We start from the raw sequence: 114,441 nt of genomic DNA on the forward strand, positions 1-114,441 counted from the left end.
CAACACCACCTTGCATGAAGCCATGACCGGCGTGGAATTCCCCACCTATGCGGCATCGTTCAAGCAATGGTTCGGCGTCGAGCTGCCGTCGCCGGCCATCGGTTTCCCCGTCGAATTCAAATGATCCCGTGAGCCCGGGGCGCCGCTTGAAGGCGCCCCGTTGAAGGTACTGCCGACCATGAATTATCAGTTGAACTTTGCCGCCGTCTGGCGCGATTTCGACACCTTGCTGGCGGGGCTCGGCCTGGGGCTTTCCCTGGCGCTGGTGTCGATCGCCATCGGTTGCGTGATCGGCCTGTTGATGGCGTTCGCGCTGCTGAGCAAGCACCGCGTGTTGCGGGTGCTGGCCTCAGTGTATGTCACGGTGATCCGCAATACGCCGATCCTGGTGCTGATCCTGCTGATCTACTTCGCCTTGCCAAGCCTGGGTATTCGCCTGGACAAAATTCCCTCGTTCGTCATCACGCTCTCGCTGTACGCCGGGGCCTACCTGACCGAAGTGTTCCGCGGCGGGCTGCTGAGCATTCACAAGGGCCAGCGTGAAGCGGGGCTGGCCATCGGTTTGGGCGAGTGGCAAGTGAAGGCCTACGTCACCGTGCCGGTGATGCTGCGCAACGTGTTGCCGGCGTTGTCGAACAACTTCATTTCGCTGTTCAAGGACACCTCACTGGCGGCAGCGATCGCTGTGCCGGAGCTGACTTATTACGCCCGCAAGATCAACGTGGAGAGCTACCGGGTGATCGAAACCTGGCTGGTGACCACGGCCCTGTATGTCGCGGCCTGTTACCTCATTGCCATGCTGCTGCGTTATTTCGAGCAGCGTCTGGCGATCCGCCGTTAGGAGTGTTCCATGTACGAATCCCCCAGTTGGTTGCATGAGTTGTGGGTCGCCCGGGAGACGCTGTGGGCCGGGTTCCTGACCAGCGTGCAGTGCTCGGTACTGGCGATTTTGTTAGGCACGCTGATCGGCCTGTTCGCCGGGCTGGTGCTGACTTACGGTCGCTTCTGGATGCGCGCGCCGTTTCGTTTCTACGTCGACGTGATTCGCGGCACTCCGGTGTTTGTGTTGGTGCTGGCCTGTTTCTACATGGCCCCGGCCCTGGGCTGGCAAATCGGTGCATTCGAGGCCGGCGCCCTGGGCCTGACACTGTTTTGCGGTTCCCATGTGGCCGAGATCGTGCGCGGGGCCTTGCAGGCCTTGCCCCGTGGGCAGATGGAGGCAAGCCAGGCCATCGGCCTGACGTTTTTCCAGGCGCTGGGTTACGTGCTGTTGCCCCAGGCACTGCGGCAGATCTTGCCGACCTGGGTCAATTCCTCCACCGAAATCGTCAAGGCTTCGACCCTGTTGTCGGTGATCGGCGTTGCCGAACTGCTGCTCAGCACTCAGCAGATCATCGCCCGGACCTTCATGACCCTGGAGTTTTACCTGTTCGCCGGTTTTCTCTTTTTCATCATCAACTACGCCATCGAATTGCTCGGGCGGCACATTGAAAAGCGGGTGGCCTTGCCATGACTGATGTTTCGACCTCTACCAATGCTCAACCGCTGCTGGACATTCGCGGTCTGCGCAAACAATACGGCCCGGTGGAAGTGCTCAAGGGCGTGGACCTGAGCATGCAGCGCGGCAATGTCGTCACCCTGATCGGCTCCAGCGGCTCGGGCAAAACCACGTTGCTGCGTTGCGTGAACATGCTTGAGGAGTTCCAGGGCGGGCAGATCGTGCTCGATGGCGAGGCCATCGGCTATGACGAGGTGGGCGGCAAGCGCGTGCGCCACCCGGAAAAAGTCATCGCCCGGCACCGGGCCATGACCGGCATGGCCTTCCAGCAATTCAACCTGTTCCCGCATTTGACGGCGTTGCAGAACGTCACCTTGGGCCTGCTCAAGGTGAAAAAGCTACCCAAGGACGAAGCCGTGGCCCTGGCCGAGAAATGGCTGGAGCGGGTCGGCTTGCTGGAACGGCGCAATCATTTTCCCGGTCAGTTGTCCGGCGGTCAGCAGCAGCGTGTGGCGATCGCTCGGGCGATTGCCATGAACCCCAGCCTGATGCTGTTCGACGAAGTGACCTCGGCCCTGGACCCGGAATTGGTGGGTGAGGTGCTGAACGTGATCAAGGGGCTGGCCGAAGACGGCATGACCATGCTGCTGGTGACCCACGAAATGCGTTTTGCCTTCGAGGTGTCCGACAAGATCGTATTCATGAACCAGGGCCGCATCGAAGAACAGGGCCCGCCGAAAGAACTGTTCGAACGGCCACAGTCGCCACGACTGGCTGAGTTTCTCAAGAACACCCGTTTTTAATTTTATTGAACCTCTGATTGATACAGGCAAGGAGAAACACCCATGAGCATTACGCGCTACGGCACCGGCAGCACCGCAGGCGGCGGTCAGCCACGGCCCTTCGCCCGAGCCGTTGAGGCCGACGGCTGGCTGCACGTGTCCGGTCAGGTGCCGGCGGTCAACGGCGAGATTATTGTCGGCGGGATCGTCGAGCAGACCCACCAGACCATGAAGAACCTGATCGCGATTCTTGAAGAAGCCGGATACGGTCTTGAAGATGTGGTGCGCTGCGGCGTATGGCTGGAAGATCCGCGGGATTTCTGGAGTTTCAACAAAGTATTTGGTGAATACTTCAGCCCCGAACATGCCCCTGCCAGGGCTTGTGTGCAAGCGAACATGATGGTTGATTGCAAGGTTGAGATTGATTGCATCGCCTACAAGAAAAAGGCTTGAGTCATTGAGGACTCATCGCGGGCACGCCTTGCTCCCACAAGGCAATGCAAACTCCTGTGGGAGCAAGGCTTGCCTGCGATAGCAATCTATCAGGCGGTGCAGCACTCTGGTTAAACTCCCGGCCAATTGAATGGGAACCCAAGACATGACCGAAGACACCATCAAACGCCGGGCCCGAGGGTTGGACCGGGCGTTCGATATCCTCGATTTCCTCAAGGAAATCGGCCAGCCGTTGCGCCCCAATGACATCGCCAGCGGCATCGGCAGTCCCAAGTCCACGGTCTACGAGCTGGTGGCGTCGCTGCTGGAGCGACGCATCCTGGAGCCGGTGGGCAAGGACGGCCACGTCTATCTGGGCCGCCAGTTGTACTTTCTCGGGCAGGCGCACCTGCGGCATTTCGACCTGAGTCGCGAGGCCGATCACGCCTTGCAGGAAATCGTCAGCCAGACCCGGGAAACCGCCCAGATGTGCCTGCTCAACGGGCGCAAATACACGGTGGCGCTGATGAAGGAGGGGGAGCGGCATTTTCGCATTTCCTCGGACATCGGCGAGAACGCGCCGATTCCCTGGACCGCATCCGGACGCCTGCTGCTGGCGCATCTGAGTGACCAGCAGATCGTCGACCTGATCGACCCCGACGACTTCATCCTGCCGGACGGCGAGCGCCTGCCCCTGGAGCGATTTCTCGCGGAGATCCGCCAGGCCGGGCTCGATGGATTTTTCTCCTTCGACAGTGTGGCCGACACCTTCACCCACTGCTTCGCCGCGCCGGTCAAAGACGCCAATGGCGTGGCCATCGCGACCCTGTGCATCGTCGCCCCACGGGCCGACGCCAAGAACAACTACGCCGACTACCGCCGGGTGCTGATCGAAAGCGCCAACAACCTGGCCCGTCGCATCAATGAATAGACAGCCGCGGCTGTGTGAGGAGTGTGAACATGTCTTCTGCCATTCATAACGCTGCCGTGGAGAAGGGGGCCGCCCAAGCGGGCGATCACCTGCTGCGCGACATCAGCCTGCCGGCGCTGGTGCTGCATCGCCAAGCGTTGGAGCACAACATTGGCTGGATGCAAAAATTCGTCACGGACAGTGGTGCCGAACTGGCGCCCCACGGCAAGACCAGCATGACCCCGGCGCTGTTTCGCCGCCAACTCGAGGCCGGCGCCTGGGGACTGACCCTGGCCACCGCAGTGCAGACCCGTGCCGCTTACGCCCATGGCGTGCGCCGGGTGCTGATGGCCAACCAACTGGTGGGCACGCCAAACATGGCGCTGATCGCGGATCTGCTGGCAGATCCAGCGTTCGAATTCCATTGCATGGTCGACCATCCTGACAACGTTGCCGAGCTGGGCGCGTTCTTTGCCTCTCGCGGTGCGAAGTTGAACGTGATGATCGAATACGGTGTGGTGGGTGGCCGGTGTGGCTGCCGGACCGAGGCCGAGGTGCTGGCCCTGGCCGAGGCGATCGGGGCGCAACCGGCGCTGGCGCTGACCGGTATCGAAGGCTACGAAGGCGTGATCCATGGTGACCACGCCATCAGTGGCATCCGTGCGTTTGCCGCATCTCTGGTGGGGCTGGCGGTGCAACTGCAGGACAACGGTGCGTTCGCCATCGACAAGCCGATCATCACCGCCTCGGGTTCAGCCTGGTACGACCTGATTGCCGAGTCTTTCGAGGCTCGGAACGCCCACGGACGTTTCCTCAGTGTGCTGCGTCCTGGCAGTTACGTGGCCCATGACCATGGCATCTACAAAGAGGCCCAGTGCTGCGTGCTGGAACGGCGTAGCGACCTGCACGAAGGTCTGCGCCCGGCCCTGGAAGTCTGGGCCCACGTGCAATCGCTGCCTGAACCCGGCTTTGCGGTGATCGCCCTGGGTAAACGCGACGTGGCCTATGACGCCGGGCTGCCGGTGCCGCTCAAGCGTTACCAACCCGGCTCCGACTCCATAGCGGGGCAGGACCTGGCCGGCTGCAAGGTCACGGCGGTGATGGACCAGCATGCGTTCATGACGGTGGCGACCGGGGTGGAACTGCGGGTAGGCGACATCATCTCGTTCGGTACGTCGCATCCGTGCCTGACTTTCGACAAGTGGCGGGTGGCGTGCCTGGTGGATGAGCAGTTGCGGGTCGTCGAGAGCATGGAGACTTGTTTCTAGCCTTGAAACCGAGTCGCGGCTATCGCGAGCGGGCTCGCTCCCACAGTGGGGGCGGTTGTGAACAGAGGATTTATGTTCACCAATATCCCCTGTGGGAGCGAGCCTGCTCGCGATAGCGGCCTGGCAGACACTATCGAAATATCAGGATCGCCCATGAGCTACCCCAACCCAAAACCTCGCATCGCCCTGATCGGCGAGTGCATGATCGAACTGCAGCAGCGCGCCGATGGCAGCCTGCAACAAAACTTCGGTGGAGACACCCTGAACACCGCTGTGTACCTGTCCCGCGCCCTGGGTGAGAAGGGCGCGGTGGATTACGTTACCGCCTTGGGCGACGACAGCTTCAGCGATGCCATGTGCCAGAGTTGGGCCGCCGAAAATATCGGCCTGGATCGGGTCCAGCGCCTGCCCGGTCGTTTGCCGGGTTTGTATTGCATCCAGACCGACGCGGCGGGTGAGCGGCGGTTTTTGTACTGGCGCAACGAGGCGGCGGTGCGTGATTGCTTCACCACCCCGGCCGCCGCACCGATTCTGGCGGCGCTGCCGGATTACGACGTGCTGTACTTCAGCGGCATCACCCTGGCCGTGCTCGGTGAGCAAGGTCGTGGCAAGCTCATCGAAACCCTGATCCAGGCCCGCCGGCGCGGGGCCGAGGTGGTGTTCGACAATAACTACCGGCCAAGGCTCTGGGCATCAGTGGATGCAGCCCGTGCGGCCTATCGCAGTGTATTGCCTTACGTGGAGCTGGCGCTGCTGACGGTGGACGACGAGCAGGCGCTGTTCGGTTATGCCGACAGCGCTGAGGTGTTCGCCGCGTACGCGCAGTTGGGCACTTCGGAAGTGGTGCTCAAGCGCGGTGCTGAGCCCTGTCTGATCTGTTGTGATGGTGAGTCTTTCGAGATTCCGGCCCAGCGAGTGGAGCGGGTGGTGGACACGACGGCGGCGGGGGATTCATTCAGTGCTGCTTACCTGGCAAGCCGCCTGCTCGGTGGCGGCCCGGTGGAGGCCGCCGAGGCTGGACATCTGTTGGCGAGCCGGGTCATCCAGGTGCCGGGGGCGTTGATGCCCAAGGACTGAAGGGGCCGCGAAGTACCTGTGGGAGCGGGCTCGATCATTAGTCCCGGTAGAACACCTGCACCAGGTGATAGCCGAACTTGCTCTTGATCGGCCCATGCACCACCCGCAGGGGCTTTTTGAAGATCACCGCGTCGATCGCACCGACCATCTGCCCGGGCCGCACTTCACCCAGATCACCGCCGCGTTTGCCCGAGGGACAGGTGGAGTATTTCTTGGCCAGTACATCGAAGGCTTCGCCTTTGGCGATGCGTTGCTTGAGCTGTTCGGCTTCTTCGGCGGTTTTCACCAGGATATGGCGGGCTTGGGCTTTCATTGCAGCAGTGACCTGAACGGTGCGACGGGGCGGCGATTATGCCTCAAGTCAGGCGCCATGGTTGATCATCGTCCGAATCTTGTTCGCCAGCAGATCGAGGCTGAAGGGCTTGGCAACCATATCCATGCCCTGCTCGAGAAAGCCCTGGCGCTCGGTGGCCTTCTGCGCATAACCGGTCATGAACAGCACCTTCAGATCGGGCCGATGCTGGCGGGCGATTTCCGCCAGTTGCCGGCCATTCATGCCTGGCAGGCCGACATCGGTCACCAGCAAGTCGATGCGCTGGCTGGACTCCAGTAGCCCAAGGGCAGCCTTGGCGTCCTGGGCTTGAAGGGTGGTGTAACCCAGGGCGTCGAGCAGATCGAGCACCAGCATGCGCACGGCCGGTTCGTCTTCGACCAGCAACACGGTTTCACCGGCGACGGCGGCCGGTGCATCCAGCGCTACCGGCGCCGCAGTCTGCTGGACAGACGCGACGTACAGCCGCGGCAGGTACAACTGCACCCGCGTGCCCTGGTCCGGCACACTGTCCAGGCTCAGCAGGCCACCCGACTGTTGGGCAAACCCGTAGATCATCGACAAGCCCAAACCGGTGCCCTGGCCGATGGGTTTGGTGGTGAAGAACGGATCAAAGGCCTTGGCCAGCACGGATGGGGTCATGCCGCTGCCATTGTCGCTGACGGCAATCATCACGTAGTCACCGGCCTTGACCGGTTCCAGGGCACTGAGGTCATTCCCGTCGAGGTAGACGTTGGCGGTTTCGATGGTCAATTCGCCACCCTCAGGCATGGCGTCCCGAGCGTTGATCACCAGGTTGAGCAGGGCGTTTTCCAGCTGGCTGGCATCGGTGCTGACCGGCCACAGTTCATCGGCCAACTGCAGGCGCAGCACGATGTGATCGCCGGTGGTTCGGCTCAGCAAGTCTTCAAGTGAACGCACCAGGTCATTGGGGTCCAGCGGTTTGCGGTCCAGCGACTGGCGGCGGGAAAACGCCAGCAGACGGTGGGTCAGGGCCGCCGCACGATTGGCCGAGGACACGGCCGCTTCGGTGAAACGACCGATCTCGGCGGTGCGACCGCTGGCAATGTAGCGCTGCATCAGGTCGAGACTGCCGAGAATGCCGGTGAGCATGTTGTTGAAGTCATGGGCAATGCCGCCAGTGAGTTGGCCCACGGCCTCCATTTTCTGGGCGTGTCGCAGCGCCTCCTCGGCACGTTCGCGTTCGAACATCTCGTTTTGCAGGCGGTGGTTGGCTTCAGCCAGTTGCTGGGTGCGGGCGATGACGCGTTCTTCGAGCGTTTCGTTGAGGTTGCGCAGGGCCTCTTCGGTTTTCTTGCGCTCGGTCTCGTCGATCACAAAGATGTAGAAACCGTTCACCGCACCATCGGCCCCACGGCGCGGCAGGTAGTTGATCAAGGCATGGCGGGGACGGCCGTCGCGGTGATCCGATTGCACGGTGAAGCTGCACGGCTTGCCTGCCAGGGCGTCGGCGATCTGCTCGGCGCGGGCGGCGTAGGCTGAATCGCCGAGCACTTCGCGAATGGTCTTGCCATATAGCTCTTGGGGCGTCAGGCCATACCAATCCAGATAGGCGCTGTTGTTGAGGCGAAAACGTTCTTCCCGGTCCACATAGCTGATAAGGACCGGCATGGCGTTGATGATCAGTTGCAGTTCGGTCTGGCTCTGGCGCAGGGCCTGCTCGGTACGCTTGCGATCGGTCAGGTCCAGGGCCGCGCCGAGAAAGCGTTTGGGCCGGCCATGGCGATCCTTGTAGCAACGACCGCGCACGAACACCCAGCGCAGTTCGCCGTCAGGCCGCAGGAGACGGTACTCCTCGGCGTATTCAGTGCTGTGGGTGATGCAATGCTTGATGCTGCGGGTGACCATGGCCCGGTCCTGGGGATGCACGCCTTCAAGGTAAGCGCTGATGGGCAACTGGCGCGACAGGTTCGGGTCGACGCCATGCAGCACCGCGAAGTGCTCGTCGGCAACAAAGCGGTCTTCGCTGATGTCCCAATCCCAGGTGCCTAGCGTATCGGCAGCGGCCAGGGCCAGTTGCAGGCGTTCCTCGCTTTCCTGCTGGGCCTTGAGACTGGCTTCTGAGCGTCGCTCGAACTCCAGGGCCAGGCGTCGTCGTTCACCGGTCTCGATGGCCGTGACCAGAATACCGGCCACGGCGCCGTCTTCATCGCGCACGGGGCTGTAGGTCAGGTCCAGCCAGACATCGCAGAGGCGACCGGCGAAGGGCACTCGCCATTGCTGATCGCGACAGGTGTGCATGTGGCCTTGCAACACGCGGTGATAAATCGGCCCGCTCAGGTCTTTGAGTTCGGGCCATGCTGAATGGGTCGGCTGGCCGAACGCCTGGGGGTGTTTGTCGCCCGTCATGCGGGTAAAGGCGTCGTTGTAGAAATGAATCAGCTGTGGCCCCCACAGCAGGGACATCGGCAGCGGCGAGTGGAGCACGATGTCCAGGGCGGTACGCAGGCTCTGGGGCCAGGTTTGGGCAGTGCCCAGCGGGCTGTTGGCCCAGTCACGTCGGGCCAACAGGCTCTGTACGTCAATGCCGGTGGGTGTTGCGTTCATCACGCAAACCCTGCAAATCGTGTCGCAGCCACGGTGTCTACTATCCTCTGAAGAAGGTAAGCGCGGGTTGGTCTGAAAGGTTTGCTCATCGGGTCAGCTTGTTTCATTGAAGTCTCGCGGAAGTCAATCAGGCCATGGAAATCGATCCCTTGTTACGCATCCTGGCGAGCCAGGATGGCTCCGACCTCTATATGTCCACCGGTGCGCCGCCGTGCGCGCGTTTCGAGGGGGTGCTCAAACCCTTGAGCAACCAGCCCTTCAAGGTGGGCGACATCGCCGGGCTCGCCGAGTCTTTGATGGACGCCGAACAGCGGCTTGAGTTCGATCGAGAACTGGAAATGAACCTGGCTATCTCCCTGGCTGGGGTCGGGCGGTTCCGTGTCAATATCTTCAAGCAGCGCAATGACGTGTCCATGGTGATCCGCAACGTCAAGCTCGACATCCCGCGGTTCGAGGACCTGAAACTGCCAAATGTGTTGCTGGACACCATCATGCAGAAACAGGGGCTGATGCTGTTCGTCGGCGCGACAGGGTCGGGCAAGTCGACTTCCCTGGCGGCACTGATCGATTACCGTAATCGCAACAGCAGCGGCCATATCATCACCATCGAAGACCCGGTGGAGTATATCCATCGACACAAGAAATCGATCATCAATCAACGGGAAGTCGGTGTCGACACCCGCAGCTTTCATGCCGCCCTGAAGAACACCTTGCGCCAGGCACCAGACGTGGTACTGATCGGCGAAATTCGTGATCGCGAAACCATGGAACATGCCCTAGCCTTCGCCGACACCGGGCACCTGGTGATCTCCACCCTGCATGCTCACAATGCCAACCAGGCGCTGGACCGGGTGATCAATTTCTTCCCGGAAGAACGCCGGCCGCAGCTGCTCAATGATCTGGGCAACAACCTCAAGGCGTTCGTGTCGCAACGCCTGGTGCGCACTCGCACCGGCCAGCGCCGGGCCGCGGTGGAGGTCATGCTGGGCTCGCCCACGGTGGCCGACCTGATCCGCCGCAATGAGTTCGGCGAGCTCAAGGGCATCATGGAAAAGTCAGAAGAACTCGGGATGCAAACCTTCGATCACGCCCTGTACAACCTGGTGGTGGAGGGTGCTATCGATGAGGAGGAAGCCCTGAAAAACGCCGACTCGGCGAACAACCTGCGGTTGCGCCTGAAGTTGCATGCCGAGTCGGGGGCAGCGGTGCCCCCGGCCGATCCGGCGGCGGGTGAGTGGGGGTTGATGGATTGATGGTTCTACAGGCTACCGCGTTGTCGTTCATCGCGAGCAGGCTCGCTCCCACAGGGAATCGATGGTGATTGCCAATCCTGTGTTCACCACCGACCAATGTGGGAGCGAGCCCGCTCGCGATGAGGCCAGATGGCCCATAAGGCTTTAACCTCAGGTGGTCAGTTCCAGCCGATCCCTGAACTGCTCCAGCGCTTCGGGATTGGCCAGGGCATCGGTGTTTTTCACCACCTGCCCATGCACCACGTTGCGCACCGCCAGTTCCACCACCTTGCCGCTGATGGTCCGCGGGATGTCGCTGACTGCCAGGATCTTCGCCGGCACATGACGCGGCGTGGTATTGGCGCGGATCACCTGGCGGATCTGTTGCTCCAGGGCCTCATCCAGGGTCACGCCGTCGCGCAGGCGCACAAACAGCACCACGCGCACATCACCCTGCCATTGCTGGCCGATAGCAACGCTGTCCAGCACCTGCTCGACCTTTTCCACCTGCCGATAGATTTCCGCCGTGCCGATGCGCACGCCACCGGGGTTGAGCACTGCATCCGAACGCCCGTGGATCAAGAAACCGCCGTGAGGCAGTTCCTCGGCGTAGTCCCCCTGGGCCCACACACCGGGGAACTGGCTGAAGTAGGAGGCCCTTAGCTTTTCCTGCTGCGGATCATTCCACAGGCCAATGGGCATGGCCGGGAAGTGCCGGGTGCAGACCAGTTCACCCTTCTCACCGATGACCGCCTGGCCTGCCTCGTTCCAGACCTGCACCGCCATGCCCAGGCTCTTGCCCTGCATCTCGCCACGGCGAACGGCGGACAACGGATTGCCATTGACGAAGCACGACACAATGTCGGTGCCACCGGACATCGAGGCCAGGCACACCTGGGTCTTGAAGTCGCGATACACGTAGTCGTAGCTATGGGGCGCCAGGGCCGAGCCGGTGGACAGGATGGTTTTCAGGCTGCCCAGGTCATGGCTCTGTCGCGGTTTCAAACCCTGGCTTTCCAGGGCCGCCAGGTATTTGGGGCTGGTGCCGAATACGCTGATGCGCTGCTGGTCGATCAGGTCCAGCAGGCGCTCGGGACCAGGGTGAAAGGGCGAGCCGTCGTAGAGCACCACCGCACTGCCGACGGCGAGGGCCGACACCAGCCAGTTCCACATCATCCAGCCACACGTGGTGTAGTAGAACAGGCGATCTTCGGGGCCGAGGTCCACATGCAGGCCATGTTCCTTGAGGTGTTGCAACAGCACGCCGCCGGTGCTGTGGACGATGCACTTCGGCACGCCGGTGGTGCCACTGGAATAGAGGATGTACAGCGGATGATCGAACGGCACGTCAACGAACGCCGGTTCGCCGCCACAGCGGTAGAAGTCGCTCCACAACGCGACGCTGGCCGTTGTCTTGAAGTCTTCGGCGCGGGCGTCAGGGCATGCGTAGGGCAGGATGATCAATTGCTGCAGCGAAGGCAGGCGCTCGAGGATTTCGTTGACCTTGGCTCGCTGGTCGATGACCTTCCCGGCGTAGCGGTAACCGGCGCAGGTAATCAGCACCTTGGGCTCGATCTGGCCGAACCGGTCGATGACCCCGTGGGTGCCGAAGTCAGGCGAGGAGCACGACCAGGTCGCCCCCAGGCTGGTGGTGGCGAGCATGCCCACCAGGGTCTGCCAGGTGTTGGGCATGCACGCGGCTACCCGGTCGCCCTTGCTCACACCTGCCGCTTGCAGGCTTTTTTGCAGGCCAGCGACGTGGGCGGCAAGTTCGGCCCAGGTCAGTTGTTCTTGCCCGCCACTTTCGTCGAGTGCAACCACGGCCACGGCGTCATCGCGCCGGCGCAGCAGGTGTTCGGCAAAATTCAGTGTCGCCCCGGGAAACCACCGGGCGCTGGGCATTTGCTCACCTTCGACCAGCACATCGCTGGGCGCCTGGTGAAAACGGATCTCGAAGAAGTCGACGATGGCCTGCCAGAAGGCTTCACGCTGGTCGATGCTCCAGGCGTGCAGCGCCGGATAATCGCTCAGTTGCAGCTGATGCCGTTCGTTGATGAACCGGCGAAAGGCGTCCATGCGTGACTGGGCGATGCGATCGGGGGTGGGTTGCCAGAGGATGTCGGACATGGGGTGCCTCTTTTTCTTTTATGTACACACAAACTATAGAGCGAGCCAATCTTGTGGCGAGGGGATTTATCCCCGACTTGTGGGAGCAAGGCTTGCCCGCGATGAACGAAAACGCGGTTTAGCTGTTAAACCGCGGTGCGGCCATCGCGGGCAAGCCTTGCTCCCACAGATAAATCCCCTCGCCACAAGGGATCGCAAGCGATTTACTGAGCCAGCCACCCACCATCAATATTCCACGCCGCGCCGCGTACCTGGCTGCCGGCTTCGCTGCACAGAAACAGCACCAGTTCCCCCAGTTGCGGCGGGGTGACGAATTCCAGGGAAGGCTGTTTTTCGGCCAGCAGGTCATGCTGTGCCTGTTGCGGGTCGATGCCCGTGGCAATGCGGTCGTCGATCTGTTTCTGCACCAGCGGTGTCAGCACCCAGCCAGGGCAGATGGCGTTGCACGTCACGTTACTGGTGGCGGTTTCCAGGCCGACCACTTTGGTCAGACCGATCACCCCGTGTTTGGCCGCGACGTAGGCGGCCTTGCCCACCGAGCCGACCTGGCCGTGCACCGAGGCAATGTTGATGATCCGCCCCCAGCCCTTGGCGCGCATGCCCGGCAGGCTCAAGCGCGTGGCATGGAACACCGAGGACAGGTTGATGGCGATGATCGAGTCCCAGCGCTCCACCGGAAAATCTTCCACGGCGGCCACATGCTGGATACCGGCGTTGTTCACCAGAATGTCCACGCCGCCGAACTCCCGTTCGGCGTAAGCGAGCATGTCGGCGATCTGCGCCGGATCACTGACATCGGCCGGATGATGGCCGACCTTGCCGCCGAACTGTTTCACCTCGGCGATCACCGTCGAGGCATCGCCGAAGCCGTTGAGGATCAGGTTGGCGCCGGCCTTGGCAAGGCTCAGGGCGATGCCCAGGCCGATGCCGCTGGTAGAGCCGGTGACCAGGGCGGTCTTGCCCGAAAGAGGGGTTGTCATGGGGAGCCTCACACAATGCCAGTGGCGTAGAACACAGCGATCACGAAGAACACCGCGAGGGTCTTGATCAGCGTAATGCAGAAAATGTCTTTGTAGGCTTCACGGTGGGTCAGACCGGTCACCGCCAGCAGGGTGATCACTGCGCCGTTGTGGGGCAGGGTGTCCATGCCGCCGCTGGCCATGGACGCGACCCGGTGCAGCACTTCCAGGGGAATGTTGGCGGCGTTGGCGGCGCTGATGAACGTTTCGGACATCGCTGCCAGGGCGATGCTCATGCCGCCCGAGGCTGAACCGGTGATGCCCGCCAGCAGCGTCACGGTCACGGCTTCATTGACCAGTGGATTGGGGATGTTTTTGAGCCAGTCGGCCAGCACCAGAAAACCCGGCAAGGACGCGATGACCGCGCCAAAACCGTATTCCGAAGCGGTGTTCATTGCCGCCAGCAGCGCACCGCCCACCGCGCTCTTGCTGCCTTCGGCCAGCTTGCTGCGAATGGTGCTGAAGGCGAACAGCAGCACCAGGACAATGCCCACCAGCAACGCGGCCTGCACGGCCCAGATCGCGGTGAGCTTGGCGATGTCGCTGGTCACCGGTGTGGTCATGCCCGGCAGCGCCAGGCTGTGGGTCTTGCCATACCACTGGGGAATCCACTGGGTGAACAGCAGGTTCATGATCCCGACCGCCAACAGCGGCGAAATGGCGAGCCAGGGATTGGGCAGCTTGATGTCTTCGGCAGTCTCCGGCTCGTTGCGCAGTTCGGTGCCGTAGCCTTCGCCTAGGCGCTGGGCCTTGTTGCGCTGGCGTTGCAGGAACAGCATGCCGAAGCTGAACACGAAGATCGTGCCGATCACACCCAGCCAGGGCGCGGCCCAGGCGGTGGTGTTGAAGAAGGTGCTGGGGATGATGTTCTGGATCTGCGGTGTGCCGGGCAGGGCGTCCATGGTGAACGAGAACGCGCCAAGGGCAATGGTGGCTGGGATCAGCCGCTTGGGAATATTGCTCTGGCGGAACATCTCGGCGGCGAACGGATACACCGCGAACACCACGACGAACAGCGACACGCCGCCATAGGTCAGCAAGGCGCATACCAGCACGATCACCAACATGGCCTGGCGCGTGCCCAGCAGGCGAATCGCCGCCGCGACGATGGAGCGGGAGAAACCCGACAGCTCGATCAGTTTGCCGAACACCGCGCCGAGCAGGAACACCGGGAAATACAGTTTGATGAAGCCGACCATCTTCTCCATGAACACCCCGGTGAAAGCAGGCGCGACGGCGGAAGGGTCAGTGAGCAGGACGGCGCCGAGGGCGGCGATGGGGGCAAAAAGGATAACGCTGTAGCCACGGTAGGCGGCCACCATCAGCAGCGTGAGGGCTGCCAAGGCAATGATCACACTCATGGTGTGTCTCCTGGATTGTTATTTTTGTGGTGAAGCGGTGCGGAGGGCTTTAGCGAGTTTTGTGCCAGGTATGTAATTTATTGAAATATAAGGAAATTATTGATTTTGGTGGGAGTGGTTCGAGGGTTTTGTCTCCGTTTGGAGATTTTTAGGGGCTGTGCTGGCCTCATCGCGAGCAGGCTCGCTCCCACAGGTTGACCGAGTTCGTCAGTAAAGTACGGTCCACTGTGGGAGCTAGCCTGCTCGCGATGAGCGCGAAGCGCTCAAAAGGAGCTGTCTATATCTAGAGATATGCGTCTCTTTATTGAGACTCGGCAATCCCCAGCGCCACCATTTTCTTATACAAGGTCGACCTCCCCAGCCCCAACCGCTCGGCCGCTTCAACTACCTTGCCGCCGCATTGCGCGAGGGTGGTTTCGATCAAGTGGCGGTCGAATCGTGCCCGGGCCTGGCTGAAGGTTTCTTGCGGCAGCGGTTCCTGATGTGGATTCAACGCCCGGGTGACCGGCGTGAAAGTCCCAATGGCCGCTCGAATATCGGCGGCAGTGAGCAGCAGGTCGTCGCTGAGCAGCGCGGTTCGTTCCAGCACATTGCGCAACTCCCGGATGTTGCCCGGCCAGGCGTGTTGCCCCAGCAGGTCGAGTGCGTCGCGGTCCAGTTCGTGCTGGCTGCGCAGTTCTTCGAGGATCGCCTCGCTCAGGGCCGGCAAATCATCCAGGCGTTCGCGCAGCGGAGGGACCTGGATCGGCAACACATTGAGGCGGTAATACAGGTCGGCGCGAAATTCTCCGCGTTTGATCGCCGCTTCCAGATCCATGGACGTGGCAGCGATGATCCGCACGTCGCTTTGCAGCACCTCGTTGGAGCCCACGGGTTCGTATTCTTTTTCCTGCAAGACCCGCAGCAGTTTGCTTTGCAGCGGCAGTGGCATGTCGCCGATTTCGTCCAGGAACAGTGTGCCGCCCTGGGCGATCTGCAGCTTGCCGGCGCGGCCTTTGCGGTCGGCGCCGGTGAAGGCGCCCGGGGCGGTGCCGAAAAACTCGGCTTCCAGCAGGGCCTCCGGGATCGCCGCGCTGTTGATGCTGACGAACGCCTTGTGCGCCCTCGGCGAAGCACCGTGGATTGCCTGGGCCAGCAGTTCCTTGCCGGTCCCGGTTTCGCCGAGCAACAGCACCGGCGAATCGGCGCTGGCGCTGCGCCGGGCACGACGCTTGACCTCCAGGCTGGCGCTGCTGGTGCCGATGAAGTGGGCGAAGTTGTACCGAGTCTGCCGTGCCCGCAACAGCGAGCGGGTGGAGGCCAGTTCCTCCTGCATGCTCAGGTAGCGCTTGAGCATCGGCGACAGACTGCGCAATTCATCGAACAGGGCAAAACCGATGGCGCCGATCACCGCGCCCGCGCTGTCGTGGATCGGCAGGCGCATCACCACCAGCGGCTCCTTGGGCGTGTCCTGCATGTCCAACAGAATCGGTCGGCCAGTACGTACCACTTCGCGCAGCAGGCTGCTGGGGATCACGCTCTCGCACGCCCGGCCGATGGCTTCTTGCGCCGAGTTCAGGCCGAAGCGCCGGGCGTAGCGTTCGTTCATCCAGACGATGTTTGCGTCACGGTCGACAATCACCGTGCCTTCGCTGGACTGTTCGATGATCTCGAACAACGAACGGATCGCCAGCGTGCGCACGCGCTTGTAATCCTTGAGGCTTTCGGTGGGGTTCATCGGGCATTTCCAGAAGGTGGGATTTGCCGGCATCCTCCGATCAAAGGGGTTGCCAAAGAGCGGCATTATGCCGGGAGGGGCCGGCCGAGCACTACTTCGCCCGCATTCTTTGCCGTGGCATATCAATGGCAAGCCCTAAGCCTTAGTGGATCTGCTCAGTGGTGGGCAGTCTGATAAACTTGTACAGTTTTCACTAATATGTACATTTTTCTGAGAGCGCTCATGAATAAATTCAACCCTCGCAAGCTGCAGCTCTCCAAATGGACGGCCTGTGCGCCGACTGATCGGGAAAAGCATTTTCTCGTCACCAAGCTGCTCTGTGATGAGGAGGGGATACCCATTCAGATTGAGCTTGAGGCTGTATACAGCGCTCGTGTGACGTTGCTCGACTGGCGCGAGTTGCGCGACAGCAAGCATTGGAAAATGGGCTGGTGCTGAATGTCTTGGGCTGTGCCATAGAGATCCGTATGACTTCTGATAGTTATACATAATCATAAAGTTGTACAAGTTTTCCTGCGATAGTGGCTTAATGCAGCTATCTAGCGATGGCATCTCTGCCTTCGTGTGGCTACAGCCACGCATTCACGCCTCCGGGAGCGCCACCCATGTTCATTCGTACTCGCAAGCATCAGGACGCCTTGCACGAAATCCAGGCCAGGCAGGCTTTTCTCGAAGCCGAACGGACGGCCTTGCAGCAATGCATGGCGATCATCGAGTTCACCCCGACGGGCGAGGTGCTCGACGTCAGCCCGGCTTTTTTGAAAATGATGGGGTATTCACTCAGCGAAACCCTCGGTCAGCATCATTCGATGTTTTGTGAGCCTGCCTATTCACGCAGCGCCGAGTGCTCAGCGTTATGGCGGCAGTTGGGGCAGGGCTCTTCTGCCGACAGCCAATTCCTGCATTTGCGGCGTGATGGAAGCTGGTTGTGGGTGCAAGCAAACTACGTTCCTGTGCTGGATCACCATGCAAAGGTGCAGCGCATCATCTTGATCGTTCGCGATATCAACGAGCGGGTGTTGCGCGCCCAGGCCGAAACCAGCTTCATGCAAGCGATCGACCGCTCCATGGCGGTTATCGAATTTGATCTGAGCGGTCAGGTCGTGAATGCCAACGAGAATTTCATGAACGTCATGGGGTACCGCCTGCAAGAAATTCGGGGCCAGCATCACCGGATTTTCTGCAAACCCAGCGAGGTCCAGAGTGAGGCTTATCGTGGCTTCTGGGCCGGGCTCAATCGCGGTGAATACAGGACCGGCCTTTTCGAGCGCGTCGACAATCGAGGCGCGACTGTCTGGCTGCAGGCTACCTACAACCCTCTCTACGATGCACGGGGGCGCTTGTATGGCGTGGTCAAGTTCGCCACTGACAGCACTCGCGAAGTCGAGCAGCGCCAAAGTGAATCAAAAGCGGCCGGACTTGCTTTCGAGACGTCCCGGCAGACCGATGAGCAAACCCGGCTCGGCACGTGTGTGGTTCAGCAAACCGTTACGGTGGTGCAAAGTATCGCCGATGAGCTTCAGCAGGTGTCAGCCGGGATAGGTGCCCTTAGCGCGCAGTCAGAGGAAATCGGCAGCATCGTCGATGCCATCCGGGGCATTGCCGAACAGACCAATCTGCTTGCCCTCAATGCCGCCATCGAAGCGGCTCGCGCCGGGGAGCAGGGACGCGGCTTCGCGGTGGTGGCCGATGAGGTGCGCAATCTGGCGCGACGTACAAGTCAGTCAACCGTGGCCATTACTCAGGTCGTCGCCAAGAACCGTGAATTGGCCAGGCAAGCGGTGAGCAGCATGCAATCGAGCACGCTCAAGGCAGAGCAGGGGGTGAAACTGGCTAACCAGGCCGGCACTGTCATTCTGGATATTCATCGAGGCGCGCAGCAGGTGGTGGAGGTGATGGGTGAATTCGCTCAAGCGCTGGATCAACGACGTGGTGCCTGAGCGAGCCCGGGATTACTGCGGTTGAGCCGCCGCCAACAGCTCCTTGGTGTAGGGATGCTGGGGCGAGTCGAACACCTCATGGCTGGCGCCGTGCTCCACCACTTTACCGTCCTTGATCACGATCATGTCGTGGGCCAGGGCGCGGACCACTGCCAGATCATGGCTGATGAACAGGTAAGTCAGGCCATGCTTTTCCTGAAGCTGGCGGAGCAGGGCGACCACTTGCTTTTGCACGGTGCGGTCCAGGGCTGAGGTCGGTTCGTCCAGCAGAATCAGGGCCGGCTTGAGCACCAATGCCCGGGCGATGGCGATGCGTTGGCGCTGGCCACCGGAGAATTCGTGGGGGTAGCGGTGGCGGCTCTGCGGGTCGAGGCCGACTTCCTGCAGCGCCTGGATCACCTGCGCTTCACACTGCTCGGAACTGGACGAGCTGTGGACCTCAAGGCCTTCACTGATGATCTGCTGCACCGACATGCGAGGGCTGAGGCTGCCGAACGGGTCCTGGAACACCACCTGCATCTGCTTGCGCCACGGTCGCAGGTCTTTCTGCGACAGATGATCGAGGGCTTGTCCCTGGAAGTGGATGCTGCCTTCGGATTCGATCAATCGCAGGATCGCCTGGCCGAGGGTGGATTTGCCGGAACCGGATTCACCGACGATGCCCAGGGTCTTGCCGCGCTGGATCGTCAAGCTGATGCCGTCCACGGCGCGCAGGTATTCCTTGCGCCGGAACAGCCCGCCGCCCAGGGCAAAGCTGACGCGCAGATCCTGCACTTGCAAGACGTCTTCGCGTTCGTCACGGGGCAGGGCTTCGCCTTCCGGTTCGGCGTGCAGCAACTCGCAGCTGTAGGGATGCTTCGGCGCGCTGAAGAGCGTTTCGCACGGCGCCTGTTCGACGATTTCCCCGGCCTTCATCACGCACACCCGTTGCGCGATGCTGCGCACCAGGTTCAGGTCGTGGCTGATCAGCAGCAGTGACATGCCGAGTCGTTGCTGCAGGGACTTGAGCAGCAGCAGAATCTTGCGCTGCACCGTCACGTCGAGCGCGGTGGTCGGTTCGTCGGCAATCAACAGTTCCGGTTCGCAGGCCAGGGCCATGGCAATCATCACCCGCTGTCGTTGGCCGCCGGAGAGTTGATGCGGGTAGGCCTTGAGGCGTTCGGTGGGTTTCTGGATGCCCACCAGGGCCAGCAACTCCAGAATGCGCTGGCGCGCGGCCTTGCCGCCCAGGCCCTTGTGCAGCATGAGGGTTTCGCCAATCTGCTTTTCGACGCTGTGCAGCGGGTTCAGCGAGGTCATGGGCTCCTGGAAGATCATCGCGATCCGGTCCCCGCGCAGTTCGCGCAGGACCCTGGCCTCGGCGTCCACCAGTTCCTGGCCGCGATAGCGAATGCTGCCGGTGGTACGGCTGCCGGTTTGCGGCAGCAGTTGCAGGATCGAATGGGCCGTTACCGACTTGCCGGAGCCTGACTCGCCCACCAGGGCCAGGCATTCACCGGGGCGGATATCCAGGCACAGGTTGCGCACCACGGTTTGGTCGTTGAAGGCCACGCTCAAGTCGCGGATTTCGATCAGGTTGTCGCTCATCTCAGGGTTCCGCTTCATGGCCGTGGATCAGGATCGGGGGTCGAATGCATCGCGCAACGCCTCGCCAATGAACACCAGCAGAGAAAGAATCAGCGCCAGGGTGAAGAACGCCGTCAGGCCCAGCCACGGCGCTTGCAGGTTCTGTTTGCCCTGGCCGATCAACTCGCCCAGCGACGCGCTGCCCGCCGGCATGCCGAAGCCGAGGAAGTCCAGGGCGGTGAGGGTGGAAATCGCCCCGGTGAGGATGAACGGCAGATAACTCAGGGTGGCGTTCATCGCGTTGGGCAGGATATGCCGCACAATCACCTTGCGGTCGGACAGGCCCAGGGCTCTGGCGGCTTTGACGTATTCAAGGTTGCGTCCGCGCAGGAACTCGGCGCGCACCACATCCACCAGGGCCAGCCAGGAAAACAGTGCCATGATTCCCAGCAGCCACCAGAAATTCGGCTCGACAAAGCCGGACAGAATGATCAGCAGATAGAGCACCGGCAGCCCGGACCAGACTTCCAGCAGGCGTTGCCCCAGCAGGTCCACCCAGCCGCCGTAATACCCCTGCAAGGCACCGGCGCTGATACCGATCAGCGCGCTGATGGCCGTCAGGGCCAGGGCGAACAGAATCGACACCCGTGCCCCGAAGATCACCCGGGCCAGCACGTCCCGGGCCTGATCATCGGTGCCCAGCCAGTTCACCGACGAGGGCGGGCTTGGGGTCGGCTGGTTCAGGTCGTAGTTGGGTGTGTCGTCGCTGAACGGGATCGGCGGGAACAACAGCCAGCCGCCGTCCTTGTGGATCAGATCCTGCACGTAGCTGCTGCGGTAATCGGCCTGGAACGGCAACTGCCCGCCAAACTCCTGTTCGGTGTAGCGCTTGAACACTGGGAAATACAGCGACCCCTGGTAACTCACCAGCAACGGCTTGTCGTTGGCGATCAATTCGCCGCCCAGGGTCAGCATGAACAGGCCGATGAACAGCCACAGCGACCACCAACCCCGGCGATTCTTCTTGAAACGCTCAAAACGCCGGCGGCCCAAGGGTGACAACTTGAACATCAGGCGTTCCTCGCGGCGAAGTCGATACGCGGGTCCACCAGGGTGTAGCACAGGTCGCCGATGAGTTTGATCAGCAAGCCGAACAGCGTGAAGATGAACAGCGAACCGAACACCACCGGATAGTCCCGGGACACCGCGGCTTCATAGCTCATGCGTCCCAGGCCATCGAGGGAGAAGATCACCTCGATCAGCAAGGAGCCGGCGAAAAACACGCTGATGAACGCCTGGGGAATCCCTGACACCACCAGCAGCATCGCATTGCGGAACACATGGCCATACAGCACGCGTCGTTCGCTCATACCCTTGGCTCGCGCGGTGACCACGTACTGGCGGGTGATTTCGTTGAGGAACGAGTTCTTGGTCAGGATCGTCAAGGTGGCGAAACCGCCAATCACCAGCGAAGTGACCGGCAGGACCAGGTGCCAGAAATAATCGGTGATCTTGCCCAGTGTCGACAGCGACTCGAAGTTGTCCGACACCAGCCCGCGCACCGGAAACCAGTTCAACGACGTGCCGCCGGCAAACATCACGATCAGGAACATGGCGAACAGAAATGCCGGCATGGCGTAGCCGATGATGATCGCCGTGCTGCTCCACACATCGAAGGCCGAGCCATGGCGCACGGCCTTGCGGATGCCCAGGGGAATCGACACCAGGTAGGTGATCAGCGTGGCCCAGAGCCCGAGGGAAATGGTCACCGGCATCTTCTCCAGGATCAGGTCGGTCACCGTGGCGCCGCGAAAGAAACTCTTGCCGAAGTCCAGTCGGGCGTAGCTGCTGAGCATCAACCACAAACGCTCATGGGCCGGTTTGTCGAAGCCGTATTGTTTTTCAATGTACTTGATCAGCTGTGGATCGAGGCCGCGACTGGCTCGCGAACTGCCGGTCATGGCAGTGCCCGAACTGCCGACACTGGCGCCGCCGATGCCTTGCAGGTGAGCGATGGCCTGTTCCACCGGCCCGCCCGGAGCGGCCTGCACGATGACGAAGTTCACCAACAGGATGATGACCAGCGTCGGAATGATCAGCAGCAAGCGCCGCGCGATATAGGCCCACATCAATGCCGCCCTCCAGGGGAGCCGCGTTTGAGGCGTTCGGCGGCCATCTGCTCGTTGGTCAGCGGTGTGGTGCTCATTTCCCACCAGCTTTCGATGGCTTCGTCATTGCTGGCCTGCACTTTGGGTCTGCCAAAGCGGTTCCACCAGACGGTCGAACTGCCCGGCGGGTAGTAGTTGGGGATCCAGTAGTAATTCCATTGCAGCACCCGGTCCAGGGCGTGGGCATGGCGGAGCATGTCGCGCTGGGTGGTGGCTTTGACCAGTCCGTCGATCAGGGCATCGACGGCCGGATTCTGCAAGGCCATGTAATTGTTGGCGCCCGGATCGTTGGCCGCCGCCGAGCCGAAATAGTTATAGAGCTCCATGCCCGGCGAAGTGCTGACGGGATAGCCGGTGATGATCATGTCGTAGTCGCGACTCATCAGGCGATTGACGTATTGGGAGGCGTCGATGCGCCGGATGCTCATGTCGATGCCGATCTGTGCCAGGGTGCGCTTGTAGGGCAGCAATAGCCGGTCGAGGCCGTTCTGGCTGATCAGGAACGTGAAGCTCAGCGCTTCCCCCTCGGCATTGACCAGGCGGTCGCCGTCGGGTTTCCAGCCGGCCTGTTGCAGCAGTGCCAGGGCTTGCAGTTGTTTGTCACGGATCACGCCGCTGCCGTCGGTTTTCGGTGCGTGGAAGACCTGGCTGAAGACTTCCTCTGGGACTTTGCCGCGCAACGGCTCGAGAATCGCCAGTTCGTCGGCATCGGGCAGTTGCCGGGCGGCCAGGTCGGTGTTGGAGAAAAAACTCTGCTGGCGCACATAGAGGTTGCGCATCATCTGGCGGTTGCTCCACTCGAAATCCCAGAGCATGGCCAGGGCTTGGCGGACACGCCGATCCTGGAACTGCGGTTTTTGCAGGTTGAACACGAAGCCTTGGGCCGTTTGGGGAGCCTCGGTGGCCAGGTGGGCCTTTTGCAGGCGACCGTCATGCAGGGCTGGGCTGTCATAGCCGATGGAATAACCGGTGGCGGAGAACTCGCGATTGTAGTCATAAGCGCCGCCACGCAAGACCTGCCGCGCCACATCGGTATCGCCGAAATACTCGATGCTGAAATGGTCGAAATTGTAGAGCCCGCGACTGACCGGCAGGTCCTTGCCCCACCAGTCGGGGTTGCGCTCGAAGGTGATGCTGCGTCCCGAGTCGATCCGGCCCACCCGATAGGGGCCACTGCCCAGCGGGGCTTCGTAGCCACCTCCACTGGCAAAATCGCGGGTTTTCCACCAGTGCTCGGGAAAGACCGGCAGTGTGGCGATGTCCAGAGGCAGGGTACGGTTCTCGTTGTTCTTGAAGTCGAAGCGAACGGTGCGCTCGGATTCCACTTCGACGCCTTTGACGGCGGCGAACTGGGTGCGATACCGCAGGCTGCCCTGGGTCATCAACAGCTCGAAGGTGTAGCGCACGTCCTCGGCGGTGATGGGCCTGCCATCGGCAAACCGGGCCTTGGGATTGAGGTAGAAGCGCAAGGACAGGCCATCGTCGGCGCGTTCCATCTTCTGCGCCACCAGGCCATAGACGGTGTAGGGCTCGTCCAGCGAGCGCTGAGCCAGCGGCGAATACAGCATTCCATCGATCTGGCTGACGCCGATGCCTTTGTCGATGTAGGGCAGGACGTGGTCGAAATGGCCGATCTCGATGGCCGAGCGGCGCATGGTGCCGCCTTTGGGGGCCTGGGGATTGGTATAGGCGAAGTGGCTGAAGCCCTGGGGGTACTTGGCTGGTTCGCCATACACCGTCAGGGCATGTTGCGGTGTGGCATCCACACCGGCGGCACCTGTCAGCAGGACCACGGCAGTGAACAGCAGTGAAGGGAACGCCAGTCGCATTGTCAGCCTTAAAGCCGGGTGATAGATGACCACGATTTGTACGCGAGCTACGCCTTGATCGCTAGCCCCTTGGCCTGACACAAACACAACGGCCCACCGAAGGGCGGGCCGTTATGTCGATAAGCCGGGATCAGTCCTGGCGGCTGGTCACTTCCAGCAGGTGATAGCCGAACTGGGTCTTGACCGGACCCTGCACCACATTGATCGGGGCACTGAATACCACGGTGTCGAATTCCTTGACCATCTGGCCTGGACCGAACGAACCCAGGTCGCCGCCCTGACGGCTGGACGGGCACGAGGAGTTGGCCTTGGCGACTTCAGCGAAATCGGCGCCGGCTTCGATCTGAGCCTTGAGTTCGTTGCACTTCTCTTCGCTGGAAACCAGGATGTGGCGGGCAGTGGCTTTGGCCATGGGTAAAATTCCTTTCAATAGCTTTAAAGGTGTTGAGCCTACCGGAATCACTGACCGGTTGTTGTCAAAAATGCGTCAAAACCTTGAGTCTGTCGATCAAAGGCCGGCTTTGCGCAGGCGTTCGGCGTGGCGCACGTAAAGCTCCACCGGGTCTGTACCCTTGCGGCTGCAACCGGCTGTCTGGTTGATGGCGTCCATGTGGTCCAGTGGATAGTCAGAGCGAATGACCTTGCCCAGGTGCGAGCTGAAGCGTCCCACCAGGCCGTCGTTCTGCCCGGCTTCGGTGATGAAATACTCGGAAAAGGCCCGGCAGAAACCCTGCAGTGGGTCCATCGCATTGCATGCTCCGTTCTCGGAGTCCGGCAACGTGCCGCTCCATGAGTAGTAGCGCACCCCGTTGACCCTTTGTGCTCCGTTGCCGCCCCAGTGTTTGGGCAGGCCTTGGGGGTATTTGTCATTGAACGCGCCTACGCCTTCGGTGGTCAGCGCCGCCAGTGCTGCGATGGCCGCGTGTGGCAGTTGCGCCTGGCCGCCCAGCAGCGAGATGAAGTCAGCAAAAAGCGTGGCGACTTTATCCGCCACATGCTCTGGTAGGCGCCCCGGGGTCAGGGCTTTGTAGAGGAAATCTATCAGTTCGGAGCCATGATTGGGGCCGCTGACCGAGGTCACCGAGGCCACCCTGTCGGGGGCAACAGCGCCGGCGTATCGGGCGGCCAGCGCGCCCTGGCTGTGACCGATCAGGTTGACCCTGGTGGCGCCGGTGCCGCTCAGGATCCGATCGATCTGTGCCAGCAGTTGTTCACCACGGGCTTCATTGGAATGTGTCGCTGACAAATAGGGGATGAACACCCGGGCACCGGCGGCGCGTAATGCCTGTTTGATCCCGTGGAAGAGTTCGAAGCCGCCGACCCTGTCAAACCCGAACAACCCATGGACCAGCAGGATGGGAAATTGAGTGGTTGCATTCCGTTGCATGTTCGTACCTTTTTCGAAGAGGTTCCTGTTGAATTCGCGACGTCACTCTAATGCAGGCTTGTGCTGGACGGTGTAGGAAGAAACCGCAGTGCTCTGCTGAAAACGGAATAGAAGAAGTGGGAAGGGTCGGACTGGAGCCGGACGGATCTGAGCGTATCGGGATACTTCCGATTGCCCTTGGCGCTTGCGGCTACAACTTCACCGGCACCAGGCCACTCCCGTGGTCGTCTTGTCTGACTGTGGGTTTGGGACGGTCGAGGTTTAATGGCTTCATCGGGTGCCGCGATATGAACGCGGTGCCTTTATCCAAGGACTGGAGCCTATGTATGACCACTTACCCATCTGCCCCGCGAGCCCGGCTCGCACCCCTGACGAAATTGCCGGCCCCGTTTCTGGCAGCGGCCACGGCAGGGGTGATCAACCCCGCTTGGCGCAAGGTCGTCATCACCGTCAAGCCATATCCAATGATGACGTGCGGAGATGAAGTGCTGCTGTTCTGGCACGGACTCAATTCAGACGCCGAACCCTATCGGCATGAAGTGCGAAGGTTCATCACTGAGCGGCATGTGGGGCGAGATGTCGTTTTTGTTGTGCGCGAGCCGCATATCGCCGAGCTGGACGGCGGCTCGCTGGAGATCAGCTACCAGGTGACGAGCAAACGGCTGCCGGCCACGCTGGTTTCCCAGCCTTTGCAACTGGATATCGGCGATGTTTCCTTGCAACTGCCGGCCGCCGTTGTCAACGATGCCGTGGGCGGCAGCCTGGACCCGGCGCGGGTGCCCGAAGGAACGTGCGTGACCATCAAACCCTATTCCAGAATGGCCGTCGGCGACCGGTTGATCCTGATTGCCAGCAACGATTCCAGGGCCGTTTGGCGCGATGTGCTGGATATCGAGGCTCATGCCGTCGGCCGCGAGGTAGCGTTCTGGGTCGATCATGCGCTGATTGCCCCTCATGAGGGTCAAAGCCTGAGCCTGACCTATGTCGTCCGGCGCGGACATTCGGTGCGTCGCGCCGAGCCCCTGTCGTTGCACTTGGGGCCTTTGCGACGTCCTGCTCTGAAGGCGCCGCGGATTGCGGGATTGAACGCGGGCGGGCTGGATGTCGACGGGTTACAGGAGGGGGTGAGTGTCGTCATCGACGGTGCCGGGCTTGAGGCTGACGAGCTGGTCTGGCTGCAGTGCAACGGCAGTTACGCGCATGTCGCCGAGCGCGAAATCACCGCGGCGACGGCAGGTCAAGCGCTGACCTTTGTAGTGCCTGCGGCGTTCTGGCAGGACCAGCGCGGCAGATCGGTGCATTTGTTTTATCAGGTCGAGCGCCTGGACGATGTGAGCCAGCATTCGGAGTGGGTCACCGTCCAGGTTCGTTCCGCGGCGAAAAGCTGAGCGTCCTCGCTGGGGAGGGCGCTTTCAGGATTCAGGCCGACACCAGTTGACGATGGGCCTGACGCAGCAGTTGCTCGGTGGTCGCCCAACCCAGGCAGCCATCGGTCACCGATACGCCGTAACGCAGCGACGGGCCCAACGACTGGCAACCTTCGAACAGGTGGCTTTCCAGCATCATGCCGATGAGGGAGTGGTTTCCTTGCAGGCGCTGTTCCAGGACGTCGTTGAACACCTGAGGCTGGCGCAACGGGTCTTTGCCACTGTTGGCGTGGCTGCAATCCACCATGATCCGGGCCGGTATTTTCAGGCGGGTCAGGTCATTGTGTATCTGTGTGACGCTCTGGCGGTCATAGTTCGGCCCGCGATGGCCGCCGCGCAGCACCAGATGAGTGTCGGGGTTGCCCTGGGTCTGGATGATCGCCGGATGCCCCTGGCTGTCGACGCCGAAATGCCGATGAGGATGGGCTGCCGAGCGCATGGCATCGCAGGCGATGCCAACACCGCCGTCCGTGCCGTTCTTGAAACCGACCGGCATGCCCAGGCCGCTGGCCATTTCCCGGTGGATCTGCGATTCGGTGGTACGCGCGCCGATGGCGACCCAACTGAGCAGGTCATCGAAGTAGTTGGCGGCCATGGGTTGCAGCAGTTCGGTGGCCACAGGCAGGCCCAACTGGAGCATTTCGCGCATCAGTTCCCGGGACAGCGTCAGGCCGCCGGCCATGTCATCGCTGCCATCCAGGCCAGGGTCGTAAGCGAGGCCTTTCCAGCCTACCGTCGTGCGGGGTTTTTCCACGTAGGCGCGCATCACCAGCAGCATGCTGTCGCTGACTTCATGGGCCACGCGCGCCAGGTTGGCAGCGTATTCGAGGGCCGATTTCGGATCGTGGATGGAGCAGGGGCCGACAATGACCAGCAGGCGGGAGTCCTCGCCGTCGAGGATCGAGCGGATTGCCTGGCGATGGGCATTGACCTGTTGGCTCAGCGCCGAGCTGAGGGGCAATTGTTGCTTGAGTTGCAATGAGCTGGGCAGACGCAGGGTCAGGGCTTCATTGGCGGGGTTTAGAGTGGACAGCGGCAAAGCAGAGACGGACGAATTCATGATCTGGTTTCCTGGGCGGGCAGCGGGTTCATTCCCGCGCGCCGGCCCTATTGGGGTGTTCGACAATTGGCCGTATTGGCCCGCAACTGAGGCTTGCCACCGGTAGGTGACCGATCGGAGGCGGCAGGCTGTCCCGAGCGGTGGCTGGTAAATCGCCAGGCGGAAAAACTGTCGTAACGGTAATAAGTGGCGTAGTTCATGGCTCAATCCTCAAGTTTGTCTGGTGTCGCAAAAATGTGTGGGGCTGAAAAAACAAAACCCCCGGTCGGGAGGCCGACCGGGGGTTAGAAAACTCTGGAAGGCGACCCGTTTAAATTGGGCGCCGGTTGGGTATCAGGCGCGCCAGTGGCTAAACCAATACCCAAAATAAAAGCTGACCGGAGTCTGAACACTGTTCTCCCAGGCAGCCGCAACCGAGCGCGGGGCGCTGGCGGTTTGAAGCGATGCGAGGGCGTTGAACATGGTCTGTCTCCGATGAATGGCCCTGAGCTTACTAGAGCAGGGCGGGCCGGTTCAATCAGAAAATTCTATCGTGGGCATGTGATTGTTCATCCTGGCTTGAGTCCGGCGGGCTTTATGACAAACTTTGGGTTTGCACCTTCTCTCGATCTGGCTTTCGGCCTGAGCGAGTTGTGGTGCCCGACGGTTATCGGGCCCAGTCGTATGGGTGACCATTCTTTGAAGAGGTACACATGAGTTTCCAGTGGCGTGCGGCAACGGCCGAGGACATCGCCTTTGCCCGGCAACTGACGTGCATCAACATGCTTCCCTATTACTTGCACCATGATTTGTTATGGCAGGACGAAGCATTCGATCTGGCCTGGATCATTCGTCAGAACTGGATCATCTGCCGCGAGGGGCAAGCGTTGGGTTTTGTGAGTCTGAGTCGTGATGCCCGGGCGTTGTATATCCGGGAGCTACAGATTGCCGAGGCGTTTCGGGGGCAGGGCGCCGGCACCTGGGCGATCGGTCAGGTTTGGGACATGATGATGCAGGAGCGTCGCCCGGCGTTACGCCTGACGGTTTTCAAGAACAATCCGGCCAGGGTGCTCTACGAGCGCATGGGGCTGCAGGTGGTCGGCGAGGATGAATGTTTCCTGAGGATGGAACGGGCCGCCAGGGCTTGAGGCCTCGGATTGCGTGCCTGTGAAAGACGCGTTGTAACTTTTATATGTCCCTTTGCGCTAGGTCTGCCGGATGGTTTTTGCTAAGGTGTTGGGCAACCCAAATAAGACCAAATCGTGAGGTGTCTGCTTGATTAGGGTGTTAGTGGTCGACGACCATGATCTCGTCCGTACGGGCATTACACGAATGCTGGCTGATATCGACGGTCTGCAGGTGGTTGGTCAGGCTGAATCCGGGGAAGAGTCCCTTATCAAGGCGCGTGAACTGAAACCCGACGTGGTACTGATGGACGTCAAGATGCCAGGCATCGGCGGTCTTGAAGCCACGCGTAAACTGCTGCGCAGCCACCCGGACATCAAGGTGGTCGCGGTGACCGTGTGTGAAGAAGATCCGTTCCCGACCCGGTTGTTGCAGGCGGGTGCTGCGGGTTACCTCACCAAGGGCGCCGGCTTGAACGAGATGGTCCAGGCCATTCGCCTGGTATTTGCCGGTCAGCGTTACATCAGCCCGCAAATTGCCCAGCAGCTGGCAATCAAGTCGTTCCAGCCGACCAATGAATCGCCCTTCGATGCGCTGTCGGAACGGGAAATCCAGATTGCCCTGATGATTGTCGGTTGCCAAAAGGTGCAGATCATCTCCGATAAGCTGTGCTTGTCGCCTAAAACCGTCAACACCTACCGTTACCGAATCTTCGAGAAGCTGTCGATCAGCAGCGATGTCGAGTTGACGCTGCTGGCGGTGCGCCACGGCATGGTCGATGCCAGCGCCTGATAATGACTGAACTGTTTGATCCAAGTGCTTTCCTGTCCACATGCAGCGGTCGCCCAGGCGTCTATCGCATGTTCGACAGCGATGCGCGTCTGCTTTACGTCGGTAAGGCCAAGAACCTCAAGAAGCGTCTGGCCAGCTACTTTCGTAAAACCGGCCTCGCGCCAAAGACCGCCGCCCTGGTGGGGCGCATCGCGCAAGTCGAAACCACCATCACCGCCAATGAAACCGAGGCCTTGCTGCTCGAGCAGACGCTGATCAAGGAATGGCGGCCGCCGTACAATATTCTGCTGCGTGACGATAAGTCCTACCCGTACGTGTTCCTGTCCGACGGGGCATTTCCGCGTCTGAGCATCCACCGCGGGGCCAAGAAGGCCAAGGGCCGGTATTTCGGTCCTTACCCCAGCGCTGGGGCGATCCGTGAAAGCCTGAGTCTGTTGCAGAAGACCTTCTTCGTTCGCCAATGCGAAGACAGCTATTACAAGAACCGTACCCGACCATGCCTGCAATATCAGATCAAACGCTGCAAAGCGCCTTGCGTCGGGTTCGTCGAACCCCACGTCTACGCCGAAGACGTGCGCCACTCGGTGATGTTTCTTGAAGGTCGCAGCAATGCGTTGACCGACGAACTGTCGGCGGCGATGGAGGACGCGGCGGTCAATCTTGAGTTTGAGCGGGCTGCCGAGCTGCGTGACCAGATCGGGCTGCTTCGCCGCGTGCAGGATCAGCAGAGCATGGAAGGCGGCAGCGGCGACGTTGACGTGATCGCCGCGTTCATCAACCCGGGTGGCGCCTGCGTTCACCTGATCAGCGTGCGCGGCGGTCGGGTGCTGGGCAGCAAGAACTTCTTTCCCCAGGTGGGTATCGAGGAAGACGTGGCCGAAGTCATGGCGGCGTTTTTGGGCCAGTACTACATCAGCAGCCCGGAGCGCGACCTGCCTGCCGAGTTGATCGTCAATGTGGTCCACGAAGACTTCCCAGCCCTGGTCGAGGCCATTGACAAGCTTCGTGGTCGTGAACTGACCATCAGCCATCGCGTGCGTGGCACCCGGGCGCGCTGGCAGCAACTGGCCGTGACCAACGCCGAACAGGCCCTTGGCGCACGCTTGGCCAACCGCCAGCATGTGGCTGCACGGTTCGATGCCTTGGCCGATGTCCTTAACCTGGACGAGCCGCCGCAGCGGCTGGAGTGCTACGACATCAGTCACTCCAGTGGCGAAGCGACCGTGGCATCTTGTGTGGTGTTTGGTCCGGAGGGCCCGATCAAGTCCGATTACCGGCGCTACAACATTGAGGGCGTTACCCCGGGCGATGATTATGCGGCGATGCATCAGGCGCTGATGCGCCGGTTCGGCAAGCTCAAGGACGGGGAGGGCAAGCTGCCGGACATCCTGCTGGTGGACGGCGGCAAAGGCCAGCTGTCCATGGCCCGCGACGTATTGAACGAGCTGATGGTCCCCGACCTGATCCTGCTGGGCGTGGCCAAGGGCGCCACCCGCAAGGCCGGTTTCGAGACCTTGTACCTGAACGATGCGGCCCATGAGTTCACCCTGAAAGGGGATTCGCCGGCGCTGCACCTGATCCAGCAGATCCGTGACGAAGCACACCGTTTCGCCATTACCGGACACCGCGCCCGCCGGGGCAAGACCCGCCGTACATCGACGCTGGAAGGTGTGGCAGGGGTTGGCCCGACGCGACGTCGCGATCTATTGAAACATTTTGGTGGATTGCAGGAGCTGTCTCGTGCCAGCATCGAAGAGATAGCCAAAGCTCCCGGTATCAGTAAAAAGCTCGCTGAGTCGATTTATGCAAGCCTGCATAGCGAGTAGAATGCCCGTCAACCTCGCAGCCAGTTGTGCCGATGAATATCCCAAATCTGATTACCGTACTCCGCGTCCTGCTCATCCCGATCTTCATTTTGCTGTTCTATTTGCCGTACCACTGGAGCTATGTGGCCTCCGCCTCGGTCTTTGCCTTCGCCGCCGCCACCGACTGGCTGGACGGCTACCTGGCCCGACGCCTGGAGCAGAGCACGCCTTTCGGCGCCTTCCTGGACCCTGTGGCCGACAAGCTGATGGTCGCGGTCGCCTTGGTTCTGCTGGTGCAGGAGCACGGCAACCTCTGGCTGACCCTGCCGGCGGCGGTGATCATCGGCCGCGAAATCGTCGTATCAGCACTGCGCGAATGGATGGCCGAACTGGGCGCCCGTGCCCAGGTGGCAGTATCGAACCTGGGCAAATGGAAAACCGCCGCGCAGATGCTGGCGCTGGTGATCCTGCTGGGCAACCCGGCTAACTTCAATTTCTGGGTGCTGTTGGGCTACGCGCTGCTGCTGATCTCCGCAGGCCTGACATTGTGGTCGATGGTTCAGTACCTGCGCGCCGCCTGGCCGCATCTGCGCACTGACGTAGACCCGAAATAAAAGTTTTTTGAATCAAAGGGTTGACGGCGTAATCTGAATCTATAGAATGCGCCACACCAAGACGCGGGAATAGCTCAGTTGGTAGAGCACGACCTTGCCAAGGTCGGGGTCGCGAGTTCGAGTCTCGTTTCCCGCTCCAAGATTCAGAAAAAAGCCACTCAGATGAGTGGCTTTTTTTTTGTGCGCTGAGAATGCCTTAGCGCTGGATACACTGACTGCTGAATGTTCGGACATTTCAGTGGGGGGGCATTCATTAAGTTCATTGGTTGGCTCAACGCCATGAGACTTGACCCCGCTCGCGCACCGATCTCGCGGGGGCACGATTAAGGGCTATTCGACCTATGGGCGTGCGTCGGATCGCTCACGATGTCTCGAGTACCACGGCCGGCTTGAGCGGTGTCGCCTGGTAGACCAGTAGTTGCCATTGCTCACCGGTTTTCTGCCACGCCGTGAGCGTTCGATTGTGCAGATGTTTTCTTATTCCTCCGGAGGTGACTATGGTGACCATTTCACCTAACGCGATCGCTAGATCACCCACCCGCGTCACCTTGTCGATCTGATGATTGAGGGTGTGATAGATGAACTCCCGAGAACGGCATTTCTCAAGATAACTCTTGAGATCGTCCACCACACCAGTGGCGTGGATGTAGGTCAGGTCTGGGTGGAACAAGTAGCTGAAGATATCCAGGTGCCCGCCGAGCATGGCGGCACTGCGTTGAGCCTCACAAGTCCGAATGACCAGGTCGATCTGATCGTTATGCGTCATTAGCCGTTCCTCGCGCCGCAGTGACGATGATTTCAATCAGAAGTTTGCCGCCTAGATCGACACCGTAGCAGGCACGCTGGGGCCAGTGCTGGGGGTTGTCGCCGATCCATCCGGCCCAGATTTCATCGACTGTGGATTTGCTGCCCATGTCTGCCAGCAGCACCTGAGCCGATAGCATGCGCGAAGCGTGAGAGCCAAGGCCTTTGAGGCTGATGCTCAACGCGGCGAGGGCTTGGTGAGTCTGGCCGACGATGTCCAGTGAGGTGTCCGCGGAAGTTGCCACGGTGTAAACGATATCTGCGTAGGCGCAGGAACGGCTACGTCCTGCGTGGCCGCTTGGGACGCGTTCAATTGTCTGCATAGGGGACTTCATCCAAGTTGAAGTAAGGCAGAAGCTAGCATCGACCAGCTTCTGTCATCCGTGATTAAACCGGCTGCGTTGCTTCTTCTGCGGCAATGGCGGCCTGCACGCTTGGACGTGCTTCCATACGCGCCATGAACGACGCCAGTTCAGGCCAGTTCTTGATGTCGATATTGAAGAACGGCAGCCACTTCAGCACCGTGAACAGGTAGGCATCGGCCAGGCCGAAGGCGCTCAGCAGGTAGTCTTTGTTCACCAGGCTCTTGTTCAGGTAGTCCAGGCGCTTAAACAGTTTCTGGCGGAAGATTTCTTTGGTGGGCTCAGGGATATCGGCATTGAACAGCGGTGCGCTACCGCCATGGATTTCTGAGGTGATGAAGTTCAGCAGTTCCTGCAAACGCGTGCGCTCCCAGGTGCCGTTGGCCGGTGCCAGTGAGTTGCCCGGAACCTGATCGACCAGGTATTGCACGATGGCCGGACCTTCGGTCAACACTTGGCCATTATCCAGCATCAGTGCGGCGACGTATCCCTTTGGGTTGATGTCGCGAAAGTCACGCCCGTCTGCCGTTGCTTTGGTCTTGTTGTTGACTCGGATCAGTTCGAAAGGCAGGCCCAGCTCACGCATCACGATGTGTGGCGACAGGGAACAGGTCATAGGGGCAAAGTACAGTTTCATGTGTATCTCCTTGTTAAGCGGGCGACGCGTGCCCGAACGTGTTGCCGTTCCAGGTCTGAAACGGCTGCGAGCCTCGTTCCAGACATATTGGTGCCATGTCATCGAACGGTAAAATTACGATTTTATGCACCCATCATTAGGTGCTCTTATGTCGATTCAGGCGACTTTCGCTTCAGTACTGCGAACCGTCATCGGGATGTCGCTGCCGAGGGTCGATTTGCGAATTTCATTGAGAAACGCCTGGGCAGAAGGCGTGTTTTCGCCGGCGGGTGAGCAAACCAGGCCGAACTCGCGATAGATCGGTTTGCTCAATTCGAAGACCCGCATTCCCCGGCGATCAACCGGCAGTGTCGAAGCCGGTACGATCGAAATCCCCATGCCTTCACTGATCAACGCAAACGCGGTGGTCCAGTCGCGTACTGTGATCTTGACGTCCTTCAGCTTGAGTCCTTCACGTTCTACCAGCGACTGACCATTAAGGTAGCAGCCGCCGGTGGCGAGGATGAACGGCTCTTCCACCAGATCCTTGAGCGCGACGGTGCTGTGTGAGGATTTGCGCGCCAGGTCATGGGTCGCGGGTATTGCCGCCACCCATGAATCGCGGCCCAGCAACAGCGCACCACGGGAAGGGCAGGGATTCATCACGACGCCAAGATCGATACTGCTGTTGGCCAGCCATTGCTCAACTTCTTCGTCGGTGCCTTCGAGCGAAACGATTTCTATGCCTGGATGCAGCCGACTGAAGCCTTGCAGCAACGGCGGCAGCAGGTTGGCAAATACGGAAGGAAAACTTGCGAGTTTGATTCGTCCCAGGTGACACCCGCGCGACGCATCTACCAGATTCTGGATCGATTCGAATTCGCTGAGCATGCGGCGCGCGCGGTCGATGATCTGCTGCCCGATGGCTGTCGCGGTGGTCTGACGACGGTCGCGCACGAACACTTTTACGCCCAACGCTTCCTCCATCTGCGTCAGGGCTTGGCTTGCGCCCGACTGGGTAATGCCATAGCGCTCAGCGGCGCGAGAAACATTTTCGGCGTCAGCCACGGCGACCAACAGGCGCCAATGCATGAGGTTCATCATTTCAGTAGTTCCTCTTATGTTCGGGTATTCGAGATTTAATTTTACGAAGTGCGCTCACCGCCTCAGGATCGCTCCTGAATACACAGTGAGGTGTTGGAAAGTGGGCAAAACCCTATCAATGGATCTGGTGGCCAGACCCGCCTCGGCGGCGCCTGTTCTGGTGAGCGTGGCGTTGAGTTCATTCATGGTTGCGCTGGATGCCACAGCGCTGAATGTCGCACTGCCGAGCATTGGGCGTGACCTGGCAACGGGGATGGATCGGCTGCAATGGATCGCCGGCGCCTACACTTTGGTATTTGCCAGTCTGCTGTTGTCTGCCGGTGCGTTGAGCGATCGGCTGGGGGCGAGGAAAGTTTTTCTGTTTGCCCTGTTGGTGTTCACGGGTGCATCGATTGCCTGCGGATCGGCCCACGGCGTTGTCGAGCTGATTGCCGCGCGGGCGGTGCAAGGTGTCGGTGCGGCGCTTATGCTACCCAGTTCTATGGCATTACTGGTCGAGGCGTATCCTGATCCCAAGGCGCGGGCCAAAGCTGTTGCCTTGTGGGGCGGGATTTCAGCGCTTGCGCTGGTGAGCGGTCCGTTATTGGGCGGTGTGCTGGTGGAGCTGGTCGACTGGCGCTCGATTTTTTATCTGAACGTGCCGTTCTGCCTGATTGCCCTGGTGTGCTGTGCGCTACGCAGCAGTGTCATTGCCATTCAGCCGTGTTCGATTGACTGGACGGGGCAAGTGCTTTCGGCACTGGCGCTGGTGTCGCTAATCTTCGCGTTGATTGAAGGGCCGGTATGGGGCTGGGAACATGCGTGGGTCATCGCGACATTGCTGCTAGCGCTGATCTCGGGCGTGGCGTTTATCTATTCGCAGCGGAGACGGCGCGAACCGATGTTGCCGTTGCACCTGTTTGAGTCGAGAACTTTTTCTGCCGCGATAGGCGCCGGATTTCTGCAAACGCTGGCGTACTACGGCAGCCTGTTTGTGCTGCCATTCGCGCTGCAGGGGCAGGGCCGAACACCTGTGGAAATCGGCGTGGCGATGATCCCGATGACAATTGCGACTGGCGTCATGGCGAGTCTTTCTGGGCGGCTGTCGAACGCCTTCGGTGCCCGTTCAGTCGGTGTCGCAGGCATGTTTTGTGGAGCGTTCGGGGCTGCATTGCTGGCGTTGTTCGGAATGGAGAGCATTAGCCTGATGCTCGGGGGGCTGTTGATCGGGCTGGGCGGTGCGACCTTGCCGGTGATCGTCGGCGCTTGCCTGGCGAGTGTGCCGAGCGGCAAGATCGGCGTCGGCTCTGGAGTGCTCAATGCCGCTCGCCAATGTGGCGGGGTGACGGGGATTGCTTTACTCGGCGCTACGCTCGAAGGATCGGGACGCGCCACTGGCGCCCTGTCGATTATTGCGCTGTCGTTTGCAGCTGCAGCAGTGCTGACCGTGATGCGGCTGTACACCGACGAAGTCGATGTCGTGAGTGAATGCTGACCGGCGCGCTCAAGCTCGCCGGTGAGTGTTTCGATGAATCGACGTTGCGTTGGTCCAGATTGTGAAAGAGCGATTCGGCAAGGCGCCGAGGCACACTTACCGAAGATGCAGCTAAAAGTGACGTTCAACCCCAGCGACGTACCGTCCCGCTATCAAGGCCCAACAAATCGAGCATGCGGCCGACCGTATGATCGACCATGTCTTCGATCGATTGCGGCCGGGCGTAAAACGCCGGTACCGGCGGCATTACGATGCCGCCCATTTCACAGGCCTGAGTCATGCTGCGCAGGTGCCCAAGATGCAACGGCGTTTCCCGCACCATCAGAATCAATGGCCGGCGCTCCTTGAGCGTCACATCGGCGGCACGACTGAGCAGGCTGCCGGTGATGCCGCTGGAAATCTCCGAAAGACTTTTGATTGAGCACGGAGTCACCACCATACCCAATGTCTTGAACGAGCCACTGGAAATCGATGCGCCGATGTCCGCCGGATCGTGTACGACACTGGCAAGCGCTTTGACATCAGCCACTTTCATATCAAGTTCGTGAGCCAGGGTGACTTGGGCCGATTTGGTCATGATCAAATGAGTAGCAATGCCCAGTTCGCGCAGCAGCACCAATGTGCGCACGCCGTAAATTACGCCGCTGGCACCGCTGATGCCGACCACGATGCGTCGTTCAGGGCTGCTCATGGGAATCCACCACGTTGTCGAATACGCTGACCAGCGGTGCTTCGCCGGGAAGACCCAAATCGGTCCAGCGTTCGCGCACTCGTTCGTAGATCGAGGGGCGCAACAGAGTGCGCGTCGGGAAACTGTGAATGTTGCGGTAATCCTTGCATGCGTTGATCAAGGCCTTGGAGCCGAAGAAACGTTTCTCCGGCGGATTCTGTGCCGGGTCCAGCGGCGAGCCGCGGGTGTTGCGCAGAATGTCGATGTCATCGCTGGGGGTGGCGCGCGTAGCCATGGCCCATAGCACCTGATTCATGTCGGTGGGATCGACGTCTTCATCCACCGCGACGATCCATTTGCTGATGTATGCGCCGCCGGGCACTTGACTGGCGAGCGCCAGCGCTTGCGCCGCATGTCCGGCGTATTTCTGTTGAAGACTGATGATGATCATGCCGAACGCTCCGGCAGCGGCGGGCGGGCAATACACTCCTTGGATGCCCTGGATCCCGAGTTTGTCGAGGTCGCTCCAGATCTTGGCCGAGCGGATGGTGGAGAAGAACGCGCTTTGCTCGTTCGAGGGGAAATCAGCCATCAGCGCATTGGTCAGAATCGGACGGGTTCGGTAGTGTAGGGCGGTAACTTCAATCAGCGGGCAATCGATGTCCTTATAGCCGTAGTAGCCGGTGAACTCGCCGAAAGGCCCTTCTTCACGGGTCGAGCCGGGACGAATCAAACCTTCGATGACAATCTCCGCCGCGGCCGGAATAAGCAGGTCGGAGTTTTTCGCGCGTACGACTTCAACAGGTTTGCCTTTGATGCCGCCGGCAAAATCGTATTCGCTGACGCCAGGCGGCAACGATTGCGAACCGACCACCATCATCAATGGGTCGACACCCCAGGCTGCCGCTACGGGCAGCGCTTCACCCTTTGCCCACGCTTGATGAATATGGCGCAGGGCGTCCTTGCCCGGTGCCAGCGACAGGCCGACCTCGCGAGCCCCCTGGATCATCATCCGATAGGTGCCGACGTTCAGGTAGCCGGACTCCAGATCCCGGGTGAACACCGCATCCGCTGTACCGGCGTAGGCTCCGCCATCCCTTGGCCAGTGTTTGGGGATCGGCAGGCGGGTGAGGTCGATGTCGTTACCCGTGAGTGTGTTCTGGTAGATCGGCGCGGCTTCAGCCGAGATTTCAAGCGGAGCTATGCTGTGTTTGAGCTTTTCTTTGGTTCGCCGGATTAGTTCCATGGTCGGTGTATCTGGAGCCTCCTCAAGGGTGATCGCGGTGCGCGCCACGCTCGGACCAAAAATGTTCCACAAATGACGCAAGCCCAGTGGCGAGTCCGCTTGGTCGAAGAGCACCGCAGGCGAGGTGGTTTGGCGGGCCACCAGATAAGTGATGGCGCTCATTTCTTCAATCGGGTCGACGGCTTGCGAGACGGTTTGCAGTTCGCCGATCTTTTCTGCTCGTGCCAGCCAGTCTCGAAGGTCGGTAACTGGTTCAATCAGTTTGTTCATCTTGTGTATCCGCGGGGACTGAATAGAAAAACGACGGGCGCATTTGTGCGCCCGTCGTCAGAAGATCAACGTTTGTCGATCGAATATTTACCCGGCCCCAACAGGCAGAGGAAAAGGAAACCACCGGCAATGCTCACGTTCTTGAAGAAGTGCACGAACAGCGTGTGATGATCGGCCGGATTGGTGGTGTTCCAGAACGCATGACCGATGATTCCGGTGCCGATGGTGTACAGCACGAAAATCGCTGCAATTGGCCGGGTCCAGAAGCCGAATAGCAGAGCCAGCCCTCCGAAGAACTCGACGATGGTGGCGACTATTGCGGTGAACTCAGGGATCGGCGCGTTCACCGATTTCAGGTAGGTCACGAAGCTTCCGTGGTCCGTGACATAGGTGAAGCCAAAGTAGCCATAGAGGATCAAAATCATAATCCGTGCTATGAGGATCATTGCGTCGCGTTGGTCATCGAACAGCTGATAGCGTAAGTACATTCCATTGCTCACAAGTCAGATTGGGTAAGGGATGGTGTCGGCGGATTTAGCTTTGTCCAGGTGAAACGCTCGGTGAAACACCTGTGGGTTCACTGCGTTTTCGTGGATTGGTTTAGCGTCGAAAACGTCGAGTACGTTGCCGGCTGCCAGTTTCGCCATGCGGCTGACTGCCTCCTGGGAGACCCCGGCCAGGTGCGGCGAGCAGATCACGTTGTCGAGGCTGGGTAAGCCGCTGTCGTGCGGTGGCGGTTCTGGCAGGAACACATCCAGCGCAGCGCCAGCGATGCGCTTTTCGACCAGAGCCTGATGGAGCGCCTTCTCGTCGACGATGCCGCCACGCGCGGTGTTAATCAGGTACGCCTGTGGTTTCATCAAGGCCATACGCTCGGCGGACAGCAAGCCGATAGTTTCGGCGGTTTTCGGGCAGTGCAGGCTGACGTAATCGGCGCTTGCCAATCCGTTTTCCAGCACAGCAACCGGCTCCACGCCGTGGGGCAACTGCTGTGGGGAGAGGTATGGGTCGTACACCTTGACCCGCATCCCTAACGCCATGAGCAGCGTAGCGACACGAGTACCAATCCGCCCGCAACCGACGAGCAGCACTTCGCGGTCTTCCAGTTCACTGGGCAGGTAGTCGTAGCGATGATGCCAGTCGCCGTTGCGCACCAAGTGGCTTAGCGCCTCGGTCCGTTTCGCCAGCGACAACATGAAACCCAGGGTGTGCTCGGCCACTGCCCGGTGATTGGCGTTGGCGCAGACCATCACCGGAATTGCAGCCTCGGTCATTGCTGGGATATCGACCGCATCGAAGCCGACACCTATCCGCGACACGACCTCCAATCCTACTGCCCTTTGCAACTCGGCGGCGCCGAATCGGGTCAGCCCGAGGATCACGCCGTGCACGGCATCGAAACTCTCGAGCAAGGCCTGGAACTGGCCCTGCTCGATCGTATTGGCGAACTCCACCACTTCGATATCGTCACGCTGGCGCAGCATCCGCTTGCCTTCGGCACCCAGAATATGGGCGATCAATACGCGCTTCTTGCTCATGCGACGCGCTCCTGTAACGCATTTCGGGCAAAGAACTCGCCGTCATTGACGCCAATGCGAAACATCACCCGCTGGGCATTCCGCGACAACTCGGTTGCGCAATGCAGCACCGAACGGTTGTCCCAGATCAGCAGGTCGTTTGGCTCCCACTGGTAGTTGAAGATCCTCTCTGGGCTCAGTGCGAACGCGAAAAGCTCATCAAGCAAGGCCCGACTCTGCTCTTGCGAATAACCACTGATGCGCGTGGTATAGCCCGGATTGACGTATAAGCTTTCGCGCTGAGTACGCGGATGCACGGCAACCGTGGGGTGGGTGCTGGCCGGGAAGGTCTGTTCCAGACGAGTGAAGATTTCCTGGATAGACTCCCCGACATCGTCCTCCTTAACTTTGTAAGTCCAGCGCACGTCATGTACGGCCTGACGATTGATGACCCGCTCGTAAAGATCCTTTGGCAGATCGTCATACACCGACTGCATATCCACGAACAACGTATCGCCACCTGTCTCGGGAAGCTGTTGTGCGTGCAGCATGGTCAGGGGCAGCGGTTCGGCCAGATAGCTGGAATCGCTGTGCCACATGTTTCCGAGCTTGCGCGCTCCGACCGCACCACCGCCATTGCGGTTATTGATCACCAAAATGTTCGGGTATGCCGGGTCGTGGTAACTCTTGAGCTTGAACTGTTCGAGTTCCCCGAAGCACGTTGCAAACTGTTGATAGGCTTCACGGGTCAACGTCTGGTTTTTCAGTGCCACCACTTTACGTTCATATACCAGCTCCTGAATGGTACGAATCTCGTCCAGAGAAGCCATGTTGATATCGAAATCCGTTATCGCCGTGACGAAGGTTTCCGCCAAGTCCGTTCGCGTCATGTTGAGAGTCTCCTGTACGACATCAGTCAATCGGCTAGCGCGGGCTGGAGTAGGGCCGTGGCAGAGGCGCTATCCCGATTCGAATCGCTGCTTTTGAGCATCAGGCTCAGATCGAGGATATCGGCCGGGTTGTGGGCTGAGGTGACGGACATGCGCAATGCTGCCTGACCACGTGGCACGGTCGGGAAGAACACGACTGAGGTGTAGTGCCCCTGTTGCAGAAGGTACTCGCCCTTGGCGATGGCTTCCTCTTCGTTACCGATGCGTACGATCCGGATCGGCAATTCGCTGCCGCTGGTCTCGGTCGGGATCAGATTGTCAAACAAGTTCATGTTGTTGCGCAGCGCGCGTTGCAGTTTGTGCAGCTCCGGAGTGGCATGGATCTCCGCCGACGCCAGTGCTGCACCCACGGCCGCCATGTTCGGTGCACAGGAGAAGCCATAGGTCGGTGCATAGCGACGGATCGAGTTCTCGATGTGCTTGGTGCCAAGCATCAACAGACCGCCCGCTGCGCCATAGCCTTTACCCAGGGACGCGGCCACGATGGTGTTCTCATCCAGTCCGTCCAGTTGCGAACGGACAAAGCCCTCACCGTGCTGGCCGACTACCGAGATGCCGTGGGCGTCATCCAGATACACGAATAAACCGTACTTGTCCTGCAGGGCACGCAGCTCACGAACCGGTGCCGCGCCGCCCATCGAGTAGGCACCATCGCCCACATAGGCGACTTTGCGGCCCCCCCGGCACAGACGCTCCAAGTGGTCGAGGTCGTTGTGCTCAATGACGATCACGTCGGTTTCTTCGCGTAGAACTGGGATGTGGTACTGCAGAGTCACGTGGGCGAAACGGTCAAAAGCGATCAGCGGTTTCTCACCGTTGGTAAACAGGCCTGCTGCCAGCAGCGGCAGGGCGCCCATGTTAGCGGCGGCCACGGTCGGGAACACCACCACGCCGTTTACATCGAACAGCTTAGCGAGGGTGTGTTCCAGGCGTACCAGTGGCTCGGCGGAAAGGCGTGTGCGGGCTACAGAAAAATGCGCCGACGGGATTTCATCCATCGAGGCCTTGGCGGCGGCGAGCACTTTTGGGTGGGCGTCCAGGTTGAGGTAACCGCAGCGGGTGTAGTCGATCACTTCCTTGCCGCTGGTGGCAATTTCTATGCGGCGATTGTCGAGCACCCGACATGAAACCCCCATCAGACCTTTTTCATACGCAGCGTCGAAATGTGGACGGCTGATTTCAGCCATTCTCGATGCATTGCGAGCTTTGAGTTGTGGAGCTTTTTCGTCCGGGCTGTTGTTAATTTCAACTGTATTCTTCACGGCGATCTCATCCTTTGAGTGGTCGTTTTCAAGCCGTTGTAGCTTGAGAACGACGCAAGGATCCGCGACCTCTGAAACATTTTGCAAAGGACTTCTTCAATGCTACCTTATGACAAAATCTCATGAGCATTACAGAATCTTATGGCTGTTAGAATTCCTTCCCTCAATGGATTGAAAGCGTTTGAATCTGCTGCTCGCCATATGAGTTTTACCAAGGCTGCCGAGGAGCTCAATGTCACGCAGACGGCCATCAGTCATCAGATCCGACGACTTGAAGATGAACTGGGTATTCGCCTGTTTCTGCGGCTCAAGGATGGTCTGGCGCTAACCACCGAAGGTCATGCTTATTTGCCTGGCATTCGCTCGGCGTTTCATGAATTACGCTATTCCACGGAAATGTTGCTCGAGTCGACCAACAACAGCGCATTGACTATTAGCACCCTGGTTTCCCTGGCGTCTAAGTGGTTGTTGCCCCGCCTGGCATCCTTTCAAGATGCTTTTCCCAACATTGACGTGCGGGTCACTGCGTCAACCGAACTGGTCGATTTTCGCAAAGGTGGGATCGACGCCGCTATCCGTTACGGGTTCGGCGACTGGAAGGGGTTACGGGCGGACTGGCTCATGTCCGACGAGATATTCCCTGTGTGCAGCCCCAAGCTCCTGACCGGTCAAAAAGCCTTGAAAAGCCCGGTCGATCTGGCCAGCCACACGCTTTTACAGGTCAGCGGCATGACCAGCAACGACTGGAATATGTGGTTGAGCGCAGCAGGGCAACCGAAGAAACTCGCCGAAGGCACGCGGCTAACCTTCGATCTGGCAATGATGGCAGTGCAGGCTGCCATTGACGGGTTAGGGGTGTGCATCGGGCGCTCCACCTATGTCGATGATGATTTGAAGAGCGGTAAACTGGTTGCACCATTCAATCTCAAGTTGAAGTCCGATCTGGGATTCTACTTGGTGACGCCGTTGGAAATTGCCAACTCGAAAAAAGTCGTAGCATTCCGTACTTGGTTGATTGATCTGGTGCGGAGCGCAGAATCAAAGTCACCTACATAAATCAATATATCAGCTCTGCATTTTGTTGTTGGTGAGTCCTGCCTCAGCGTTGAAAATTTCGGTATTCGCAGGAAGGGCGATTCATATTACCCATTCCGGGGCTAGGCCACCGTTGGGGCTTGGGAGCAAGCGTGACCTTATTTACTAGTTGTAAAAAGCGATCAACAGGCTTGATACATTATCCTGTCGTATCTATTGATAAGCTCCATGAAAAATTCGAACGAATCATGGAGGACTGAAGACCTGGAGGTCATGTGGGTATCCGCGCGCAGCACCGAGGACGGCAACTTTCGAGGCCTCGACAACCAGGCCTTCGGCGCGATGTTCCCTACAGCCTGGCGGGCCATGCGTGGGCCTGGGCTATCAACGCATGAGCGGCGACGACCCATGAGAGGCGTGGTCATCATTCGAGCTTCAGAACATTTTCGTCTCAGGACAACAAGCCAGATAACGACGCCTTGACCGCCGCTTCAGTCTTGTTCGACGCCCGCAACTTGCGCATCGCATTCACCAGATGGAACTTCACCGTTCGTATGTCGATGTTCAGGATGATCCCGATTTCGACATAGGTTTTTCCCGATGCCGTCCACCTGAGAATTTCCTTCTCCCGGGCGGTCATTGGTTTGTAAGTATCGACCATGGTTTTTGCGGAGAAAAACTGCGCCATGGCCTCATGTACCAGATGAGTCAGCCAAATCAGCTTGGTCTCTTTGCTTTCCATTTCCTGTATTGAAATGCGTTCGCTTGAGCGGGAGACGGAGAGCAGACCGATCGAGTTATGTTCACGCCGCGAAGAAAGGCACCAGCCATGGTTGAGGTTGTAATGCCGCGCTTCTTCCCAGAACCCGCGCCCTGGATTTTGCTGCTGCGCAGACCAGCGCAATGGAATCGAACGGGTCAGTCCATGTTCAACGGTGGGGTCTTGGGAGAAATAATCGCCGGCAATGTACTTTTTTTCCCAGGCGTCCGGGTAATTTGAAAGCAGAAAATATTGCGCCGACGCTAACGGCGAACTTAGTCTTAACCCATAAGAGCAAAACTCGAAGCCTAAGTCTGTTGTAATTTTAACGAGCTCGTTAAATAGCTGGTTTTCGTAAGTACAGCCAGCCACAAGCGCTATAAAGTCTTCACGCCAATCAATCACCAATATTACCTTCCGTGGTCAGCGCTCTTTCGTGATAAGAGCTGGGCTCATTATACAGGATTAAAACGCTGTCGGGAGATGTAGTGGCCTTCCGATGGTAATCCTTCAGACCGATAAGGCCCGCAGCCCGACGCTTCCAAACATTCGGCATCGCCGATGCGTCTAGACAGAGCAATAGCGGGCAGATTTAATGGCGCATTTTTTAGTACGGAAGTGCCAGGAAAGCTGGCAAGAGACGGCATTATTCTTTTGTCGTAGATACAATTCGGTATTTACAAGGAGTACCTTGTGGCGACTCGCTGATTTACCTGACCTGCCCATTCGGGCAGCTACCCACAAAGAGCCCGGTTTGTTGTACTGGCGGAATAATCTTCGTCAGGAGGTAGTGATGCTGGCCGCGGTAACAGGGACTGTTAGTGATCTTTTGCCAGGAATGGAAACTGCTCTGGCTAAATATAGATATCAGGTATTCGTTAAAGAGTTAGGTTGGCCTTTGCCCTGTGAAAAAGGGATTGAATTAGATGCCTTTGATCATTCTGACACAGTGTATGTCCTGGCCTGTGATGATAATCAGTGTTGTTCAAGGATTACTTCGTAGGGCATCAGTTCGTATTGCTGTGCGCCGTTTTTCCTCTCGCGCTGACCCTGGCCGAAGCGAAGTCCCCTCACACGTGGGATACACCGTTCTTGTTCATGGTCGGCAATGCCATTGTCACCGGAGTCTATTTACTGTGATTTATTTGATACGCCACGCCACCCCCCTGATCGACTACGGACGCTGCGGTGCTGTCTCGGCCAAAGTGCTGCTGGATGAGTACAACCAGACTTCGTCGATCGACGAGGCCGAAATTGCCGACTTCCTGAGCCGTGCGGAGTTGTCCGGGCCGCTGATGACGCCAGGGCTGAACATCATTTCATCGCCGATCAATCGAGCCTATGCCACGGCCTGCCGGCTGTTCGATGCCGGACGTATCCGGCAAGACAACCGATTGAAGGAGTTCGACCTGCGGCTGGGTCGCGTGCCTTTGTTGAAGATGGGCTTGAGGCAATGGTTTGCCTTGCATCGCGTGCTATGGCTGATGGGTATTTCGTTGGGGGCCGCATCCCGAAGATCGGAACACCTGCGTGCCGTGGGGGTGGCCGATGAGCTTTATACCGCGTGCACTACGACCGGGGAGACCACGGTCGTGGTCTCCCACGGTATGTTCCTGAGGACCGTGCGCAAGACGCTGCAAAGACAGGGCATGCAGTTCCGTACGGTGTATCGCTCGGGGTGTTTTACGGTTGAGGCTTTGGCGCCAGGAAAAGGACCCGCCGCGAGCGTTTGCTGATCGAGATGGATCAGGTGGTGCCCTGGAAAGGCCCGATTGCATTGATTGAACCGCACTATCCGAAGGGCGAAGGCAGTCGTACGGCCTATCCGTTGACGATCATTCATGCACCGAGTTCGACCAAGAACAAGGACGGTAAACGTGATCCTGAAATGCATCAGACAAAGAAAGGAAACCAATACTATTTCGGAATGAAGTCGCACATTGGCGGGGATGCCGACTCCGGTTTGGTCCACGGCGTGATCGGCACGGCGGTCAATGTCGCGGATGTCGCCCAGGTTGATCGGCTGCTCGATGAAGGCGCTGTCGGCCTAAAAAATACTGATTTTGGCCCGTCCTAGAGGCTGTAAAAGCCGCACTGATGTGCTCCAGGTTACAACCGATGCGACACGCAGTATCAATCGTGCAATCGCTCAGCCAACGGGTGTCGATAATCCAAGACGTTGAGGTCGTGATCGTTTTTACACACTCTGGGCCGAAAGCAGCCAATTGTGAGTTGACCTGTGAGCAGGGGGAAGGAGTAGCAGCCAGCAGGCGATTTTTGGGTTAGGGCTCGTCTCGAATTGGTCCTTTGCAATTGATACTTAGCGCGGGCTTTTGACTGTTCCTAGGGCCGGTTTACATGCCGGCGTGAGTGGATGAGGTGATTACTGCGCAGGGTTTGTATAAGGTCGTCGCGATTTTGGGTACCAGCACGAGAGAGCATGTTGGCGATTGCTCGCAACGCGGTGAGGATTAGTGTCTGGTATCGCTGGCGTACTTGATTGATGTTGGTTATGTTCTCCGATCCCGCAAAAGGTATTGCGGACGGGTTAAAGCCACCATTAGCTCTGCCGATAACTCCGACCGTGAATCCGTAACCGCGTCCAGTGTAATGTCTGGGCCTACGACCAAGGTCCGCTGCTGGGCGGTCGCCTCATTTAAGGATAAGTGACTGTGATCATAGGTATCGACCTGGGCACTACCAACAGCTTAGTGGCTGCTTGGGATGGCGAACGCGCCAGGCTACTCCCTAATGCCTTGGGCAATCTTCTCACACCCAGCGTGGTTGGCCTCGACGACCACGGCCAACTGATCGTCGGGGAAATTGCCCGCGAACGGCTGCATACCCACCCGCACCTCACTACGTCTCTATTCAAGCGTTATATGGGCAGCGCCCGTGAAACGTTACTGAGCGGGCGCGCTTACCGTGCGGAAGAACTCTCGGCGATGTTGCTGCGCAGCCTCAAGGCCGATGCCGAGCGTGCTTTAGGCGAGCCTGTTCACGAAGCGGTGATCAGCGTACCTGCGTATTTCAGCGACGCCCAGCGCAAGGCCACCCGTATTACTGGCGAGTTGGCCGGACTGAAGATCGAAAAACTAATCAACGAGCCCACCGCAGCTGCCTTGGCTTATGGACTGCAAGAGCGAAACGAAACGACTTTTCTAGTGTTCGACCTCGGTGGTGGCACCTTCGATGTGTCCATCTTGGAGCTGTTCGAGGGCGTCATGGAAGTGCGCGCCAGCGCGGGGGACAACTTTCTTGGGGGTGAAGATTTCGATGACCGGCTCGTGGAGCATTTCATCGCCAAAATCGGTGTCGCTGATCTCCCCGACATAACCCTCCCAGCCATAGCACAGCGGTTGCGGCGTGAGGCTCAGCGGGTTCGTCATGCATTGGGGCAAGCGCAAGTCGCCCACTTTATCCTTCGCGAGCAAATGCGGGAGTGGAGTCTGGAACTGACCCAGAATGACCTGGCGGACATTGTCCAGCCTTTGTTGGAGCGCCTGCGCACGCCGATCGAACGTGCGCTGCGCGATGCCCGGATCAAGGTCGCGGATCTGGACGAAATATTGTTGGTGGGCGGCACCACGCGCATGCCCCTGGTACGTAAGTTGGTCGCGACTCTGTTCGGGCGAATCCCGGCAATGCAACTCAACCCGGACGAGGTTGTTGCGCAGGGAGCGGCCATCCAGGCGGCGCTGCAGGCGCGCCATGCTTCCCTCGAGGAAGTGGTTCTTACGGATGTATGCCCCTATACCTTGGGGATCGAGACCGTAGTACAGCTAGGCACCGATTACCAAAGCGGTCACTACCTGCCAATCATCGAGCGCAACACTGTGGTGCCCGTGAGCCGCTCCCGTGACGTGTCGACCGTCAGCGATAACCAGAAGGTGGTCAGGCTGGGTATCTTCCAGGGCGAAAGCCGGTTGGTGGCCAACAACATTTTCCTCGGTGAACTGGAAATTCCCGTACCACCACGCAAGGCCGGCGAGGTTACGCTGGACGTACGCTTCACCTACGACAATAACGGTTTGCTCGAAGCCCAGGTGCATTTGCCCATCAATGGCGAAACCCGCCGGCTGGTTATCGAGAACAATCCTGGCGTACTGGCTCCCGAGGAAATCGCGCAACGGCTGGCCGCCCTCGAAGCGCTGAAAGTGCACCCGCGCGACCAGCAGATCAATACCCTGCTGCTGGCTCGATTGGACCGCCTTTATCAAGAAAGCCTTGGCGATCGCCGGCAGTACATCGCCGGGCTGGCGAACCATTTTCAGCAAGTGCTCGATACCCAGGATGAACACCGGATCCGTAAAGCCCGTGGCGATGTTATCCAGCGCCTTGCTCATTTCGAGCAAGAGGGGTAAGCCGTCATGAGTCATTGGCAAGTGCTGGGCCTCACCCCGGACGCGGACGAACGCAGCATCAAACGCGCCTATGCACGGCTGCTCAGAATCCACCGCCCAGACGAAAACCCCAATGAGTTCCAGCGCCTTCGTGAAGCCTATGAAGCCTCGTTGGCCGAGGCGCGCTGGCGTGCGCAGGCCGGAAGGAAAGTCGTTTACGCCCCGTCAGCCGTAAGCGCGTCAACTCCCGAGCGCTACCAGCCGGCGGAAGATCCCACGCTGGTCATCCACAGAGAGCGCGTCGATATTCCAACTACCGCCAGCCCACCGGAACCGTCCCTGGGCCAGATGCAGCAGTGGTTGGCTGAGGGCAAAGATCGTCAAGTAATGGACGCGCTAAGCCTCTGGCTGGCCAGCGACTGGCTATTGCCGTTCGAGCGCCGGCAGCAGTTCGAGCAGAACATATTGGATTGGCTCGAATCCGCAGAGGGATGGTCGCCAGCCTTCTTCGATGGGGTGTGCCAAGTGATGGGCTGGGACGAAACCCAGGGCAACCTACCCTGCGAGTACTGGCGCTGGGATCGCCTGATCCGGCAGTGCGAGGCACAAGCCTTGTCAGAGACCGTACTCAGTGATTTGGCCAAGTTCGACGACGATAAAATCCACGGGCAGGCAGCCGCTATGCTGTTCAAGCCCATGACTGACGGCCGTCGTCGTGAAATGGCCGACGGCTTTAGCGCCCTGGACTGGCAACGTTTTGCAGAGCTCGGCCAAGCCATCGAATATCAATATCCTGAAGTGCCCCAGCGTCTTGGGTTGCAACCACTCGACAACTGGCGGGATTGGTTACCGCCCACTAGCTATCGAGGGGTCTACCTATTCCTGTGGTTGGCAATGTCTGCAATTCTTGTCGCTTCGGGGATTATCGGGCCGAAAAAGAACGATGTGCTGGGCGTGGTGGTTTTAATGCCGCTGATGATCTTGTTCGTGAATTGGATCGGCATGAAGGCATACCACGTTTGGGCTATGGTAGCTGTGGTAGCGGGCCGCCTGGATGTGCTGATCAGTCGATGGTTATTCCCGCGCCGCTGGTACCGGCGAGGCGCTGGGCTCCTATTGCTGCGCCACGTACTCCCCAGCGCAGTGCCCGCAGCCCTGGCATGCTTATGGTCCAGTGATGTCCTGTGGCTGCGGTGGGCAAGCCCAGTGGTGGTGTTCCTCGGTACGATCTACTTCACGAATGGCGCACTGAGCGGCGGCAGGGCTTCAATGTGGACTCGAGCATTACGAGCGCTAAAACTGAGGATCGGACGGTTGCCTTGGCACCTGTTGAAACGCGAGGGCCTTCTGGCTGTGATTGCAGTGGCGGTGATGGCTGCCACAGTCTATTTCCGTATGAAAGCTGTTGTTTAGGACGGCACGCGCAGTGGCTGACTGATTGTATTCGATTGCTACCCGCCAAGCGCAGCTCTGATCAATCACAGTCGACCGTATGAGTAAGTAATTTGCGACGAAGTGCCGTGTAGAGGCGGGCCACACTCAACTCGTATAAGGGTTCGTTTATTTCGCTTTTGATACCTGCTGAAAACAATTCCAGAATCGAGTCCTATCCTGCTCCAGGTATCTCGTCCTGGTTTGAACCGTGTTTGATAGCTTTCTTGATACGCACGCTGAGGGTCTGCTTTTGGCCGAGGCTGTGTAGAAACGTTTTGATCGTAATAGGTGGCTGGATTCGACACAAAAATTGGCTCCTACGCAAATTTCAGGTCTGCTGAGTTGCCGAGTGCCAGCAATCCTAGAGCTCCACTTTGTTGTTCGCGGACTGCGTCAGAAACTCGGTGATCAGTGACGTAACCTGCTGTTGAATTACCTCGCGCGGGCGAGCATTGTCGCCATCCCCGCAAATGATCCCATCGCCAGGAATGTCCTCTTCGAGCAATGCCACTGCACCTGGTTTGCAAATCGGCAAGAAGCTGAAATGGCTGGCGTCACTGATCTCGACATAGCGGCTGGACGCTTGGGGCAGGCGTGTGGCCAGGTTGGCGGACTCCAACTGAGCAGGCAGTTCCACCGATGGTGCACCGGCAGCGATAACCAGCACCGGCACCGGCAGTGCCGCAAGGCTCTCATCAGTCATCCCGCGCGAGAGTCCCAGGTCCAAAGAAACCACAGCGGTGACCCGTTGATCGCGCAAATCGCCGGCCAGACCAGCCTTTAATACCGGAGTACCCTCCGGGTTGATCTTTTGATAAATGGTACAACTGGATAACTGCGGATGGAGTTCGCAGTCACGGGCAAATAGGGCTGGGTCGAAACGAGCGCCGGCGATCTCCATTGCAGTCCAGCCGCCTAGTGAATGGCCTATTACAGCAATTTGATGCTTTGTGGTCACGCCAAATTTTTCAGGTTGAGTGGTGACCGCCTCAATGGCCCGATGCAGGTCAATGGGCCGCTGCCATAACTGCGCGGCCGCTTGCGGGCTTCGATCATGGGTCGTGGTGCCGGGGTGGTTGACCGCTGCGACAATGTAACCTTTATGGGCCAATGCACTCGCCAACCAGTTCTGATTGTTCCAATTGCCTCTGAATCCATGGGAGAGCACCACCAATGGGTGCTAGCCAGCAGAGGGCGGCGCGTTGCGAACCGCAGAAGCACCGACAAACACCACATTGTCGCCGATCAACTGTGGGGTGGTGGTCGTTGTGCTGGGATACCAGACGACCATCTCCAGCGGACGCTCATTGCGTGGGTCCGGTAGGGTGTAGGATTGGAAGCCGACAGAGTTGACGTCAGCGAGAGCGCTGGTCGTCAGACACGTTAAAAGCAGGGCGCCGAGAGCTGTTTTCAATGGGTTGTCTTCCTTGATTTAGATAGGGGGTCAGAACCTGGAACCCACCGATAGTGTGCATCACATCTCGCAAATTATAGAAATCCTGCGCCGTGAGCAGTTGAGTCTGCACCGACATTAAAGCCGATACTCCGCCTAACATGCATAGTTTTCGTTATCTGCATTGACCGGTCAGCAGGCGAGCTTTTGGGGCAAGTCCGAAGGGCCGCTATTGGTAGCCACATCAGCTCGACGTTGCGTTGGGCTTCTGGTTCAAGACACCGACTCGATGGAATGCGGTTCAGATAACCGTAGATGTGGATCTTCAGCAGGATTGCGGGATGGTAAGCCGGCCGGCCAGTATCAGGCGGTATGGCGCCCTCGAAACCCAGTTTGACCAGGTCGAGTTCGTCGACAAAGACATCGACTACGCGCACCGAATTGGTATCGCTGACGTAATCGTCGAGGCTCTCCGGAAGGAAGGTACCTTGGCCTCGATGTTCACCTTGGATAAAGCGCTTCATGAGCGGTCCCTGCGATGAAATCCTCAGAAGTCATAGCAAGGGTTTGCGAAAGCGTTTTTACACACTCTGGGCCGAAAGCAGATGCTCGAAAACAGGTTGATGTTATCTCGCGCTACTGGCGCTTAGTTAACAGCTGGCGCGTAACGATGAAAATCGAACGCCCTCGCTTTTCATCTCGCACAATGATGACCAAGTTGACGGTGCCCGCCGTATAGCGGGCACCGCTTCCTACCTGGGGAAAAGGCTTAAACGCCTGCTTACCAGCTGTAACTCACTTTGGCGGTAATCTCGCGACCCGGGTTGTAGAAGTTCGCTGTGCCGGAACCGACCACGTGCTGCTCATCCAGCAGGTTGCTGACGTTCACTGCAAGGTCGGTGCCCTTGGCGATCTCGTAGTTGAAGGCGGCGTCGAACAGCGTGGTGCCATCGCTTTTGCCGGAGTTGGCTGCATCGAAGTAATAAGAGCCGACGTAGCGCGCACCCAAGCCAACGCTGACATCAGTGCCAGGCACGTCGTAATAACTCCAGAGCGAAGCGGAATGCTTGGGTGCCGTGGTGAACTCATTACCCTTCAGGGAGCTGCCGTCGTACAACGAACCGCGCAGTACCTCGGACTCCATATAGGAGTAGCCACCAATCAGGCTGAGGTTCCGCGTCACCTGCGCCTTGGCCTCCAGGTCGAGGCCACGCGCCCGCGATTCGCCCACCGTCTGTTGCTCAATGATGCCGCTCGGCAGCACTACGGCGATGGTGACGTTTTCCTGGGTCAAGTCATAAACGGCTGCGGAGAACAGTGCGTCCATTCCCATCGGAGCATACTTCACGCCCACTTCGTACTGCCTGCCCGTCTGCGGTGTTACGCCAACCTGAGGCGGCGAGACGGATTCCACCATGCTCACATAGGTGGACACCTCATCGTTGACGATATAGGTCAACGCACCTCGGTAGGAGGTTTCGGAGAAGTTGTCCTTCTCAGTGGATTGCAAGCCTTTGCTGGTAAGGTCCATCGAGTCGTTGCGCATACCCGCGGTGACGATGAAACGCTCGTAGAACGATAGGTTCTGCTGGAGGAACACGGCCTTGGTGGTCGCGTCTCGCTTGTTGACGGCATACGGCGTGATTGAGCGTGGAACGCCAGTAAACACGGGATTTGCAATGTCAATCGGGGTCGTCAGGGCGTAGACCGAGCTTTCCTTGGTGGTCGAATCGAGGTACTCCACTCCGACCAGGCTACTGCTGTCGATGTTCTCGAAGCGGGCATCGTATTGCAGCATCAGATTGCCGTTGAACTGGTCGGCCTCACTGTCCGTTCCAAACAGATACCGGTCAACGCTAGTACCGACACGTGCGGCGCTGTCGCTGATGTAAACGTAGCCAAAATCATCGGTCAATTTGCTGTAACGCAGGTTGCTGCGCAGTACGAAGCCGTTGTCGAAGTCATGGGTGACGTTACCGCTGAGGCTGGTGCGCTCGACATCGTGAAAGTTGTAGCTGGGCTCACCATAAAACTTGCTGCGGTCGTATTCCTTGTCCAGCGGATAGCCGCCACTGTTGGGCGAACTTTCAGTTTTCAGATAGTCCAGAATCACGGTGGCTGACGTGTAATCCGTGGGTGCCCAGGTGAGGCCACCCATCACCAACCGATTGTCGTCCTGTGAGTGATCGTACTCGCGGTCGCTGTTTTGGCCTTTGGCAGTAAAGCGGCCAGCCAAGGTTTTCTCGTCGTTAAGCGCATCCCCCACATCAATGCCTGTCTCGACATGGTCAAACGAGCCGTAGGTCACATAGCCCTGGCCAAACTGCTCGAAGCGCGGCTGTTTGGTCACGAAATTCACCGAACCGCCCGGGTCCGCTGGGCCAAACAGTGTGGAGTTGGCGCCACGCAGAATCTCTATGCGTTCATAGGCGAATGGATCTTCGCGTACGCCGCGCATCGAACTCAGGGTCAAGCCGTCACGGTAGGTAGTAGCCTGGAAGCCCCGGATCTGGAAATAGTCGTTGCGGTCATCCGTACCATAGAAGTCACTGACCACGCCCGGCGTGTATTGCAGCGCCTCTTCCGTGGTACTGACGCTGCGTTGCTCCATTTCCTTGTTGGTAACAACCGACACCGAGGCCGGTGTATTGAGAATGCTGGTTGCCACCTTGCCGCCAACCCAGAGCTCCTTGGCGACCACCGAGTTGGCGTCGTCGTCGGCACTGACCCTGACCTTGGCATTGATGATGAGGGGGGCAAGGCGGTAGTCCTCGACGTCTGTTGCGTCGAGCTCCAGCGGGCCGGCGGGCTTTGGTTGAGGGAACAGTAGATAGGCATTCGGACCTTGCTGTTCGATTTGCAATTCGCTCCCCTGCAGCAACGATGACAGCGCTGCCGACGTATCGAGCGTGCCATTCACGCCAGCAGTGGTGCGGTTCACTACACTCGATGCGTCGAAGGAAAGACTGATGCCAGCTTCGCGCGCAAAGCGGTCAAGCGCTGGCGCCAGTGGGCCGGCAGCGATGTTCCACTGTTTCACTTGATTGCTGTGGTCAGTGCTCGACGTTTGCGCCAGCGATGGCAATGCGTAGCTGCTTACGATCAAACCCAAAATCGCACCGTGCAAGGCACGATTTAATGGATGGCGCTGTGAAACAGGGGACGAACTCATTTTCTCGCTCCAAGAAAGGACATCGGCAGACTGGCCTGTATTCCGGCCTTCCTTAGAGGTCGAACGAGAATGAGAAGCTACCTCATTATTTTTCAGGTAGCACAAAGTTCTGATGGGCTCAGGTGGCAGCGGTCACGGTCACCCAATAACGGGTCCGATAATCAATGTGCAAGTGCAGTGACTGCGCGATCAATGCCAGGACCTGATCGTTGTCGGCGAGCTGGAAGGTGCCGGAAACGCGACGATCAGCGACCTCTTCGGCGCAGCGCAGTACCCCGGGGCGATAACGCGACAACTCCGCGATGAAATCATTGAGGCGCATATTGCGCGCACTGATCACCCCGTCACCCCAGCTCCATAGATCAAGGCCGTTGTCCCTGAACATTCGGGCGCCACTTGATGTGAACAGCAGGTGATTTCCTGCCTGGACGCTGCGGCTCGCAGGAGTTTGATCGGAGCCGGGGAAAACCGTGACTGATCCTTCCTGAGCCGCGACCAGAGTGCCATCGTCCAGCTCGCGTGCCAGAAAGCGGGAACTCTGAGCGCGGATGAGCCCGTCACGTGATTGCACCCAGAACGGTCGTGCTCGAGGCGAGTGTTGATCCGCGCCGACATTCACGATGATTTCCCCACGTCGCAGGATTATCAGGCGTCGCTGGGCGTCGAAATCGCTGTCGACGGCGCTATCGCTGTTGAGCTGGATAAGGCTGCCATCATCGAGTTGGAAGCGTCGTTGCTCGCCGGTACTGCTGCGCTGCTGCGCAAGCATGGCGGGTACGGGTGTATAGTCCCGGCCGAGCCAGGCTGCAGCGCTAACAGTCGCCAATATGCCCAGTAGCTTCAGGCTTTCCCGCCGCCGCATTCCATGATTGGTGCCATTAAGGGTTTGTCGGGCCAATTGAGCTGGCACGCCTGCGAATTCATCCCCAAGCGTTTCCACACGCTGCCACGCCACCACATGCTCCGGGTGCTGCTGCAGCCAGTGCTCAAAAGTGCGCTGTGTCTGTTCATCGGCTTGATTGAAGCGAAGGCGCACCAGCCATTGGATTGCCTGCTCAACAATGGCCGGATTGAGCGCCTGCGGCTCACGCCTCGACATAACGCAAGCGATAGCAGTGTTGCAGGGCCGTGGCCAGGTCGCGTTCCACCGTCGCGCGGGAAACACCCAGCTTTTCGGCTATTTGCGCGCAGGTTAGACCGTCGAGTCGGGCAAATAAAAATGCCTGGCGAACTCTTGGTTTAAGCATACCGAGCATGCGGTCTATGCGCTCGAGCGCATCAAGAATCATCAGCCGGCTTTCTTCCGAGGGAACCTCATGTTGAGGCAGCAACGTGATGCTTTCCAAGTACGCACGTTCGAGTTCGCGACGACGATACTGATCAATCATCAGTCCGCGGGCGATACTGCTCAAATAGGCGCGTGGTTCGCGCAAGGGGCTGGACTGACGGGATTTGAGCAGACGTACGAAGGTGTCCTGCGCCAAATCTGCAGCGTTGTCGCGACATCCAATGCGTCGGATTAGCCAGCCGTGTAACCACGAGTGGTGGGTTCGATAGAGCAGCCCTAGATCTGCAGTACCTAGTGTTTCATCGCTACGCATCGGAATCCCGGCAAATACATGATTGATAATTAATCGCATTCTACTCACGCGGTAGGCCTTAGGCAAATACGTGGTGCTCAGTGTCCGCTTTTGGGTGAAGGCGATCATTCTGTAGAGGCTGCGAGTGAAAGAATGCATCCAGCGTTTGGAAGATTTGAACGCTAGTCACCGGCACTGTTGAATTTCAAAGTGCTTTTATTCCGCCGGCTCCTCCACGACTCCCGCTCGGCTTCAGGAAACAGCGGACCGCCTCGACTGACGACTTAACCCAGGCGTCTTGCCCGTAATGCGCTTGAATGCGCGACTGAACGCGGCCTGAGAGGTATAGCCCAAGCGCTGCGCCACCTCTTCAATCGGCAGCCTTTCGAGCGTCAACCACTGGCTCGCAAGCCGCATCCGCAACTCAGTCACGTAGCGCAGTGGGGCCATGCCAATAGTCGCCTGGAAACGGTCTGCGAAGACCGAGCGAGAGGTATTGCATTGCTCCGCCAACTGCGCAACGGTCCAGTCGCGTCCCGGTTGTTGATGGAGCGCGAGAAGCGCGCTTGCCAAGCGTGGGTCGCGTAATGCAGCGACCAGGCCAGAGGCATTACCGCAGGCGCACTCCACCCAACCGCGAACGACCATGGCGGCCACCACATCGGCCAAACGCGCGAGGATACCGGCGAAGCCGACACGGGCGGCGCTGACCTCGCGTTCCATGGTGGTCAGGATAGGCACGAGACCGGGGTAACGCTGGCCGCCGGCATCAATCAGCATCAGGCCCGGCATCAGCCTGCCAAGGCCATGAATACTGCCCAGTTCAAACTCCATGCAGCCACTGAACAAAATGGTGGTCGGCGTGGCGCTGGCATCGGTTCCGGTATCGACCGCGCTGACCGTATCACCGAGGGGGGCGCCGTCTAAACGGTCGATGTCCTGAACAGGCACGTCCGTGTGGGAAAGCAGTTGATGGGCCGCGCCATGGGAGATGAATACGGCGTTGCCGGCAGACAGCGCGTACGTTGTCCCGTCCTCCATCCGCAGCACCGCATTGCCGATCGCCAGGAAGTGAAACCAGGCATGCCCAGGTTTGTCGGCGAAGCTCAGGCCAAAGGCTGGACCGGCTTGGATACGCCGGTACTCGACGCCACGCAGGCGCATGCCGCGCAACAGTTCGTTGATGAGATCCGAGGAGAGGGCAAACTGATCGGTAGGCATTGTTCGGTGTTTTAGTCAAAAAAACGAGGTTTTCGATCATAGATCATCCAGCTTCTCGCGCCTAGACTGCGGGTCGCAATGAAGATTGGGAGATCCGTGCAATGAATGACTGTGTTTGTAATGCCATATCCAACAACCGTCCCGGCGCCGCGCTGGATATGGAACCTGCGGCCCCTGCGTGGATGGCAGTCTTCTCGTTGGCAATGGGCGTGTTTGGATTGCTCACCGCTGAGTACCTGCCGGCCAGCCTGCTGACGCCGATGGCTACCGATCTGGGGGTGTCCGAAGCGCTGGCTGGCCAGGCGGTAACGGTGACAGCGGTGGTGGCACTGTTCGCTGGCTTGTTGGTGCCAGGCCTGACCCGCGGTATCGACCGCCGCTGGGTGCTGCTGGGTTTTTCCACGCTGATGATCGCATCCAATCTTTTGGTCGCCGTTTCCTCCAGTTTTGCGGTGCTATTGGTAATGCGTATCTTGCTGGGCATTGCCCTTGGCGGGTTCTGGAGCATGGCGGCAGCGGTGGCGATGCGCTTGGTACCGGGGGCTTTGTTGCCCCGAGCGCTCTCGATCATTTTCAGCGGCATTGCCGTCGGGACGGTGGTTGCGGTCCCGCTGGGCAGCTACTTAGGCGGCCTATATGGCTGGCGCAGCGCGTTCTTTGCAGCGGCGGCGGTAGGTCTGGTGACCCTGGCTTTCCAGTCGTTCACGCTGCCGCGCCTTGCGCCGCGCACCCCGGCACGCCTGCGCACCGTACTTGAGGTGTTGCAGCGCCCGGGCATCGCCATGGGGATGTTCGGTTGTGTGCTGGTGCACAGCGGTCACTTCGCGATGTTCACCTATGTTCGGCCATTCCTTGAGGGTACCACCGGCATCGGTCCGCAAGGGCTGTCGCTGATGCTGCTGGGTTTCGGTGTGGCAAACTTCGGCGGCACGCTGTTGGCCGGGTGGCTGCTTGAGCGTCACCCGCTGGCCACTCTGGTGTTGATGCCCGCGCTGGTGGGCGTTGCAGCACTGGCGTTGGTGCTGTTGCCGGCCTCGGTGCCGGGGCAGGCGGTGCTGCTGGCGATCTGGGGCCTGGCTTTTGGCGGTGTGCCGGTGGCGTGGTCGAACTGGGTCGCCAGCGCAATACCTGATCAGGCGGAAAGCGCCGGGGGCATGGTGGTGGCTTCTGTGCAGTCGGCCATCGCAACGGGCGCAGCCGCTGGCGGTGCGATGTTCAGCCTCGGTGGCAGCGCAGGCGTATTCGTAGCGGCGGCCGTGCTGATGCTGCTGGCCGCGTTGCTGATTGCGTTGCGTGTCCGGGTCCCTTCTGCCCATGGCAGTGCCCAGGCCGGGCAAGCGCTGCACCTTTGATCCGGCTCCCCAGCCGCCCCGATTCCATCCGTAACCCGGAGATAGACATGAACAATACGACGTCTCACCAAGGACGCCTGAAATCCTTGCGCGCGGCAGGTATAGGCAATGCGCTCGAGTGGTTCGACTGGACGCTGTACGCTGTACGCAACCTTTTCGGTGTACCTGGCAAGCAATCTGTTCGACAAGTCCGATGCCCGCTCGGCGATGCTCGCGACCCTTGCCGTGTTTGCGGTGGGGTTTGTCGCACGTCCTGTCGGCGGATGGTTGTTTGGCCGGCTGAGCGACCGATTGGGGCGCCGGACCATCATGGTGATCACGATGTTGCTGCTGGCGATCAGCAGCCTTGGCATCGCGGTTATCCCCGACTACCAAAGCATTGGTTTGTATGCCTCGGTCGCGCTGCTGTTTTTCCGCCTTATACAGGGACTCGCCCATGGTGGCGAGACAGGGGTTTCCTATACCTATGTCGCCGAGATTCGAGGAATACCAGACTGCTATCGACGCCGCTGCGATAGCGATGTTGTGCCATGTTGTAGTAGTCCTGGGTAGACGGCACCAGGTCTCGTTGGGGCTGAAGCTGTTGCTGATAGGTTCGCAACCTTTTCATCAGGTTGATCGCCGAGAGCTCGAATATTTCTGCCTCCGAGGCTATCGCCGTAAAGACGATGCTTTCGATGCCGAGCTTAGTCATCCGCTGATTTTGTTCCACTCTTTCGGCAGAGTAACCATTGACCGGGTGCTCAGGCTTCCGATTTTCTACTTCACCCAAATAGCGGTCATGCTTCTTCAGCCATCTCGGCGAACACGCTTGTCAAGGTGCCAGCGCGGGCATAGGTTTTTTGCACACGAAGGATCTTTTCAAAAGTGGTGGATCGGTCCTCATGGAAAATACCTTGCTGGCTCACCGAGTCTTCCATTCAGGATTCAGGCGACACCATCCGATCAACGATTCCGTAGATGGCTTTCGCCAACGCCTGATCCTCCATCATGGTTTCAGCAACTTTTTTTGATATGTTGCCGAATTCGGGATGTTCCAGGATGCTTTCGCCAAACTCCCAGCGCAGGATCTCCTGCACCGTGATAACTGGGGCCGCTTCGTGGAAATTCCCAGTATGTTTCTTAAGATCTCGAAGGCGACTTTGCAGGTGAACACGCAGCACTTCGAGATCTTTTTCGCCTTTTTTGACCTTGGCAGCGCTGACGTTGTTTGCTGCGCTCGGTGTTACTCGTTCCTTAGGCTTGGCCAGCGCACCCAGGACCTGGGATAGACGAGTCGAATCGATCTTGCTCATCAGGACGTCTCGAAGGTGTTGCGATAGGCGCCAAGAAATACCGCCGGTTCGGCAGCATCAGGACTTTTGAGGTCGGCGGTGCCTGAAAGACTGGCCAGCACTCGCTCCATATCAGCCTTTAATGCCGGATTTGGGCAATCTGTCAGGCCCTGAGTTAGCCGGGTGATGGCGTTCGGTATGCGTTCGTCGAGCAGTTCCAGATAGGCACCGGAAAACTCCCTCAGGCTCATATCCTGCGATGTGTTCTGCAGTGAGTTGAAGGCGTTGCGGGCGTCGTCCAATTTCGATAACTGAAGACTGAGCAAACCCAATTGAAAGCGTGCTATGTCCATCTCAGGATCTAGCTCAAGTGCCTCGATCATTTCCGCGTGAGCACGTTCCAGCAGGCCAAGCTCGGCATGTTCGGCGGCGCGAAAGTAATGGACCGCTGCGTTTTTCGGTTCTATTTCAAGTGCAGCGTTAAGATAGTTCAGGGCGGCGTGATGGTCGCCGTTCTGACTGGCATTGATTGCCAGGTGCAAATATTCCGATGCGTCCAGCATGTTGAGCTCCGTATGCGATGACCTAGTGTTGATCCGGATGACGGTCTGGGATTTTGTTCTGGTGTGTTTGTAGCCACTTTTCCATCAGGATCCGGCCAGTGTCGCTGCTATCGGGTCTCGTCCGGTCCAGAACCTCACCGATCAGTTGGACTGCCTTTTCTGGATGTCCGGCTTGCCGAAGCAGGAGGGCCTCGGCGTAGTGAGCCGACAGGCCGTCCGGCTTGAGTTTGAGTGCGCGGCGAATACCTTTTTGGGCGCGCTCCGTCATTCCATCCATGATGTCGACGATTGCCAGTCCGCCATGGGTCTCGCCAAAATTACGGTCCAGGGCATAAGAGCGGTCGAGCGCTTGGCGGGCTTGAATACTGTCACCGCGCAAAATGTAGATCCAGGCCAGAAGATGCCAGGTGCCGATGTGGTCCGGCATGAACTGGACAGCTGATTTGAGGTGTTCTTCAGCCGCGTCGAACTCCAGTTCGTTGAACTCCAGTCGAGCCAGCCCGGACCATGCCCGGCCGCATTCAGGGTGCTTGGCGACTGTATGAAGCCAGGCGTTGCGTGAGGCGCTGATGTTGTTTTGATGGAAGTGGACCGAGGCGCAGGCGATCAACGCGTCGAGTTGATCGGGGTTTTCCGCCAACGTTTCGTGGGCAGTGATCAACGCCGGGGAGTAGTGGTCATTCTCGTATTGCAGCAGGGCGAGCAGGCCGCGAATATCGATGTTTTCCGGTTCCAGCAGCAATGCGCGTGCAACCAATACTTCGGCTTGCTCGGTTTCTTCCAGTTGATGCAGTGCGCGTGCATGCATCATCAGTAGCGGTGCAGGGCTTTTCGGTTCATGGCTCAGGCGCGAAAGCAACGCATCGGTGGCCGCATAGTCGCCGTCGTAGAAATGGCCCTGGGCGGTGTTGAAGATAACGGCTGGATGCTGGATTCCACCTTCGATCGCCTTATCACCAAACGCGCCCGCTGCCGCATATTGGCCGGCCTGCAAGGACACATGGGCCGCCAGTGCACAGACGTTGGGCTCTTCGATCGCCTGGGTCTTCATGTGGTCGATCAATTGTTGGCCATGAATGACGTCGCCAAGATCGATGGCCAATGCCAACGCATCGGCCAAAAGCGCTAGGTTGGTTGGATCATGCCCAAGGAAAGTGAGCAGGCGCGCCAAGCGATTCTGTTCAGCGGACGTGTTATCAGTGCTCATGACTGGATTCTTTTTTGGCGATCGGAAGAAGGGGGAGGCGGTCCTCCCGAGCGATTATTGCCTTGATGGCTGCGACCTGTCATGCGTTAAACAGCCGATTTCAATGCTTCATAAAATATTTTCCTTTACCCCTAAACTTTTTTCGAAAGCCGAGCATAAGCACTGACAGTAGCGCTGCTTGGTCGTTGGGCCGGCAGCTATGTTTCAGCCGCGTGGGCGGCTCAGCTTCGTCGGGGAGTTAAGGGAATCATGGTCGCCATCGTCGCCGGTAATGGATTAGGGCTGTTCAACGCTTCGGTGAATTCGCTGGGTGGCAGCGGCCAGGGCAACCTGGGGCAGGCCGGGGGCCAGGCACTGGTCAACGTCAGCAACGGCAATCTGGTGCTGCGCTTTACCGACGAGCAACTGTCCGGCCTGGGCCAGGATCTGCTGCACACCCGCACCTACAACACCCAAGGCGGCTTGAGCGATGGCGATGCCGATGGCTGGCGCTGGGACGGCGAACGCAGCCTATTGTTGACCGGCACGGTCAACACTGCCGGCAGCCAGGTAACCCGTACCACGGGCGACGGTCATCAAACGGTCTATCAATGGAGCGGCAGCCGTTATCAATCGACCGAGGGCGATGGTGCCCATGACACCGTTACCTGGGATGCCGGTGCCGGCCAGATGGTCTGGACGGACGGCTCTCGACGGACCGTCGAACGTTACGACGACAATGGCCGGCTGTTGTCGGTCACCGACGCCAACGGCACGCAAATCAGCTACGGCTACGATGCCAATGGACGCTTGAACTCGGTCAAGGACAGCTCCGGCCAGGAACTGGTGCTGAGTTACAACGCGTCCGGCAAGTTGGAGCGCGTCGACACCCGCAGTGCAGCGGGCGGTGCGCTGACCCAGCAGGTGTACTACGGCTACGACGCTCAAGGCCGACTGATCAATGTCAGCACCGATCTGAGCCCGGAAGACAACAGCATTGCCGATGGCAAGGTCTACCGTACCGACTATACCTACGACGGGGCCAGCTTCCGTATCGCCAGTGTCGTGCAAAGTGACGGCACCTCGGCCAGCTTCACTTACCAGTTGCGCGATGGCGAGTACCGGGTCAACTCGGTTTCCGACGGTTCGGGGACCACCACATTCAACTACGACATAGCCAGTAACCGTACGGATGTTCTCAATGGCTCAGGCCAGCAGTGGAGCTATTACTACGATACCGATGACCGTTTGATCGAAGTGCGAACCCCAGCGGTGGATGGCCTGCGCCTGTCCACGCGGTACGCCTATGACGTGGACGGCAATGTCACCAAGGTCACGGACGGGCGCGGCAACGCCGTGACCTACCAGTACGATGCCAACGGTAACGTGCTGTTGGAGCGTGATGCGACGGGTGCCACGGTTGCGCGTACTTACAGCGCTGACAACCAGTTGCTTAATGAGATCCGCTACACCGCGACAGCAACCCTGAACACTACCACCGGGGTTTGGACAGAGCCGCCGGCCAGCACCGCCCAGGTCACCCGATTGGCCTACGACGGTAATAATCGGGTGCGCTTCATGGTCGATGGGCGTGGCCAAGTCACGGAGTATCGCTATAACGACCAAGGGTTGAGAACCCAGGAAATCGCCTACGGTGATGCCTTGTTTGTGTTGACCGGGCTCACACCGCAGGATGTGTTGAACGAGTCGCAATTGGTGACTTGGGCCGGTTCGCGAGATCGAACCCGCTCGACCCTGACCGAGTTGAGTTATGACTACCGCGGTAATTTGAGTCGCCGAGTAGCTTACGGCTCGGTCAGTACTGCCGGCACTGGTATCCAGGAGAGCAGCACCAGCGTAACCGAGTACGTTTATAGCCAGCACGGTCAACTGTTGCAGACGCTCGTAGTTCGTGCGGCAGACCGTAGTCAGCAGATTACCCTCAGCTCAGTTGTCTATGATGGCCTGGGGCGCGTGATCAGCCAGACCGACTCGGCTGGCACCCGGACGACGGCCTATAACGGTACCGGCCGTACCGTGGCGGTGACCAATAGCGCGGGCATGACCCTTACGCAGACCTACAACGACAGAGGTCAACTACTTGGTCTGACGCAGACGGCAGCCGGCCTGGCATCGCGCTCCACTTCGTATGTCTATGATGATGCCGGCCGGCAGGTTATGGTCCAGGACGCGACGGGCGTACGCAGCTATACGTTCTACGACGAGGCCGGGCGGGTCAGTGCCCTGGTGGATGGCCTCGGCGCGGTGACCGAGTACAGCTACAACGCCGCCGGGCAGCGTATCCAGGAAAAACGTTACGCAACCCTGGTTGATACTTCGGCTTGGTATGACGGTGCCCGGGTGCTCAAAACGCTCGTCGCTGAAGTTCGCCCGCTGAGCATCGCTGCTGATCGCGTGACTGTTTTGAGTTACGACAATGCCGGTCGACTGAAGACCAGCACGGATGCCATCGGTACGCTGACCACCTTCACTTATGACGGCAACGGCCGGCTGATCCAGCAGCAAACCGGCGATCGCACAACACGATTTTTCTATGACGCCAGCGGACATCAGATCGGTCAATTGGATGCTGAAGGCTATCTGCGTGAGGACCGTCATGACGCCGCCGGTCGGCTGACTCAGAGCATTCGTTATGCGAACGCGACAGTGCTCGCCAATCGGGCCTCCGGCACCCTCGTCAGTTTGCGCCCACCTTCCGCAGGTGATCTGACGAGTTGGTATTTCTACGACACGGCCGGTCGGCAGATCGGCAGTGTCGATGAAAAGCAGTTCGTCACCGAAACGGTGTACGACGAAGCGGGCAATACCCAGAAAACCATTCGTTATGCCACGGCCTACACCGCCGCGATTTCCGCTGCGACCACATTTGCGACGATCAAGAGCGGCGTGGTGGCGGCTGCGGCACAGACCGCGACCACGACGTTTGACGACCAAGGGCGCGTGGCCCTGCGTGTCGCCACCGATGGCACGGCCACCGCGTATGAATACGATTCGGCCGGGCGCCTGGTGCGTGAAACCCAAGCCCAGGGCACCACCGAAGAGCGCAGCACCCGCACCCGTTATGACGCCTTTGGACAAACCATTGGCAAGTTGCTCGGTGAAGCGTCGGCTCGCATAACGACTGGCATGAGCGCCACTGAAGTGGCTGCGATTTACGCCCAGTACGGTTTGACCTATCAATATGACGCGGCCGGACGGGTGGCCAGCGCCACTGACGCGCTGGGTAACCGGACGTTGTCTTACTACGACGCGGCAGGGCGCCTGACTCACGTCGTCAACGCAATGGGCGAGGTCAGCGAAACGGTTTATAGCGCCTTTGGCGATGTCCGCGAGCGGACTGATTTCTCGGGCCGATTGGCGGCGGCGGACACTGCCACCCTGTCGGGCGGTGTGTTGAATGCGCAACTGAAGACCCTGGTACAAGCGATCCGCAACGCGACCAATGACAATCGGCGTGTGTATGGCTATGACAACCGTGGCCTGCTGACGTCCTCGACCGATGCCATGGGGTACGTGACTGGTTACGGTTATAACGCCTTCGGCAACCAGACATCCGTCACCCGCACAATCGCCACGGGGAACACGATTGTCAGCAGCATCACCTACAACAAGCGTGGGGAAGGACTCAGTCGTGTTGACGACGTCGGTGGAATAGAGCGCAGCACTGCCACCGTCTATGACGCGTTCGGGCGGGTGATCAGCCAGGTTGATGGCCGGGGGCTGACCAGCACCACGACGTATGCCAGCAATGGCCGGGTCATTACTTCCAGGAACGCACTCAACCAAGGCCAGACCAGCGAATACGACGCCTTCGGTCGAGTGCTCAAGCAAACGGATGCACTGGGCAAGGTCACCACCTACGCCTACAACGACAGCACACGCAGCCTGATCGTGACCACGCCCGACGGCGTGAGCGTAGTGACCATCAAGAACCGTCACGGCCAGACCCTGACGATCACCAATGGCACCGGGGCCGTGACCCGCTACAGCTACAACAAGGAAGGTCAGCTGGTCACCACCCAGGATGCTCTGAACCGCTCTACCACCAACGCGTATGACGAAGCTGGGCGACTGCTCACCGTGACCGACGCCCTGGGCCGGATCAGCCGCTATGGCTACGACGCCGCCAACCGCGTGCTGACCCGTACCGATGCCAACAACAGCGTGACCCGCTACAGCTTTGACGGCCAGGGTCGCCAGGTGCGAGTCGTTGATGCCGAAGGGAAAACCGAGCAACGCATCACCGATTACGCCTACGACAGCAAAGGTCAGTTGCTAAGGGTGACCCAGGATCCCAACGGTCTGAAGCTCACCACCAGCTACAGCTATGATGGCGTGGGCCAGCAAGTGCAGGTGATGCGTGGCACGGTGGCCAGCCCTAGCCAGCAGATCACCCTGTATGTATTCGACAAGCTGGGCCGGCGTACCAGTGAACGCCAAGACCCGAGCGGGCTGAACCTGACCACCCGATACAGTTACGACGACAACGATCAGGTCACGCGCAAGATCGATGCGGCGGGGAACAGTACCTGGTACACCTACGACAATGCCGGTCGGGTGAGCGCAACCATCGATGCGCTGGGGTATGTCAGCGAAAACAAGTACGACGCCAATGGGCGGGTGGTCGAGACGGTGCGTCATGCCAAGCCGATCCAGGTGCCGACGGTGGGCAGCAGCGACGGTCGAACGCTGTCCCTGACCGGAAACTCTCGCCTGTTGACCTCGTTGGACAAAATTGCCATCGATCCGACCAAGACCTACACCGTGCGCGTCAAGCTGCGCCAGGTCACGGGGGAAGGTCTCGTGTATGCCGGCGTGGTGACTTACGACAGCGCCGGCAACAGGCTCGCCAACACGTCTGGAGGCACCTATTCCTATAACGCCGCTTCGGCAGTGAAGCTGACGCCGGAGATGGGTTGGCGCATCTTCGAAGGCACTATCAGCGGCACCAGTCCGAACAGTGGGGGAGACAACCGCAACAAGTTCATCGAGGGCAGTGCGAGCGCGGTGCCTATGCTGTTGTACAACTATGGTGTCGACGGCAGCGGCGATCCCAGTCGCTTGGTCGAAATGGATTCGCTGGAGTTGATCGATACTGCTACCGGTCAGGTCCTTAACGTCAACGCCAACGCGAGTGCCGGCCAGGCAAACTGGTACGCAGTCAGCGGTGTGCACAGCGCAAGCGATGCGCTTAGCGCCGAACATGTCCAGACGCTGTTGCGTCCGGACACCGATGACCGGCACACCCAATTCGTTTACGACGCCGTAGGCCGTCAACGCTACGTGATCGACGCCCAGGGCGCGGTGACCGAGAACAAGTACGATGCCAACGGACGGCTGACCCAGACCGTTCAATACGCCACCCGTATTCAACGACCTACTTATGGCAGCAGTGACGGGGCGACGCTTTCCCTGAAGGGCAACTCAGGCATCTTTACCGCCCTGGAACAGATCGCCATCGACCCGGCCAAGACCTACACCGTGCGTGTCAAGCTGCGCCAAGTGACGGGCGAAGGCCTCGTGTATGCCGGCGTGGTGACTTATGACAGTGCCGGCAACAAACTCGCCAACACCTCCGGAGGAACATTTTCCTATAACGCCGCTTCGGCAGTGAAGCTGACACCGGAGATGGGTTGGCAGACCTTCGAAGGCACCATCAGCGGCACCAGCCCGAACAGTGGAGGGGTCAACCGCAACAAGTTCATCGAGGGCAGCGCCAGCGCGGTGCCTCTGCTGTTGTACAACTATGGCGTCGACAGCAGCGGTGATCCTAGCCGTTTGGTCGAAGTGGACTCGCTGGAGCTGATCGACACCGCGACCGGCCAGGTTCTGAACGTCAATGCCAATATCAATGCTGGCCAGACGAACTGGTCCGTGGCCGGCGTCAACGACATCCATGGCGCAAGCGATGCCCTAAGTGTCGAACAGTTGCAAACCCTGCTGCGGCCCGAAAGCACCGGTGACCGCACCACCACCTACACCTACGACGCCGCCGGTCAACAAAAAACCGTGACCGACGCCGCGGGCAAGGTCGAGTCCTACACCTACGACGCGGTGGGCAACCGCAAGACCCTGAGTAATAAAAACGGCCACGTCTGGACCTATAACTACGACGCGCTCAACCGTTTGGTGGAAGAAGTCACGCCAGCGGTCGCGGTGGCTAGCATCACCGAGGCCGGCGTGGTATCGGCGGTGAGCCGCTACCTGGTCACCCGCAATACCTACGATGCCCTGGGCAATGTCACCAGCCGTACCGAGGGTCGCCTACGGACCAGCGTCGCCGCCGACCCGGCGCTGGACGAACTGACTGAAGCGCGCACCACCGCCTATGCCTACGACGCCGTCGGCCGGCAGATCCGCACCACTAGCCCGGGGTGGTACAACAAGCTCAGTGGCCGCTACCAACAGACCTCGGACGGCACCGCCAACACTTTCCAGGTCAGCACCGAAGTTACCTACGACAGCCTTGGCAACGCGGTGCGCAACCGCGTGCGGGTCAACAACAGCGGGGTGGCGGCCACTGACTTCGTCGACAGCTACAAAATCTACGACGCGTTGGGGCGGGTCAGCCATGACATCGACGCGCTCAAGGGCGTAACCGCCTACGCCTATGATGGCCTGGGCCAGACCACTCGTACTGTCCGCTACGCCAATGCGTTGACCCAGGCCGTGCCGGCCAGGGGTTATTACCTCGGGACCGACGTCACTGCTACCACGTTGATCCCCGACGCGACCCAGGACCGCACGCTGATCACCAGCTATGACGCCCTTGGGCGCAAGACTGCGGTGCAGAAGAATGTCGTCAGCCTGTTTACTTTCACCGGTAACGTCGCCACCTCGACACTGACCAATCTGGCGCCAACCACGCTTTACAGCTACGACGCCTTCGGTCAACTAGTGCGTGAGACCCAAGTGGCGCGCAACTCCAGCGGCGCCACCGTGCAGACCGGCGCCAGCACCGTGTACTACTACGACATGGGCGGCCAGCGCATCGGCAGTGTGGATGCCCTCGGTTACTACACCCGCATGGAGTACGACGCTCTCGGTCAATTGACCCGGCAGACCGACTACGCGACCAAGCTCGCCAGTTGGAACGAGAACGCTGTGCCGACGGCCCCGACGGCCAGTGTTAACGACCGCCGCGTTCGTTTCAGCTACGACGCCATGGGGCGTCTCAGCCAGACCACCGTGGAAGGTGCGCGTTTCTGGCAGCAGAGCATCAACGCCACCACGGGAGCGGTCAGCGCCACGTTGGTGACCGCCGATCTGCTGCTCAGCCGCAGCACCTACGACGGCGTGGGCAACGTCAAGACCGTCACTGACGCTAAAGGCAACGTCGTCAGCACGGACTACAACGCCCTAGGCCAAGTGATTAAAGTCACCGAGCCCGCACGGGCAACCGCCAAGAACGGCGCCGTCGACCCTTTTGCCAGTGCCGAGGTCATCGCGTCGCCAACCACCACGCTGCTGCTCAACGCCTTCGGGCAGCAGATCCGGGAAGTCCGCGCGGCAGGCACCGACAGCGCTGGTAACGTACAGGCCGGCCTGGGCCAGATCACCCGCACCCGTTACGACGCCGCCGGGCATGAGATCCTGGAGATCGATGCGGCGGGCTCTGTGCAGAACTACAAGGTCGATGTGGCAGGCCGGCGCATAGAAGAAACCCGACAAATCAATGTCACGATGAGCGCCTGGATTACGGTGTTTGGCGTGCCGATGGCGATGAATCACACCACCCGCCGTACCTTCGAGTACGACGCGCTCGGCCAGCAGACCGCTACAACGGACTGGTATACCGTGGGTTGGGACACCAAGGTGTCCGCGCGCGAAAGCGCACTCTATAACCGCTTCGGTGAAGTCGCCCGCAAGCAAGTCAATGGCGGCACTGTAGAAATCTTCAACTACGACCAGGTTGGTCGGCTCGGATCCTACGGTAACGCGACCAATGTCACCGTGTTCCAGTATGACCTTTCCGAAAAAGTCAGCAAAAGTACGGTGCTGGGAGACTGGAGCATCACCACCGACGACCGCATCAACTACATGCGCAACGACTTGCTCGGCCGCACCTTTGAGCAACACTTGCCAGCGTTCGAGGCGAACCTCAATGCCGATACCCTGAACAACGCCACCTTGACCCTGAGAACGCCGATTATTCGGCAGACCGTCGATCGCTGGGGCAACGTGCTCAGTCGTACCGATGCCCGGGGCTACGTCACCAGCTACAGCTATAACCACGCGAATCAGGTGCTCACCGAAACCCTGCCGGTCACTGACATCCTGCGCGAGAACGGCACCGGCTACCGCGCCAGCCTGATCCACGAAAAGCGCTATGACATCCTCGGCCAACTGATCCAGGAAGCCGATCTGGTCGGACCTTACACCGGCGTAGCCACCAACACGCTGCTGCGCACCCGCCAACACGTCTACAACCAGGTTGGTCAGCTGACCCGCGACGTTGATGCTCTCGGCAACTCGCGACGATACCGCTATGACGTCCATGGCAACCGCGTCGCCACTCAGGATGCCTTGGGCACAGTGTTGGTCGACGGCTACGATGCCATGGATCGGCAGATCAACCACGGCATTATCCGTGGGGGGGCCAAGGTTACCTTGTTGACCAACAAGTACGACCAGGCTGGGCGTTTGTATGCCGAAATCAGTGGCACAGCGGAGACAGCGGAAACTCTGAAGAACGTGGAAGACGGCCGTCAAGGGGCGTCCTATATGTCCGGGGTGGCGGGGAATACCCGATACACGGTTTATAACGAGCGCGGCAATATCACCCATAGCAATAACGAGTCAGGGGTGATGTTCAGCTATGAATACGATGCGCTCAATCGCAAGACCCTTGAACAGGACGAGATGGGAAGCACCAAGACCTGGACCTACTCGGCTGGGGATGTTTCTCGACTGGTTGGGCATAAGGATTGGGGCGGACATACCTATACCTATACCTACAATGCTTTTGGTGAGGTGGAAAAAGAGCAGGTCGGCGATGGCCCTGACAAAACCTATCATTACTTTGCCAATGGCCTGACCAAGTTTGTGATCGAAGGGACCACAGATAACTGGGCAGTCACCGGTTCGGAGTATGACCTGGCCGGAAACAAGGTACGTGAATTCAATTCCACCATCATTACGTCAGGCTCGGCGGCCGGTGGTGCCAGTTTTGAAACGTTCTACAAATACGACGCGTTAGGTCGGCTGTCGGGAGTAAAGGCACCTGCCGGTACTCAGCATGTGGGTCCCCGCGACATGCGCAGTACAACCGCTCGTATTGATGCACTTACCTATCGCTACGATGAGTTCGGCAATCGTCGCCGTGTCACAATGGATACCACCAACCAAGTCGGCGCACGTACGGTGATCGACAATTGGTTCAAATATGATCTGGAAGGGCGGGTTCTGGTTGAGGATGGCTTCCTGAATAGTGGCGGGCGGGTGGCCGCAGGTGTCGTTAGCGGTAAAGGGAAGGGCAAGGTCTACACCTACGATGTAGCAGGTAAGCGGACGTCTGCCGAGGAGTATGTAAAAACTATCGATTTCTTTGGTTATCCCAGTCACGAATATGTGCTGAATAATTACACTTATAATGACCTTGGTTCGCTGCTCACCACCACCAAGCGGGCTTCGGTCAGGAATCTTTCGACCAACCCTGATACTTCCTATGCCTCGCTACTTGGTGAGGCCACTCAGATATTCAGTGCCCAGTACGATGTTCGCAATAATCGAGTTTTTCAGGAGGATGTCAGCGGCAGTGAGCGCACCCGTACCACTTATACCTACCGCGGAGATGGGCAGCTCAACAACCAGTTGGTAACCCGCTGGAACGGCAGCAGTTGGAAAGCAAATCAATACACCTTCTTCAATGAAACTCGAAAAATTGGCGTTGATGGCGTGGAGCGCGACTCCCTGGTTGGGTATGACGCTGCGGGACGGTCCTACCACTATCGATATACCGTCTATGACCAGAACGGTAATGCGGCCATGTGGGGTGAAAATGTAATAACTTATACGGGGTTCGAATCATGGAAAGAGTTGATAGTTTCTGCGACGGTCAATAGAGGGACTAATGGCAAGACAACCATGGCCTACAGCGCTCGCGGTGAACTGCTTATTGCGTATTCAACCGGAAAAACGCCTTTTATTCGACAGTTTGCTGCGGACCGAAATGGTCAGTTGACCCTGCGTACGGAAGGTAACAATGCCTCTTCCCAGCGTTATGTCCTCCATAACGGTAACGTGCTGGCTAGCATCGGTAATAACAGTACTCCAGAGATCTACGACACCATAGCGTCGGTTTCACCCGCTGAGGTGGCACGTGCTCCAAGCAGCTACGTGATCGTCGACGGCGATACCCTGCAAACCATCGCCCAGAAAACCTGGGGTGATTCGAGCATGTGGTACCTCATCGCCGATGCCAATGGCCTGAGTGCCAATGATGCCCTGGAGCGCGGCACAAGTCTGGTCATCCCCAACGTTGCCGGCAGCAACGCCAACAACGCCGACACCTTCAAGGCCTATGATCAGAGTGAAGTGACCGGCGATCTGACACCGGTGCCGATCTATCAACCGCCCAAGCCTAAGAAAAAGAAAAGTAAAGGGTTAGCCAGCGTCGTGATGGTGGTGGTGGCGGTGGTTGCGACGGTGTTTACGGCGGGGGCCGCCACAGCGGTGATCAGCGGAGCAGCCACAACCTTTGGCGGTGCGGCCGCTGCAGGTACTGCTGCACTGTCCGCCGCCGCGGCAGGAACGGCTGCCACTATTAGTCTTGGCGGTGCAATCGTCGGGGCCGCCGTGGGTAGCGCGGCTTCCCAATTGGTTGGCATGGGCATGGGCGCAGTGGATAAATTCTCCTGGGGGCAAGTAGCCGCCAGCGGAATTACCGGGGGCCTCACTTACGGAATCACCTCCGGCGTCGGTACATTGGCCCAAGGCGCTCAGCCAGGTTCCTGGGCCCAAATCGCGGCCAGTGCCGCCAGAACCTATTCGGCTCAAGGCGTTTTTAACTACGCCGCCAGCCAAGTGGCCAATCGCATCGTTGGCCTTGACACCTCCTTCAGTTGGAATCGCCTGGCATCCTCAGTGGTGGCTGCCAACGTCAGCGGCGGTTTGAATGGGCGCTTTGGCAACCAACTGTCCGGTCAGATCGTGAGCGGCCAAGCCGGCGCATACGCCTCGGCGGTGATAAGCGATAAGTGGTTAGGGGGCTCACGACCTAATCACGGTCAGATCGCGGCGGATGCTTTTGGTAATACGCTGGGCAACTTCTTCGTGGATCAATTCCGTGAATCTTCGGATGAGGCAGTGCAGCGGGGAATGAAGTTGGCTGGGCTGCCGGATGATGAGGTATATAGGGACGACTTCAGGCGGGCGCTGGCCAATGGAGTCCCTCCTGAGCAGTTGAGTGAGTTCTATACCCATCCTGGAACAAGACAGGTTGCGCTTCACCCAACGCGACCTGGCGAGAATGGCGGCTTCATGAGCTATGAGGGCGACGGTGTATGGGTAGGCGTCCCGCCGCCACAAGAGCCGATCACATACTCGGTGGGTGATCTGGAAGGCATTACGAGCCTCAACGGAAGCAGCACTTGGGTAGACTGGGCGAACGACTTCACTCCAGTCGTCCATGAAAGGTTGGTCGGCTTCGGTCAGTTCGCTGCTGAGCATGAGGGGGCGACCAAGCTGCTTAGTTTTGCGGCAGAGACGGTCAGCTATGCGTTGATGGGGTGGATGCGGGCTGGGCTCAGCATCGCGACCGAGGCGGTCCTTGGGGCAGCGAAAAGCCAGGTACGCGATTACGCGATAGAACGAGTTGGCGACTATTACCAGTCCAAGGGTGTTAGCACCGACAATGCTGGAATTCTTGCGAGTGGTACCGTATTTGGTGCCGAGGTTGCTATCGGCGAGGTCGGGGCTGCAGTGAAAGGAGCCCAGCGGTATGCGATGCGGATGGATGATAAAATTGGCCCAATCGGTGGGAGGGAGCCCGTAGTCATTGATCTCTTCGGTGGTCGAACATCTCAGATCCCTGGAGCAATTAATATCGATATTGTGGCGGAACAGGGGATTCGAGCATCTGCTCTGCAACTTCCAATAAAGTCTGGTGTTGCAGATCAGGTTGTTGCAAGCAATCCATATATTAAAGGGTTGACAAGCGAGGCTTGGCTTCCCGGCGCAGCAGATGCGTTAAAGCCGGGTGGTCACCTCATCATTAACGCTACATCTAGAAATACAACAGCTATTTTGCCGAGTGTCGAGGTGTTAGATGGTCTAGGTCTTCGTGTGATACGGGAATCTGGATCGCTATTGCCTCAGTTTGAAAAGAATGTTTTCAGAACAACTGATGGAGTCAAGATTCCGAATTGGAAGGTCCAAAGTACGATTCTTGAAAAAAGGTGAGGCGCATGAGACGAATTCCTGAAAATTTTGACAAGCTTCACTTTACGGAGTCTCGGCTAGGTAATCCTGTAGTCGAAGGAAGAACCTTGTGTATTCCTGTGGATGGATTGCTTCCGATGATGGGACATCCGTTGATGGACGGTGGTCCGCGATTATTATCCGGAAGGCTGATATTTCGAGGTGTTGTTACATCGCGAAGAGATTTGACCGAATACATAGGGGATCCAAAAAGTCCAGACGGCTTCAAGGACGAGTATTCAGTGGAAGACTTACCTCCCCAATCCAATGATTCTGGTGTCTGTCGAATGTATCTTTTTGAGGGTTTATTTGACGAGCCTGTTGCTTGGGTTGATTGGGATGTTTTAGCAGAGTCCTTCGAATTTGTAGTTGATGAATGAAAGGGAGGAGAAAAAGTGGGGGCCGACCCTGAGGGATCCCCGAATTTTCTTACAGAAAATCAAGAAGTTGGAATATTGAAGAGACCTGCATGAGTCGGCAACTTGGTTTGTACAACACAAAAACAAGATCCCGAACCCATGCAGGCCATCCGATTTGTACACAGAGCGCTCGCTCAAGCACTTCCCTCTGTCCATTCCCGCCGTCTGACTACGTTGATGAGTTGTGTCAGTTCGTTACTGCAAGGCCGTCGTCTGACGCTGACAGGCCTAGGGCGGTCTCTGCCTGGCCGGGCTTACCCCCAAGCATGCCATCAAGCGAGTCGACCGATTGCTGGGTAATCAACACCTCAGAGCAGAGCGTCCACTGTTCTACTGGGTGATGTTACGAGCGTTGCTGGGCTCGCTAAAACATCCGTTGATTTTGGTCGACTGGTCTCGAATTGATGCTCCAGGGGATGCTTTTTTGTTGAGAGCAGCGATCCCGCTGGCCGGACGCTCATTTCCCATTTATGAAAGTGTGCATGAGCGCGAGAGTTGCCCGAGCTACCAACAACGCTTGCTTAATACACTGGCCGAACGACTGCCTGACGGTTGTATTCCCATCCTGGTAACTGACGCGCTCAAGTCTCTCCAAGGTTCTTCGAGAATTTGAGTTGCGTCCGCAAAACGTGTCTGTCCCGGAGGGATCTGCGAGCATCGGGTCCTCGCGTAGGAAACTTCTGAAAATCCCACCAAAAGCACTATTCTGGCCCTAAGCCTCTCGCCGGAGGTTTTCTGTCGCGTTACGCTCTGGATGTCGCTGCACATTCAGCGACCGGGCTTGGTAACCCGGTGGAATAAGGCGTAACAGTGCACAGACAGGATTGCAGGCTTTCAGGCCTGCGATTTTGTTTTATGGCAGCTGTGCGTGGGACGTCTTCTGACGTGCCGGTTTCCTTGATTCCCCGGTTTACCAACCTGCGCACAGCTGCCACCCATTCGCTTGGTAACGGATGCGGCAGCTCTTCGAATCAAGGGAGTTGAACAATGCATAGCAATAGATCAAGAAAACGGCCCCATCTGTTCCGCAGCTCTGTACCGCGGTCCCGCTGCATCTCAGTCAGTGGAGATAACAAATGATCGAACAGGCAGAAGCAAAAACTATCGGCTACACCCCATTCCATTATTGCGCCGATCGTCCGTTGTTCCGCGTTAACGGCGGGGTTCCGTTAAATGAAGCGTTGCAACAAGCGTCAGATCTCTTGCATCTCGCCTACCGGCTTGCAGAGGACGCAACCTACGAAAGGAAAACGGACCGCCATGCTTGGGCCGCTCATTATTTAATGGAGATGAGCAAAGCAGTGATTGATGATGTCGTCAAAGTCATGACAGTTAGATCCGGAGAATCAAAGCACTCCAGTAGCTAACCACGCACCGAGACTGCAAGCATCCTGATTCGTCGGGGCGGGGGAAGGCGGGGACAGACCACGAGTATGGGGTGGACCGATTACAGGTGAACTCAAATCGTGGTTTGTTCCCTCGTTTCCGACCCCGGGGGAACTCCACAAAATGCCCCACTTCTTGCCGTTTCTCATCCGCTGCGCCAGTATTCCAAGCCCAGCCATCACAGCGACAACACCATCACCAATCCACGCATCCATTCCATAACATTTTGTTGCGCCCCCGAAACAAATTTCGCTACCATAGCCACGTTGATGGCCATCTGCTACGTAGTGTAAGCGCGCTGAGGCTGAGCGATATCGTGACGTGAAGCTCAACACGCAGTGAGTAAGCAACGCCAGGTAGATACAAACGTTCGGTATCGTTTTATATATTTTGATCCTCTGGATCATTAAAGGATTCGGAGTGTACGTAGATGATCGTGGGTGATGTTGCTGTAAATGAGTTTGTGCAGTTGCTTGATGTCGCACTTTCTATCGCAGAAAAATATAAAATCGACACCAAAGATCCCTTCGTTATTCAAGCTGCTGAAACAACGGTGAAAAACCTCAAGGGTTTTCGTAAGTTGGCTCTTTCTGGCGCACTCCCGAGACCATCAAAAGGCGATTTTTCTCAGGCGATGGATCTTGGATTAAGCCGAGAAGTTGGCGAATGGGCGGCAAGTAGCAACTTGCGTGCTGCTGTTTTTAAGGTCGAAGATTACTATAAAAATTCAATGTAAGTATCTTTGGACAACTCGCGCCCGATAGCAGCATTGAATTCCCTCGGGCGCCTAATCGTAGGGGCGCGGCGCCTGGGAAGCCCGAGCTCTTTTGATTGGTGCAGGCCCTCCAGTAAGCCAAGCACCACCGTCCGTCCTCGCCTCGTAACATCCTGTTGCATCCACTGACACTATATCGCTACCATGGCAAAATAATGGCGATCAGCCATTTACGTTATGGCGCGCCCGAAGCGCACCTGGATTAGCTCAGTTTGGGGTTATGGATGACGCAGGATTTCATGCTCTACGCGCTCAAAGAAGCGCTGCTGACCTCCGCGGTGGTGGCTGCTCCGCTACTTCTGGCCATCCTGATCGTCGGCCTGCTGGTCAGCATCCTGCAAGTCGCGACCCAGATCCAGGAAATGACCCTGACCTTCATCCCCAAGCTGATCGTGACGGTGGTCATGCTGTTGGTGTTTGGTGGCTGGATGTTGACGGTCCTCAAACAATTCGCACTCAGTGCATTAACTCAGGCCGCTAGCTTCTAGCCGCGTTTTTTGGTGTGAGTGTGCTGACATTCTTCTTCCTCAATGCGCTTCTCGTGTCGGTCAGGTTGATTCCGCTCGTGGTGGTTTCGCCGGTCCTGTTTTTTTCGCGCATTCCATTGACCGTCCGGTTGATCCTGGCACTGGCGTTGGCCGCCGTGCTGGTCAGCAGCATGACGCTCACCCAGGCCCCTGTTTTCACACTGCCGGTGGTGTTGGGCGAGTTGTTGCTGGGTGTATTGATGGCGTTCGGTTTTCATGCCGCCCATGCCGGTGTCGATATGGCCGGCAAGTTGATCGACACTCAAATCGGTTTGAATGCGGCCGGGGTGTTTGATCCGGGCACTTCGAACATGATGGGCCTGATGGCCGAGCTGTTGGTCTGGTCGTTGGGTGCGTTGTTTGTCGTGCTCAATTTGCATCACGACTTGCTCAGGGTGTTCGCTCAGTTGCTGGTGGCGGTTCCGCCCGGCAGTGTGTCGCTGACCACGTTGTCCGTGTCTTTGGCGACGGTCATGACGCAGCAGTTTTTGCTGGCGTTCATGATTGTCGTGCCGGTGATCCTCGGGTTGTGGCTGATCGATGTGGCGTTTGCGTTTTTGTCCCGTTCCATGCCCCAGGCCAATGTCTATTTCCTGTCCTTGCCCCTCAAGTTGGGCGTGGGCATGTTCATTTTTATCCTGACCTTGCCGATGATCGTCCAGCGTTTGCCGCTGCTGATTGAAAACGCCTTGCGGTTTGCCCTGTCGCCGGCGGGTGTTCAATGAGCGATCAGCAGGACAAGAGCGAAGAGGCCACGCCCTACAAACTCGAAGAGGCCCGCAAGAAAGGGCAGGTGCCTCGCAGCCCCGATCTGTTGTCCTTCATCATGTTGTTGACGTTCCTGATGGTTTTTTCGGCCATTGCTTATCCCTTGGCGAGTGTCATTGCCGCTCACACCCACTGGTGGCTGGGCAATGCCGGGCAATTGGGGCAAGGCTTTGGTTACCTGGGCGAGCAGGGCGGCTATAGCCTGCGACAGGTGGTGTACGGGTTGTTGCCGTTGATTGGTGCGCTGGTGTTGATGGCGATCCTGACGAATCTGCTGTTCAGCGGCCCGGTGTTTTCAATGACGGCCTTGAAGCCGGATTTCAAACGACTCCATCCGATCCAGGGCCTCAAGAAACTCTTTTCGCGACGCATGTTCGTTGAGCTGATCAAGGTGCTGGTCAAGGGCGCGTTGTTCTCGCTGGTTTTGTATTACCTGTTCCAAAGCGTGTTGCCGCAATTGTTGGGCATGGCGACGATATCGCCCCTGGAGTTGCCGCAGGCCGGCAAGCAATTGCTGATGCAGTTGGGCTTTACTGTGCTGGCGGTGATGGCGGCGGCGGCGCTGTTTGATATCTGGTATTCGCGCCGCGAGTTCGGCCGGCAGATGCGCATGAGTCGTCGGGAAACCAAGGACGAACATCGCCGCCGCGAAGGCGATCCTGAAGTGCGTGCCAAGCGCAAAGGTATCCAGCAGGCGCTGCTGAAAAAAGCGGCTGCGCTGGGCCAGGTCAAGGACGCTGATGTCATCATCACCAACCCGACCCATTACGCGGTGGCCTTGCAGTACCGGCCTTCCAGCATGCTCGCGCCCAAGGTGCTGGCTATGGGGCGTGGCTTGCATGCCCGGCGTATCTGTCATGTTGCGCGGAAGCACCAGGTGCCGATTTTGCGTCGTCCGCCCTTGGCGCGGGCGCTGCACGCCCTGGCGCGGGTCGATTCGGCGATTCCGGATTCGACTCAGGCCGATGTCGCGCGTATCTATCGCTGGGTGATCGCGTTGCCAGGCAATAAGGTGCTTTCGCCATGAAGCCACTGTTGTCGCGCATGCTGTCCGAGGGCAGTGACCTGCTGCTGGCCGTGGCGGTCATCGGCATTTTGCTGGTGTTGTTCACGCCGATCCCCACGTGGCTGTTGGACTTGCTGTTGCTGACCAACTTTGCCGTCGCGTTGATGGTGCTGCTGGTGACCTTCGACATCGACAAGCCGTTGAGCTTCTCGACCTTTCCGTCGCTGTTGTTGATGACCACGTTGTTTCGCCTGGCCCTGAATATCTCCGCGACGCGGCTTATCCTCACCGACGGCGATGCGGGGCTGGTCATCGCGGCGGTGGGCACCCACGTGGTGGGCGGCAACTATGTGATCGGCTTTGTGATTTTCCTGATTCTGGTGGTGGTGCAATACGTGGTGGTCACCAGCGGTGCCCAACGCGTGGCAGAGGTCGCCGCCCGTTTTACCCTGGACTCGTTGCCGGGTAAGCAGATGAGCATCGACGCCGATCTGAACATGGGCATCATCGACCAGGAAGAAGCCAAGCGCCGACGCAGCCAGTTGGAGCGTGAGTCGAACTTCTACGGGGCGATGGATGGCGCGTCCAAGTTCGTCAAGGGCGACGCGATTGCCGGCATTGTGATCATCGCAATCAACATCATTGGCGGCCTCTCGGTCGGGATCCTGCAGAAGGGCCAGAGCTGGGGCGATGCGTTGCATCACTACACGTTGCTGACGGTCGGCGACGGCATTGTGACGCAGATTCCGTCGCTGATTATCGCCGTGGCGGCGGGCATCATCATCACCCGCGCCGCGACCGATGCTCGGCTGGGGCCAGAGCTGGGGCGCCAGGTGTCGGCTTATCCCAAGACCCTGGTGGTGGTGGCGCTGGTCACGCTGTTCCTGGCGATGATGCCAGGGTTGCCCTTGGTTCCACTGATGATGCTGTTTTGCGCGTTTGCCGCGGCGGCGTGGTTTTCCTACCGCAAGTTACGGGGCAAGGCCAACGCAGGCGAGGACCCGGAACAGGACCTGCTGTCCGGGCAAGACAGCGAATCCAGCGACGTCTACGCATTGATGAACACCGATGCGTTTGAACTGCGTTTGAGTGCCGACCTCGCGGCTCACGTCCTCGCCGCTACCAGCACCTTGAGCCTGCGCATCGAAAACCTGCGCAAGCAGTTCGCCAAGGATTATGGCTTTGCCTTGCCATCGCTCAACGTGCACGCCGACAAGAAACTGGCCAACGGCACCTACCAGGTCTGTGTACAGGGCGCGGTGATTGCCGCGGGCGAGTTGGAGTTCGATAAGTTACTGGCGATCAACCCCGGTGGCGCAACGCTGGTGCTCGAAGGGCGCGCCACCAAGGAACCTACCTACGGGCTCAAGGCGCTCTGGATCGAGGTGGCGCAACGGGCCCAGGCGCGCACGGCGGGGTACACCCTGGTCGAGCCCGACACCGTGTTGCTGACCCATTTGTCCGAGCTGGCCCGCCGCTATGCGCCGGAGTTTCTGACCCGTGCCGAGACCGAGCGACTGATCGAGAAAAAGCGCGCGGGCCTGGGCAGCCTGGTGGATGAACTGGTGCCTCAGGTCCTCAGCTACTCGGACATCCAGCGGGTGTTGCAACTGTTGCTGCGTGAGCAGGTGTCTATCCGCAACCTTGAGACCATTCTCGAAGTGCTGGTGGATGCGGGGCGCAGCAACAAGAGTGCCGAAGACCTCGCCGAGCGGGTGCGCGAGCGCCTGGGCGCGGCCCTCTATGAGCGTCTGGTGGATAAAAACGGCGAGCTCAACGTGTTGACGATTGCACCGCAACTGGAAGGCTACATGCTAGCTGCCGCACGTCCGCGCGAAGGCCTGCAATCGGCGTTGTTGCCGGCCCAGGAGCTGGAGCGATTTGTGACCACCGTCGCACGTGAGGCAGAACGGCAACTTAGCGGTAACAAGCAGCCGGTGCTGTTGTGTGCTGCACCATTACGACGGGTGCTGCGAGCCTTCATGTCGCGAGCTGTGCCGCACATGGCGGTGCTGTCGGTCAATGAAGTGGGGCAGCACGCCCGCGTCACCTCGGCGGGCATGATTGACCTGCCCGGTTTCCCCAGCCTGGAGTCCCCATGAGCGATTTGATCATGCAACTGGCTGGGGTCATCCAGCGTGATATCGACAACTTGAAGGCCGTGTCGCAGAACGTCGCCAATGCCAATACCTATGGCTACAGGGCTGAGCGCACGTTCAATGTCATGGCTTCGAACGCGGCCGGTCCTGGCGTCGCCGGTGGCCTGGATGACATCCAGGCGCAAACCTGGATCAGTACCGAAGGCGGAGCGTTGCAACACACCGGGCGAGCCACGGACCTGGCGCTGGCGGGCGATGCCTGGTTTGCGATCAAGACACCGGGCGGTGTGTTGCTCAGTCGCGATGGCCGTTTCCAGGTCGACAAGGCCGGTTATCTGGTCAGCAGGGCGGGTTACCCGGTATTGGCCGACGACGGTCCGCTGCAGGTGGCGGACGGGGTGCTAAGGATCGATGGGACTGGTGAAGTCAGTGTCGATGATCGGCCGGTAGGGCGCCTGAGCATCGTGCGCGTCGACAATCCGCAGCAGTTACTCGCCGTTGGCGATGGACTGTATGCGGCCAGTACCGGAATCACCCCCGCCAACAGCTTCGTGGTGCATCAGGGGCTGCTGGAACGCTCGAACGCGGCCATGGGCACCGACATGGTGAAGATGATGGAAGTGTCGCGGCATGTCGAAACGATGCAGCGAGCGCTGTCGGCCTACGACGGCATGCTCAACAGCGGTATCAACCAAATTGGCAAGAACTGATCAAGGGATGTGCTTGTGATTGACTCATTAAGTATTGCCAGCTCCGGGCTGACCGCGAACCAGGCATGGATCGACAGCATTTCGAACAACGTTGCGAACATGCAGACCATCGGCTACAAGCGCAGCCAGGTGGACTTTCACGACATGGTTCGCGAAGTCGGGACACGCGACGATGGCGGTGGCATGACCGAGAGCCTGCTGACCGGTGCGGGCATCCAGGCTTCACAGCCGAGCCAGGTCTTCAGCCCAGGCACCGTCCGCGAAAGCGGCAACGCATTGGACCTGGCCATCCAGGGCGATGGGTTCTTCGAAGTGGCGTTGCCGACGGGGGAACTGGCGTACACCCGCGCGGGGCGTTTTCACCTCGACAGCGAAGGCCAACTGGCAATGCCGGATGGGCAGACGCTGACGGCCGATTTGCGCGTACCGCCGGACGCACGCAACCTGGTGATCAAGCAGAACGGCGAGGTCCAGGCGACTATCACCGAGACAGGCGAGATCATCAGTGTTGGTCAGGTGCAACTGGCCAAGTTCGCCAGCGCCGAGGCATTGAGCAAACTCAGCGACGGCCTCTATCGACCAACGCAGGCCAGCGGCGAAGCCATTTATGCCGAGCCGGGTCGAGACGGTCAGGGTGTGCTGCTGCAAGGTTATGTCGAGATGTCCAACGTCAATCTGATCGACGAGATGAGCGGGCTAGTGCTGGCCCAACGTGCCTACCAGATGAATGCGCGATTGCTGCAAGCCAGCGATCAGATTCTGGAAACTATCAATAACCTGCGCCGTTGACCCTCATGAAAATCCATTGGTTGGCCGGACTCGGGCTGTGGCTCGCCTGCGCGGGTTATACCCAGGCAACGCCCGATGCCAGTTGCGATGCGTCGGCGGCAAGTCATGCCTTGACGACGGTCACTCAACGAATCCAGGCGCAGTTGGCCACGCCTGAGGTTGAACTTCAGCTCACGCCCATGGGTGAGCTGCCGGCCATGGCGCATCCGCAAATCCGGCTGTTGAGCCAGGGCATTCGCAGCCGGGTATCCGTGGCGTTGAGTGGCACGGTGTGCGGTCACGAACGACCCAGCGTGGTGACGGTGTGGTTCAAGGTCCAGGCCTGGAAGCTGGCGTGGGTCTACGGTCGCAACGGGCGAGCCGACCAGGCCGTGGCCGATGTTCAGCCGCGCCTGGAGCGGGTGGACCTGGCGGCGGGGCAGATGTCGCCCGGCGATTTACCCAACGACCTGGCAGGGCTTTGGCTGACGCAATCGATCAATGCCGGCATGCCAGTGCTCAAGCGTCATCTCAAGGTCGAGCCGTTGGTGTACCGCGATGCTCCGGTGACCGTGGTGGTCTATGGTCCGGGGCTGATGCTGCGCACCGAAGGCAAGGCGCTGCGCCCGGGGGTGTTGGGCGAACGCGTACCGGTGATGTTGGACGGCGCCGAATCGAGCCTGTTGGCGGTGGTCGCCGGTAAAGGAGAGGTTCATGTGGACCAGTAACGTTCGCAAGGCAGGGCTGGTGATGCTGTTGCTGCCGGGTATGGCTTGTGCACAGAGCCTGATCAATCCCGATGGCTATCGCTCCCTGACGGGAGATCGCCGCGGCTACCACCTTGGCGACACCCTGACGGTGTTGGTGGTGGAATCAACCACGGCGCAAAGTGCGGCCGGCACCGGGGCCGAGAGCAATACCGACATTTCCGCGCGCACGGGCCTGGACAGCAACACCCATCAAGCGAGCCTGGGCTTGCGAGGCGATACCAACGGCACCGGGCAGACCAACCGCAGCGGACAGATTCGTACCAACGTTTCGGTACGGATCATTGAACAACTGCCCGAGGGCTTGTTGCGCGTCAGCGGCGAGCAACGGGTGACGGTCAATGACGAAAAACAGCAGGTGCGGATCACCGGTCTCGTTCGGCCCGATGACATCGCCTACAACAACACGGTGCTTTCCTATCGCCTGGCAGACGCACAAATCGACATCGTCGGTGACGGTGTGGTGACCGACGCGCAGAAGCAGAACATCGTTTTTCGGGTGCTCAAGTGGCTGCGAATCTTATGAAAAGTGTCGTTCGACTGCTCTCGGGCCTGCTGCTCGCCCTTTTGCTGCAACCGACGTTGGCTGATGTCCGGATCAAGGAGCTGACGCGCATTCAAGGTGTGCGGGACTATTCCATCATCGGCTACGGCCTGGTGGTGGGTTTGGCCGGCACCGGCGATACCGACCGCAATCGGGCCACTCGCCAATCATTGGTCAATACCCTGAAGAACTTCAACGTGAATGTCGCTGATGGAGACCTCAATACCCGCAACACAGCGGCGGTGATGGTCACCGGAAACCTGCGCTCGTTCAGCGAGTCGGGGGACAAGCTGGACGTCGAGGTCTCATCCCTGGGCGATGCCCGCAGTCTGCTCGGCGGCACCTTGCTGATGACCCCCCTGTATGGCCCGGACGAAAAACTCTACGCCCTGGCCCAAGGGCCGATGTCGGTGGGCGGGTACGTCTTCGAGGCCAACCAAAATTCCGTGCAGAAGAACCATCCGACCGTGGGGCGCATCCCTCGGGGGGCGAGCGTCGAGCGTTCGGCCTTTTCGGAAAACGATGAGGTTTCGAGAAACCTGGTGCTGATTCTCAACGAGCCGGACTACACCACCGCCCAACGCATCGCCGATGCCTTGAGCCACGAGTTGGGCGTGCCCGGTGTGCGTGTCGTGCATGCCGCCAAAGTGGAAGTACCCGTGACCGCCGGCATGACCGTGCCTCGGTTGATTTCGAGGGTGCAGAACGTTTCCGTGGCGCCGGATTATGCCGCCCGGGTGGTGGTCAACGAACGCACCGGTACGGTGGTGGCGGGCGCCAATGTCCGATTGGGCGAGGTGAGCATTTCCCAGGGTTCGCTGAGTGTCGTGATCAGCACCAAGTTCCAGGTGTCGCAGCCCTCGTGGGTGGCCCGCACCGGGCCGAGCGTCGGCACGGTGGTTGTGCCTGACACCGAGCTAACGGTGAATGAAGAAGAACACGGGCCGGTGAAATTGGCCGAGGGGGCGACGGTGGGAGATCTGGTGAAAGCCCTCAATCGGGTTCGATTGAGCACGCGAGAAGTCATCACCGTGTTGCAAGCCATTAAACAGGCGGGCGCTCTGCACGCCGAACTCATCGTTCAATAAGGAAGATTGATGTCAACCGATATGAGTCTTGCAATAGAGACCGTGCGCTTCGCCATGAGCCTGGAGCAACTGCGGGCGAAGGTCGCGGCGCACAATATCGCCATGGCCAACGTTCCGGGGGGCAAGGCCATGCGCCTCAACGGTTACGAGCCGATGGCCGCCTTGCGCGGCTTGCACAACGACCCTGAGTTGTTCGGCCAGGCGTTGCGTTCGATTCAGGACAGCGAGCTGACACCGTATTTGCAAAGCTACACCCCGGGCACACCATTGGCGCTCGACGGTGAAGTGGCGCAGATGTCCGCCGCGAGCGGTCGCTACCAGGCCTTGGCAGACGGCGTATCACGCCAGTTCGCATTGATGCAGTTGGCTGTCCGGGGAGGTCGCTGAGAATGCCTCTGGACAACATCAGCGAGATCGTTCGCGGGAGCATGGCTTATGAGCGTTCGCGAGCAGAAGTCGCCAGCTACAACCTGGCGATCGCCAACGTGGCAATAGGGCCGGGCGAACGTTCGCCGTTGCTCAGCGTCTCGCCACCCACCAGTTTCGCCGGCCAGTTGGGGTTGCAGCAGCCGCGGGTTCACGCCCAGGCGCGTAGCGATAGCCGCTTGGTCCATGAACCGAGCCATCCCATGGCTGACCAGAATGGCATGGTGCATTACCCCAACATCGAAGCCGCCAGAGAGATGGCGACCTTGGTATCGGCGACCCGTGCCTATGAAGCCAATATTCGCTCCTACAACAGCTTGCGTGAAATGACGCTCAAAGCCTTTGAAATTGGAAAGTGACATGACCGCCGCCATTGCGCCTATTGCATTGACCCCCGATCTTTCACCGGCCGCTGCCTTGGCGGACGGACCGATGGGAACTCAGGGCACCGATTTTGTCGATTTGCTGAAATCGGGTGCCACCCAACTGAATGCACAAACCGGTCAGGCCAGTGAGATGCTGTCGGCGTATGCGCTGGGCGACAACATTGCGCCTCACGATCTGGTCATGGCCATGGAGCAAGCGAAGCTGTCGCTGCAGTTGGCCGTTGAGGTGCGCAACCGTCTGGTAGATGCCTACCAGGAACTCACGCGGTTGCAGATCTAAGCCATGGAGAATCAACCGGTGTCTTCGTTCCTGGCGGGTCGTACGCGTGTCTTTCTGCTCGGTGCCTTGCTGATTGTCGGCCTGCTGGCCGCGTCGGCGTGGTGGGTGATCCGACCGCAATATGTGGCGTTGTACAGAAACGCCGACGAGGCGTCCCAGGCTCAGATTCTGGCCACATTGAGCCAACGTCACGTGCCCTATCGGATCAATACGCAGCAGGGTGCGATTGAAGTCCTGGCCGATCATGCGGCCTCTGCCCGTATGTATCTGGCTGAGGCGGGGATCCCGACCCGTGGCGGTACGGGGTTCGAGTTGTTCGACAAGGCCGACTACGGCATGTCGGAGTTCAGCCAGAAAATCAATTACCAGCGGGCCATGGAAGGGGAGCTGGCGCGCACGATCATGAGCATGTCCGAAGTGGAATATGCCCGTGTGCACCTGACGTTCAAGAAAACCAGCCTCTACCAGCAGACGGAAGAACCACCCAAGGCGTCGGTGATTGTGCGTCTGCGTTCCGCGGGGACGTTGATGCCACAGCGGGTCAGGGGGATTCAGCAACTGGTGTCGTCGGCGGTGGAGGGCATGACCCTTGAACGTGTTTCGGTGCTCAACGAAGACGGCCAGGTACTCAGTGCCTCCGATGGCGCAGCGGCGGCACCGGAACACCTGCAATTGACGGCCCAGGTCGAGCAGGCGCTCAAGTTGAAGGCCGAGGAGCTGCTGGCGCGTCCGCTCGGCAACCATGGTGTCGATGTGTCTGTGCGAGTGCTGATGAATTTTGACCGGGTCAAATCCATCAGCGAGCAACCGCTGACGAATAAAATGCGTCGTGAAAAGCGTACGGAATCCACTGAGAATTCCAGTGGCGAGTCCACCAGCAAGCGCTCCCAGAACAACCGGGAAATCGATTATGAGGTGGGTAAGGCACGTGCTGAAACCGAACATGCGACAGGCAAGATTGAGCGCATTACCGTTGGCGTAGTGCTCAGCACACCGGTATCGGACGCGCAAATGAAAGATATCCAGGCGTTGCTTGAAGCGGCTTTGGGGTTGGATCTCAAGCGGGGCGATCGCTTGGTGATGGTGTACATCCCCGATATGCCCGTGCCGGATACGCCTAAGGTGGCCGAGCCCTTGGCGCAACCGGTGCCAGTGAGTAACGCTGAGGTACCTGAGCCAGTCAATGCTGATCTATCGTTGCCAGGGACGCGCTGGTTGGGTGTCGGCTTGCTGGCTGCCCTGTCAATCGGTCTGTTGATGCTCTGGGTGAAAGGACGACGCAAGTCTGTTTCCGTGCCCGCCATTGTGCCGCGAATGACATCGGTCGAGCGCGAGCAATTGCTGGTGGACTTGCGCCGCTGGCTGTTGGAGGGGCGCTGACATGGAGTTCTCAGCGCTTCGTAAAGCGGCTATTCGCCTTGCCTGTTCTCATGCCGAAGACCGTGAGTGGATTCTGGCGCGGCTGGAATCCGAGGAGCGTCGCCAGGTCGAGGTGCTGTTGGAGGAGATCAATCTCCTGGGCTTGAACAACGATCCTTCTGTTGTCGCCGGGCTGATGAGCGAGCTGGCGGCAACACCGCCGGCCCCTCGCACGATGCCCGACAACGCGCCGCTCAAGGCCCGGCTTTCGAAAGCGACGCATCCGTTCTGGGGCGCGCTGGTCCTTCAATTGGAAACACCCACTGCACGCCGTGAAGTGTTGGGTAGCCTGGCCAACAGTGCCGAGGTCCGTCGTTGGGATAGCAAATTTGCCAAGCAGGTACTGCCGCCGGCACTGATGAATAGTTTGAAAGCCCGGATGGATGCCCAGGAGGCGGGTGATGAGCGCGCCTAAGCCGCCCCTGTCGTCGACGGTGTTGCGTCAACCTTCCCAGAACCTGGGAACTCGACGTCTGCCAACCCTTGGCGCCGATATCCGAACGAACACCTTGTCCAATGAAACGCTTCAACCGGACGTGAAGCAGACGTTGCGCGATACCTTCGCGCTGGAGCTCGCGGAAATTGAGCGGGAGAGCCGCGAGAAGGGGCTATTGGAAGGCGGCAAACAGGCCCGTGCGCAACTGAGCGAGGCCCTGGCCCATCAGGAGCAGCAGTGGTTGAAGAAGGAAGCTTCCCTGCGTACTGCGCTGGAAACGGAACGACTTCAACTCGCACGTTTGGTTGAAGCCTTGGGGGCGCAACAGAAGCAATTGATGGTGGCCATGGAGCCCTCGCTAGGACGGCTCGCGCTGGCAGTGGTAACACGTCTTTTAGACCTGCATGCCGAAACGCGTCCGTTAATCGCCGACCTGGCGAGGCGGGCCATCGAAGAATATCAACTGGTCGGTCCAATGCGGATTCGTGTTGCCCGTGGGGATTACGAAACGTTGCTTCGGCTGGCACCGGATGACGCGCTATTGGCGTCGTTTCAGGTCGATCCACAGGCCTCCCCCGGTAGCTGCCTGATCGACTTCGGCGGCGGTCAATTGGATGTCGGTGTGCAAACGCAACTGGCCAATGTCGCAGCCGTGTTGATCGAGCGGGAAGATGGCCGTGTGGCAGGGGCTTGAGAGTCGACTGTTGACGCAGCTTACCCAGGCCCGCCTGTGTCGGCGGCTGGGCCGTTTGAGTTCGGTCCAGGGCATGGTGCTGCACGCCACCGGCCTGGATGTCCGGCTGGGAGAGTTGGTAGACATCCACCCAGCTCGCGGTGGCGAGGTCATTGCGGCTGAAGTGGTCGGCTTGCGCAGTGAATCCACCCTGTTGATGCCTTACGGCACGGTGGATGGTTTATGCCTGGCCAGCGAAGTCCATGCCCGTGGAACCCCCTACACGGTTCCCGTGGGGGCCAGTCTGTTGGGGCGTGTTCTGGATGCGACCTGCAACCCCCTGGATGATTTGCCGGCCCCTAAAGGGCTGACGCGAATGCCGCGTTTCGTGGCGCCGATCAATCCTTTGCACCGCTCGCCGATCGACACCACGCTGCTCACGGGGGTGAAGGCCGTCGATGCCTTCACGCCGCTTGGGCGCGGCCAGCGGATTGGCATTTTTGCCGGCAGTGGCGTGGGGAAAAGCACCTTGCTAGGCATGATGAGCAAATATGCAGAAGCCGATGTGATCGTGATTGCCTTGATCGGCGAGCGCGGCCGCGAGGTGGGCGATTTCATTCGCGACAGCCTGGGGCCGGAGGGTTTGAAAAAGGCCGTGGTTATCGCCGCGGCGGCCGAGCAACCGGCGGTTCTGCGGCGCCAGGCAGCCTACACGGCGACGACGATTGCCGAATGGTTCCGGGCCCAGGGCAGGCATGTGCTGCTGATCATGGACTCGATCACCCGTTTTGCCCTGGCCCAGCGTGAAATTGGTCTTTCAACGGGCGAGCCCATGGGGAGTCGAGGCTATACGCCTTCAGTATTTGCCTTGCTACCGCCGCTGATGGAGCGTGCTGGTGCGTTGAACGGGCAAGGTTCCATTACCGGGGTCTATACCGTACTGGTCGAGGGCGACGATATGAATGAGCCCGTGGCTGACCATATGCGGGCCATTCTTGACGGGCATATTGTCTTGAGTCGCAGTGTGGCGGCCCGTGGACATTGGCCGGCCATCGATGTACTGCACAGCATCAGCCGATTGTCGGGTGCTCTGCACACCCAAGAGCGCAAAGCCCAAGTCGAGCGCCTGCGCTCAGCGCTTGGCAATTATCAGAACAGCGTGGACCTGATCGAGCTGGGCGCCTATGAAAAGGGCTCGCAGCCGTTGCTGGACACCATGATCGACTTGAAACCCGAGTTCGATGCGTTGTTGCAGCAAACCCCTCAGGAACATTTCTCTGCCTCAAGCACCTGGCAAACGGTTCATCAGTTGTTCCAGCGGCTGGGCAAGGGGGTGAGCGATGCAAGATGAGTGGCGCAAGTCGCGGCAACTGAATGCGGCCTCTCGTTTGCGTGCCATGCAGCGGGAAAGAGCGGAGCTCGTTTACAACCACAGTCGCCATGAGCTGGCCCAAGCCGAGCATCGACTGAGTGCGGAGCAGCTTCGCTACGACAACCTCCAGGCGAACCATGACGCGTTGGGGCGTATTGGCGTCATGCTCGATCCCTCCCAGCACGAACAGCGCTTACTGGCGCAGACAGCCGCTTTTCAGCGGCTTGCAGCGGCGCATCAGCCCGTCATCGAGGCACGAAGCCTGGCGCATGCGGCCATGTCACAGCTGCTCAAGTGCAAGGTGAACGAAGACCTGATCGACAAGGCCAAGGATCGACTGCAGGTGCTGCTGGATAAAGCGGTGCGCGAATACGAAGCCATCGACATTTTTGATGCACAGCAAGCGCAGGGGATGGGAAATGGCCGTTAAAGTAGGGGCATCGTTGTGGACCATGGCGGCGGATCAGCAACGTCCTCCCGCTCGTGAAACGCAGGCAAAGGACTTCGAGCGCAAAATAGGCCTGCATGATCAATCACCGACTTCAAACGAAAGCGCAGGTCAGCAGCGCAACCCGCAGGTGATGTCGGAGCAACGACTCGCACACTCCGCCATGGCTGAAGCGGATCTGGCGCGGGTCATGCAGTTGCGTTCCGGCGGTGCGTCAGCGTCCATGACTGCCGAGGCGCTTGAACTGTATGCGCTGGGTGCACACGCCGGGCATCACCTGTCTTATCTGCCCGATGTATTCCTGGCGGAGCCGGGTGTGCACAGCGTCGCTTCAATCGGTGCTGAGCAAGTCTATTCAGCCCCTTCCAGCGCCTTGTCGACGACTTCGGCAATGTTCTCCATGCCCGGTGCTGTCTCGACAAAAGGCCCCGATAGACCTTGGAGCGAGCCCGTAACCATTGAGCAGCAGGGCGCTGAGGATTCCACTAGTCACCCGCTGTTGAGCTATTTGAACGGGAAATGGTCGGATCGGCATTTTCAGTTCCTGCCACGGGGCCAAGGCATCGAGTTGTTGGTGCGAGACTACCGGCTCACCGCGCAAGAACGCGATGAGTTGATAGACGAGCTTTCTCGTCGGGCTTCATCGATGCCTGAGCGGCCGCAGCAGATCTGGCTCAATGGTCAGCAGGTCTGGCGCGCATCGCCTCTTTCGAACGATTACAAAGGTGAACACGATGGCCGTTGAAGCGATCGGCAATGAGCTGAGTTCCACCACCTCGGAGTTGGCCCAGAGCCGTCTGGGGCAGGAAGACTTTATCAAGCTGTTTTTGACCGAGCTGACATTTCAAGACCCGTTGGAGCCGATCAACAATCGCGAGTTCCTGGCGCAGATGGCGCAGTTCGCCAACCTTGAGCAGACCCGTATCACCAATGAAAACACCGATAACTTGGTGTCCATGAATGCCACTTCACAGTCCCTGGGCCTGCTGGGGCGCCAAGTTGAAGTCAGCATCACCACGGGTGGAACGGCGATTGGCTCGGTGACGGCGATTGCGTTTTCATCGACGGGGCCGGTGCTGTCTGTCAAACGAACCGACGGTACGGTCCTCACTGACGTGCGACTGTCACAAATCAAACTGGTCAGGCAGGGGGCGTGATGCTGCAAGCTTTCTTTAATGGAATGAGTGGCCTGTTTTCCTTCGCCAAGGGCTTGGATAACGTCTCCAACAACGTATCGAACATGAACACGCCCGGCTACAGAGGCAGCGATACTTTTTATCGCGCCGTCAACGGGCAGGATGGCCAGAGCTTCGGTTCAGGCATTGCCGGCACCCAAGTCCGTATCAAGCCGGGTGAGAACCGCCAGACCGGAAATAACACCAACGTGGCGATCAACGGCGCCGGTTATTTCGTTCTGCGCGATGAACAGGGCGCGTTGTCATACACCCGCGCCGGGCAATTCGAGGTGGATAAGGACGGTTATCTGGTCGATACCATCAGCCAGCAACGCATCGCGGGTATCGACTCGTCCGGGAATCTGCGCGATCTCAATATCCAGGGACAACGTACCTTGCCGCCGCTGGCGACCACCCGAGTCGAGATGGTGGGGGCCTTGGCTCGTACCGGTACTACGGAGGCGACCCATCAGATCAACGCCATCCAGGTGTTCGACTCGACCGGTGCGAGCCATACCCTGAGCGTGAAATTCGAGCCGAAAACGACACCCGCCAATAGCTGGAACGTTACGGTTTCCGACGCGAGCGGCGCTCAGTTGCAAACCGGCACCATTGCTTTTGGCATAGACGGCAGCCCTTCTGCTGGTTTCAACACGTTGTCGGTTCCATTGGCGGTGAATGGCAAGGTTCAGAGCATTGTGCTGGATTTCGGAACACCGGGTAGTTTTAACCTGGCCTCCCAGGTCGCCAGTGGACCAAGCCATACGCTGGGTGCACGAGTAGTCGACGGTAGCGCGGTTGCCGGTCTGAACTCTTTCGCATTCGATGAGAAGGGCATTCTTAAATTCACCTACGCCAACGGCGAGAAACGTGATGGAAGCCAGTTGGCGCTGGCTGACTTCGCGGATGAAAGTGCATTGATCGCGGGCGCCAATTCGCTCTACCACGCGCCTTCTTCCATGAAGGCCGAGTTTGGCCGAGCGGGGGAGAAGCAGTTTGGGCGTATCCAGGGCGGTTACCTGGAGTTGTCCAACGTCGATCTGGCCCAGGAATTCGGAGACATTCTGATCATTCAGCGTGGGTATCAGGCCAGCTCCAGGGTAATGACGGTCTCCAATGAAATGCTGGAACAGCTGTACAACGGAACGAGAGGGGGCTGAACAATGAGGATGCTGGGATTTGTCGGCACGACTCGTCTGCGTATGGCCTGTGAGCGATTACCGGCCGTGGCCAGGCACTGGTATGAGCAGTGGTGCATGCCGGATGCACGCCACACCTTCGAAGTGAGCTGTTCGACCCTGGACGATTCAAGTGAGTGGGCATCGGCACAGGGTTGGCAGAGTGCCAATTCGGCCAATGGCTCAATCAGCCTGGCGGGTGATGGGGCTTCGATAATCTTCGGTCCTTTCATGCATGACATGCCTGGAGATGAGACCGCCAGGCATCTGGTAAGCGAAGCACAATTGGCGCTGATCAATGATGTGCTTGAGGTGCTCGGGCAAAGCGGCGTCTCCCAATTAACTGCCGAGTCATCCCGGCCATCCTCGGGCTTACTCAGGGCTCAGGTATTGCTGCAACTGCGCGTCGGTCAATCGGCGCTGCATCTGTCGCTGGATGCGGCATTGTTCAATGCTGCGCTTGCGAAGCCCGTTGCTCGCAGGCCGTTGATCGAGCGTAAGCACGCACTGGGTAACGCTCGGGTGAAGTTGTCGGTGCGTCTCCCCTTGGCAAGCCTCTCCATCGGTGAGATGCGAGACCTGCGTCCTGGGGACACCTTGCGGGCCAGTGCATTGCTGGCCGATCCGGTCTCGCTACAGCTGGCCGAAGGCCCTGTGATCGCGAGTGGCTACTTGGCTAAGCAGCAAGGCCAAGTCGCCGTGCAGTTGATTTCCCATGAATGAATCAGGAGTGTTGGTGTGACGGCAACAGTAGATGCAATTGAGCTGGAAGAGGCCCGGGTGGCGGTCAATGACGGGCAGTCACCGCTGATCAAGCGGGACATGAATTTGATCAAGCATGTGGTCGTGGAATTGGTGGTGCAGCTCGGTCATGCCTCCATGAGCGTGGATGAGTTGTTCGCGCTGAAGGCTGGCGACGTGGTCAAGCTGTTGGAGCAGGTCCATGAGACGGCGTCGCTGTGCCTGGACGGTAAACCGGTTGCGCGAGGCAATCTGGTAGCGGTCGATGACAACTTCGGCATTCAGTTGACGGAAATACTGTGACGTCTGAAACCGTAGCTCAACCGCTTGGATTAGCGTTACGGCAGGACGATCCGCTGTCGTTCATGTTGATGATCAAAGTGATGCTGATCACGGCTGTTTTATTGGCGGTGGTCTACGGCGTGATGCGTTGGTATGCGCGACGTCACGCCGGTGCCGACAGCCCCTTGGCTGGCCCGACCGAGTTGCAATGTGTACGCGCCTTGCGCTTGTCAACCAAGACCAAGGTGTATCTGCTCAAGACTGAAACGTCGCAGGTGCTGGTCACTGAGTCTTCGAACGGAGCAACCGTGACCCTCTTGCCTGAACAATCCTCATCCTCTGTGCTGGATGTTCGCTCTTGAAGAATTCGATATGACTCGCCGCTTGCTGTTCCTGATGCTCAACTGCTTTGCTCCCCTCGCGGTAGCGGCGGATGACTTCTCTGAATGGGGAAGTTTGCACATCAATCAGATTCAGTCGCCGGTCAGCGTTGTGGCTTTGCTGACGGCGCTGTCGTTCCTGCCGTTTTTGGTCATTTCCCTGACCACGTTCACTCGCAATATCGTGGTGTTGTCCCTGACCAGGCAGGCGTTGGGGCTGCAACAGACGCCGCCGAATATTGTGTTGATCGTACTGTCGATGTTCTTGACGTTATTCGCCATGGCTCCAACCTTGGAAAAGGCCTATGACGCCGGCATCAAGCCATTCCTGTCGAACAAAGTAGGGCTTGACGGTGCCGCGTTGCAAGGTTGGGTGCCGATCCGCGATTTCATGATCAGGCAGACTCATGAAGAGGACTTGCGACTGATTTATGAGTTGGCCAAGGATCCGCTGCCGCAAACGCCGGAAGGGCTGTCCCCGGTAAAGCTGGTGCCGGCGTTCATGTTGAGCGAGTTGAAACTGGCTTTTCAAATCGGCTTTATGATCTTCTTGCCATTCTTGATCATCGATCTGGTGGTGGCGTCAATTCTGATGTCATTGGGGATGATCATGGTGCCCCCCATCACGATTTCGTTGCCATTGAAAATCATGCTGTTTCTGTTGATCGACGGTTGGGGCCTGATTGCCCAGACGTTGATGCGCAATCTCGGCTAGGGCAAAGGTGCAGCCTTCCATGGTGACGGATGAGCCCAACAACGAAGGCGATGACGAGCAAGCGTTGTGGCGCAATTGGCTGGACAGTAGGACAGAGGCGGCCCGGAGCCGGTTGTTCTTTTTTTACGGCCAATGGCTTCGAATGATTGTCGGGCTTTTGTATTCTCGCTACCCACATCCATTGGCTGAGTGGGGGGACTACGTGAACCTGGCCTCGATTGGCCTTTTGCAGGCCATTGACCGGTTTAATCCAGGATTGAGTACGCGTTTCCAGTCCTATGCCGAACCTTACATGAAAGGTAACGTCCTCAAGGGTTTGTCCTGTTATGTAAGTGATCGACGTCGCTATTACCGGGAACGGCTGGAGAGTATTTCCGGCCTGCAGGAGGAGGGGCGAGCGGAGTCCGATCTGGAGCAGGTGGCGAACGTCGCTATTGGCTTGGCGTTCGGGTTGTTCTTGGAGTCCGGGATCGTTGATCCAGAGCCTAAGGACAATAACCCGCTAAGCCTCTACGAAGTTGAGCGTGAGAGCGACACGCTGGAGGCGTGCGTGAAGCTTCTTTCGGCGAATGAACGGCAAGTCATCCAAGGTCACTATCACCAGCATTTGAGCTTTACCGAAATCAGCGAACTCATGGGCATCTCGAAGTCACGCGTTTCACAATTGCACGCCCAGGCGTTGAAAAATATTCGGATAAGCCATGCAAGATTAATGGCTGGAGGTAGCTGGTAGCATCGGTGGGGTGAGGTAGGGGTTCCAAGCGAAGGGGCAAGACCGTGGCAGTTGCCGTTGGATCGGCGAACTGTAAAAAAACACTATAAAAAGAGTAAAACAATTGACTCACCAGCACAGTACGCAAACCAGGCGCACATGGATGCCACGACCACTTGCAAACCGCAACCTGAGCGCTGTGTTGTATCGCATCGTAGGCGAGGCAATGAAGCCGTTAGGCCAGGGCAGGGGCTTGAACCTTCTGCCTTTGCTGATTGGCGCATTGGCTTTTTTCATGGTCATCGGGCCGCGTGCGTTGGACCCGCAAAATATCGCCTGGTTGGGAAATGGCGATCCGGCCACTCATTATTTGGGCTGGTTGTTCTTCAGACAATCGCCGTGGTCGTTTCCTATCGGTCTGAATCCATCCTACGGGCTAGAACTTAGCAACAGCATCGTTTTTTCGGACTCCAATCCGCTTCTGGCCTTTGTATTCAAACCCTTCGCGTCGTTGCTTCCTGAGCCTTTTCAATATTTTGGTCTCTGGCTGCTGGCGTGCTTCATGCTTCAGGCGTGGTTTGCCTGGAAGTTGGTGGGATTGATTACGCCCAATACTGCTGTCCGAGCCATCGGCGCGGCGCTGTTCCTCTTTGTGCCTCCCATGATCCTGCGCATGACCGTACACCTGTCTTTGGGCGGGCATTTTTTGATCCTGGCGGCGCTGTACCTGAACCTGCATCCAGCCTTACGCAGAAGACGTGCGGCCTGGGGGGCGTTGTTGGCGGCGGCTGCGTTGATCCATGCCTACTTGCTGGCAATGATTGCACTTATCTGGCTGGCCGACCTTGCCGCCAAATACTTTAAACGCCGAGTGTCCCTTGGTGCTGCGGTCGTCGAGTTGGGTTTGCTGTTTTCCCTGGTCACCCTCTGTTGCTGGCAGGCCGGTTATTTCACCGTCGAGCGCGCAGGCGTTACTTCTGATGGATTCGGTCTTTACCGGGCAAACGTCCTGACGCTGTTCAACCCTCAGGATTGGTCGTATGCGTTGAAAAATCTTCCAGGCGCGCTGGGGGACGGTGACGGTTTCGCTTTCCTGGGGACAGGCCTGATTATTTTATCGATCTGTGCCTTTGCAGGATGGTTGCGTGGTAACACGGGGCTTGGTTCGGCGCTGTATAAACGGCCGATGCTGGGGTTGGCGCTCATCGGCCTGGCCATTTTTTCGTTCTCGAACCATGTCGCAATCGGCTCGTTCGAGTTTGGCTATTCCTTGCCCCCACAAGTGATTTCTATCGCGAACATTTTCCGTGCTTCCGGGCGAATGGTCTGGCCGATTTACTACATTGTGATTTTTGCGATTATCTTCCTGATCGTTCGTGCCCATACGTCAAGAATTGCTGCGTATCTATTGGGGATGGCGCTCTTGATACAAGTTTTCGACACGCACAGTGGCTGGTCGGACGTTAGAAAAACATTCATGGTCAAGCCCGCATCCGAATGGGCAATACCTTTTGTCGATCCATTTTGGAAAAGCGCTGCATCTCATTACCAGAAAGTTCGTTGGGTCGTGCCGCAAAATCTATCCCCACATTGGCTTTCTGTTTCTGCCTTTGCAGGTCTCCATCATTTACCAACGGACGCCGTTTACCTTGGGCGCGTGAGTATGAAGCAATGGCGACAGGCTGACGAAAAAACAACCCTGGCTTTAGCCTCGGGAAAGTACGAACCGGATTCGCTGTACTTGATGGACAACCGGGCTATGTTGCGTGCGTTGGGTACCGTCGATACCTCCGCTGATCTTTTCGTCAGAATCGATGGCTTTACCGTGCTTGCGCCTGGCTGGAAGCAGTGCAGCGAATGCCCGCAGTTGACAAATGAACAGGCGCCGACAGCCGCCCCACTTGAGCTTGGGCATACCGTGCGATTCGATCAACGCGATTCAGGTACTGCGTATTTGGCAAAGGGGTGGGCTGAGGCGGGACAATGGGGCACCTGGACCGAGGGAACCGATGCGGAAATAGTATTGCGAGCGACAACCCTCGTACATTCCATTCGCTTGGAAGCCTCAGCCTTTCTTGTGCCGGGGCATGCACAGCAGAAAGTCACTGTTCTTATCAATGGCTTACTGGCATCGGCCCATACGCTTGAGAAGTCAGAAGGCAACGTCCTCGAAATACCCGTTACGCCCTCAATGCAACAACGCATCGCCGATCAAGGCTTCTTGAGGATGCAATTGCAATTTGCAGACGCGATAAGCCCGCAGCAGCTCGGCTTGGGCGATGATGCCCGAGTACTTGCGATTGGCTTGAAGACGATGACTGTCAACTAACTGCGGGTGGATGGCGCAGGGGGACCAAACATACGGTATTGCCCAAAAGGCGACGTTTCCCGCTCTAACTCACAAAAAAAGCCACTCAGATGAGTGGCTTTTTTGTGCTTGAGAATTGCCTCCATTCATATCGACAGATTGCTTTCGGCCCATTTCTGCCACTGAGTTTGGGCTGTATCAGTATTCTCATGAATTACCGTGCAGCGCTGTGGCCGCAGCCGTCACACCCTGCGCAGTGAGGATAATATCTGCCGCGCGTTCGCCGATGACCACGCACGGCGCCATTGTGTTGCCCACGCTAATTTGCGGCATGATCGGTGCCAGTAAGTCACGGCCGAGCGGCGGATAAACTGCTCCATAACGCGATGTTCTTTCGGGCCGGGCACAACTTCGCGTTTGACCAGCCCGGTGAAGGCTTCGCTGTTACCGAGCGTCCTGCTGGTTGTTCAAGGCGCGGCGCGTCGCGGCAACATCGTCGGCAAGCGAGGTGAGCGGGTTTTGCACAACCGTAACGGCCACTCCCTTGGGCTTGGAGCAGTGGCACCACTTTGGCCCAATCGGAGCCGTCGGCGAACGTGCCGTGTACGATCACCACGGAGGGCGTTGTATCCTGCGCGTGACTGGCGCTTGCGGTGAAGGTACCGGCCAGGGCAAAAGCGACGGTAGCGATTTTCGATTTGATTGTTTTCATTGGATGAGCTCCTGTTCGGGAGTTCAAATTCCGCTGACCGGCCTGCGATGTGGGCCTCGGTCAATTAGCCGACCCCGGGACATTTTTCATGGATAGTGAGTTGCAACTGGACATCTCCCTGGGTGGGGCACTGGCGACGATCGCCCAGGTCGGTGACCTCAGCATGGGACAACCTCTCGGTCATTCCCGGCGCGTTGCCGCACTGGCGCGGATGCTTGCGCAGGCCCAACACGGCGACGGTGAGCACCTGAGGGTAGCGGAACAGGTTGCCTTGCTGCGCTGGTCGGGTTGCACCGCCAATGCCGAAGGCTTTGCGGATCTGCTGGGCGACGACGTCGATGGCCGCCGCGCGATGCTCGATTTGACGCTGGGCAATGAGCAAATGAACGCGGTGCATCAGGCAACCCCGCTTGCCGTCGTGCACTGTGAGGTGTCTGGAGCCATCGCCAAAACCCTCCAGCTCGGTGCCGCCGTCGAGGCGGGCTTGTGTCGCGTGTTCGAAACCTACGACGGCACTGGCCGGCCGCTGGGCCTGACCCATGAGCACATTCCGGAGGTCGCCTATCAGGTAGTACTTGCAGGCGATCTGGATATTCTCAGTCGTGCACACGGCCTGGATGCGGCGCTACGCTGGATCAGAGAACAGTCGGATCGGCGCTATCCAGCGTCGCTGGTATCGTTGCTTCTGGACAACGCAAAGGACTGGCTGGCGGATCTGGAAACGCTGTGGAAAACCGTTGACCACGGGCATGAGCAGCGTTGCGTCTCACTGACGTTGGTGGGAGACATAATCGACTTGAAGCTGCCGTGGTTGGCAGGGCATTCGCGGCAGGTCGCGCATGTCGCCGTGGAAGCTGCACGCCTGTGGGGGCTGCGTGAACCGACTTTGACAGACATTGGCAAGTCCGCGCTCATCTACGGTCTCGGCCGGGCAGCTGTTTCGAACCACCTGTGGAATACCGCAGGAACGCTGCCATACAGCGCTGCGGAGCGGGTGCGCCTTGTCCCTTACTGGACGCAACAGGCGCTTAGACCTATCACTGAACTGGCTGTGCCCGCAGAGATTGCAGCCCATGCCTATGAACGGCTCAACGGCAGTGGCTATTTTCGAGGCGTGGCGGGTGATGCGCTGAGTGCCGAGCATCGCCTGTTCGCCACATCGGTAGCCTGGGTCGCGCTAAGGGAAGCCAGGCCATGGCGATCGGCTTACGGCGAAGCGGATGCAGCCAGGCTGCTCAAACAGGATGCTGGCAATGGCTTGTTCGACAACGATGTTTGCGAAGCAGTCATTGCCGCCGCAGGTGGCGAGCGGCGGATGCGGCAACCGAAGGCTTCGTTACTCACGTCTCGCGAGTGCCGCATCCTGCTGGAGATCAGCCGTGGCGCCAGCAACAAGGAGGTGGCGCGGCTGCTGGACATCAGTCCGAGCACGGTTCGCACGCATATGGAAAGCATCTTTCGCAAACTGGAATGCTCGACCCGGGCAGCCGCTACCTTGAAGGGGCTGACACTGGGGTTGATTGCCTGAGCCAGGTCAAGGTCAAGCCTGAATCAGGCGAGCCCGTCCAGTTTGGCTTGACTGGCGCGTGCCAGGTCGATGAATGCCTTGGCTGCCGCGCTGGGGTTGCGGCGGTTCGGGTAGTACAGGCACAGCTTGTCTCTGGGCGGTGTCCAGTCTTCGAGAGTCCGCACGAACTGTCCGGTGCGGATTTCGTTGTGAACGTCCTGCTCCATGAAAAAACCGAGCCCCATGCCTTCCTGCACCGCCACCTTGACCACGCTGGATTCATCCAGCGTAAGCGGCCCGTTCACATCGAGGCGAGTCACTTCCCCGTCCCGCTCGAAATGCCACGGGAAAATCGCTCCATTCGGTAGTCGAACGCGGATGCAGCGATGCTGGAGCAGCTCGGATGGCGTTCGCGGTTTACCGTGTTTTTCGAAGTACGCCGGCGAACCGACCACCGCGTACCGTTGCGGAGGGCCGAGCGGGACGACAATCACGTCGTTCGGAACGAGGCTTGCTGAGCGCACGCCGAAATCGAAGCCGTCAGCCACGATATCCACCAGACGGCCTTCGGTGACGAGGTCGATGTGTACTTGCGGATGATGCTGCAAGAACTCCATCACCAGTGGCAGGAGCGCCGATCGGGCAGCGCTGGCGAACGCATTGATACGCAGCGTGCCTGAGGGCCCGGCGTTATGCGATCGCACTGCATCGAGTGCAGCACGCAGATCCTGCAAGGCTGGCCCCACCTGCTCCAGAAATATCTTGCCGGCTTCGGTGATGGCCACGCTACGGGTCGTGCGATTGAACAGCCGCGATTCGAGGCGGGTTTCCAGTTGCGCGATGGTGTTGCTCAGCGCGGTGGTGGAGACGTCGAGATCGATAGCGGCTTGCCGAAACGAGCCCCTGCGTGCGACCGCTATAACAGCGTCCAGCTCACTGAGGCCTAAACGATCTTGTGGCATGGATTGTCCTGAATTTCGGGATTGGTCATAAAGGTTTGTCCCAGTTGAACAAACTATCCGTCAGGCAGCAAGATTGCTCCAGGACATTCATCCAGGAGATCGGCAAATGACCCTTCAGCTTCCCGACGTCGTGCAGACGTACTTTGCAATCAGCAATGGTGGCGATACAGCGCAACTTGCGAGCTGCTTCCGCTCTGACGCCACGGTTTGCGATGAAAGAAAAACGTACGAAGGAACGGCTGCCATCGAAGCCTGGCAACAGGAGGCACGCATAGCCTTCATCTATCAGGTCCAACCACTGCAAGCCCTGCAAGGGCAGGGCGAGCTGACTGTCATTGCGCGCCTTGTTGGGAATTTCCCCGGTAGCCCGGTTCAACTGAGTTACCTCTTCACACTGGAAGACGGTCTAATCCGTTCCCTGGAGATCACGCCATGCTGAATCTAGGTTTGACTGGCAAGCGGGTCCTCGTCACCGGTGGCACCAAAGGCATCGGCAAGGCTGTCGTCGAGTTGTTACTGGCCGAGGGTGCGAAGGTCATTACCTCGGCCAGGCAGGTGGACGTGGAAATGCCGGGCGCTCTTCTGATTGCGGCTGATCTTTCGACCCGGGAAGGTTGTGATGTACTGATCGCCGCGATCCAACAGCGGCTGGGTGGCGTGGACATCATGATCCACGTCCTGGGTGGTTCGTCGGCACCCGGCGGCGGTTTCGCTGCGCTGGATGAGGAACAGTGGCAACGAGAGCTCAGCTTGAACCTGTTGCCGGCGGTGCGCCTCGATCGCGCTTTGCTCCCGGGGATGCTGGAGCGCAGGGAAGGGGTCGTCATCCACGTCACCTCCATCCAGAGTCGGCTGCCACTGCCGGAGGCTACAACAGCTTACGCGGCGGCCAAGGCCGCGCTTTCGACGTACAGCAAAAGTTTATCGAAAGAGGTTTCGCCCAGAGGCGTCCGCGTGGTTCGGGTTTCGCCGGGCTGGGTTGAAACCGAAGCGTCGGTCGCATTGGCCGAGCGACTCGCGCAGGAGGCAGGTACTGACTACCAAGGTGGCAAAGAGATCATCATGAAAGCACTTGGGGGTATCCCGCTCGGCCGCCCATCGACGCCTTGCGAAGTTGCTGACCTGATCGGTTTCCTGGCATCGCCGCGAGCGGCATCTATCACGGGAAGTGAGTTTGTGATCGACGGCGGAACAGTACCAACGGTTTAGCCCGGAGGTAGATCCGACAGGCATAAGCAGGAAGGCCGTGCCATCAAAGACCGAGCAGGTTGTACCGCCAGCCCATCAGCTTTAGGTATTTTCCGATGTCACAATCTGCAGCGGAATATGCACCCGGTGACGCACAGGATCGAACTGCTGCGCAGTCTGCAATTCCACCAACAGATTCACCAGCGCCGTTGCGGTCTGGCGCGGCTGAGAGTCGATCACCACGTCGACCAAACCCTGAGCCAGGGCTTGGCGTGACAGCTCGGTGGACTCCTGCAAAATGCAGCACAGCGTCGGGCGCTTGGGCAGTTGCGCCAACGCGTTGATGATCCCGTCGCCACCGCCGCCTACCACGCATAACCCGCGCAAATCGCTATGCCGAACCAGCAGGTCGAGGGTTGCTTCCTCGGTGATGTCGCAGTTATCCAGATTGATCAGCGGCTCCAGCGGGCGCAACCCAGGTGCGTGTTCGGCCAAGTAACTGTGCAAGCCTTCGACCCGCTCCTGGTGGCCAAGAAAGCGATGGCCACCGAGCAGAATGCCGATGCTGCCTTTGCGCGCACCACAGGTGCGGGCCAGCAGCCACCCCATCGTGCGCCCGACTACTTGATTGTCCTGGCCGACATAGGGCTCGGTCGCCGCCTCATGAATGCCCGACAGCAGTGCCACCACGGGCACTCCGGCCCCGCGAATCTGGGCAAGGGCGGCGTTGATCAGCGGGTGGGCGAAGCTGACCACCGCCAGGCCGTCGCATTGCACTGCCAACTGTTCGATCTGGGCAATGATGGCGCTGGGGGTGCGATCAAAAACGTATTCGAATTGGCAGGTCAGGTTGGCTCCGGCCTGGCGCTGCGCGGCCTCGGTGATGGCTTGGGCCAGGTTGGCGTAGAACGCCTGGGCGGTGCCCAGCAGCAGGATGCCGAAACGGTACGTGGGGCGACGTTCGAGAATGCGTTGGCCGATCAGCCGCGCGGCAAAATAACCCACGGCTTCGGCGGCCTGAAGCACCTGTTCGGCAGTGGCTGGATTAACCGGGGCGCGAGCGTTGAGCACGCGGTCGACGGTGGCGACACTTAAGCCTGCGTGTTCGGCGACCGTGGCGATGGTGGGGCGTTTATTGTTATTCATGATGAACCTTCAAAGCGTCTTGATAGAAAACTATCAAGCCCCGCACGAGCTGGATGATAGCTTGATAGGGAATGTATTCAAGCCCTTGAGGGGGTCTTCCACGCTCTCTATATTTTCTTACGCAAAGCACCTGACATCTCACGCTTGCGGAGAACAATAACAATGTCTCAAGACAACACCGCCTCTACTCGGGACTATCGCCTGACCGGCCCTGAAGCCGCACGCGCGGCTGAAAAAGGCCTTGTATCGGCCAGTTGGTACCAGTCGCCCATCTCCCGTCAACGCATGAAGCAACTGATGCAGCGCCGCGACGGTCCGGCCTTGCTCGACACCGCCATCTGGCTGTTGGCCCTGCTGACCACCGGCTTCGGCGGCTACTGGTTCTGGGGCACTTGGGCTTGTGTGCCGTTTTTTCTAGCGTATGGCGTTCTGTACGCCACCGCCTCCAACCCGCGCTGGCATGAAACCGGCCACGGCACAGCTTTCAAGACTCGCTGGATGAATGATGCGCTCTACCAGGTGGCGAGCTTCATGTGCATGTTCGAGCCCCATGTGTGGCGCTGGAGCCATGCCCGGCACCATACCGACACCATCGTCGTCGGCCGCGATCCGGAAATCGTCGAACCGCGTCCACCGAGCTTGTTCATGATGCTGCTGAGCCTGTTCCAGATCCCGTTGCTGCTGAAGACGATGGGGGGCGTGTGCCGGCACGCGGTTGGCAAAATGGATGCCCAGGAACAGACGTTCATTCCTGAGTCCGAATGGCCCAAGGTGTTCCTGGCGGCCCGTATCTGGCTCGTGATTTACGCCGTTATCTTTGGCGCGGCGCTTTACCTGCACAGCTGGTTACCACTGATGTATATCGGCCTGCCCATCCTGTATGGCGGCTGGTTGTCCTACCTGTTTGGCCTCACCCAACATGTAGGCCTGGCGGAAGACGTGCTGGACCACCGCAGCAACTGCCGCACCATCTATATGAACCGGGTACTGCGCTTTCTGTACATGAACATGAATTATCACCTTGAGCACCACATGTACCCGATGGTGCCGTACCACGCCCTGGCGCAACTCCATGAAGAGATCCGCCACGACTGCCCGCCGCCTTACGCCAACATAGGTGAGGCCTTCAAGGAAATCATTCCGACCCTCTTGAAGCAGCGCAAGGACCCGACGTATTTCGTGCGCCGCCCCGTCGGTAGCTCAAGGCCTGCCACCGAAGCTCATCCAAAGGCTGAAGCCACCCTGGGCTGACACCTTCCGGCTGTACCCCGAACAAGAGAAAACGCCATGAACGATCAATGGATCGATGTATGCGCCGTGGGCGAAATCAATGAAGAAGACGTCATTCGCTTCGACCACGGTCCGCATACCTATGCCATCTACCGCTCTGCTGACAACGAGTTTTTTGCCACCGCTGGCCTGTGTACTCACGAGTCGATCCACCTGGCTGACGGCCTGGTGATGGACCACGTCATCGAGTGCCCCAAGCACAACGGGCGCTTTGACTATCGCACCGGCAAAGCCTTGGGGGCGCCAGTGTGCGTCAACCTCAAGACCTTTCCGGTACGGGTCGACGCGGGGCGGGTTCTGCTCGCCATTTCGGCTTGACCGCCAGGAGTGCACGCCATGAATGCTCCACTGATTATCGTCGGCGCCGGCCATGCCGGTGGCCGCGCGGCGCTGACCTTGCGCGAGCAGGGTTATACCGGTCGGCTGATCCTGATCGGCGATGAACTCCATTTGCCGTACGAGCGTCCTCCGCTGTCCAAGGGCTTGCTGCAGGGCACGATGGACCTGGACGATTGCCGCCTGTGGAGGGATAGCCGGCTCACTGAACTGAACATCGAACACCTGGCGGGCAACCCGGTAAAAAGCCTGGATCCGCAGCACCACCGCCTGCAATTGACCGACGGATGTTGGTTGCCCTACAGCCGATTACTGTTGGCGACCGGGGGCAGAGCGCGTCGCTTGTCCCTGGTGCCTGAACCACTGGCCAACGTGCTTTACCTGCGCACCCATGACGAAGCCCTGGCCCTGCGCAGCGCATTGATCCCCGGCACGCGCCTGGTGATCATCGGCGGGGGCTTTATCGGCCTTGAGGTCGCGGCAACGGCCCGAACCTTAGGCTGTCAGGTGACGTTGCTGGAAGCCGGGCCACGACTGGCCGGGCGAGTATTGCCTGAAGCTGTGTCCCAGGCCTTGTTGGAATTGCATCGGCAACAGGGCGTAGACGTGCGGCTGAACGTAGCGCTTGAAAGGGTACAAGGCATCGAACGCGCTGAGGCGGTGCAACTGGTGGACGGCCAGGTGCTGCCCTGTGACTGGGTGGTAGTCGGTATCGGCATGCAACCCAACATTGAATTGGCCGCGGCGGCGGGGCTGGAAGTGGGCCAGGGGATTCGAGTCGATGCCCAGTTGCGCACCAGCGCGCCAGACATCTTTGCTGCCGGCGATGTGTGTGAGTTTCGCCTGCACGCCGATGCGTTATTCCAGCGCCAGGAAACCTGGCGCAATGCCGAGACCCAGGGCCGTCACGCGGCATTGAATCTGTTGGGCGGCGAGCTGCCGTTCGAGGGTGTTCCCGGCTTCTGGTCTGATCAGTACGACTGGGGCTTACAGACGGTGGGCGTGATCCCACCGACGCCACCTTCGGCTGTTCGCACCTTGGCAGGCGGTGGTCTGCTGCTGTTCTACCTGGACACCGAGCAACGTTTGCAAGGCGCCTGCGGCTGGGGGCAGGGCAACAGCGTTGCCAAGGACATCAAGTTGTGTGAACGGCTGATTGCCAACCTGACTCCACTCTCTGTGGACGCATTGGCCGACGCCGATGTCTCGCTCAAACATCTGCTAAGGCCCTGACATGCGTGAGTTCCTGGTATTTCAGTCCCTGTGGGCCATGCAAGATCACCGGGGTCAATGCGATCTTTGCCTGGAGGCGCAGGTGGAGAAGATTGCCGCTGCTGGCTTCGATGGGGTCACCGACCATTTCTGGGTCGCGCCACAGGCCGAACGTCTGCATGCCGCTGCCAAGGCGCAAGGCCTGCAAATCGAAGGTCAGCTGTTTCCCCGCACCGTGAGTGACTTGGCGCAAGCGCTTGAGGTGGCCTCCCGCTACGGCTGCCACCACCTCACGCTGCAAGCCGACGTCCGGCCGCGCACGCTGGCACAGGCGATCACTCTGATCGAAGGCTGGCAGCGTCTGGCCGAGCAGGTGGACTTTCCGATCCTGCTGGAAACCCACCGCTATCGTCTCACCAGTGACCTGTTGTTCACCCTCGACTTGCTCGCGCAGATGCCCGACCTCAAGTTGTTGGCTGACTTGTCCCATTACGTTGTGGGCCGCGAATTGCCTGAGCCGGCCGCGGTCGAAGACGACGAACAGATTCACACCATCCTACGACACAGTTGGGGTTTTCACGGGCGAGTCGCTAATAGTGAGCAGGTCCAGGTGCCCTTGACCTTTGCCCAGCATCGCCCCTGGTTGGACCGGTTTCTGGGCTGGTGGCGCTACGGAATCAAGGATTGGCTCGCGCGACCGAACACTCCTGCGAGCCTGTCCTTCACCTGTGAACTTGGCCCGCCACCCTATGCGATCACAGGGAGTGATGGGCGCGACATAACGGATCGCTGGGGCGAGGCGCTGCTGCTGAAGGAACTGATGCGGGGTGTTTGGGGTGAGTGTCAGCAGGGACAAGGTGCGCCCATTCCTTCAGGGCATGATCGGTAGTTCAATGAGATTCGGGCAGCCTGAGCGAATACCTTCTTCGACAGCTCCTGCAATATCGCTGGCGCGCTCGATCCTGCGGGAAGGGATCCCCATGGAAGAGGCGAGGGCCAGGAAATCGATCGCCGGGTCGCAGAGGTCCATGCCGATGAACTGGTGAGTGCTTGCACTCAGATAGTGCGCCTGGCTACGAGCGTAACTCTTCAAAATATTGTATTCGCCGTTGTTCATGACAACGAACGTGATCGGCAGCCGTTCATGCGCCGCCGTCCAGAGTGCTTGCGGTGAGTACATTGCCGAGCCATCACCGACCAGACAGACTACCGGGCTGCGGTCCAGGCCAAGCGACGTACCGACAGCCGCCGGCATGCCCCAGCCCAGGATCGCGCTGCGGGTAAAAAGATACTGGCGGGCCGAATGGGAGTCCAGGCAGGCACGGACGTGAGGAATCGTGACAGGTGCTTCGTCGACGATCCAGACGTCCGGCCCGATTGCCCGGATAGCCTCGTGGGCAGCCACGAAAGGCGTTGTCACCGGCGTGTTGAATTCGCGACTGACGCGAGCGACGACGTCGGCACGACGTGTATCGCGTTCTTGGCCTGCGACGTTTCGCAGCGTTGCGATTGCCTCGCTGTGTGGGACCAATTTCTTGTCCAATATCGGCAACAGCGTTTGCAAGGAGAGTCTTAAATCTCCGATCAGCCCTAGCGCTGTCTCGTGGACTCTGCCTAATTGGTGTCCATCGCCGGTCAATTGGATAAGGCGACAGTGAGAGGGAATAGCGGGGCCCTGGGAATATTGATAGCTGATCAACGAATGGCCGCCGAGCAGGAAGACTGCGTCGAAGTCAGAGAACGTCTCTCTGATATCGGAAGCCTTCGCAGGCAGCGTTCCCCGCCACTGCGGATGAGCCGTCGGAAACGGAATATGCCCGGGCCAGGATGGCCCGTAGACCGGCGCGCCGAGTGCTTCGGCGAGCTTCACGGCTTCAACTTCCGAGCTCGACTGGAACACTTCCTCTCCAACGATAATCGCCAGACAACCGGGGGTAATTGCCGCTAAGGCAGCGGCCAATTCCTCAATCGCCCCGGTCACGGCACCGCGCTCGATTCGCGATGGCGGGCCGGCCGTTACATCCGTGTGTTGCTCCATCACGTTTATCGGCAGGGAAAGGAAAACCGGGCCGGCCGGCCCCGTGCGACAGTCCTGAAACGCACGACGCAGCAGCATCGGGATGTGTTCGGGATGATGAATTTCTTCCGCCCATTTGACGCTCGGTCGGGCGAGAGCGACGAGGTCTCCGTGGAGCAGCGGGTCGGTCACGCCATGTCGCGTGTCTTGTTGGCCCGCCGTGACGACAAGCGGCGTATTCGCCATCTTCGCGTTGAGAATTGCGCCCATTGCATTGCCGAGTCCACCGGCCGTATGGAGGTTGACGAAGCCGGGGCGACCGGATGCCTGCGCATAACCGTCGGCCATCGCTACGACTGAGGCCTCTTGGAGTCCGAGGATGTATTGGATGTCTGAGGCGCCTGAGAGGGCGTCGAGCAAAGGCAGTTCGGTTGTCCCCGGATTGCCGAAGACGTAACGTACCCCCTCGCTGCGAAGCACTTCTACGAACAGGTCCGCGCCGCGTTGCCCGCGGCTGTTGAAAAAAACATTGGATCCTGAAGGCATGGCGCAGAACCTCATCTGATCTGGAAGCTTTAATTTAGCTGGTTTGCTGTGGCGACGGTTAGCTGGCTCCGGACCGAACCGTTACCCGTGGCCTTCAAAATCGCATTGCACAAGGCCCGGGCGACAGGTGCGTAACTGGTCTGGCTGGGCTGGCCGGCTTCGGGAGCCCCGGTGGGATTGATCAGGTGCACCGCGATCTGTCCTGGCAGCCATGAGACGAGTGGCCAACGGGTGCGATAGGCAGGTTTAGGTCGGGTATCTCCGAGGGTCGGCTCAAAATCGCAGGATGTCACGAACGCTATCCCTATCAGGCAAGCGCCTTCGAGCTGCGAGCGCACGCGACCAGGATTTTTCAAGAAACCCAAGTCCGCGACAACGACCGCTTCATGAATGATCAAGCGGCCTTCGTCGCTCACTTCGATATCGAGAACGACCGCCATGCAGGTCTGCGCGTCATAGTGGGCAGCGATGCCTTGCGCCCGACCATGTCTTGGGGGCTTGCCCCAATGAGCTTTCTTTGCCGCTTCGGTGATGACGCTCTGCATTCGATGGCCGTCGACGCTTGATGAGTGCCGAGTGCCATCGTTCACCGTCGATGCCGGATCAATCAGCGAAAGCAGATAGTCCCTGTGATCCAGCTTGCAGGTTCGCACCTGCGCGGCCATGAATCGCTGTTCGGCGAACAGGCGGAGCAACAGGCCTTTTCTGTCCAGATTGCTGTCGAGCGTCGATTGCCAAGTAAATGGATCAAGAGCACTAGCGTGCGCATCAGGATGGCTCATTGCGTTTCTCCTTCCGGCGGATGGCAAGAGGTCCAGCTAAAGCGATGTGTCCTTGGTGCCTGTAACGCTGGCACCGTAGGGCAGTCATTGGGGGTACTTTAGGGGCAAGGATCTGACGTCAGAGTGACCGGAGGCTGACAGGAACATGTCAGGCGGTGGGCTGGTCGGCTTTGGTCCAGGCGTCGTTAGGAAACGCACGATAGACGTGCACCGGCGTCCCGGGTTCACGCACCAGGTCGATGTTAGTTCATGGATTTCTGAACTAACTATTTGCTACAGCCTATTCAATCATTTGTCACGATGGCCTTAGGATCCTCCACACGGGACCGCCGCCATCAGAGCAGCAGCCCGCAGCAGCCCCTTTTCGACTGCCCAGCAACGCCACCAGCCCAATCCGCCAGTGGCCCGACGCAGTCGAGAGGAATGCATGAAGCTAGAGATTTTCCGTACCTTATGGGGCTATACCGCCGGCCATTCATCCGCCCTGGATGAACTGCTCGCCGCCGGTTTTGATGGGATCGAAGCACGCCTGCCACTGCAGGCCAATGAGCGTGGCGAATTCGGCGCTTTCCTGCACAGCAATCACGTCCCCTACATTTGCACCCTGTTTAGTGCTTACGATGTCTTGCCTGATCAGCGCGCCACGCCTGCCCAGCACTTGGTCGACATCGATTGTAAGCTCGGCTGGGCCTCGGAGCTGACACCCCGTTTCGTCAATCTGCTTGCAGGCAATGATCGCTGGCCTCTGGCGCAGCAGGTCGAGTTCTTCGGTCAGGCCCTGGAGCTGGCCGCCAGGCATGGGGTGTTCTGCAGTTTCGAGACTCACCGCGCCCGCTCCCTGTATAGCCCTTGGGTAACTCTGGAACTGATTCGCCAACTGCCGGAACTGCGTTTCACCAGTGACATCAGCCATTGGGTGGTGTGCTGTGAGCGGTTACTGGACGACCCGGCCGACGATCTGTCGTCCTTCGTCGAGCGCGTTCATCACATTCAAGCTCGGGTCGGTTATGACCAGGGCCCGCAAGTTTCCCATCCCGCCGCCCCGGAATATGCCCGTGAACTGGTATTTCACCAGCGTCACTGGGAGGCCGTCTGGGCTTCTCAATTTCAGCGCGGCTATGCAGTCAGCACCCTGACCCCGGAGTTCGGTGCCGACGGGTATCTGCATCACTTGCCCTTCACCAACATGCCAGTGGCCGATCTCTGGACCTTGAACCAGTGGATGGCGCGAACCGAGCGCGAACACTTCAACCGTTTTACCTGTGAAGGAGCCCACCATGAATAAGACTTCGCTGACCCAGGCCAACTTCAATCGCATTCCGGTGGTGAACATCGCCGGCCTCTTCAGTATCGAACTGGAGCATCGCCTCGCCGTGGCCGAGCAACTGGGGCGTGCCGCCAGCGATGTGGGGTTTCTGTACATCACCGGGCACGGCATTGATCCGGCACTGATCGAGGACCTGCGCCAGGCGAGCGAGGATTATTTCGCGCAGCCCCTGGAGACCAAGATGCGCCATTACATTGGTGCCTCGGAAAGCCACAAGGGCTTCGTGCCCGAAGGTGAGGAGGTGTACTCCAAGGGCAAGCCGGACCACAAAGAGGCCTTCGACATCGGTTTCGAAGTACCGGTGGACGATCCGCTATTCCTGAGTCGAACGCCGCTGCTGGGCCCGAACCACTGGCCCGACGTGCCGGGTTTTCAGGCTGCAGTACAAAATTACTATCAGGCCGTGTTTTCCCTGGGCCGCCGACTGTTCGATGGCTTCGCCCTGGCCCTGGGCCTGGAAGAGGGCTACTTCGACGCACTGGTCACCCGGCCGCCTTCCAAGCTGCGGCTGATCCATTACCCCTTCGACGCCACTGCTGTGGATGCTCCCGGCATCGGCGCGCATACCGACTACGAGTGCTTCACCATCCTGCACGCCGATCAGCCGGGGTTGGAGGTGTTAAACGACCAGGATCAGTGGATCGATGCACCGCCAATGCCCGATGCGTTTGTGGTGAACATCGGCGACATGCTGGAAGTCATGACCGCTGGGACCTTTGTGGCCACCGCTCACCGAGTGCGCAAGGTGGCTCAGGAGCGCTATAGCTTCCCGCTGTTTTACGCCTGCGACTACCACACGCTGATCAAGCCGTTGCCGGCATTCATCAATGACGCTCAGGTCTACGAGGCGCTGACGATTGGTGAACACATGTGGAGTCAAGCCCTGCAGACCTATCAATACCTGCGCAAACGCGTCGAGAACGGCGAGCTTGAACTGCCGTCCCGAGCCCGCAAGCCATCGAGCTTCGGTCGCTTGAAAAACACTGCCACTCATTCCTAAAAAAACCAACGGAGCTTCCCAACATGAAAACACCCTACGCCTTGACCCGACTGAGTCTGCTCGCCGCTAGTCTGTTCTGTGCCAGTGCCGCCTTCGCCAGCACCGCGACCCCGGGTGTATTGAAGGTCGGCATGGAAATCACCTACCCACCGTTCGAGTCCTATGACGCCAACAAGAATGTGGTTGGCTCCGACCCGGAGTTGGCCCATTCCCTGGCCAAGGCAATGGGCGTCAAGGCCAACTTCGTCGATACCAAGTTTCCCAATCTGCTCAACGGCCTCAACGCCGGGCACTACGACGCAATCATCTCCGGCATGTACATCACCCCGGAGCGCCAGGCCCAGGCCCGGACCATTGCTTATGCCAACACCGGCGCGGCGATCATGGTGCCCAAGGGCAGTGAGTTGAACCCGCAGGTTCCTGAAGACCTGTGTGGCCTGAAAGTCGGGCTGGAGCAGGGCACCACCTGGGTCGGCAAGTTCCGTCAGTTGTCCAGCGACTACTGCGTCCCGAACAACAAGGGTGCCATCACCGTCAGTGAGTTTCCCTCGGCACCCGAGGTGACGCAGGCGCTGCTGTCAAAGAACATCCAGGCTCAAGTGGAAATTGCCGGCGCCGCGCACATGATCGCTCAGCGTACCAACGGCCGTGTGATCGTCAGCTCGCAGAAGTTGGTTTACCCGCAAACTTTGGGCATCTACGTCAAGAAAGACGCCGACGCGACCTATCAGGCGCTGGTCAAGGCGTTGGCTGAGAGCAAGGCCAACGGCGAGTACGCCGCCATTCTCAAGGCGTATGACCTGGAACCAGTCTCTGAGTAATGCCTGAAACCGCGCCCTCGATCGGGGGCGCGGCTTGCGCGAGGTGTCTATGCAATTCGATTGGGCTTACTTTTTTTCGCTGTTCTCCATGGCTGACTTCTGGGCGGCGAGCCTGACCGTCATCGAACTGAGCACCCTGGCCTGGTTTCTGGGCATGCTGCTGGGTTTCGTCCTGGCATCGGCCAAACTGTCGAGCGTGCGCTGGCTGCGCATACCCGCATCACTCTACATCTGGTTCTTTCGCAGCATTCCGCTGCTGGTGCTGGTGGTCTTCGTCTACAACCTGCCGCAGTTGCTGCCCGGTGCCGGGCCGGTGCTGTCGGTGCCATTTTATTCCGGCCTGTTGGCGCTGGTGGTCACTGAGGCCGCCTACATGGCAGAAATTCATCGTGGCGGGCTGATTTCGATCGCCAAAGGCCAGAAGGAAGCGGGCCGTGCCCTGGGACTTGGGCTGCTTGGCGTGCAACGGCTGATCGTTATTCCTCAAGCGTTTCGTATCTCACTGCCGACGTTGATTAACGAATACATCACGGTGGTCAAACTGACCTCGTTGATCTCGGTGATTTCACTGACCGAACTGCTGACTGTCGGCCAGCGCCTGTATGCCCAGAACTTCCTGGTTATGGAGACCCTGGCGGCTGTGGGCGTGTACTACGTGCTGATCGTTACAGTGTTTGGCTTTGCCTTGCAGCGTCTGGAACGTTACCTGGACCTGAACCTGCGTACACCGCAAACCCTGGAGAGCGCCTCGACACAAGTGCTGCGTGACAGTCTGGCACCTAGGGTATCGAGCAAGGTCAGCCTCCCAGCCAAAGGTGCGGCCCCGGCCCTGCACCTGCAGGACGTGCACAAACGCTACGGCGATCATCATGTGCTCAAAGGTATCGACCTGAAGGTGCAAAGCGGCCAGGTGATTTCCATCATCGGCCCGTCCGGCTCCGGCAAGACCTCGTTGATCCGCACCATTAATGGCCTGGAACGCATCGATCAGGGTGAAATCCTGTTGTTCGGGGAGGGCTTCATTAATGCCGAGGACAAACCGGATGGCTCTCGGGTTCGTCAGGGCGTGCAGCGCATCGGCATGGTGTTCCAGAACTTCAACCTGTTTCCGCACCGGACACTGTTGGACAACATCAGCCTCGCCCCTCGTTATCATGGCGTCAGCCGCACACTGAGCGAGCAACGGGCCTGCCAGTTGCTCGACAAGGTCGGCCTGCTGGCCCACGTTCACAAATATCCGCATCAACTGTCTGGCGGCCAGCAACAACGTGTGGCGATCGCCCGGGCCATGGCCATGGACCCGGACATCCTGCTGTTTGACGAACCGACCTCGGCGCTGGACCCGGAACTGGTCGGCGAGGTACTTACGGTGATCGCCGACCTGGCTCGCGAAGGCATGACCCTGCTGATTGTCACTCACGAAATGGAATTTGCCCTGTCGATCTCTGACCGGGTGATTTTCATGGAAAACGGCAACGTGCAGCTGGATGCCTCGCCACAGGCAATCCGCGAAGGGCATGGCGCCCAACGGGTGCGACGGTTTATCGGGTTGGAAGAATCAGAGGAGGAGCGTTGCCTGTTGATGAGCTGAATTGAGCGCGTTTGGTCGCATGATCCGCTTTATGCCGTGGGCTTTTGACCGTCCCATGGGGGTGTTTGGCCTGCCGGTGCAAGTTCATTGCGGTCGTGGCTGCCAATGCGATAAGGAGATTGCAAAGCCCAGATGAGCCGGCGATGAAAGCTGCCGGATCTTTCGGGTCACCC

Annotated in this window: 100 protein-coding genes, 1 tRNA gene and 6 pseudogenes (1 of these 107 running past the window's edge); 68 read left to right on the plus strand and 39 right to left on the minus strand. The window is 59.0% G+C overall.

All coding sequences use genetic code 11. The annotated features are described in order from the left end of the window. The 8 genes from MKS85_RS10960 to MKS85_RS10995 all read left to right on the plus strand — a co-directional run. Positions 1-124: the 3' portion of a transporter substrate-binding domain-containing protein gene (locus MKS85_RS10960; protein ID WP_047227834.1), read on the plus strand. 725 nt of this gene lie to the left of the window's left edge; only the last 124 of its 849 coding nucleotides appear in the window; its start codon lies off the left edge, out of view; its stop codon occupies positions 122-124. A 54-nt stretch (positions 125-178) separates the two neighbouring features. Next, the gene (locus tag MKS85_RS10965; protein WP_047227888.1) at positions 179-841 is read left to right on the plus strand and encodes an amino acid ABC transporter permease; all 663 of its coding nucleotides are present in this window, start codon (positions 179-181) and stop codon (positions 839-841) included. Positions 842-850: 9 nt separating this feature from the next. After that, on the plus strand, positions 851-1,513 hold the full coding sequence (locus tag MKS85_RS10970; RefSeq protein ID WP_047227835.1) for an amino acid ABC transporter permease: 663 nt from the start codon (positions 851-853) through the stop codon (positions 1,511-1,513). Continuing rightward, positions 1,510-2,301, plus strand: coding sequence for an amino acid ABC transporter ATP-binding protein (locus tag MKS85_RS10975; RefSeq protein WP_047227836.1), 792 nt, complete (start codon positions 1,510-1,512; stop codon positions 2,299-2,301). The genes MKS85_RS10970 and MKS85_RS10975 overlap by 4 nt, the downstream gene beginning before the upstream one ends. 42 nt (positions 2,302-2,343) lie before the next feature. Then, complete coding sequence (locus tag MKS85_RS10980) at positions 2,344-2,733, plus strand: RidA family protein (RefSeq protein WP_047227837.1); 390 nt, start codon at positions 2,344-2,346, stop codon at positions 2,731-2,733. 145 nt (positions 2,734-2,878) lie between these two features. Beyond that, entirely contained in the window at positions 2,879-3,643 is a 765-nt protein-coding gene (locus MKS85_RS10985; RefSeq protein WP_047227838.1) for an IclR family transcriptional regulator, read from the plus strand. 29 nt (positions 3,644-3,672) lie between these two features. Then, on the plus strand, positions 3,673-4,890 hold the full coding sequence (locus tag MKS85_RS10990) for an amino acid deaminase (RefSeq protein ID WP_139049657.1): 1,218 nt from the start codon (positions 3,673-3,675) through the stop codon (positions 4,888-4,890). 153 nt (positions 4,891-5,043) lie between these two features. Further along, a complete protein-coding gene (locus tag MKS85_RS10995; protein WP_188251059.1) occupies positions 5,044-5,967 on the plus strand; it encodes a sugar kinase in 924 nt (307 codons plus the stop codon). Positions 5,968-6,004: 37 nt separating this feature from the next. Here MKS85_RS10995 and MKS85_RS11000 read toward each other — a convergent pair whose 3' ends face one another. Together MKS85_RS11000 and MKS85_RS11005 are read right to left on the minus strand one after the other, a co-directional pair. Beyond that, entirely contained in the window at positions 6,005-6,280 is a 276-nt protein-coding gene (locus MKS85_RS11000) for a peptidylprolyl isomerase (RefSeq protein ID WP_019690952.1), read from the minus strand. Between the two features lie 48 nt (positions 6,281-6,328). Beyond that, positions 6,329-8,866, minus strand: coding sequence for a PAS domain-containing protein (locus tag MKS85_RS11005; protein ID WP_188251060.1), 2,538 nt, complete (start codon positions 8,864-8,866; stop codon positions 6,329-6,331). Between the two features lie 134 nt (positions 8,867-9,000). Here MKS85_RS11005 and MKS85_RS11010 point away from each other — a divergent pair, with 134 nt between their 5' ends. After that, positions 9,001-10,119 carry a PilT/PilU family type 4a pilus ATPase gene (locus MKS85_RS11010; protein ID WP_047227842.1) on the plus strand — a complete coding sequence of 373 codons (1,119 nt, stop codon included), beginning with the start codon at positions 9,001-9,003 and terminating at the stop codon, positions 10,117-10,119. Positions 10,120-10,269: 150 nt separating this feature from the next. Here the strand turns inward: MKS85_RS11010 and MKS85_RS11015 are convergent, their stop codons facing one another. The 4 genes from MKS85_RS11015 to MKS85_RS11030 all read right to left on the minus strand — a co-directional run bounded on the left by MKS85_RS11015 (position 10,270) and on the right by MKS85_RS11030 (position 16,322). Beyond that, positions 10,270-12,225 (minus strand): acetoacetate--CoA ligase, encoded by a 1,956-nt coding sequence (locus MKS85_RS11015; protein ID WP_310662832.1) that lies wholly within the window; start codon positions 12,223-12,225, stop codon positions 10,270-10,272. A 203-nt stretch (positions 12,226-12,428) separates the two neighbouring features. Continuing rightward, a complete protein-coding gene (gene hbdH / locus MKS85_RS11020) occupies positions 12,429-13,205 on the minus strand; it encodes a 3-hydroxybutyrate dehydrogenase (protein WP_076384048.1) in 777 nt (258 codons plus the stop codon). Between the two features lie 8 nt (positions 13,206-13,213). After that, positions 13,214-14,605 carry a GntP family permease gene (locus MKS85_RS11025; RefSeq protein WP_047227845.1) on the minus strand — a complete coding sequence of 464 codons (1,392 nt, stop codon included), beginning with the start codon at positions 14,603-14,605 and terminating at the stop codon, positions 13,214-13,216. Between the two features lie 301 nt (positions 14,606-14,906). Continuing rightward, positions 14,907-16,322, minus strand: a complete 1,416-nt coding sequence (locus MKS85_RS11030) for a sigma-54-dependent Fis family transcriptional regulator (protein WP_139049660.1) — start codon at positions 16,320-16,322, stop codon at positions 14,907-14,909. 222 nt (positions 16,323-16,544) lie between these two features. On the opposite strand from MKS85_RS11030, the gene MKS85_RS11035 reads away from it, so the two are divergent. Both MKS85_RS11035 and MKS85_RS11040 read left to right on the plus strand, forming a co-directional pair. Beyond that, the gene (locus MKS85_RS11035; RefSeq protein ID WP_139049661.1) at positions 16,545-16,760 is read left to right on the plus strand and encodes a TIGR02450 family Trp-rich protein; all 216 of its coding nucleotides are present in this window, start codon (positions 16,545-16,547) and stop codon (positions 16,758-16,760) included. Positions 16,761-16,927: 167 nt separating this feature from the next. Then, complete coding sequence (locus MKS85_RS11040) at positions 16,928-18,262, plus strand: methyl-accepting chemotaxis protein (protein ID WP_139049662.1); 1,335 nt, start codon at positions 16,928-16,930, stop codon at positions 18,260-18,262. A 12-nt stretch (positions 18,263-18,274) separates the two neighbouring features. On the opposite strand, the gene MKS85_RS11045 is transcribed toward MKS85_RS11040, so the two are convergent. From MKS85_RS11045 to MKS85_RS11070, 6 genes are all read right to left on the minus strand, one after another. Further along, complete coding sequence (locus MKS85_RS11045) at positions 18,275-19,849, minus strand: ABC transporter ATP-binding protein (protein ID WP_139049663.1); 1,575 nt, start codon at positions 19,847-19,849, stop codon at positions 18,275-18,277. A gap of 27 nt (positions 19,850-19,876) precedes the next feature. Continuing rightward, entirely contained in the window at positions 19,877-20,899 is a 1,023-nt protein-coding gene (locus tag MKS85_RS11050) for an ABC transporter permease (RefSeq protein WP_047227850.1), read from the minus strand. Further along, positions 20,899-21,957, minus strand: coding sequence for a microcin C ABC transporter permease YejB (locus tag MKS85_RS11055; protein WP_139049664.1), 1,059 nt, complete (start codon positions 21,955-21,957; stop codon positions 20,899-20,901). The genes MKS85_RS11050 and MKS85_RS11055 overlap by 1 nt, the downstream gene beginning before the upstream one ends. Then, entirely contained in the window at positions 21,957-23,825 is a 1,869-nt protein-coding gene (locus MKS85_RS11060; protein WP_139049665.1) for an extracellular solute-binding protein, read from the minus strand. The genes MKS85_RS11055 and MKS85_RS11060 overlap by 1 nt, the downstream gene beginning before the upstream one ends. 130 nt (positions 23,826-23,955) lie before the next feature. After that, positions 23,956-24,237 carry a peptidylprolyl isomerase gene (locus tag MKS85_RS11065; protein WP_007898306.1) on the minus strand — a complete coding sequence of 94 codons (282 nt, stop codon included), beginning with the start codon at positions 24,235-24,237 and terminating at the stop codon, positions 23,956-23,958. A 96-nt stretch (positions 24,238-24,333) separates the two neighbouring features. Next, complete coding sequence (locus MKS85_RS11070) at positions 24,334-25,212, minus strand: triacylglycerol lipase (protein WP_047227853.1); 879 nt, start codon at positions 25,210-25,212, stop codon at positions 24,334-24,336. 326 nt (positions 25,213-25,538) lie between these two features. On the opposite strand from MKS85_RS11070, the gene MKS85_RS11075 reads away from it, so the two are divergent. After that, positions 25,539-26,600 carry a hypothetical protein gene (locus MKS85_RS11075; protein ID WP_257220686.1) on the plus strand — a complete coding sequence of 354 codons (1,062 nt, stop codon included), beginning with the start codon at positions 25,539-25,541 and terminating at the stop codon, positions 26,598-26,600. 31 nt (positions 26,601-26,631) lie between these two features. On the opposite strand, the gene MKS85_RS11080 is transcribed toward MKS85_RS11075, so the two are convergent. After that, positions 26,632-27,699, minus strand: coding sequence for a 3-deoxy-7-phosphoheptulonate synthase (locus MKS85_RS11080; RefSeq protein WP_139049666.1), 1,068 nt, complete (start codon positions 27,697-27,699; stop codon positions 26,632-26,634). Positions 27,700-28,391: 692 nt separating this feature from the next. Here MKS85_RS11080 and MKS85_RS11085 point away from each other — a divergent pair. The 5 genes from MKS85_RS11085 to MKS85_RS11105 all read left to right on the plus strand — a co-directional run bounded on the left by MKS85_RS11085 (position 28,392) and on the right by MKS85_RS11105 (position 32,153). Continuing rightward, positions 28,392-28,826 carry an N-acetyltransferase gene (locus MKS85_RS11085; protein WP_076384052.1) on the plus strand — a complete coding sequence of 145 codons (435 nt, stop codon included), beginning with the start codon at positions 28,392-28,394 and terminating at the stop codon, positions 28,824-28,826. A gap of 127 nt (positions 28,827-28,953) precedes the next feature. Then, positions 28,954-29,595 carry a UvrY/SirA/GacA family response regulator transcription factor gene (gene uvrY / locus MKS85_RS11090; protein ID WP_024781217.1) on the plus strand — a complete coding sequence of 214 codons (642 nt, stop codon included), beginning with the start codon at positions 28,954-28,956 and terminating at the stop codon, positions 29,593-29,595. Positions 29,596-29,597: 2 nt separating this feature from the next. Then, a complete protein-coding gene (gene uvrC, locus MKS85_RS11095) occupies positions 29,598-31,421 on the plus strand; it encodes an excinuclease ABC subunit UvrC (RefSeq protein WP_139049667.1) in 1,824 nt (607 codons plus the stop codon). Between the two features lie 32 nt (positions 31,422-31,453). Next, complete coding sequence (pgsA, locus tag MKS85_RS11100; protein ID WP_047227859.1) at positions 31,454-32,014, plus strand: CDP-diacylglycerol--glycerol-3-phosphate 3-phosphatidyltransferase; 561 nt, start codon at positions 31,454-31,456, stop codon at positions 32,012-32,014. Positions 32,015-32,077: 63 nt separating this feature from the next. Next, a tRNA-Gly gene (locus tag MKS85_RS11105) sits at positions 32,078-32,153 on the plus strand. Positions 32,154-32,375: 222 nt separating this feature from the next. Here the strand turns inward: MKS85_RS11105 and MKS85_RS11110 are convergent. The 4 genes from MKS85_RS11110 to MKS85_RS11125 all read right to left on the minus strand — a co-directional run bounded on the left by MKS85_RS11110 (position 32,376) and on the right by MKS85_RS11125 (position 34,900). Beyond that, positions 32,376-32,780: a nuclear transport factor 2 family protein gene (locus MKS85_RS11110; RefSeq protein ID WP_139049681.1), complete on the minus strand. Its 405-nt coding sequence runs from the start codon at positions 32,778-32,780 to the stop codon at positions 32,376-32,378. Then, positions 32,770-33,141: a Rid family hydrolase gene (locus tag MKS85_RS11115; protein ID WP_139049682.1), complete on the minus strand. Its 372-nt coding sequence runs from the start codon at positions 33,139-33,141 to the stop codon at positions 32,770-32,772. The genes MKS85_RS11110 and MKS85_RS11115 overlap by 11 nt, the downstream gene beginning before the upstream one ends. Positions 33,142-33,205: 64 nt before the next feature. Then, positions 33,206-33,817: a glutathione transferase GstA gene (gstA, locus tag MKS85_RS11120; protein WP_139049683.1), complete on the minus strand. Its 612-nt coding sequence runs from the start codon at positions 33,815-33,817 to the stop codon at positions 33,206-33,208. A gap of 156 nt (positions 33,818-33,973) precedes the next feature. After that, positions 33,974-34,900 carry a LysR family transcriptional regulator gene (locus MKS85_RS11125; RefSeq protein WP_171061345.1) on the minus strand — a complete coding sequence of 309 codons (927 nt, stop codon included), beginning with the start codon at positions 34,898-34,900 and terminating at the stop codon, positions 33,974-33,976. Between MKS85_RS11125 and MKS85_RS11130 the strand changes: the two genes are divergently transcribed. Beyond that, positions 34,887-36,374, plus strand: a complete 1,488-nt coding sequence (locus MKS85_RS11130; RefSeq protein WP_139049684.1) for an MFS transporter — start codon at positions 34,887-34,889, stop codon at positions 36,372-36,374. The genes MKS85_RS11125 and MKS85_RS11130 overlap by 14 nt on opposite strands. A gap of 124 nt (positions 36,375-36,498) precedes the next feature. Here the strand turns inward: MKS85_RS11130 and MKS85_RS11135 are convergent, their stop codons facing one another. The 6 genes from MKS85_RS11135 to MKS85_RS11160 all read right to left on the minus strand — a co-directional run bounded on the left by MKS85_RS11135 (position 36,499) and on the right by MKS85_RS11160 (position 42,289). Next, a complete protein-coding gene (locus MKS85_RS11135; RefSeq protein ID WP_139049685.1) occupies positions 36,499-37,065 on the minus strand; it encodes a UbiX family flavin prenyltransferase in 567 nt (188 codons plus the stop codon). Further along, positions 37,052-38,560 (minus strand): UbiD family decarboxylase, encoded by a 1,509-nt coding sequence (locus MKS85_RS11140; protein WP_139049686.1) that lies wholly within the window; start codon positions 38,558-38,560, stop codon positions 37,052-37,054. The genes MKS85_RS11135 and MKS85_RS11140 overlap by 14 nt, the downstream gene beginning before the upstream one ends. A gap of 65 nt (positions 38,561-38,625) precedes the next feature. Continuing rightward, positions 38,626-39,048, minus strand: coding sequence for a DoxX family protein (locus MKS85_RS11145; RefSeq protein ID WP_139049687.1), 423 nt, complete (start codon positions 39,046-39,048; stop codon positions 38,626-38,628). A gap of 15 nt (positions 39,049-39,063) precedes the next feature. Continuing rightward, positions 39,064-40,098 carry a hydroxyacid dehydrogenase gene (locus MKS85_RS11150; RefSeq protein ID WP_139049688.1) on the minus strand — a complete coding sequence of 345 codons (1,035 nt, stop codon included), beginning with the start codon at positions 40,096-40,098 and terminating at the stop codon, positions 39,064-39,066. Beyond that, on the minus strand, positions 40,095-40,967 hold the full coding sequence (locus tag MKS85_RS11155) for a TauD/TfdA family dioxygenase (RefSeq protein ID WP_139049689.1): 873 nt from the start codon (positions 40,965-40,967) through the stop codon (positions 40,095-40,097). The genes MKS85_RS11150 and MKS85_RS11155 overlap by 4 nt, the downstream gene beginning before the upstream one ends. Positions 40,968-40,993: 26 nt before the next feature. Further along, positions 40,994-42,289 carry an aminotransferase class I/II-fold pyridoxal phosphate-dependent enzyme gene (locus MKS85_RS11160; protein WP_257220690.1) on the minus strand — a complete coding sequence of 432 codons (1,296 nt, stop codon included), beginning with the start codon at positions 42,287-42,289 and terminating at the stop codon, positions 40,994-40,996. A 141-nt stretch (positions 42,290-42,430) separates the two neighbouring features. On the opposite strand from MKS85_RS11160, the gene MKS85_RS11165 reads away from it, so the two are divergent. Further along, positions 42,431-43,345, plus strand: a complete 915-nt coding sequence (locus tag MKS85_RS11165) for a transcriptional regulator GcvA (RefSeq protein ID WP_274090224.1) — start codon at positions 42,431-42,433, stop codon at positions 43,343-43,345. Between the two features lie 430 nt (positions 43,346-43,775). Here MKS85_RS11165 and MKS85_RS11170 read toward each other — a convergent pair whose 3' ends face one another. Next, positions 43,776-44,489: a LuxR family transcriptional regulator gene (locus tag MKS85_RS11170; RefSeq protein WP_139049692.1), complete on the minus strand. Its 714-nt coding sequence runs from the start codon at positions 44,487-44,489 to the stop codon at positions 43,776-43,778. 388 nt (positions 44,490-44,877) lie between these two features. On the opposite strand from MKS85_RS11170, the gene MKS85_RS11175 reads away from it, so the two are divergent. The 5 genes and pseudogenes from MKS85_RS11175 (at position 44,878) to MKS85_RS11195 (ending at position 49,840) form a co-directional block, all read left to right on the plus strand. After that, positions 44,878-45,087 (plus strand): acyl-homoserine-lactone synthase, encoded by a 210-nt coding sequence (locus MKS85_RS11175; RefSeq protein ID WP_257220691.1) that lies wholly within the window; start codon positions 44,878-44,880, stop codon positions 45,085-45,087. A gap of 133 nt (positions 45,088-45,220) precedes the next feature. Then, complete coding sequence (locus tag MKS85_RS11180; RefSeq protein WP_139049693.1) at positions 45,221-45,820, plus strand: histidine phosphatase family protein; 600 nt, start codon at positions 45,221-45,223, stop codon at positions 45,818-45,820. Beyond that, positions 45,814-46,128, plus strand: a pseudogene (locus MKS85_RS11185) (transposase); the annotation flags it as partial. The gene MKS85_RS11180 and the pseudogene MKS85_RS11185, both read left to right, overlap by 7 nt. Before the next feature lie 628 nt (positions 46,129-46,756). Further along, on the plus strand, positions 46,757-48,448 hold the full coding sequence (locus MKS85_RS11190; RefSeq protein ID WP_310662833.1) for a molecular chaperone HscC: 1,692 nt from the start codon (positions 46,757-46,759) through the stop codon (positions 48,446-48,448). A gap of 6 nt (positions 48,449-48,454) precedes the next feature. Next, positions 48,455-49,840 carry a DnaJ domain-containing protein gene (locus MKS85_RS11195; protein WP_310662834.1) on the plus strand — a complete coding sequence of 462 codons (1,386 nt, stop codon included), beginning with the start codon at positions 48,455-48,457 and terminating at the stop codon, positions 49,838-49,840. 382 nt (positions 49,841-50,222) lie between these two features. On the opposite strand, the pseudogene MKS85_RS11200 reads toward MKS85_RS11195, so the two are convergent. The 6 genes and pseudogenes from MKS85_RS11200 to MKS85_RS11225 all read right to left on the minus strand — a co-directional run bounded on the left by MKS85_RS11200 (position 50,223) and on the right by MKS85_RS11225 (position 57,227). Further along, positions 50,223-51,275, minus strand: a pseudogene (locus MKS85_RS11200) (alpha/beta hydrolase family protein). Positions 51,276-51,490: 215 nt separating this feature from the next. Then, positions 51,491-51,778, minus strand: a pseudogene (locus tag MKS85_RS11205) (transposase); the annotation flags it as partial. 257 nt (positions 51,779-52,035) lie between these two features. Further along, entirely contained in the window at positions 52,036-54,426 is a 2,391-nt protein-coding gene (locus tag MKS85_RS11210) for a TonB-dependent siderophore receptor (RefSeq protein WP_160894218.1), read from the minus strand. A gap of 118 nt (positions 54,427-54,544) precedes the next feature. Next, positions 54,545-55,525: a FecR domain-containing protein gene (locus tag MKS85_RS11215; protein WP_310662835.1), complete on the minus strand. Its 981-nt coding sequence runs from the start codon at positions 55,523-55,525 to the stop codon at positions 54,545-54,547. After that, positions 55,512-56,027 carry a sigma-70 family RNA polymerase sigma factor gene (locus MKS85_RS11220; RefSeq protein ID WP_047229725.1) on the minus strand — a complete coding sequence of 172 codons (516 nt, stop codon included), beginning with the start codon at positions 56,025-56,027 and terminating at the stop codon, positions 55,512-55,514. The genes MKS85_RS11215 and MKS85_RS11220 overlap by 14 nt, the downstream gene beginning before the upstream one ends. Positions 56,028-56,258: 231 nt before the next feature. After that, complete coding sequence (locus MKS85_RS11225; protein ID WP_076384078.1) at positions 56,259-57,227, minus strand: AraC family transcriptional regulator; 969 nt, start codon at positions 57,225-57,227, stop codon at positions 56,259-56,261. Positions 57,228-57,328: 101 nt separating this feature from the next. On the opposite strand from MKS85_RS11225, the gene MKS85_RS11230 reads away from it, so the two are divergent. Next, a complete protein-coding gene (locus tag MKS85_RS11230; RefSeq protein ID WP_139049698.1) occupies positions 57,329-58,579 on the plus strand; it encodes an MFS transporter in 1,251 nt (416 codons plus the stop codon). A 207-nt stretch (positions 58,580-58,786) separates the two neighbouring features. Then, positions 58,787-58,999: pseudogene (locus tag MKS85_RS11235) on the plus strand (MFS transporter); the annotation flags it as partial. 359 nt (positions 59,000-59,358) lie between these two features. Here MKS85_RS11235 and MKS85_RS11240 read toward each other — a convergent pair. From MKS85_RS11240 to MKS85_RS11255, 4 genes are read right to left on the minus strand one after another with little or no spacing between them, the layout of a single operon-like run. Next, positions 59,359-59,487 (minus strand): hypothetical protein, encoded by a 129-nt coding sequence (locus MKS85_RS11240; protein ID WP_310662836.1) that lies wholly within the window; start codon positions 59,485-59,487, stop codon positions 59,359-59,361. Positions 59,488-59,499: 12 nt separating this feature from the next. Then, entirely contained in the window at positions 59,500-59,874 is a 375-nt protein-coding gene (locus tag MKS85_RS11245; protein ID WP_310662837.1) for a hypothetical protein, read from the minus strand. Further along, the gene (locus tag MKS85_RS11250; RefSeq protein ID WP_310662838.1) at positions 59,874-60,416 is read right to left on the minus strand and encodes a tetratricopeptide repeat protein; all 543 of its coding nucleotides are present in this window, start codon (positions 60,414-60,416) and stop codon (positions 59,874-59,876) included. Before MKS85_RS11250 ends, MKS85_RS11245 begins: the two co-directional genes overlap by 1 nt. 22 nt (positions 60,417-60,438) lie before the next feature. Next, the gene (locus MKS85_RS11255) at positions 60,439-61,623 is read right to left on the minus strand and encodes a tetratricopeptide repeat protein (protein ID WP_310662839.1); all 1,185 of its coding nucleotides are present in this window, start codon (positions 61,621-61,623) and stop codon (positions 60,439-60,441) included. 249 nt (positions 61,624-61,872) lie between these two features. Between MKS85_RS11255 and MKS85_RS11260 the strand changes: the two genes are divergently transcribed. The 31 genes and pseudogenes from MKS85_RS11260 (at position 61,873) to MKS85_RS11410 (ending at position 97,852) form a co-directional block, all read left to right on the plus strand. Further along, positions 61,873-74,025, plus strand: a complete 12,153-nt coding sequence (locus MKS85_RS11260) for a LysM peptidoglycan-binding domain-containing protein (RefSeq protein ID WP_310662840.1) — start codon at positions 61,873-61,875, stop codon at positions 74,023-74,025. Positions 74,026-74,030: 5 nt separating this feature from the next. After that, a complete protein-coding gene (locus tag MKS85_RS11265) occupies positions 74,031-74,423 on the plus strand; it encodes a hypothetical protein (protein WP_139049711.1) in 393 nt (130 codons plus the stop codon). Positions 74,424-74,561: 138 nt separating this feature from the next. Then, positions 74,562-75,042: pseudogene (locus tag MKS85_RS11270) on the plus strand (IS4 family transposase); the annotation flags it as partial. Positions 75,043-75,538: 496 nt separating this feature from the next. Further along, positions 75,539-75,829: a DUF3077 domain-containing protein gene (locus MKS85_RS11275; protein WP_310662841.1), complete on the plus strand. Its 291-nt coding sequence runs from the start codon at positions 75,539-75,541 to the stop codon at positions 75,827-75,829. Positions 75,830-76,278: 449 nt separating this feature from the next. Further along, on the plus strand, positions 76,279-76,584 hold the full coding sequence (locus MKS85_RS11280) for a hypothetical protein (protein ID WP_310662842.1): 306 nt from the start codon (positions 76,279-76,281) through the stop codon (positions 76,582-76,584). A 263-nt stretch (positions 76,585-76,847) separates the two neighbouring features. Further along, the gene (locus tag MKS85_RS11285; RefSeq protein WP_139049789.1) at positions 76,848-77,111 is read left to right on the plus strand and encodes a flagellar biosynthetic protein FliQ; all 264 of its coding nucleotides are present in this window, start codon (positions 76,848-76,850) and stop codon (positions 77,109-77,111) included. A gap of 20 nt (positions 77,112-77,131) precedes the next feature. Continuing rightward, positions 77,132-77,875 carry a flagellar biosynthetic protein FliR gene (locus tag MKS85_RS11290; RefSeq protein ID WP_139049713.1) on the plus strand — a complete coding sequence of 248 codons (744 nt, stop codon included), beginning with the start codon at positions 77,132-77,134 and terminating at the stop codon, positions 77,873-77,875. Then, positions 77,872-78,945 carry a flagellar biosynthesis protein FlhB gene (locus tag MKS85_RS11295; protein ID WP_092141993.1) on the plus strand — a complete coding sequence of 358 codons (1,074 nt, stop codon included), beginning with the start codon at positions 77,872-77,874 and terminating at the stop codon, positions 78,943-78,945. Before MKS85_RS11290 ends, MKS85_RS11295 begins: the two co-directional genes overlap by 4 nt. Next, complete coding sequence (locus MKS85_RS11300; protein ID WP_310662843.1) at positions 78,942-81,026, plus strand: flagellar biosynthesis protein FlhA; 2,085 nt, start codon at positions 78,942-78,944, stop codon at positions 81,024-81,026. Before MKS85_RS11295 ends, MKS85_RS11300 begins: the two co-directional genes overlap by 4 nt. Then, positions 81,023-81,733 carry a flagellar hook basal-body protein gene (locus MKS85_RS11305; RefSeq protein ID WP_310662844.1) on the plus strand — a complete coding sequence of 237 codons (711 nt, stop codon included), beginning with the start codon at positions 81,023-81,025 and terminating at the stop codon, positions 81,731-81,733. Before MKS85_RS11300 ends, MKS85_RS11305 begins: the two co-directional genes overlap by 4 nt. A 15-nt stretch (positions 81,734-81,748) precedes the next feature. After that, positions 81,749-82,522 (plus strand): flagellar hook-basal body complex protein, encoded by a 774-nt coding sequence (locus MKS85_RS11310; protein ID WP_310662845.1) that lies wholly within the window; start codon positions 81,749-81,751, stop codon positions 82,520-82,522. A gap of 5 nt (positions 82,523-82,527) precedes the next feature. Further along, positions 82,528-83,229: a flagellar basal body P-ring formation chaperone FlgA gene (gene flgA / locus MKS85_RS11315; protein ID WP_310662846.1), complete on the plus strand. Its 702-nt coding sequence runs from the start codon at positions 82,528-82,530 to the stop codon at positions 83,227-83,229. Beyond that, a complete protein-coding gene (locus MKS85_RS11320) occupies positions 83,216-83,794 on the plus strand; it encodes a flagellar basal body L-ring protein FlgH (protein WP_024617146.1) in 579 nt (192 codons plus the stop codon). The genes flgA and MKS85_RS11320 overlap by 14 nt, the downstream gene beginning before the upstream one ends. Further along, the gene (locus MKS85_RS11325) at positions 83,791-84,900 is read left to right on the plus strand and encodes a flagellar basal body P-ring protein FlgI (RefSeq protein WP_310662847.1); all 1,110 of its coding nucleotides are present in this window, start codon (positions 83,791-83,793) and stop codon (positions 84,898-84,900) included. Before MKS85_RS11320 ends, MKS85_RS11325 begins: the two co-directional genes overlap by 4 nt. Before the next feature lie 9 nt (positions 84,901-84,909). Beyond that, positions 84,910-85,287, plus strand: coding sequence for a hypothetical protein (locus MKS85_RS11330; RefSeq protein ID WP_310662848.1), 378 nt, complete (start codon positions 84,910-84,912; stop codon positions 85,285-85,287). A 2-nt stretch (positions 85,288-85,289) separates the two neighbouring features. Next, complete coding sequence (locus MKS85_RS11335) at positions 85,290-85,685, plus strand: flagellar basal body rod protein FlgC (RefSeq protein ID WP_013693091.1); 396 nt, start codon at positions 85,290-85,292, stop codon at positions 85,683-85,685. Position 85,686: 1 nt separating this feature from the next. Further along, a complete protein-coding gene (fliE, locus tag MKS85_RS11340; protein WP_310662849.1) occupies positions 85,687-85,992 on the plus strand; it encodes a flagellar hook-basal body complex protein FliE in 306 nt (101 codons plus the stop codon). 3 nt (positions 85,993-85,995) lie between these two features. Then, entirely contained in the window at positions 85,996-87,372 is a 1,377-nt protein-coding gene (gene fliF / locus MKS85_RS11345) for a flagellar basal-body MS-ring/collar protein FliF (protein ID WP_310662850.1), read from the plus strand. A 1-nt stretch (position 87,373) separates the two neighbouring features. Continuing rightward, complete coding sequence (locus MKS85_RS11350; protein ID WP_310662851.1) at positions 87,374-87,826, plus strand: hypothetical protein; 453 nt, start codon at positions 87,374-87,376, stop codon at positions 87,824-87,826. Then, the gene (locus MKS85_RS11355; RefSeq protein ID WP_310662852.1) at positions 87,813-88,541 is read left to right on the plus strand and encodes a FliH/SctL family protein; all 729 of its coding nucleotides are present in this window, start codon (positions 87,813-87,815) and stop codon (positions 88,539-88,541) included. The genes MKS85_RS11350 and MKS85_RS11355 overlap by 14 nt, the downstream gene beginning before the upstream one ends. Then, a complete protein-coding gene (locus MKS85_RS11360; protein ID WP_310662853.1) occupies positions 88,519-89,871 on the plus strand; it encodes a FliI/YscN family ATPase in 1,353 nt (450 codons plus the stop codon). The genes MKS85_RS11355 and MKS85_RS11360 overlap by 23 nt, the downstream gene beginning before the upstream one ends. Continuing rightward, entirely contained in the window at positions 89,861-90,322 is a 462-nt protein-coding gene (locus MKS85_RS11365; protein ID WP_310662854.1) for a hypothetical protein, read from the plus strand. The genes MKS85_RS11360 and MKS85_RS11365 overlap by 11 nt, the downstream gene beginning before the upstream one ends. Continuing rightward, positions 90,285-91,085, plus strand: coding sequence for a hypothetical protein (locus tag MKS85_RS11370; RefSeq protein ID WP_310662855.1), 801 nt, complete (start codon positions 90,285-90,287; stop codon positions 91,083-91,085). The genes MKS85_RS11365 and MKS85_RS11370 overlap by 38 nt, the downstream gene beginning before the upstream one ends. After that, positions 91,075-91,497, plus strand: a complete 423-nt coding sequence (locus MKS85_RS11375; RefSeq protein WP_013693099.1) for a flagellar hook assembly protein FlgD — start codon at positions 91,075-91,077, stop codon at positions 91,495-91,497. Before MKS85_RS11370 ends, MKS85_RS11375 begins: the two co-directional genes overlap by 11 nt. After that, a complete protein-coding gene (flgF, locus tag MKS85_RS11380; RefSeq protein ID WP_310662856.1) occupies positions 91,497-92,675 on the plus strand; it encodes a flagellar basal-body rod protein FlgF in 1,179 nt (392 codons plus the stop codon). The genes MKS85_RS11375 and flgF overlap by 1 nt, the downstream gene beginning before the upstream one ends. Before the next feature lie 3 nt (positions 92,676-92,678). Then, positions 92,679-93,416, plus strand: coding sequence for a FliM/FliN family flagellar motor switch protein (locus MKS85_RS11385; RefSeq protein ID WP_310662857.1), 738 nt, complete (start codon positions 92,679-92,681; stop codon positions 93,414-93,416). Between the two features lie 15 nt (positions 93,417-93,431). Further along, the gene (locus MKS85_RS11390; protein ID WP_310662858.1) at positions 93,432-93,737 is read left to right on the plus strand and encodes a FliM/FliN family flagellar motor switch protein; all 306 of its coding nucleotides are present in this window, start codon (positions 93,432-93,434) and stop codon (positions 93,735-93,737) included. After that, positions 93,734-94,078 carry a hypothetical protein gene (locus tag MKS85_RS11395; RefSeq protein ID WP_310662859.1) on the plus strand — a complete coding sequence of 115 codons (345 nt, stop codon included), beginning with the start codon at positions 93,734-93,736 and terminating at the stop codon, positions 94,076-94,078. The genes MKS85_RS11390 and MKS85_RS11395 overlap by 4 nt, the downstream gene beginning before the upstream one ends. Positions 94,079-94,088: 10 nt before the next feature. Further along, the gene (fliP, locus tag MKS85_RS11400; RefSeq protein WP_310662860.1) at positions 94,089-94,811 is read left to right on the plus strand and encodes a flagellar type III secretion system pore protein FliP; all 723 of its coding nucleotides are present in this window, start codon (positions 94,089-94,091) and stop codon (positions 94,809-94,811) included. Between the two features lie 19 nt (positions 94,812-94,830). Then, positions 94,831-95,544, plus strand: a complete 714-nt coding sequence (locus tag MKS85_RS11405) for a sigma-70 family RNA polymerase sigma factor (protein ID WP_310662861.1) — start codon at positions 94,831-94,833, stop codon at positions 95,542-95,544. A gap of 205 nt (positions 95,545-95,749) precedes the next feature. Beyond that, the gene (locus MKS85_RS11410; RefSeq protein ID WP_409078009.1) at positions 95,750-97,852 is read left to right on the plus strand and encodes a DUF6311 domain-containing protein; all 2,103 of its coding nucleotides are present in this window, start codon (positions 95,750-95,752) and stop codon (positions 97,850-97,852) included. 435 nt (positions 97,853-98,287) lie between these two features. Here MKS85_RS11410 and MKS85_RS11415 read toward each other — a convergent pair. After that, positions 98,288-98,543 (minus strand): annotated as a pseudogene (locus tag MKS85_RS11415) (alpha/beta hydrolase); the annotation flags it as partial. An 88-nt stretch (positions 98,544-98,631) separates the two neighbouring features. On the opposite strand from MKS85_RS11415, the gene MKS85_RS11420 reads away from it, so the two are divergent. Beyond that, positions 98,632-100,071, plus strand: a complete 1,440-nt coding sequence (locus MKS85_RS11420; protein ID WP_047229691.1) for an HD domain-containing phosphohydrolase — start codon at positions 98,632-98,634, stop codon at positions 100,069-100,071. 23 nt (positions 100,072-100,094) lie between these two features. On the opposite strand, the gene MKS85_RS11425 is transcribed toward MKS85_RS11420, so the two are convergent. Next, the gene (locus MKS85_RS11425) at positions 100,095-101,012 is read right to left on the minus strand and encodes a LysR family transcriptional regulator (protein ID WP_139049715.1); all 918 of its coding nucleotides are present in this window, start codon (positions 101,010-101,012) and stop codon (positions 100,095-100,097) included. 106 nt (positions 101,013-101,118) lie between these two features. On the opposite strand from MKS85_RS11425, the gene MKS85_RS11430 reads away from it, so the two are divergent. Together MKS85_RS11430 and MKS85_RS11435 are read left to right on the plus strand one after the other, a co-directional pair. After that, positions 101,119-101,451 carry a nuclear transport factor 2 family protein gene (locus MKS85_RS11430; RefSeq protein WP_139049716.1) on the plus strand — a complete coding sequence of 111 codons (333 nt, stop codon included), beginning with the start codon at positions 101,119-101,121 and terminating at the stop codon, positions 101,449-101,451. After that, the gene (locus MKS85_RS11435) at positions 101,445-102,221 is read left to right on the plus strand and encodes an SDR family oxidoreductase (protein WP_047229688.1); all 777 of its coding nucleotides are present in this window, start codon (positions 101,445-101,447) and stop codon (positions 102,219-102,221) included. The genes MKS85_RS11430 and MKS85_RS11435 overlap by 7 nt, the downstream gene beginning before the upstream one ends. A gap of 81 nt (positions 102,222-102,302) precedes the next feature. Here the strand turns inward: MKS85_RS11435 and MKS85_RS11440 are convergent, their stop codons facing one another. Next, a complete protein-coding gene (locus MKS85_RS11440; protein ID WP_139049717.1) occupies positions 102,303-103,346 on the minus strand; it encodes a LacI family DNA-binding transcriptional regulator in 1,044 nt (347 codons plus the stop codon). Positions 103,347-103,508: 162 nt separating this feature from the next. On the opposite strand from MKS85_RS11440, the gene MKS85_RS11445 reads away from it, so the two are divergent. Genes MKS85_RS11445 through MKS85_RS11460 form a run of 4 tightly spaced genes read left to right on the plus strand, consistent with a single transcriptional unit; the run spans position 103,509 to position 107,073 of the window. After that, complete coding sequence (locus MKS85_RS11445; RefSeq protein ID WP_139049718.1) at positions 103,509-104,597, plus strand: fatty acid desaturase family protein; 1,089 nt, start codon at positions 103,509-103,511, stop codon at positions 104,595-104,597. Between the two features lie 36 nt (positions 104,598-104,633). After that, positions 104,634-104,954, plus strand: a complete 321-nt coding sequence (locus tag MKS85_RS11450; protein ID WP_047229685.1) for a MocE family 2Fe-2S type ferredoxin — start codon at positions 104,634-104,636, stop codon at positions 104,952-104,954. 18 nt (positions 104,955-104,972) lie between these two features. Further along, the gene (locus tag MKS85_RS11455; RefSeq protein WP_310662863.1) at positions 104,973-106,205 is read left to right on the plus strand and encodes an FAD-dependent oxidoreductase; all 1,233 of its coding nucleotides are present in this window, start codon (positions 104,973-104,975) and stop codon (positions 106,203-106,205) included. A gap of 1 nt (position 106,206) precedes the next feature. After that, the gene (locus MKS85_RS11460) at positions 106,207-107,073 is read left to right on the plus strand and encodes a sugar phosphate isomerase/epimerase (protein ID WP_139049720.1); all 867 of its coding nucleotides are present in this window, start codon (positions 106,207-106,209) and stop codon (positions 107,071-107,073) included. On the opposite strand, the gene MKS85_RS11465 is transcribed toward MKS85_RS11460, so the two are convergent. Together MKS85_RS11465 and MKS85_RS11470 are read right to left on the minus strand one after the other, a co-directional pair. Further along, positions 107,056-108,747, minus strand: coding sequence for a thiamine pyrophosphate-binding protein (locus MKS85_RS11465; protein WP_310662864.1), 1,692 nt, complete (start codon positions 108,745-108,747; stop codon positions 107,056-107,058). The two genes, MKS85_RS11460 and MKS85_RS11465, sit on opposite strands and share 18 nt — an antisense overlap. Before the next feature lie 29 nt (positions 108,748-108,776). Continuing rightward, on the minus strand, positions 108,777-109,529 hold the full coding sequence (locus tag MKS85_RS11470) for a hypothetical protein (RefSeq protein ID WP_310662865.1): 753 nt from the start codon (positions 109,527-109,529) through the stop codon (positions 108,777-108,779). Between the two features lie 427 nt (positions 109,530-109,956). Here MKS85_RS11470 and MKS85_RS11475 point away from each other — a divergent pair, with 427 nt between their 5' ends. The 4 genes from MKS85_RS11475 to MKS85_RS11490 are packed head-to-tail and all read left to right on the plus strand — an operon-like array spanning position 109,957 to position 114,268. Further along, on the plus strand, positions 109,957-110,814 hold the full coding sequence (locus tag MKS85_RS11475; RefSeq protein ID WP_139049722.1) for a sugar phosphate isomerase/epimerase: 858 nt from the start codon (positions 109,957-109,959) through the stop codon (positions 110,812-110,814). Then, positions 110,807-111,856 carry an isopenicillin N synthase family oxygenase gene (locus MKS85_RS11480; RefSeq protein WP_139049723.1) on the plus strand — a complete coding sequence of 350 codons (1,050 nt, stop codon included), beginning with the start codon at positions 110,807-110,809 and terminating at the stop codon, positions 111,854-111,856. Before MKS85_RS11475 ends, MKS85_RS11480 begins: the two co-directional genes overlap by 8 nt. 23 nt (positions 111,857-111,879) lie before the next feature. Next, positions 111,880-112,677: a transporter substrate-binding domain-containing protein gene (locus MKS85_RS11485; protein ID WP_139049724.1), complete on the plus strand. Its 798-nt coding sequence runs from the start codon at positions 111,880-111,882 to the stop codon at positions 112,675-112,677. 49 nt (positions 112,678-112,726) lie between these two features. After that, the gene (locus tag MKS85_RS11490) at positions 112,727-114,268 is read left to right on the plus strand and encodes an amino acid ABC transporter permease/ATP-binding protein (RefSeq protein WP_139049725.1); all 1,542 of its coding nucleotides are present in this window, start codon (positions 112,727-112,729) and stop codon (positions 114,266-114,268) included. The last annotated feature ends 173 nt before the right edge of the window (positions 114,269-114,441 follow it).

The sequence above is a fragment of the Pseudomonas sp. JL2 genome, assembly GCF_031570495.1.
GTDB lineage: Bacteria > Pseudomonadota > Gammaproteobacteria > Pseudomonadales > Pseudomonadaceae > Aquipseudomonas > Aquipseudomonas rhizophila.

Excerpts from the sequence above, each read along its gene's own strand:
- MKS85_RS11210 (WP_160894218.1), bottom strand. The coding sequence starts at position 54,426 with ATGAGTTCGTCCCCTGTTTCACAGCGCCATCCATTAAATCGTGCCTTG.
- MKS85_RS11365 (WP_310662854.1), top strand. The coding sequence starts at position 89,861 with ATGCAAGATGAGTGGCGCAAGTCGCGGCAACTGAATGCGGCCTCTCGT.
- MKS85_RS11370 (WP_310662855.1), top strand. The coding sequence starts at position 90,285 with ATGCACAGCAAGCGCAGGGGATGGGAAATGGCCGTTAAAGTAGGGGCA.
- MKS85_RS11260 (WP_310662840.1), top strand. The coding sequence starts at position 61,873 with ATGGTCGCCATCGTCGCCGGTAATGGATTAGGGCTGTTCAACGCTTCG.
- MKS85_RS11110 (WP_139049681.1), bottom strand. The coding sequence starts at position 32,780 with ATGACGCATAACGATCAGATCGACCTGGTCATTCGGACTTGTGAGGCT.
- MKS85_RS11430 (WP_139049716.1), top strand. The coding sequence starts at position 101,119 with ATGACCCTTCAGCTTCCCGACGTCGTGCAGACGTACTTTGCAATCAGC.
- MKS85_RS11255 (WP_310662839.1), bottom strand. The coding sequence starts at position 61,623 with ATGAGCACTGATAACACGTCCGCTGAACAGAATCGCTTGGCGCGCCTG.
- MKS85_RS11060 (WP_139049665.1), bottom strand. The coding sequence starts at position 23,825 with ATGCGACTGGCGTTCCCTTCACTGCTGTTCACTGCCGTGGTCCTGCTG.
- MKS85_RS11165 (WP_274090224.1), top strand. The coding sequence starts at position 42,431 with ATGGCTGTTAGAATTCCTTCCCTCAATGGATTGAAAGCGTTTGAATCT.
- MKS85_RS11295 (WP_092141993.1), top strand. The coding sequence starts at position 77,872 with ATGAGCGATCAGCAGGACAAGAGCGAAGAGGCCACGCCCTACAAACTC.
- MKS85_RS11305 (WP_310662844.1), top strand. The coding sequence starts at position 81,023 with ATGAGCGATTTGATCATGCAACTGGCTGGGGTCATCCAGCGTGATATC.
- fliE (WP_310662849.1), top strand. The coding sequence starts at position 85,687 with ATGACCGCCGCCATTGCGCCTATTGCATTGACCCCCGATCTTTCACCG.
- flgA (WP_310662846.1), top strand. The coding sequence starts at position 82,528 with ATGAAAATCCATTGGTTGGCCGGACTCGGGCTGTGGCTCGCCTGCGCG.
- gstA (WP_139049683.1), bottom strand. The coding sequence starts at position 33,817 with ATGAAACTGTACTTTGCCCCTATGACCTGTTCCCTGTCGCCACACATC.
- MKS85_RS11000 (WP_019690952.1), bottom strand. The coding sequence starts at position 6,280 with ATGAAAGCCCAAGCCCGCCATATCCTGGTGAAAACCGCCGAAGAAGCC.
- MKS85_RS11065 (WP_007898306.1), bottom strand. The coding sequence starts at position 24,237 with ATGGCCAAAGCCACTGCCCGCCACATCCTGGTTTCCAGCGAAGAGAAG.
- MKS85_RS11195 (WP_310662834.1), top strand. The coding sequence starts at position 48,455 with ATGAGTCATTGGCAAGTGCTGGGCCTCACCCCGGACGCGGACGAACGC.
- MKS85_RS11440 (WP_139049717.1), bottom strand. The coding sequence starts at position 103,346 with ATGAATAACAATAAACGCCCCACCATCGCCACGGTCGCCGAACACGCA.
- MKS85_RS11050 (WP_047227850.1), bottom strand. The coding sequence starts at position 20,899 with ATGTTCAAGTTGTCACCCTTGGGCCGCCGGCGTTTTGAGCGTTTCAAG.
- MKS85_RS10970 (WP_047227835.1), top strand. The coding sequence starts at position 851 with ATGTACGAATCCCCCAGTTGGTTGCATGAGTTGTGGGTCGCCCGGGAG.
- MKS85_RS11150 (WP_139049688.1), bottom strand. The coding sequence starts at position 40,098 with ATGAGCAAGAAGCGCGTATTGATCGCCCATATTCTGGGTGCCGAAGGC.
- MKS85_RS11225 (WP_076384078.1), bottom strand. The coding sequence starts at position 57,227 with ATGCCTACCGATCAGTTTGCCCTCTCCTCGGATCTCATCAACGAACTG.
- MKS85_RS10975 (WP_047227836.1), top strand. The coding sequence starts at position 1,510 with ATGACTGATGTTTCGACCTCTACCAATGCTCAACCGCTGCTGGACATT.
- MKS85_RS11025 (WP_047227845.1), bottom strand. The coding sequence starts at position 14,605 with ATGAGTGTGATCATTGCCTTGGCAGCCCTCACGCTGCTGATGGTGGCC.
- MKS85_RS11485 (WP_139049724.1), top strand. The coding sequence starts at position 111,880 with ATGAAAACACCCTACGCCTTGACCCGACTGAGTCTGCTCGCCGCTAGT.
- MKS85_RS11455 (WP_310662863.1), top strand. The coding sequence starts at position 104,973 with ATGAATGCTCCACTGATTATCGTCGGCGCCGGCCATGCCGGTGGCCGC.
- MKS85_RS11130 (WP_139049684.1), top strand. The coding sequence starts at position 34,887 with ATGAGGTTCATCATTTCAGTAGTTCCTCTTATGTTCGGGTATTCGAGA.
- MKS85_RS11010 (WP_047227842.1), top strand. The coding sequence starts at position 9,001 with ATGGAAATCGATCCCTTGTTACGCATCCTGGCGAGCCAGGATGGCTCC.
- fliP (WP_310662860.1), top strand. The coding sequence starts at position 94,089 with ATGACTCGCCGCTTGCTGTTCCTGATGCTCAACTGCTTTGCTCCCCTC.
- MKS85_RS11250 (WP_310662838.1), bottom strand. The coding sequence starts at position 60,416 with ATGCTGGACGCATCGGAATATTTGCACCTGGCAATCAATGCCAGTCAG.
- MKS85_RS11015 (WP_310662832.1), bottom strand. The coding sequence starts at position 12,225 with ATGTCCGACATCCTCTGGCAACCCACCCCCGATCGCATCGCCCAGTCA.
- MKS85_RS11245 (WP_310662837.1), bottom strand. The coding sequence starts at position 59,874 with ATGAGCAAGATCGATTCGACTCGTCTATCCCAGGTCCTGGGTGCGCTG.
- MKS85_RS11085 (WP_076384052.1), top strand. The coding sequence starts at position 28,392 with ATGAGTTTCCAGTGGCGTGCGGCAACGGCCGAGGACATCGCCTTTGCC.
- MKS85_RS11230 (WP_139049698.1), top strand. The coding sequence starts at position 57,329 with ATGAATGACTGTGTTTGTAATGCCATATCCAACAACCGTCCCGGCGCC.
- MKS85_RS11300 (WP_310662843.1), top strand. The coding sequence starts at position 78,942 with ATGAAGCCACTGTTGTCGCGCATGCTGTCCGAGGGCAGTGACCTGCTG.
- MKS85_RS10985 (WP_047227838.1), top strand. The coding sequence starts at position 2,879 with ATGACCGAAGACACCATCAAACGCCGGGCCCGAGGGTTGGACCGGGCG.
- MKS85_RS11215 (WP_310662835.1), bottom strand. The coding sequence starts at position 55,525 with ATGTCGAGGCGTGAGCCGCAGGCGCTCAATCCGGCCATTGTTGAGCAG.
- pgsA (WP_047227859.1), top strand. The coding sequence starts at position 31,454 with ATGAATATCCCAAATCTGATTACCGTACTCCGCGTCCTGCTCATCCCG.
- MKS85_RS11135 (WP_139049685.1), bottom strand. The coding sequence starts at position 37,065 with ATGAGCAGCCCTGAACGACGCATCGTGGTCGGCATCAGCGGTGCCAGC.
- MKS85_RS11410 (WP_409078009.1), top strand. The coding sequence starts at position 95,750 with ATGAAGCCGTTAGGCCAGGGCAGGGGCTTGAACCTTCTGCCTTTGCTG.
- MKS85_RS10965 (WP_047227888.1), top strand. The coding sequence starts at position 179 with ATGAATTATCAGTTGAACTTTGCCGCCGTCTGGCGCGATTTCGACACC.
- MKS85_RS11080 (WP_139049666.1), bottom strand. The coding sequence starts at position 27,699 with ATGAATTCGTCCGTCTCTGCTTTGCCGCTGTCCACTCTAAACCCCGCC.
- MKS85_RS11115 (WP_139049682.1), bottom strand. The coding sequence starts at position 33,141 with ATGCAGACAATTGAACGCGTCCCAAGCGGCCACGCAGGACGTAGCCGT.
- MKS85_RS11280 (WP_310662842.1), top strand. The coding sequence starts at position 76,279 with ATGATCGTGGGTGATGTTGCTGTAAATGAGTTTGTGCAGTTGCTTGAT.
- MKS85_RS11155 (WP_139049689.1), bottom strand. The coding sequence starts at position 40,967 with ATGACGCGAACGGACTTGGCGGAAACCTTCGTCACGGCGATAACGGAT.
- MKS85_RS11470 (WP_310662865.1), bottom strand. The coding sequence starts at position 109,529 with ATGAGCCATCCTGATGCGCACGCTAGTGCTCTTGATCCATTTACTTGG.
- MKS85_RS11045 (WP_139049663.1), bottom strand. The coding sequence starts at position 19,849 with ATGAGCGACAACCTGATCGAAATCCGCGACTTGAGCGTGGCCTTCAAC.
- MKS85_RS11420 (WP_047229691.1), top strand. The coding sequence starts at position 98,632 with ATGGATAGTGAGTTGCAACTGGACATCTCCCTGGGTGGGGCACTGGCG.
- MKS85_RS11265 (WP_139049711.1), top strand. The coding sequence starts at position 74,031 with ATGAGACGAATTCCTGAAAATTTTGACAAGCTTCACTTTACGGAGTCT.
- MKS85_RS11140 (WP_139049686.1), bottom strand. The coding sequence starts at position 38,560 with ATGAACAAACTGATTGAACCAGTTACCGACCTTCGAGACTGGCTGGCA.
- MKS85_RS11435 (WP_047229688.1), top strand. The coding sequence starts at position 101,445 with ATGCTGAATCTAGGTTTGACTGGCAAGCGGGTCCTCGTCACCGGTGGC.
- MKS85_RS11460 (WP_139049720.1), top strand. The coding sequence starts at position 106,207 with ATGCGTGAGTTCCTGGTATTTCAGTCCCTGTGGGCCATGCAAGATCAC.
- MKS85_RS11465 (WP_310662864.1), bottom strand. The coding sequence starts at position 108,747 with ATGCCTTCAGGATCCAATGTTTTTTTCAACAGCCGCGGGCAACGCGGC.
- MKS85_RS11145 (WP_139049687.1), bottom strand. The coding sequence starts at position 39,048 with ATGTACTTACGCTATCAGCTGTTCGATGACCAACGCGACGCAATGATC.
- MKS85_RS11350 (WP_310662851.1), top strand. The coding sequence starts at position 87,374 with ATGGAGTTCTCAGCGCTTCGTAAAGCGGCTATTCGCCTTGCCTGTTCT.
- MKS85_RS11035 (WP_139049661.1), top strand. The coding sequence starts at position 16,545 with ATGAATAAATTCAACCCTCGCAAGCTGCAGCTCTCCAAATGGACGGCC.
- MKS85_RS11005 (WP_188251060.1), bottom strand. The coding sequence starts at position 8,866 with ATGAACGCAACACCCACCGGCATTGACGTACAGAGCCTGTTGGCCCGA.
- MKS85_RS11275 (WP_310662841.1), top strand. The coding sequence starts at position 75,539 with ATGATCGAACAGGCAGAAGCAAAAACTATCGGCTACACCCCATTCCAT.
- MKS85_RS11320 (WP_024617146.1), top strand. The coding sequence starts at position 83,216 with ATGTGGACCAGTAACGTTCGCAAGGCAGGGCTGGTGATGCTGTTGCTG.
- MKS85_RS11375 (WP_013693099.1), top strand. The coding sequence starts at position 91,075 with ATGGCCGTTGAAGCGATCGGCAATGAGCTGAGTTCCACCACCTCGGAG.
- MKS85_RS11490 (WP_139049725.1), top strand. The coding sequence starts at position 112,727 with ATGCAATTCGATTGGGCTTACTTTTTTTCGCTGTTCTCCATGGCTGAC.
- MKS85_RS10995 (WP_188251059.1), top strand. The coding sequence starts at position 5,044 with ATGAGCTACCCCAACCCAAAACCTCGCATCGCCCTGATCGGCGAGTGC.
- MKS85_RS11445 (WP_139049718.1), top strand. The coding sequence starts at position 103,509 with ATGTCTCAAGACAACACCGCCTCTACTCGGGACTATCGCCTGACCGGC.
- MKS85_RS11220 (WP_047229725.1), bottom strand. The coding sequence starts at position 56,027 with ATGCGTAGCGATGAAACACTAGGTACTGCAGATCTAGGGCTGCTCTAT.
- MKS85_RS11070 (WP_047227853.1), bottom strand. The coding sequence starts at position 25,212 with ATGCAACGGAATGCAACCACTCAATTTCCCATCCTGCTGGTCCATGGG.
- MKS85_RS11325 (WP_310662847.1), top strand. The coding sequence starts at position 83,791 with ATGAAAAGTGTCGTTCGACTGCTCTCGGGCCTGCTGCTCGCCCTTTTG.
- MKS85_RS11405 (WP_310662861.1), top strand. The coding sequence starts at position 94,831 with ATGGTGACGGATGAGCCCAACAACGAAGGCGATGACGAGCAAGCGTTG.
- MKS85_RS11330 (WP_310662848.1), top strand. The coding sequence starts at position 84,910 with ATGTCAACCGATATGAGTCTTGCAATAGAGACCGTGCGCTTCGCCATG.
- MKS85_RS11480 (WP_139049723.1), top strand. The coding sequence starts at position 110,807 with ATGAATAAGACTTCGCTGACCCAGGCCAACTTCAATCGCATTCCGGTG.
- MKS85_RS11125 (WP_171061345.1), bottom strand. The coding sequence starts at position 34,900 with ATGATGAACCTCATGCATTGGCGCCTGTTGGTCGCCGTGGCTGACGCC.
- uvrC (WP_139049667.1), top strand. The coding sequence starts at position 29,598 with ATGACTGAACTGTTTGATCCAAGTGCTTTCCTGTCCACATGCAGCGGT.
- MKS85_RS11075 (WP_257220686.1), top strand. The coding sequence starts at position 25,539 with ATGACCACTTACCCATCTGCCCCGCGAGCCCGGCTCGCACCCCTGACG.
- MKS85_RS11360 (WP_310662853.1), top strand. The coding sequence starts at position 88,519 with ATGGCCGTGTGGCAGGGGCTTGAGAGTCGACTGTTGACGCAGCTTACC.
- MKS85_RS11175 (WP_257220691.1), top strand. The coding sequence starts at position 44,878 with ATGCTGGCCGCGGTAACAGGGACTGTTAGTGATCTTTTGCCAGGAATG.
- MKS85_RS10980 (WP_047227837.1), top strand. The coding sequence starts at position 2,344 with ATGAGCATTACGCGCTACGGCACCGGCAGCACCGCAGGCGGCGGTCAG.
- MKS85_RS10990 (WP_139049657.1), top strand. The coding sequence starts at position 3,673 with ATGTCTTCTGCCATTCATAACGCTGCCGTGGAGAAGGGGGCCGCCCAA.
- MKS85_RS11055 (WP_139049664.1), bottom strand. The coding sequence starts at position 21,957 with ATGTGGGCCTATATCGCGCGGCGCTTGCTGCTGATCATTCCGACGCTG.
- MKS85_RS11285 (WP_139049789.1), top strand. The coding sequence starts at position 76,848 with ATGACGCAGGATTTCATGCTCTACGCGCTCAAAGAAGCGCTGCTGACC.
- MKS85_RS11475 (WP_139049722.1), top strand. The coding sequence starts at position 109,957 with ATGAAGCTAGAGATTTTCCGTACCTTATGGGGCTATACCGCCGGCCAT.
- MKS85_RS11030 (WP_139049660.1), bottom strand. The coding sequence starts at position 16,322 with ATGAACCCCACCGAAAGCCTCAAGGATTACAAGCGCGTGCGCACGCTG.
- fliF (WP_310662850.1), top strand. The coding sequence starts at position 85,996 with ATGGAGAATCAACCGGTGTCTTCGTTCCTGGCGGGTCGTACGCGTGTC.
- MKS85_RS11335 (WP_013693091.1), top strand. The coding sequence starts at position 85,290 with ATGCCTCTGGACAACATCAGCGAGATCGTTCGCGGGAGCATGGCTTAT.
- MKS85_RS11425 (WP_139049715.1), bottom strand. The coding sequence starts at position 101,012 with ATGCCACAAGATCGTTTAGGCCTCAGTGAGCTGGACGCTGTTATAGCG.
- MKS85_RS11355 (WP_310662852.1), top strand. The coding sequence starts at position 87,813 with ATGAGCGCGCCTAAGCCGCCCCTGTCGTCGACGGTGTTGCGTCAACCT.
- hbdH (WP_076384048.1), bottom strand. The coding sequence starts at position 13,205 with ATGACAACCCCTCTTTCGGGCAAGACCGCCCTGGTCACCGGCTCTACC.
- MKS85_RS11450 (WP_047229685.1), top strand. The coding sequence starts at position 104,634 with ATGAACGATCAATGGATCGATGTATGCGCCGTGGGCGAAATCAATGAA.
- MKS85_RS11040 (WP_139049662.1), top strand. The coding sequence starts at position 16,928 with ATGTTCATTCGTACTCGCAAGCATCAGGACGCCTTGCACGAAATCCAG.
- MKS85_RS11385 (WP_310662857.1), top strand. The coding sequence starts at position 92,679 with ATGAGGATGCTGGGATTTGTCGGCACGACTCGTCTGCGTATGGCCTGT.
- flgF (WP_310662856.1), top strand. The coding sequence starts at position 91,497 with ATGCTGCAAGCTTTCTTTAATGGAATGAGTGGCCTGTTTTCCTTCGCC.